Below are 110,905 nucleotides of genomic sequence, written 5' to 3'. Positions count from 1 at the left end.
CTGAACGCTGATCAGGGTCGGCCCGCTTCGCCAGATGATCGTAATAGGTGGACGGGGCAATCGGCAGCTGCTTGCAGATCGGCTCGACCCCGAGTTCTCCACGGTGATCGTCGATGAAAGCGATCATGACTTCGGTCGGCGGTCGAGCTCCGCCTGGGCAAAATAAGCAGAAGCCTTCCGGAGGATCTCGTTCGCCTGCTTCAGTTCCCGGTTCTCCCGCTCCAGCGCCTTCAGCCGCTCGGCCATCTCGGTCGTGACACCGGCCCGCTCACCGCGATCCACCTCAGATGGGGTGGATGCCGCCCTTCCTCGACGGCATCGCTGTGTGCCAACGTCGTGGTTGTCTACAGCCACGAAAGAGAAAGGGAGACACCCATGGAGGAGGTTACAATCGTCGGCGTCGATTTGGCAAAGAACGTTTTTCACGTGCATGGCGCCCGCGCCGACGGGCACCCCGTGTTCCGAAGGAAGCTCTCGCGCTTGCAATTCCACAGGTTCATGATGGACCTGCCGCGGTGCCTGGTTGTCATGGAGGCTTGCGGCGGAGCGCATCACTGGGCGCGCGAGATGATCCGGTTCGGCCATGAGGCCAAGCTGATCGCTCCGCGTTATGTCAAGCCGTTTGTAAAACGCCACAAGAACGACGCCAACGATGCGGAGGCCATCGTCGAGGCAGCCACGCGCCCGACCATGCGCTTCGTGGAGGTGAAGACCGAAGCGCAGCAGGAGCGCGCCATCGCCTTTCGCGCCCGCGAGCAGCTGGTGAACCAGCGGACCGAACTGGTGAACACGCTGCGCGCGCATCTTTATGAGTTCGGCTATATCGCCCCATACGGCATCCATCACATGGGCCGGATCGAAGAAATCATCGCGGATGAAAACACGGACATACCAACCGCTGTTCGGGAGATCTGCCGCGGCCTGATGGAGCAGATCGCCGATTTGACCGTTCGTACAGACAAACTGAAGAAGCACATCGACGCCATGTCCCGCGAAGCCGAGACCACGCGCCGCTTGCAGACCATGCCCGGGGTCGGTCCGATCCTGTCGCTGGCGATCGAGGCTTTCGCGCCACCGATGGAGAGCTTCCGGCGCGGTCGCGACTTTGCGGCCTGGCTGGGTCTCGTTCCGCTGCAGAAATCCACGGGTGGCAAACAAAGGCTTGGAAAGATGTCGAAGATGGGACAGCGCGACATCCGCAGGTTGCTGATTATCGGCGCGATGTCGGTTGTGTACGGGGCGACACGGAAACGCCCACCCGAAGGATCGTGATTGGCGCGAATGCTGGTCGCGGTGGCCCTCGCCAACAAAATGGCACGCAGCATCTGGGCCATGCTGACGAAGGGCGAGGATTACAGAGGTCATCCGGTCACACCGCCACAGATGGCGTGACCCCTACACTGCACCGGGAAAGGCCCCGGTCGCACGAGTTGTGAGGAAGGCAGGGAACCGTACGGGCAAACCGATCGAGAAGATCGGGATCGGAACAACCAGAAAGAAGGCGAGAGCTCCGCGCTCGCATCTCAGATTTGGATCCGATCCGCAGATCACCATACCGGCCAGCGGCGCTTGGCAAGCCGCACAGAGAAGGCCTGACACAAGCACGCACTCGATCACACGCGCGAAGGTTCATTATTTTCCTTGCAAACCGGGCGGCATCCACACAAGCCTTCTTGACCCACTCGTTCAGCGTCTGCGGCGCGCAACCGATCTTCGATGAAACCGACAGGATCGCCGCCCACCGGCTCTCATGCTGCCCGGGATTGTCCAAAACCATGCGAACCGCACGCTCGCGGACTTCCGGGGAATACTTGTTCGTGGTCTTGCTCATGATGCTCCATCCTACTCACGAGTTGGAGCCTCCGGCAAACCCGGGGCGGTTCATGTGCGGCGGAAACAACTTGCCATGTCTCGCCAGAATCGCCGTCGTGGACACGACGCCAAGTTGGAGATCCTGAGATGCCCAAGACCAATGACGCCGCTCTCGCCGCGTTCATCTCAGCCAAGACCGAGATCGACGAGATGCTCGACCGCCTCGCCGCGCTCAGCGCCGATCACTTCGAATGCGGCCCCTAGGATGTGAACTGGGGCGATGTCGCGACACTGGAGCACTCCCGCGCCCGCCTCTGCGGAATCACCAACATGGCTCGAGGAAGCCGCTGCTCAGGTCGGACGCTAAGCCGCCGCCGTCGCCACCCCTTCCAGCTGTATCGCGACGCTGGTGACGCCGTTCCCGGCGGCGTCGACCGCGACGCCGATGGGGAAGCGCCCCCCGACCGGGGTGGTCACTTCCTTGGCCTAGGTGTCCCAAGCGACCCGCGCGCCAGTCGTTCGAGTGCTGGACGCGCGCCCTTGCCTGCCCGCCCCGGTGAAGGGGAAGGGGGCCGGCCCTGCAAGGCCGGCGGGTAATCGCGCGCAGCCCGTGGTAGCATGCCAGGGCCGCGTCCCGTGCCGGGACATGGCAGTCGCGGGAGGGTGGCATCACCTATTTCCAGAGCCTTTCCGTCGCCGGCTTCGCCGCGACCGCGATCAGTTACGGCCCCGGGCGCATGGGCTTCGGGCTCTTCGTGCCCGAGTTCAGGTCGGCCTTCTCGATGTCGACATCCCAGATCGGATTCGTGTCGAGCCTGGGTTTCTTCGGCTTCTTCCTCGGGTTGCTCGTCGCGCAGGGCCTGCTCATGCGGCGGGGGCCGCAGGTGCCCGTTCTATCGGGGCTGATCGCCGCGACGCTCGGCATGTCGGTCGTCGCCGTGGCGCAGAACGTCTTCGTCCTGGCGGTGGGCGTCTTTTTTGCCGCGTCAAGCGCCGGGTTCGCCTGGACGCCCTTCAACGACGCGGTGCATCGCAAGGTCCGGGACGTCGACCGGCCGAGGGCCCTTTCGGAGATCAGCACCGGCACCAGCGTCGGGATCGCGGCGGCCGGTCTCGCGGCGCTGGCCATGGTGATGATGGGGCTGTCCTGGCGGTTGTGCTGGACGGGCTTCGCGGTCGCGAGCGCGCTTGCCCTGCTGGCCAATCATGCCGCCTTGCGCGATGTCGAGAGGGACCCCAACGGCATACCCGAAAAAGGGTGGCGCGAGCTTCTGCGCGGCGGGGCGCTTCCGCTCTTCGTGATCGCCTTCGTCTACGGGATTACCTCGGCGGTCTACATATCCTTCGCGGCCGACCACATGCTGGACCGCGGCGGCGTGCCGGGCCTGCCCGCCGCGGCGACGCCGGGTCTCGTCTTCGTCGTCTACGGCCTTTTCGGGCTGGCCGGACTTTTCACGGGCCGTGTGAAGACGGCCATAGGCCTGCCCTGGCTGTTGCGGTTCGTGATGCTGGCCGGGGCGCTGTCGCTGGCGCTGGCCGCGATCCTGCCGGACAGCTGGGCCGGGCTGGTTCCGTCGGCCGGGTTGCAGGGCGTGCACGTCATGATGACGAGCGCCGTGCTTGCCGTCTGGTCCGAGCGCCTGTTTCCCGCCCTGCCGTCGCTCAGTTTCACCGCGGCCCTTCTTGCCACGGCCGCGGGCAGCGTCCTGGGACCGGCGATCGCGGGTGTCGCGGCGGATGCCATCGGGACCGGCGCGACGTTCCTGGGTGTCGCGCTTTTGCCCGCGGCGACGGCGGTTCTGCTGCGCGACCGCCACGCCAGCGACCGTCCGTTGAGGGTTCCGGCCGCCATGCATGGCTGATGCGCGATCCTTGTCGCCGCGCCGCATCGCGGTCGCCTGGCGCGTTCCCGGAAACCGCCCGGCGACGCGACCGGCGAGGATGCAGGGTGGGGGGCGCGGGCGCGGTCAGGACGCGGCGTCGCCGTCGCGTTCGGCCTCGGCCTGGTCGGCGGCCCAGGCGCCGGCCGCTTCCACCGCCACGGGCGAGGCGGTGGGCAACACGCCGAGATAGCTCTCGGTCTCCTCCGCCGGAAGGTTGGCGCGCTGCGTCATCCGGTAGAGCGCATAGATCGCGGTGATGGCGAAGGTCGCGCCCAGCACCAGCCAGAACGCGAACGGGCCCAACTCCTGCATCGCCCAGCCGGTCGCCAGCGGCCCGAAGATCGCGCCCAGCCCGAAGGTGAAGACAAGCCCTCCGGAGGCCGCCGGCATGTCCTCGATGGACAGGAAGTCGTTGGTGTAGGCCAGAAACAGCGCGTAAAGCGGTGTCGTCACGCCGCCCGCGAAGAAGGCGGCGGCCATGAGGGGCCAGAGCCCGGCGTCCTTCAGCCATGGCGCGTCGCTGCCGGCGAGCCATCCCATCGCGCAGGCTGCCGCGCCGAGGAGGGCCGCCCCGAAGATCAGCTTGCGCCGGTCCATCTGGTCGGAAAGCCAGCCGATCGGGTATTGCAGCACCAGCGCCCCGGCGAAGAGCATGGCGACGAAAAGCGCGACCTGCGACGCGGACAGCCCGATCTGCGATCCGAAGACCGCGCCCATCCCCGATTGCGTCGCGTAGACGCTGCCCAGAAGGAAGATCCCGATGGTGCCCAGCGGCGAACTCGAAAACAGCTTGCGCAGGGACATCGGCCGCGCCACCTCGACCGCGGGGACGGGCGTGACGGACAAAAGCACCGGCGCGAAGGAGACCGACACCAGGATCGATGCCCCGATGAAAAGCGCAGAGGTTGCCGCATCGCCCAGCGTCAGCAGCCCCTGCGCGCCGATGATGCCCAACGTTTGCGCGATCATGTAGGTTGACAGGATCTTGCCGCGCGTCTCGTTGGTAGACGCGTTGTTCAGCCAGCTCTCGGCCGCAACGTAGATGCCGGACATGCAGAACCCCACGAGGATGCGCAACAGCGTCCAGGCCCAGGGCTCGGCCAGGAGGGTGAACGCGATCAGCCCCGCCGACATGAAGCTGCCGAGCGCCGCGAAGACACGCACATGCCCGACGCGCCGGATCAGCAACGGGGTGAACCGCGCGCCCGACAGGAAGCCCATGAAATAGCCCGAGGTGACCACGGCGAGCTCTGCGGCGGAAAATCCCTCGATCTCGCCACGCAGACCGATCAGCGTGAAATGCATGCCGTTGCCCAGCATGATGAGCACGATGCCGATCAGAAGGGCCCACACCCCGGACAACATCTGAAACATGAGCCGCCCTGTCCTGTCGCCGGGAACCGCAATGCCCGTCCAACGTTGCACCCAGTGATCGCCGCCGCCTTCGCTGCAGCGCCGCATGTCCAATCATTTGCGACAAAGCGTCAGCATTGCGACCGGACCGGTGCGCGTCTTTCTGACGCGGTCCAACCCGCCGACTCGATGACCGAAGGCCATCGCCGATGCCGCGGACGCGCTTGCGGTTGATGCGCGGGTGGATTCGGCGGACAAGACCGCATCCGGGACTCGGGAGTCCGGGCAGGGTGAACGACATGAGCCGTCTCTTCGAGGACTTGGACGACTGCCCGTCGTCCATCGGCGCGCCGGGCTTGCGGCGCCGGCAGGATCTGCGCCGCGCGCTGGAGGTCGACGAGATCATTCCGGGGCAGGCGTTCCTGATGACCGGCCTCGTCACCGCGCCGGAGCGTGCGGCGCGGCGGCTTGAAAGCGCGGCTTGCGGGACCGCGCGGCCCGACCGCCTGCCGGACCCGCGCTTTCTCGACCGGCTGGGCCGGGCATGGGGCGAGGCCCGGGCGGAGCCCGTGATCTTCGGCACCCCCCATACCGGCACGCCGTTCACGCAGACCGGCGCCCTTGCGCGGGCAGAGGGTCGATGACCGGGCGGGCCCACGTGCCGGTGCCGCATCGATGCGCCTGCGCCTGCCTGCTCTGCGGTGCGAAAGCGGCGCATTTCATCCATGCGGACGCGCGAGATTATTTTCGCTGTCCTTGTTGCGGTCTGCGGTTCCTGCACCCGGCGCAGCATCCGGCACGGGACGAGGAATGCGCCTTCTATCTCACCCACGAGAACGACCCTGACGACCCCGGCTATCGCCGTTTCCTGTCGCGGCTGGCCAAACCCCTCCTCGACCGGCTGCCGCCTCGGGCGTCGGGGCTCGACTACGGCTGCGGACCCGGTCCGGCGCTCGCCGCCATGCTGCGCGAGGCGGGCCATGAGGTGGCGCTCTACGATCCCTTTTTCGCCCCCGATCCCGCGCCGCTTTCCGAAAGCCACGATTTCGTCGTCTGCACCGAGACGGCCGAGCATTTCCATCGCCCTGGCGAGGCGTTCGCGCGCCTGCGCCGGATGGTGCGGCCCGGCGGATGGCTCGCCGTGATGACCTGCTTCCAGACCGATGACGCGCGTTTCGGGACCTGGCACTACCGCAAGGATCCGACCCACGTTGCCTTCTACCGCGAAGCGACGTTTCGCCATCTCGCCACGGAATGGGGCTGGACCTGCGAGGTGCCCGTGAAGGACGTGGCGTTGCTACGGCGTCCGGGCGGGCGCTCGGCATGACCAGCTGGCTGCACGAAGAACGCCTTGCGGCGGTTCTGGCGGCGGTGCGCGCGACCGGGGCCGCGCGAATACTGGACCTCGGCTGCGGCGACGGCGATCTTCTGCTGCGCCTGGCGCGGGAGCCGGGCATCGAGGAGATCGTGGGCCTCGACATCTGCACGGCCTCGCTCGACCGGCTGCGCCGCCGCCTGTGCGACCTCGGGTCCTGCGGGCCCCGGATAGAGCTGCGCGCCGCCTCCATGACGGACCCGGCGCCGGAGCTTGCCGGCATGGATTGCGCCGTTCTGGTGGAGACGATCGAGCATCTCGACCCGGACCGGCTGTCGCGGCTCGAACGGGCGCTCTTTCACACGTTGCGGCCCGGCGCGGTCGTGGTGACCACGCCCAACGCGGAGTTCAATCCGCTGCTGGGGGTGCCGCCGCACCGCTTCCGTCATCCCGACCACCGGTTCGAGTGGTCGCGGAGCAGGTTCCGGCAGTGGTGCAGCCGCGCGGCGCGGTCGGCGGGCTATGCCGTCACCTTCCAGGACATCGCGGGCCGTCATCCCGACCTGGGAGGCGCGAGCCAGATGGCGGTGTTCCGCTCCCCGTGCCCGGACCGGGCGGAAACCGTTCCGGCCACGCCCTGACAGGCCGCGAAAAGCCCGCCCGCGCCCCGCGGCCCGCGACGGTCCCGCCCGCATGATGCCGCTTGTGGCGCAGGGGGTATTCTGATGCATGATGTCGCGCATGGATGACCTCGAGATCTTTCAGCGACTTGGGCTCGCGCTGGCCATCGGGCTGCTTTTCGGGCTGGAACGCGGCTGGCACGAGCGCGAGGAGTCCGAGGGCGCGCGTGTCGCAGGCATTCGCACCTTCGCGCTGGCCGGATTGCTGGGCGGCGTGTGCGGCTGGCTGGTGCAGGCGACCTCGCCCGCGCTTCTGGCCTTCGCGTTCCTGGCGTTGGGCGCGCTTCTGGCCGTCAGCTACTGGGTGCGGCTGGAGGAGGGCGACGACCTGGGCCTGACGACCGAGGTCGCCCTTCTGCTCGTCTTCGCGCTCGGCGCGGCGGCGGTTCTCGGCCGGATGGCGCCCGCCGCGGCGGTCGCCGTGGTCGCGGCCCTGCTGCTGGCGATGAAGCCGCTTCTTCATGGCTGGGTCGCGAGGATCAGGCGCTTCGAGCTTGTGGCGCTCCTGCAACTCGCGGTGCTGTCCGTCGTGGTGCTGCCGGTTCTGCCCAACCGCGGGTACGGGCCGGGCGAGGTGCTCAACCCGTTCGAGATCTGGTGGGCGGTGGTCATCGTGGCGGGCCTGTCGTTCTTCGGGTACATCGCGATGCGCCTGGTCGGCACGCGTCTCGGCATCCTCGCGACGGGCGCCTTCGGCGGTCTCGCCTCGTCGACCTCGACGACGCTGGCGCTGGCCCGGCTGGTGCGCGACCGCCCGCCTCTCGCGCGCACGGCCGCGGCGGGCGTGGTGCTGGCCGGGTCGGTCACGTTCCTGCGTATCCTCGTGCTCGTCGCGGTGTTCGAGCCCACGCTCGTCGCGCCCCTCGCCATGCCGATGGGCGTCATGGCCGCAACGGGCCTCGCCGGCGGTACGGTGGTCCAGCTTCTGTCAACTCGGGATGACGGGGTGATGGAGGGCGTGGAGGGGCTCTCCAACCCGCTCGAACTGAAGGCCGCGTTCTCCTTCGGGGCGCTTCTGGCGGGGGTGATGCTGGGAATGCACTACCTTCGGTCGTGGCTGGGCGAGCGCGGGGTCTTCGCCGCCGCCGCCCTCTCCGGCGTCACCGACGTGGACGCGCTGACGATCTCCGTCTCGCGGCTGGTCGGCGGCGATCTCGCAGTGCAAAGCGGGGCGATCGCCATTTTCATCGCCGCGTCCGTCAACACCGCCGTGAAGGGCGGGATCGCCCTTGTCGCGGGCAACTGGCAACTGGGCGTGCGCGTGGCCGGGATCTACGCCGCGGTGATCGCGGCGGGGGGCGCGAGCCTCTGGTTCCTGAACTAGGCGCCCTGTCCTGCGCGGCCGGGCGTCACGCGATCGGCGCGTCGCTCGCACCGAGGTCGAGGCCGAGGACCAGGGGGTCATGGTCCGACGACCTGAAGGGATCGGTGGCGTAGAGATCCTCGATCTGGCCCGCGGTCTTGACGGTGGTGTCGTAGCCGAGTGCCGCGGCCTCGACCGAATTGATCTGCCATTGCGCCGCCCCGGTCACCTGTGACGCCATCGAGGCATTGGCGAGCAGGTAATCCAGCGCGCCGAAGGTCTGCGCCTGCGGCGCTGCGTCCAGATCCACCGGGAAGCCGAACGAGAACGGGAACGCGTCTGCGGCGAGGAAGCGCGCGACCTGGTCCTCGTAGCCCCGGCTCTTCAGGAAGGCGACCGGATCCTCCATCGCGTAGGCATTGAGGTCGCCGATGACCAGCACGTCGCCGTCGCCCGATCCGGTCGGGTCGCTGCCGAGCCAGGCATCGAGCGCCTGGGCCGCCTGCAGGCGCGCCTCGTCGTTGTTGCCGGTGCCGTCACCGATATCGGCGTTGTCGCCGAACGGGCTGACGGACCCTTTCGACTTGAAGTGATTGACGGCCACGGTGAAGGTTTCGCCGCTGGCGATCTCCTCGAACGTGGCGGCCAGGGGCGCGCGGCTGGTCCCGGCACCGTCGAAGACCGGGGTGCCGGGATCGGCGCCAAGGGCGGCCAGATCGGCATCGGTCAGGATCTCGACCGTCGTGTCCGAGGCGAGGCGCACGGCGTTGCTGTCGTAGATCATGCCGACCATGATCGCGTCGTCGCCGACGTAGGGCGTGCCGGGATCGACATAGTCGTAGGCGGCCCCGGGCAGCGCCGAATTCAACGCATCCACGATGTACCCAAGCGCGAACTGGCCGTCGCCGTTCTGGTCGCCCACTTCGTTTTCCAACTCGATCAGGCCGAAGACATCCGCACCGATCCCGGCCAGCGCGGCGATCAGCTTGTCGGTTTGCCGCTCGAACTCGGCGAGAGAGTCCGCGCCCCGCACTCCGGCGCCCAGGGGCCCCGCGGTCAGACCTTCATCGCCCAGAGAGGTGAAGAAATTCAGCACGTTGAACGCCGATACCGTGATCGTGCCGCCGACATCCGGTGCCGTGTCCGTCCGCGGCACGGCATCGGCGAAGGCGGGCGTCTGGGTCGGGTTGAGCCGATATGTTTCGTCCCCGATCCCCCCCGAGCCGCGTGAAAACCGCACGACGCCGGTGAGGCCCTCGACCGTGTCGCCGGCGCCCAGCGCGTCCGCGGCATCGAACTGGCCGGGTATGTTCCCGGGCGTGCCGGCGATCTCGAAGGGAACGGTCTCCGGGTTCTGGCCGGTCTGGCCGTCGTCGAGGACGAGCGTGTTCCTCACCTGCGCCTCGAGGAAGGCGCCGAAGCCCGTGACGCTGGGGGAATTGGCCTGCGTGTAGGCCTCGGTCAGGCCGCCCGCGTTCAGGCCGATTTCGCCGAAGCGGCCAAGCGTGAACAGGTCGCTTATCGTCATCTGCTGCGGCACGGTGACCAGCATGCCCTCGTAGGCTTCGAGGTCGGCAATCAGCGCGCCGTCGCTGTTTGCAAGCACGCCGGCCACCGGGAAGGCGATTTCGGCCGCGGTGGGCAGCGCGTTGCCCCTGTCGAGGATCTCGACTGCCGTGATCGAGCCGATCTGGGTTTCGCCGAAAAACTCGGCGACGGTGCCGGTGACTCGGACCCTGTCGCCCGGCTGAACGTCCACGGCCGGGCCGGTCCCGTCGAAGACGAAGAGTCCCTCCGACGTGCCCGGGTCGCCATCCGTGTCCGCGTCCTCCTCCTGCAGGAAGAAGCCGTTCAGATCGCCGTTCGTGCCCGCGCCGCCGTCCTGGAAGTCACCGACCACGATGGCCTCGACCGTGACGCTCTGGCCCGCCAGCGGGGAGTCCCTGCCAGAGCCCTGGATGGCCGAGATCGGGGTGATCGCGGCCGCCGGGTCGCCGACCGCGTTGTCCCGGGCCGGCGTGTTCAGCGCCTCTCCCGGCACCAGTGTCCCTGGGCCGAGCGCCGGAATGCCCGCGCCGTCGAAGTCGTTGCGCACCCAGTCGGTCGGGCTGTCGGTATCGGTGCCGTTCGGAATGCGGGAGGCGCCGCCGACATCGAAGGAAACGCCGTCGTAGCCGGGGGCCAGGCTGACCCCGCCATAGGTCAGATCGCCAGTGTCACCGTCGCTCACCGCGACGCTGTCGAGGATGCGCGCCCAAGGGGCGACGTCGAACACGCTGTCGTCGTTCGTGTCGAGATCGTCGCCGACCGCGCCGGTGAAGCCCTCGACGAGCAGAAGGCTGACGGTTCCGTTCTCCACGTCCTCGTCGGCCAGGAAATACCCGTTCGCGTCGGTCGCCCCGATCTCGATGGCCGCGTCGACGGTTCCCGCACCGCTGCCGTCGCCTTCGATTTCCAGCAGCCAGAAGCCAGCGTAGTCCGCGTCAGGCTGGCCGAGCACGTCGATAAAGGCAAAGCTGTCCTCGCCCCTGTGGTCGAACACGAACTCGTTGATGACGGGATCGACCGTCGGGGTGGCGCCGTCGGATGTCCCGCTGACAGAAATCGTGAGGGTCGCGCGATCCTGCCCGCCATTGCCGTCGTCGGTGACGTAAGTGAAGACGTCGGCGGCGACATCGCCATCCTCGAGCGCGTCGACGTCCACGTTCGAATCGTCCAGCGTGTAGATCCACTCGCCGTCCGCCTGGACGGTCAGACTCCCGTAGGCGCCGGTCACGGCGATGCCGGTGCCGCCGGCGAGCGTGCCGGGATCCGCCGTCAGATCTCCGGCGGCGACGCCCGAGACCGACAGCGTGTCCAGCAAGTCGACGTCGCTGTCGTTGGACAGGACGTTGCCCTCCGCCGTCGCGTCGCCGGGCCCGGTTGTGCCGGCCTCGATTACCGGGTCGTCCGAATTGTCGTCATCGGCGGCCTCGGGCGCATCGTTGCGACCGGTGAGCGTGACCTCGACCGTCCGGGTCGCGGTCCCGCCCTGGCCGTCGTCGATCTTGACGTCATAGCGCTGCACGCGCGTCTCGCCCTCGGCGAGCGTATCGAGATCCGCGTCGGCGACGGTGAAGTCCCACCCTTGCGTGCCGTTGACCGTATCGGGGGCGGTGGTCGGTGTCCCGACGAGCGCGAAGCTGCCGCGGTAACCCGTTGCCTGCGGGACGACGCCGGCGGTGTGCGTGTCGCTCAGGTCCGCGTCGGAAAAGGCCAGCGCGCCGGAGAGCGTGATGAGCGCGACGTTCTCGTCCACCGCGCCGTCCTCCCGCTCCGCGATGGCGAAGACCGTCTCGTTCTCGCCGAACACCGGCGCATCGTTGAGGCCCGTGATCTCGACGAGCACGGAAAGGTCGGTGCGTCGGCCGTCGGGGCAGGTGCCGGGGACATGGGCGCTGGTGGCGAAAAGATCGACCAGGACCCTGCGGACTTCGCCCGCGGCGAGGCTTTCGAAGTCCCCGCCCGGGTCCAGGACCAGCATGCCGCCATCGATCCGCGCCGTTCCGGCGTCGGGCGCCTGTACGATCTCGATATGGGCCAGCCCCGCGAGCGCGGGAACCGGAGCGAGATCGACTGTGACGGGGGTGTCCTCGTCGGTCGCGAGTGTCAGCCCCGGCGTCACCGCGACCACGTTGACGACCTCGTAATAGCCTGCATCGCCGGTCGAGATCGCGTTGAGCCCGATGCCGCCGATCGGGACCGCGTCCTGCCCGAGCGACGTGAAAGGCGTTGTGCCGCCCGAGACGTTGTGCAGCCGCAGCGAGCTGTCACCCACGGAGATGGTCGTGTGCCACCCGTCGTCCGTCACGGTCGCCGCGGCCTCGAGCGCCGCGAAGGCCGCGGCTCCGCTGGCGCCCGCCGCGCCGCCGACAGCCGTGACCCGAAAGCCGAGGACGTCGAGGTCCTCGTCGATATCGAGGTCGCGCAGGATGTCGTGGCCGAAATCGGCGACGACGGTCTGGCCGTCCCAGATCACGTCGAAGACGAACACGTCCTTGCCCTCGCCGCCGACCAGCATGTCGTTGCCGGCCCCGCCGACGAGGAAATCGTTGCCCCCGTCTCCGAAAAGGCGGTCGTTCGCGCCGCCACCGTGCAACACGTCGTCGCCGGCGCCGCCGCGCTGGAAATCCACGCCCTCCTGGCCATAGAGACGGTCGTTGCCGCCGCCGCCGCGCAGCCAGTCGCCGTGTCGGCCGCCGAGCAGGATGTCGTCGCCCGTGCCGCCCGACAGATCGTCGCGACCCTCCTCGCCGATCAGGGTGTCCACGCCCGAGCCGCCCTCCATGATGTCGCTGTCGAGCCCCCCGAGGAGCAGATCGTCGGCCGCGCCGCCGTCCATGATGTCGCGGCCCTCGCCGCCTTCGAGCACGTCGCAGCCTTCCTCGCCGTGAAGGCGGTCGGTGCCCATCCCGCCCGTCAGGCTGTCCTGTCCCTCTCCGCCCTTTAGGACATCGTCTCCGTCCTCGCCGAAGAGCCTGTCGTCGTCCTGGCGGCCGTAGACGAAGTCGTCGCCGCGCCCGCCGTAGAGCACGTCGTCGCCCCAGTTGCCGACCACCGAGTCGCGTCCGTCACCGCCCTCGATCGTGTCGTCGCCGCTGTCCCCGAAAAGCCGGTCATTGCCGCCCTCGCCGAATATCCTGTCATGCCCGCCGCCACCGCGAATGAGGTCGGCGCCCTCCTCGCCGCGGTCCTTCTCCACCTCGAGGGCCGGCACGGGCAGTTCGACCCAGCCGATCGGCAGTTGGTCGAAGATCTGCCCGCCATAGGTCTGGCCGTTCGCGTCGTCGGCCATCGCCCCGAAGCGGACATGCCAGCCGAACGGCGCATCGCGGCCGAAATCGCCGTAAAGCCAGTCGCCCTGCGCGCCGCCCTCGATCACGTCGTTGTCCGACCCGCCGCGGATCCGGTCGACGCCGGCATCGCCCTGAAGAACGTCACGGTCCGCGCCGCCGTCCATCATGTCGCTTCCGCGACCGCCGAACATCAGGTCCTGGCCGCTTTCGCCGGCCATCCAGTCGCGGCCCGCGCCGCCGTCCATGATGTCGTCGCCCGCGCCGCCGGCCATTACGTCATGGCCGCCCGACGCCTCCCCGAGCATGTCCAGCCAGTTGTCTGACCCGAAATCGAGATCATCGACCTGACCTTGGCGGAGGTCGCCGAACATCTCGTCGTCGCCCGCGCCTCCCAGCAACAAGTCGTCGCCCGCGCCGCCGGCCATCCGGTCGCGGCCGGTGCCGCCATGGATCCTGTCGTGCCCGGTGCCGCCATACGTCGTGTCGTCGCCGGCTCCGCCCCACATGACGTCGTCGCCGCCTTCGCCATGCATGACGTCGCCGCCGTCGCCGCTGGACATCCAGTCGGCCGCGTCACCGTCGGTGTCGTCGCCATCGCCGCCGAGGCCGAAATCCCCGTCATCACCGAACATCGCATCGGCGCCGGCCCCGCCGAAGAGAACGTCGATTCCCGCGCCGCCCGTCAGCAGGTCGTCGCCGTTCTCGCCATCGATCCAGTCCCGGCCGGTGCCGCCGTCGATGCAGTCGTCCCCGTCCTGCGTGAGATTGGTCCCGTCGCCGCCGAAGAGCCAGTCGTCGCCCGCGCCGCCGGCAAGGATGTCGCGACCAATCCTCCCCTCGATCCAGTCGCCGCCCTCGTCGCCCTGAAGCCTGTTGCCGTTCCCGTTTCCGTAAAGCGCGTCGTTTCCCTGGCGCCCGCGCGCGTTGTCCGCAGCCTGGTGATCGTTCAGGTCGATGACGTTGTCGCCGTTGCCGGATGCTTCCCAGATACCGTCGTTGTAGTCAGGCGCGTCGGGGTCGTCGCCCTGGTACACGATCGGACAGACCGGACTTGCGACCAGCCAGCCGTAGCGGTCTGAGAACAACTCGCTCACGAAATACTTCCTCTGGCGAGGCCTCGATCACTCGAGGCCCATCAACGGGTTGCGGTCTCGATCAATCCGCGACGGCGACAGGCCGTTGGTATCGAGGCACACGGAGCGCCCGCGATCCCCGCGCGGCGCGCGCATCATGATAAGCTCGGCACACAGGGCCACCGCCCCCAAATGGGGGCAAAACGGACCGATGCGGGCATGCGGGCGCGCGATGCGCGGCTCGGGCCAACCTGCTCTTCTTGTCGTGAAAAATGCAGGGCGACGGCGACGGCCGGGGCTCAATCGCCCGGGTGCGAGGAAAAGACCTCGGTCGTGCCGTCGCGCCGGATGAGATGGACGTCATAGGGTTCCGTCCGGCTGCCGAAATCCATCCCCGGTGAGCCGAGAGGCATGTCCGGCACCGCGAGGCCGACCGCATCGGGCCGCTCTTCGAGAAGCCGGCGCACGTCCGCGGCGGGCACGTGGCCCTCGATGACGTAGCCATCGACCGTGGCGGTATGGCATGACGCCATACCGGCGGGCACGCCCCTGTCCAGTTTCATCCGCACGAGCGCGCCACCGAACACGTCCTGCCCGGTCGCCCGGAAGCCGTGCTCTTCCATGTGATCCATCCATGCGACGCAACAGCCGCAGCCCGACGTCTTGGCCACGTGCACGGTCTGGGCCGTGGCGAGCGTCGGCAGAAGCGCGAGGAGCGCGGCGGCCATGGAAAACGGCGCGACTTGACGTTGCATGTACAGGATCCTCCTATCGTTTCGCTGAACAAGGAGGATGAAGCCTCCAGTCACGGGAAGATCAAGTGCGAAAGATGTCGGGCCGTGGCGGTCAGGTCAGGGTCCCGGAGCACCAAGCCGCAGTGTGTCGGCCACGGACGATCGCGGGTCGCGCCGCTCGCCTCCTGCCGGTGGCCGGCTCGATCGAGGTTCGCGCCCCCGAAGGACCCGGTGCCGCCGGCGAGGACGCACATGGCGTTGTCCGGCATGGTGCCGTCGGTTGCGGCGCAGGGGCGTGGGCCTTCTGCGTGGTTATCCGCGAAAGATGCCCGCCGCGCCGGGGCGCAGCGGGCAGGGCGCGCGCGGTTCAGGCCGCAGCGCGCGCCTCGAGCACCCGGGCCATCGTCTCGCCCATCGCGGAGGGGTTGGGCGCGACGGTGATGCCCGCCTCGGAAAGGATCTCCACCTTTTCCTGGGCGCTTTCGCCGAAGGCCGAGATGATCGCGCCGGCGTGGCCCATCTTGCGGCCCTTCGGCGCGGAGAGGCCGGCGATATAGGCCACGACGGGCTTCTTCATCCGCTCCTGGACGTAGGCCGCGGCCTCCGCCTCCTGCGGGCCGCCGATCTCGCCGATCAGCATCACCGCGTCGGTCTCGGCGTCCGCTTCGAAAAGCTCGAGGATGTCGCGGAAGGACGAGCCGTTGATCGGGTCGCCCCCGATGCCCACGGAGGTGGAAACGCCGATGCCGAGCATCTGCATCTGGCTCGCCGCCTCGTAGCCGAGCGTGCCGGAACGGCCGACGATGCCGACCCGCCCCGGCGTGTAGATGTGGGGCGGCATGATCCCCATGAAGCCCTTTCCGGGCGAGATGACGCCCGCGCAATTTGGCCCGATGAGGCGCATCTTGCGCTCGCGCGGGTAGCGGCGGAGGAAGCGCTTCACTTCCATCATGTCCTGCGCGGGGATCCCGTCGGTTACGCAGACCGCCGTACGGATCCCGGCGTCGGCGGCCTCCATGATCGCGTCGGCGGCGAAGGGGGGCGGCACGAAGACGAGGCTCGCCTCGGCGCCCGTGGCCGCCACCGCGGCGCGCACCGTGTCGAAGACCGGGCGGCCCAGCACCTCGTCGCCGCCCTTGCCGGGCGTGACGCCGGCCACGACATTGGTGCCGTGGGCGATCATCTCCTCTGCGTGGAAGCGGCCGATGCGGCCGGACATCCCCTGCACCAGGACTTTCGTGGTGTCGTCGATCAGAATGGCCATGGCGTCCTCCCTCAGGCGGCTAGCTTGGTGCGGGCGGCGACGGCCTTCTCGGCGGCGTCGGCCAGCGTGTCCGCGGTGACTAGTGGCAGGCCGGACTCGGCGAGGATGCGCCGGCCCTCCTCGACGTTGGTGCCCGAAAGCCGCACGACGACGGGCAGCGTGAGCCCCTCGGAGCGGTAGGCCTGCACCACGCCCTCGGCCACCCAGTCGCAGCGGTTGATGCCCGCGAAGATGTTGACGAGGATCACGCTCACGTTGCGGTCGGCGAGCACGGTGCGGAAGGCGCGGCACACGCGCTCGGGGCTCGCGCCGCCGCCGATGTCGAGGAAGTTGGCGGGCTCGCCCCCGGCGAGCTTGATCATGTCCATCGTCGCCATGGCGAGGCCGGCGCCGTTGATGATGCAGCCGATGTCGCCATCGAGACCGACATAGGCCAGCCCGTTGTCGGCGGCCATGCATTCCCGCGCGTCCTCCTGCGAGGGATCGCGCAGTTCGGCGATCTGGGGGCGGCGGAAAAGCGCGTTGGTGTCGAAGCTCATCTTGCCGTCGAGCGCGACGAGCTCGCCCGTGCCGGTGATGACGAGGGGGTTGATCTCGACCATCGTGGCGTCGAGCTCGCGGTAGGCGCGGTAACAGGCCTTGAGCGTGGTGACCATCTGCGCGACGAGCCCGCCCTCGAGCCCGAGCGCGAAGGCCAGCTCGCGTGCCTGGAACTCGCACAGCCCGGTGGCGGGGTCGATCGCCATGCGGCGGAGCGAGTCCGGATCCGTCTCGGCCAGATCCTCGATCTCCATCCCGCCATGTCCCGACGCCACGATCATGATCCGCTCAGACTTCCGGTCGAGCACGAAGCCGAGATAGAGTTCCTGCGCGATGTCCGAAGCGCTTTCGACCCAGACGCGGTAGACGCCCTTGCCCGACGCGCCGGTCTGCTTGGTGACGAGCTGCTTGCCGAAGAGCGTGGCGGCGAAGTCGCGCACCTCCTCCTCCGAGCGGCAGAGCTTCACGCCGCCCGCCTCTCCGCGCCCGCCGGAATGGATCTGCGCCTTCACCACCCATCCGTCGCCGCCAAGCTCGCGGGCGCGATACCCGGCCTGCTCGGGGCTGTAGGCCAGCCCGCCGCGGGGCACCGGCACGCCGAAGCGGTTCAGGATCTCCTTGGCCTGATATTCGTGAATGTCCATGGGTCTCCTCCGGGTGATGCTTGGACAGGCGGTGCAGGCCCGGCGGATACCGCCGGTTCGGGCCCGATCGTTTCGGATGACGGCGCCGACCTCGCGGCGCCGGGCTTACTCGGCGGCCACGCGCAGTTCCGCGCCGGCCTGGCCGGCGAACCACGCCTGCGCCGCGCCCACGCCGCGGCCGAACTCCACCTTCATCCCCGCCTCTGCGAGCGAGAGTTCGGTGACGCCGAGGGCGGTGAGGATCATGCCCTCGTTCAGGTCGCCCAGGTGGCCGATGCGGAACACCTTTCCGGCGAGCCGGGCGAGGCCCGAGCCGAGCGAGGTGTTGTATTTCGTGTAGGCCGCGGCGATCACGTCGCGCGCGTCGATCTCCTGCGGGACGCGGATCGCGCTGACGGTGTCGGAATAGAGCGAGGGATGCTCTGCCACGAGCTCGAGGCCCATCGCATGCACGCCGCGGCGGACGCCTTCGGCAAGACGGTGATGGCGCGCCACGACGTTGTCGAGGCCCTCGGCGAAGATCCGGTCGAGCGAGCGGCGCATGCCGTGGAAAAGCTGCGTCGGCGGCGTGTAGGGGAAATATCCGCCCTCGTTCATCTTCACCATGTCCGCGAATTCGAAATAGGCGCGGCGCATCGTGGAGGTTTTCGAGGCTTCCATCGCCTTTTCCGAGACGCCGAGGATGCCGAGCCCTGCGGGCAGCATCAGGCCCTTCTGCGAGCCGGTCACGGCGAGGTCCACGCCCCAGTCGTCCATGCGGAAATCGATCGAGCCGATGGACGAGACGCCGTCCACGAAGAGAAGCGCATCGTGGAAACACTCGTCGAGGGCGCGGCGCACCGCGGCCACGTCCGAGGTGACCCCGGTCGCGGTCTCGTTGTGGGTGACGAACACGGCCTTGATCCGGCCTTCGCGGTCGCGGCCGAGGCGGCGGGCGTATTCCTTGACCGGGCATCCGGCGCCCCAGGGCACGTCGATCACCTCGACGTCGAGGCCCAGGCGCTGGGCCATCTCCACCCAGAGGGTCGAGAACTGCCCGTAGCGCGACATCAGCACCTTGTCGCCCGCGTTGAGCGTGTTGGTGATCGCCGCCTCCCAGGCGCCGGTGCCCGAGCCCGGGAACATCATCACGCGCCCCGCCTCCGTTCGCAGGACCTTTTTCAGCCCGGTGAAGAGATCGAGCGTCAGCTCGCCGAAATCGGGCGCGCGCATGTCCTGCATGGGCACGTTCATCGCCTGCCGGACGTCCTCGGGAACGTTCGTCGGGCCGGGAATGAAGAGATGGGTCTGTCCAGTGCGCATCGGGTCGCCTCCAGCGGGAATCTGTCTTTCGAGCCGGACACTGCCACTGCCCATCAATTGTGCAAAAGCAAAACGGGTTCTGCTGTAAACGCGAGATTTTACATTAATCAAAATATGTGTAATTGTGAAATACACAAACGTCAAAGGTGTGCAAAGGCATGCAGAAGACTTTCATCGGCCCACATCTGCGGCGCCTCAGGCTCGAGCGGGGGGAGACGCAGGCGCAGATGGCCCGCGCGCTCGGCATCTCGACCTCCTACGTCAACCTGCTGGAAAACAACGAGCGTTCCGTCTCGGTGCCGGTGATGCTGCGCCTCTTCGAGGTCTACGGCGTGGACTGGCGCGCCATCGCCGAGGACGACGACAGCACCCAGCTCGCCGATCTGCGCGCCGTCCTGCAGGATCCGCTCTTCGAGGATGTGCGCCCCGATCTGCCCCAGCTTCGCGCCGCACTCGTTCACAGCCCCGAATTGGCGCGCGGCTTCCTGAAGCTCTACCGCTCCTACCAGGCGGCGACGGACCAGCTGATCAGCGTCGCGTCGGCCGGCCAGTCCCAGGCCGAGCCGCTTATCGCGGCGTCGCCCGAATCCGCGGTCCACGACTTCTTCCGGCGCAACCGCAACCATTTCCCCGAACTCGAGGCGGCGGCCGAGACGTTCTGGGCAGGGTCCCCGCCGCCCCTCGATGACGTCTATTCGCACCTGAAGGCGCGGCTTGCGAAGCGGCTCGGGCTCAGCACCCGTCTCGTGCCGGTCCAGGACCTGCCCGACGCGCTGCGCCTGTTCGACGAAGAGCGCCGCGAGGTGCTGCTGAGCCAGGCGATGGACCACCCCAACCGGGTGTTCCAGCTTTGCCACGTCGCCGCGCTCGTCGAGCAGGAGGCGCTGCTCGACGGGATTCTCGACCGTTCGGGGATCCAGGACACGAATGGCCGCGCGCGCTGCCGGGTGGAACTCGCCAACTATTTCGCGGCAGCGGTGCTCATGCCCTACGACGCCTTTCTGGCCGAGGCGCGCGCCTCGAAATACGACATGGACCATATCGCCACGCGCTTCGGCGTGAGCTTCGAACAGGCCTGTCACCGGGCCACGACGCTTCAGCGCGACGGGGCGCAGGGTGTGCCGCTGTTCTTCCTGCGGATCGACAAGGCGGGCAACGTCACCAAGCGCTTCAATTCCACGAGCTTCCACCTCGCCGAACGCGGCGGGGCCTGCCCGCGGCTCGACGTGCACACCTCCTTTCGCACGCCGGGGCGCATCGTGCCGCAATTCGTGGAGATGCCCGACCAGAGCCAGTTCTTCGTCTTCTCCCGCACGGTGGACCGGCCCACCTTCGCGCGCCACGCGCAGGACATCCGGCTTGCCGTCGCGATGGGCTGCTCGGTCGAGCACGCACCCGAAATCGGCTACGCCGAGGGCTTCGCGGTCAAGGCCACGCAGATGACGCCCATCGGGATCAACTGCCGCATCTGCCCGCGCGCCAACTGCGACCAGCGCGCCCATCACGCTGCCATCCTCGCGCGGCCAGTCGACACGCGGCGGCGGGGCGCCACGCGCTACCAGGTCTGACCGCGAGGGGCCGTCAGCCCGCCCGGATCACCGGGTTGCGCATGACGCCGATGCCGTCCACGCCGTATTCGATCACGTCGCCCGGCCACATCCATTCCTGCGGATCGCGCCCCGCGCCCACGCCCTCGGGCGTGCCCGTGGCGATCACGTCGCCCGGCTCCAGCGTGATGCCCGCCGACAGGTCGGCGATCAGATGCGGGATCTTGAAATACATGTCGCGGGTGTTGGAGCGCTGCTTCTCCTCGCCGTTCTTGGCAAGCCAGAGGTCGAGGTCGTGCGGATCCGGGATCTCGTCGGCGGTGACGATGCAGGGCCCCATCGGCGCGTAGCTGTCCATGCCCTTGGAGACGATCCACTGTCCGGCGCGGCGGTTGTCGCGGGCCGAGACGTCGCACATCACCGTGTAGCCGAAGACGCGGCTCATGGCGTCGGCCTCCGCGACCCGCTGCGCCCGCGTGCCGATGACGATCGCGAGTTCCACCTCCCAGTCGAGCTGCTGCGTGAGCGACGCGTCGTGCAGGATCGGATCGCCCGGGCCTACGATGGCAGTGGGCGGCTTCGAGAAGATGACCGGTTTCTCGGGCATGTCGGCTGCGGTGTCGAGGCCGCGCGCGCTTTCGGCGATGTGCTCGGCGTAGTTGAGACCGATGCCGAAGATGTTCTTCCGCGTGCGCGGGATCGGCGCCATCACCGTGACGTTGGCCAGGGGCTGCGCGGCGCCCAGCGGCATGTCGTCCCCGATGTCGTCCAGCAGCGCGGCGGTCTGCGCCACGGCCTGCGGCCCGAGATCGATGAAGTCGAGCATCGCGTCGGGCAGCGGTTCGCCCGTGGCGTCGCCCAGCAGCGCCAGGTCGACCACCTGATCGCTCAGCAGGGCGCCGAGCCGGCCGGCATCCGCGGGATGCCGGCGGAAGGTGATGAGTTTCATGGTATGTCCCCCGTTCAGGCCGTCGCGGTCACGTCCTGGTGGCCGCCGTTCTCGGGATAGGCCTGTTCGCGGTAGAACTTCAACGCCTCCATGACCGGGAAGTCGTTGAAGGAGAAGAGGCAGGCGTCCTCGCCCTCGTCGAGATTGCAGTGCTCGTGCCAGGTCCAGGGCGGGACGCAGAAGATGTCGCGCTCTTCCCAGTCGTAGCGCACGCCGCCGATCACCGAGTAGCCGCGCCCCTTGGCGACCTGGTAGATCACGTTGCCGGTGTGCCGGTGCGCCCTGGTGTGCTCGGCCGGGCGCAGCATCTGCATCGAGGCGCCCATCGTCGCCATCGGGTGCCCGCCCGTCTTCGGGTTCACGAAGCGCATGTAGATGCCGTCGAACGGGTCGCCGTCGGTCACCTTCGCGTAGGCCTGCAGCCCCTCGTAGGTCTTGTCCCAGCCGTATTTCATTAAAGGTGAGTAGAAGGCGCCCCAGTTCTCGGTCGCGGGCAGAAGACCCGGCGCGCCCCAGGTCGCGGGACTCGCGTCGAAGGGCAGGTTGGAGTTCTGCCAGTCCTCGGGGTGCACCGCGTAGAAATTGGCCTCGAGCGCGTTGGTCAGCGGAATGTCGAGCCCGTCCTGCCACATCGAGGTCTCGCCATCCTCCAGCACGCCGTGCTCGTGCCAGGTACCGTTGGGCGTGATGACGAAATCCCGCGCGTTCAGCGTGAGGCGGTGCCCGTCCACCACCGTGTAGGCGCCCGCGCCCTCCATGATGAAGCGCAGCGCCGAGGCCGCGTGGTTGTGCGCCGGCGCGGCCTCTCCGGGGCGCATCACCTGGATGCCGGAGAAGAGCCAGCCGCAGCAGGCGGAGACGTCCTTGCGCTTCGGGTTGCGCAGGAACACCACGCGGCGTCCCGCATCCTCGGGCTTCACGAGATCGAGGGCGGCCAGCACCTTCTCGCGCAGGTCGCGGCTCCGCCAGATCGTCGGCGCCGATTTGGGCGTGGGCTCCCAGGGCTCGATGTCGTTGGCCACGGTCCAGAGCGCGCCGGTCTCGCAGGCGGCGAGCTCGTCGTAATAGGCGCGGAGCGCCTCGTCGTCCTTCACACGCGCGCGGCCCAGAATGTCGTCGCGTTGATCCTTGGCGTTCATGGGGCGTCTCCTTCGGTGACGATCGGCCCGGCGGGCGCGGTTCCGGCGGCCTGCCCCTCGCCCGGCGTGGACGGGTCGCGCGGCGAGACGGCGGCATGGGGCGTGCGGTTCACCTCGAGCCGGAAGATGTCGAAGCGGTTGTAGTGCCCGGTGATGTCGTGCATCTGCCGCGGCTGGATGCAGCGGGCGAGATCGATCTCGGCGGTGACGATCCCCTCTTCGTCCACGAGCCCGGGCACCACCTCGCGCCCGTCGGGCCCGATGATGCCCGACCAGGCCGAGGACTTGCGCTCGAGGAGCGCGCGGGCATCGGGGCGCACCCCTTCCATCGCCGCGATGATCTCCTCGGAGATGGTGGAGGTGGCGACGACGGTGAAGACCTTCCCCTCGAAGCTGTGGGACTGGCCGCGCAGCCGGATCGCCTCGGCCATGTCGTAGTCGGGCGGCGCGACGGGCAGCGAGATGTAGGAGGCCGCGTGCACCAGCTCTCCCTGCGCGAGCAGCGTGAACCGGGCAAGCGTGTTGGTGTTCTCGCCGCAGGCCAGCCCGCCCAGGGGGCCGATTTCCGTGTCGTAGACCCGGAGCGACGCGCCGTCCCCGCCCGTCCAGGTGAGCTTCTCGGCCCAGGTGGGCACGAGCTTGCGGTGCCGGCCCAAGATCGTCCCGTCCGGCCCGAGGAAGACGAGCGTGTTGTAGAGCGCGCCGAGCGAGACCGGGCTCCGCTCGTTCACCCCGATCACCACGTAGACGCCGTGCTCGGCCGCCGCGGCGGCCACGGTCTCGATCTCGGGGCCGGGCAGGAAGACCGAGGCGCGCACGAGCTTCTCGAACCAGGCGCTGCCGGTCACCGGGTCGGTGATCCAGTTCCAGTAGGGATAGCCGGGCACGAAGACCTCGGGGAAGACCACGAGCCTCGCGCCTTTCGCCGCCGCCTCTCCGATCAGCCGCGCCGCCTTCTGGGCGGTGGCCGCGGCGTCGAGATAGACCGGCGCGGCCTGCACGGCGGCGGCGGTGAAGACCGGAAATTCCCTGAGCATGGCGCGCGCTCCTCCCCCGCGCAACGCTACCAGCCTGCCGCACCCTGTCAATCTGGCCGGGCGGTTGCCTTTCGCCCGCGCGCTGGCATCATCGGGCCAGCCGCGAAGGAGCCCGCCCATGTCCCGCACCGATCTCGCCTCTCTCGTCGCCCAGGGCGCGGGCCGCGCGCCCGCCGATCTCGTGCTGAAGGGCGGCCGGGTGCTCGACCTCGTGACCGGGGAGTTGCTGGACGGCGACGTGGCGATCGCGGGCGACACCGTCGTCGGCACCTGCGAAAGCTACGACGGCCGGGAGGAGGTGGACGTCTCGGGCCTCGTCCTCGTTCCGGGCTTCATCGACACGCACCTTCATGTCGAAAGCTCGATGGTCACGCCCTTCGAGTTCGAGCGCTGCGTGGCGCCGCGGGGGATCACCACGGCGATCTGCGACCCGCACGAGATCGCCAACGTCGCGGGGCTCGCGGGGCTGCGCTATTTCCTGGACGCGGCCGAGCGGATGGTCATGGACCTGCGCGTGAACCTCTCGTCCTGCGTGCCCTCGACCGCGATGGAGACGGCCGGCGCGCGGCTGGAGGCGGCGGACCTCGCGCCGCTCATGGGCCACCCGAAGGTGATCGGGCTGGCCGAGATGATGAACTATCCCGGCGTCGTGCATGGCGAGCCGGACGTGCTCGCCAAGCTGGAGCTCTTCCGGGGCCAGCACATCGACGGGCATGCGCCGCTTCTCTCCGGGCGCGAGCTCAACGCCTATCTGGCGGCCGGCATCCGCACCGAGCACGAGGCCACGAGCGCAGAGGAGGCGCGGGAGAAGCTGCAGAAGGGCATGCGCGTCCTGATCCGGGAGGGTTCCGTCTCGAAGGATCTCGCGGCGCTGATGCCGCTTCTGACCGAGCGCACCGCGCCCTATCTCGCCTTCTGCACCGATGACCGGAACCCGCTCGACATCGCCGAGGAGGGCCATCTCGACCACATGATCCGCACGGCGATCGCGGCGGGCCGCCCACCTCTCGCGGTCTATCGCGCCGCCTCGCTCTCGGCGGCGGAGGCGTTCGGGCTGAAGGACCGGGGCCAGATCGCGCCGGGCAAGCGGGCGGATATCGTGGCGCTGGAGTCGCTCGAGGACTGCCGCGCCGTCCGTGTCTGGTGCGGGGGGGTCGAGGCGACGGAAGCCGCCTTCGCCACGCGGGAGACGGTGCCGCCCGTGGCGACCCGCAGCGTGAACGCGCCGCGCGTCGGCCCCGAAAGCTTCCGCTGCGCGGGCAACCGGGCCGAGACGCCCGTGATCGGCATCCTGCCGGGCAAGATCATCACCGCGCATCTGACCTCTGAGATCGCGCCCGAGGACGGCGACAAGCGCCCCGATCCCGCGCGCGATCTCGCCCGCGTTGCGGTGGTGGAGCGGCATGGGCGGAACGGCAACATCGCCACCGGCTTCGTGCAGGGCTTCGGCATCCGGGAGGGCGCGATCGCCGCCACCGTGGCGCATGACCATCACAACATCGTCGCCGTCGGCGCGGATTATGCCGACTTGGCCGTGGCGGTGAACCGTCTGTCCGTGATCGGCGGCGGCTTCGTCGTGGCCCGGGCGGGCGCGGTGACGGCCGAGCTGCCGCTGGCGATGGCCGGGCTGATGAGCCTCGCGCCCTTCGAGGAGGTGCATGCGCGGCTCAGGGAGCTGCGCGCGGCCGCGAAGGCGCTGGGCGTGACGCTGGCCGAACCCTTCCTGCAACTCGCCTTCGTGGCGCTGCCGGTGATCCCGCATCTGAAGATCACCGATCACGGCATGGTGGACGTGGACCGCTTCGAGGTGATCAGCGCAGGGTGACCGGCACGTCGCGCGTGCCGATGACCTCTCCCGCGCGGCGGAACTCCACGACCCCGCGATAATCGCCGGGTGCCCAGCCGCCCGGGGGGCTGCGCCGGCCCGCGGCGCGGAAGAATTGCGCCTGCGGCTTGTCGAGGCGGCTCACGTCCTCGACGACGATGCCGTCCGGCCCCTCGATGCGGAGCGCGAGCTCATCGCCCGTCCGGCCGCCGAAGGCATAGCCGAACAGCACCATCGGAGCGTCGGGCAAAAGTGCCTCGCGCGCCGCGCCCGCCTTGACCGCCGCATAGTCCGGCACGCGGGTGGCGAAGCCCGCGTCGAGCAGCGCGCCCGGCACGTAGGCGGGCGGATCGGTCCAGAGCATCGCGTCGGACGCAGGCGGGGCGCCGCAGGAGAGTTCGCCATCCGGGTCGAACGGGTCCACGACCTGCCCCTCCGCATCGCGGACCGAGATATGCACATGCGGGAACTGGGTCCGGCCGCTGAGGCCGACCTGGCCCAGCACGTCGCCGCGCGCCACCTCGTCTCCGGTGCGCACGGTGATCGACCCGCGGCGCAGATGGCAGTATTGGGTTTCCCAGCCGTTCTCGTGGCGGATCGCGACGCCGTTGCCGCAATCCCGACCGTCGAGCGTGGCCTCCATCCGCGCCTCGAAGACGATGTCGGCCATCCCGTCGCGCGTGCCGCGCACCACACCCGGTGCGGCGGCGATCACGTCCACGCCCTCTGCCATCTGGGCATGCGTGGCCAGCGCGAAATCTGTTCCCTTGTGACCGTCATAGCTGAGACCCTGACAGGTGTAATCCTGCGCGCCGGGGCCCGGGTCGCGGTCCACGTATTGCTGGATGAAGCAGGTTCGGCCTTCCGGGCAAACGATGGGCGACCCGAGGTCGAGCGCCCCCGCCGCGGTTGCGGCGGGGGCGAGAAGCCATGCGAGCGCGAGCGCCCGTGTCACTCCGCGGTCAGGAGGGGCGGCTTGTTGCCGGAAAGCCGCGGCTTGCCCGACCCCTGGATCTGCAGGTCGATCTTGCCGTCCTTGATGGCGACGCGAACGACACCGCCTTTGGCGAGCTTGCCGAAGAGCAACTCCTCCGCGAGCGGCTTCTTGATGTGCTCCTGGATCACGCGGCCAAGCGGGCGCGCGCCCATCTTGTCGTCGTACCCCCTCTCGGCGAGCCATTCCGCGGCCGGTTTCGTCAGCTCTATGGCGACGTTGCGATCCATGAGCTGCGCCTCGAGTTGCAGCACGAACTTCTCGACCACTTGGAGGATGACCTCCTTCGGCAGCGGCTGGAAGCTGATGACCGCGTCGAGCCGGTTGCGGAACTCGGGCGTGAACGTGCGCTCGATGGCGGCGGTATCCTCGCCCTCGCGGCGTTCCCGGCCGAAACCGACGGCGGCCTTGGCCTGTTCCGTGGCGCCCGCGTTCGAGGTCATGATCAGGATCACGTTGCGGAAATCCACCGAGCGGCCGTTATGGTCGGTCAGCGTGCCGTGGTCCATCACCTGCAGCAGGATGTTGAACACGTCCGGGTGCGCCTTCTCGATCTCGTCGAGCAGGAGCACGCAGTGCGGATGCTGATCCACCCCGTCGGTGAGCAGCCCGCCCTGGTCGAAGCCGACATAGCCCGGAGGTGCGCCGATCAGGCGGCTGACGGCGTGCTTTTCCATGTATTCCGACATGTCGAAGCGCAGAAGCTCCACGCCGAGCGTGTCGGCGAGCTGCTTGGCGACCTCCGTCTTGCCGACGCCGGTCGGGCCGGCGAAGAGGTAGTTGCCGATGGGCTTGTCGGGCTCGCGCAGACCGGCACGGGCAAGCTTGATCGCCGACGACAGCGCCACGATCGCCTGGTCCTGGCCGAACACGACGCGCTGCAGCGTGCCCTCGAGATCCTTGAGCACCTCGGCGTCGTCCTTCGACACGCTCTTGGGCGGGATGCGGGCGATCTTGGCGACCACCGCCTCGATCTCCTTGGCGCCGATGGTCTTGCGACGCTTCGACTCCGCCACGAGGTGCTGCGCCGCGCCGGCCTCGTCGATCACGTCGATCGCCTTGTCGGGCAGCTTGCGGTCGGTGATGTAGCGCGCGCTGAGTTCGACCGCCGACTTGATCGCGTCGGCCGTGTACTTCACCGCGTGGTGATCCTCGAAATAGGGCTTGAGGCCCTTGAGGATCTTCACGGTGTCGTCGACCGTGGGCTCGGTCACGTCGATCTTCTGGAACCGGCGGCTGAGCGCGCGATCCTTCTCGAAGTGCTGGCGGAACTCCTTGTAGGTGGTGGAGCCCATGGTGCGCAGCCGCCCGCCCTGAAGCGCGGGCTTCAGGAGGTTGGAGGCGTCCATCGCCCCGCCGGAGGTCGCGCCGGCGCCGATCACGGTGTGGATCTCGTCGATGAAGAGTACCGCATCGGGGTGGTCCTCCAGCTCCTGCACGACGGCTTTCAGCCGCTCCTCGAAATCGCCGCGGTAGCGGGTACCGGCCAGAAGTGCGCCCATGTCCAGCGCATAGATCGTGGTGTTGCGCAGCACCTCGGGCGTCTCGCCGCGGATGATCTTGAGCGCGAGGCCCTCGGCGATGGCGGTCTTGCCGACGCCCGGATCGCCCACGAGAAGCGGGTTGTTCTTGCGGCGGCGGCACAGCACCTGGATGCAGCGCTCCACCTCGGTGTCGCGGCCGATCAGGGGATCGACGTCGCCGCGCCGCGATTTCTCGTTGAGGTCGACGCAATACTTTCCGAGCGCGGATTCCTTCTGGTCGGCCTGCTCGGACGCCTGCGCCTGCTCTTCCTCGGCCTCGGTCGCGCCGGTCACCGGGCGGCTTTCGCCGTAGGCCGGGTTCTTGGCCACGCCATGGGCGATGAAATTCACCGCGTCGTAGCGGGTCATGTCCTGCTCCTGCAGGAAGTAGGCGGCGTTCGACTCGCGCTCGGCGAAGATCGCGACGAGCACGTTGGCGCCCGTCACCTCGGTGCGGCCCGAGCTCTGGACGTGGATGGCCGCGCGCTGGATCACGCGCTGGAAGGCGGCGGTCGGCACCGCCTCCGAACCTTCCACGTCGGTGACGAGGTTCGAAAGGTCGTCGTCGATGAAGTCCACGAGCGTTCCGCGGAGGTCTTCGGTATCGACATTGCAGGCTTTCAGTACCTTGGCGGCGTCGGGCTCGTCGATGAGCGCGAGCAGCAGGTGCTCGAGCGTGGCGAACTCGTGCGAGCGCGAGTTGGCCAGCGCCAGCGCGGAGTGGATTGCCTGTTCCAGCGTGGTCGAGAATGACGGCACGGGCGTGCTCCTCTGGTCTTGGCCGACGGAGGTGTGTCTCCGACGATGGGCTCTGCTGGTTAAAGTTTGGTCGATCACCGACCGGCTTCAAGCATTTTCTTGGAAGCGCGCTTCACAATCGGCTTCACTGCGTCGTGTTGTCCCGCCGCGAGGCTCAGAATTCGTCCTTCCGGCGCCGCAGTTCCGCGAACACGTCCGCGTCGGAGGCATCGGGCATGCCGATGGTTTCGCGGATGTCCGGGCTTGCGGCACGCAGAAATGGATTCGTCGCGAGTTCCAGCCCCAGTCTGGAAGGGACGGTCGGTCGGCCGTCTGCGCGGGCCTTTTCCGTCTCTTCCATCCGGGAAATAAGGTCGGCGTTGCCCGGTTCAACGGACAGCGCGAATTTTCCGTTGGCGAGGGTGTATTCGTGGCCGGAGCAGATCATTGTTTCCGGCGGCAGCGCGGCGAGCTTGGACAGGCTGGCCCACATCTGGTCCATCGTGCCCTCGAACACGCGCCCGCAGCCGAGCGCCATGAGGCTGTCGGCGGTGAAGGCGACGCCGCTTTCGGGAAAGTGCACCGCGATGTGGCCGGTGGTGTGGCCCGGCACCTCGATGACCCTTCCGCGCTCGGCGCCGATCTCGATCTCGTCCCCCTCGGCGAGCTGCATGTCGAGCGCGGGAAGCCGGTGCACGTCGTCCGCTGGGCCGGCCACCTTTGCATGATGGGCGTCCATGATGTCGGCGAGGCCCTGCACGTGATCGCCGTGGTGGTGCGTCAGGATCACCAGGTCGGCGCGCCAGCCACGCTCTTCCAGTGCGGCGAGGATCGGCCCGGCCTCGGNTTGCATGATGGGCGTCCATGATGTCGGCGAGGCCCTGCACGTGATCGCCGTGGTGGTGCGTCAGGATCACCAGGTCGGCGCGCCAGCCACGCTCTTCCAGTGCGGCGAGGATCGGCCCGGCCTCGGGCGCATCCACGACGGCGGTCGTGCCGGTCTCGGGGTCGTGGGCGAGAAAGGCGTAGTTGTCGGTCAGGCAGGGAACGGTGACGATCTCGAGGGGCATGGTGTTTCGTCTCTCGGTTGCTATGCTCGTCCCAGCCTTGCCGATTTGCCCCATGGGTCGCAATGCATCTGGACGTGCAGGACCTGCGAAACTTCTATTACCGCAGCGCCCTCGGGCGCGCGGCGCAACGGGCGATCCGTGACCACCTGCGGACACTGTGGCCGGAGGCGAAGGGGCGCACCGTGGCGGGCTTTGGCTTCGCGGTTCCCCTGCTCCGCCCCTACCTGAGCGAGGCGCGGCGCGTGGTCGCTCTCATGCCGGCGCCGCAGGGGGTCATGGCCTGGCCGTCAGGGCTGCCGAACGTCGCCCTCCTGAGCGAAGAGACGCTCTGGCCGATCGAGACGGGGCACGTGGACCGGCTCGTGGTGCTGCACGGGCTGGAGACGTCGGAGCGGCCCTCGGAGCTTCTCCGCGAATGTCACCGCGTGCTCGGACCGGGCGGGCGCGCCATGTTCATCGTGCCGAACCGCGCCGGTCTGTGGTCGCGCAGCGACGACACGCCGTTCGGATACGGCCGACCCTACACGATGTCCCAGCTGGAGACGCAGTTGCGGGCGCACGACTTCGTGACCGAACGGCATGCCGCGGCGCTCTTCCAGCCGCCGAGCAGCCGCCGCTTCTGGATGAAGACCGGCGCCATGTGGGAACGGATGGGCCGGAGCCTGTCGTCCGGCCTCGCCGGCGGGGTCCTGATGGTCGAGGTGTCCAAGCGCGTCTCGGCGCCGGCGGGGCCGGGCGCGAAGGAGCAGGCGCGAAAGCCGCTCGGGGTGCTCGCCCCGTCGCCGGAGGCAAAGCCCGCCTGACGGGCGCGTGCGAGGACGTTGCGCGAGACCGGCCGCGATTGCCGCGGTGCGGGAATCATCGCTTCGCAGGCGCAGCGAGCCCGGGCCGTGGCGGCCCCGGGGCGCGGCCGGCCGGGCCCGATCGGGCCCGCTTGCACAGGGACTTCGCGGCGCCATGCAAAAGGCGGCTTAGGTTGTTGCCCAGTCACAAAGCCTCTGCTACACCCACGCCGATTTTGCTGCCAGCGCCCGCCGGGCGCCTCAACGTCCCCGGGCGCGGTTTCGTGCGACCACGGGCCGGGGCTTGACATCGGAAGGGTGGACGTGTCCGAAACAGCATCGATTTCCTCTGGCATCGCCGCGCGCTACGCCACCGCCATCTTCGAGATCGCCCTCGAGGCCGACTCTCTCGACGCGCTCGAGGCGGGGGCGGATGCGCTGGGCGAGGCGCTGGCGGACAGCCCCGAGCTTCGGGATCTCATTTCCTCGCCGATCTATGGCCGGGAAGCGCAGGAGCGTGCGATTGCCGCGGTCGCGGCGAAGATGGAGCTGATGCCCGCGCTCGCCAACGCGCTCGGCCTCATGGCGCAGAAGCGTCGCCTCTTCGTGCTGCCGCAGCTCGTCACGCAACTGCGCGAGCGCATCGCCCGCCACAAGGGCGAGGTGACGGCCGACGTGATCAGCGCGAAGGCGCTGACGAAGGCGCAGTCGCAGAAACTCGGCGAGACGCTCAAGGCGCGCTTCGGCAAGGACGTTAAGATCAATGCGACCGTCGATGAGGATCTCATCGGCGGTCTTGTCGTCAAGGTTGGCTCGAAGATGATCGACACCTCGATCCGCTCGCGCCTCAACTCTCTCCAGAATACAATGAAAGAGGTCGGATAGATGGGTATCCAAGCAGCCGAGATTTCTGCGATCCTGAAGGAGCAGATCAAGAACTTCGGCGAAGAGGCCGAGGTTGCCGAGGTCGGCCGCGTCCTTTCCGTCGGTGACGGGATCGCCCGGGTCCACGGCCTCGACAACATCCAGGCCGGCGAGATGGTGGAGTTCGACGGCGGCATCCGCGGCATGGCGCTCAACCTCGAGGTCGACAATGTCGGCATCGTGATCTTCGGCTCGGACCGCGAGATCGGCGAGGGCGACACGGTCAAGCGCACGAAGTCCATCGTGGACGTGCCGGTCGGCGACGCGCTCCTGGGCCGGGTCGTGGACGGCCTCGGCAATCCGCTCGACGGCAAGGGCCCGATCGAGGCGACCGAGCGCCGCGTCGCGGACGTGAAGGCGCCCGGCATCATCCCGCGCAAATCGGTGCACGAGCCGATGGCGACCGGCCTCAAGGCGATCGACGCGATGATCCCGATCGGTCGCGGCCAGCGCGAGCTGATCATCGGCGACCGGCAGACCGGCAAGACCGCCGTGGCGCTCGACACCATGCTCAACCAGAAAAGCTACAACGATGCGGCGGGCGACGACGAGTCGAAGAAGCTCTACTGCGTCTATGTCGCGATCGGCCAGAAGCGCTCGACCGTCGCGCAGCTCGTGAAGAAACTGGAGGAGAGCGGCGCGATGGAGTACTCCATCGTGGTGGCCGCCACCGCCTCCGACCCGGCGCCGATGCAGTATCTCGCGCCCTATTCGGCCACCGCCATGGCCGAATACTACCGCGACAACGGCCGCCACTCGCTCTGCGTCTACGACGACCTTTCCAAGCAGGCCGTGGCCTACCGCCAGATGTCGCTTCTGCTGCGCCGCCCGCCGGGCCGCGAGGCCTATCCGGGCGACGTGTTCTACCTGCACTCCCGTCTGCTGGAGCGGTCGGCAAAGATGAACGAGGACAACGGTGCCGGCTCTCTCACCGCGCTGCCCATCATCGAGACGCAGGCTGGCGACGTGTCGGCCTTCATTCCGACCAACGTGATCTCGATCACCGACGGCCAGATCTTCCTCGAGACGGAGCTTTTCTACCAGGGCGTCCGCCCGGCCGTGAACACCGGCCTTTCGGTCAGCCGCGTGGGCTCTGCGGCGCAGACCGCGGCGATGAAGTCGGTCGCGGGCTCGCTGAAGCTGGAACTCGCGCAGTATCGCGAGATGGCGGCCTTCGCGCAGTTCGGCTCGGACCTCGACGCCTCGACGCAGCGGCTGCTCAACCGCGGCGCGCGCCTGACCGAGCTTCTCAAGCAGCCGGAATTCTCGCCGCTGACCAACGCCGAGATCGTCTGCGTCGTTTTCGCCGGCACCAAGGGCTATCTCGACGACCTCAAGGTGGCGGACGTTCGCCGCTTCGAGGAGGGGCTGCTCAAGCACCTGCGCGGCAAGCACAAGGACACGCTCGACTGGATCACGAACGAGGACCCGAAGATCAAGGGCGACGCGGAGGACCGGCTGAAGTCGGTGATCGACGAGTACGCCAAGGACTTCAGCTGACCTGATCCACGGGACGAAGGACAAGGCGCATGCCAAGCCTAAAGGACCTCAAGAACCGGATCGAGTCGGTCAAGTCGACCCGGAAAATCACCAACGCCATGCAGATGGTCGCGGCGGCGAAGCTTCGCCGCGCCCAGGATGCGGCCGAACAGTCGCGCCCTTACGCCGAGCGGTTCGCCGCCGTGATGGGGCAACTCGCCGCTTCGGTGGGCGACACCGCGAATGCCCCCAAGCTGCTGGCCGGGACCGGGTCGGGCCAGACGCACCTGCTGGTCGTGATGACGGCGGAGCGCGGCCTATGCGGCGCGTTCAACGCCAACATCGCCAAGCTGGCCCGGCGACACGCGGAAAAGCTTGCGGCGGACGGCAAGACTGTGAAGATCCTCACCGTGGGCAAGAAGGGCCGCGACGTGCTGAGGCGCGAATGGGCGGACCAGTTCATCGATCACGTCGATCTGTCGGAGGTGAAGCGCGTGGGCTACGGCGACGCGCAGGCGATCGCCCGGAACGTTCTCGAGCGTTTCGACGCCGGCGAATTCGACGTGGCCACGATCTACTACGCCCGCTTCATCAACGTGGTCAGCCAGGAACCCACCGCGGAGCAGGTCATCCCGGCCGATTTCGACGCCCCCGAGGAGGACGCCGCGGCGAGCACGCTTTACGATTACGAGCCGGGCGAGGAAGAACTCCTGGCGGATCTGCTGCCCAAGGGCGTGGCGACGCAGATTTTCGCCGCGCTGCTGGAGAACGGCGCCTCGGAGCAGGGCGCCCGGATGACGGCGATGGACAACGCGACGCGCAACGCGGGCGAGATGATCGACAAGCTGACCATCCAGTACAACCGCACCCGACAGGCCGTCATCACCAACGAGCTGATCGAGATCATTTCGGGCGCCGAGGCGCTCTAACGGAACCGGAGACACCGACATGGCAAATGAAAAAGGTAAAGTGACGCAGGTCATCGGCGCCGTGGTGGACGTTCAGTTCGATGAACACCTGCCCGAGATCCTGAACGCGCTCGAGACAGACAACAACGGCAAGCGCCTCGTTCTCGAGGTCGCGCAGCACCTTGGCGAGAACACGGTGCGCACCATCGCGATGGACGCGACCGAGGGGCTCGTGCGCGGACAGGAGGTTGCCGACAGCGGCGGGCCGATCACCATGCCCGTCGGCGACGGGACGCTCGGGCGCATCATGAACGTCGTGGGCGAGCCGATCGACGAGAAGGGCGATGTCAAGACGGAGGAGCGGCGCCCGATCCACGCCAGCGCGCCGGAATTCGTCGAGCAGTCGACGGAGTCCGAGATCCTCGTCACCGGCATCAAGGTCATCGACCTGCTCGCGCCCTATTCGAAGGGCGGCAAGATCGGCCTCTTCGGCGGTGCCGGGGTGGGCAAGACGGTGCTCATCCAGGAACTCATCAACAACATCGCCAAGGTGCACTCGGGCTATTCGGTGTTCGCCGGGGTCGGCGAGCGCACCCGCGAGGGCAACGACCTCTACTACGAGTTCATCGAGTCGGGCGTGATCAACGCCGAAGACCTGACCAAGTCCAAGGTGGCGCTGGTCTACGGCCAGATGAACGAGCCGCCGGGCGCGCGGATGCGCGTGGCGCTGTCGGGCCTCACGCTTGCCGAGCAGTTCCGCGACCAGTCGGGCACCGACGTGCTGTTCTTCGTGGACAACATCTTCCGCTTCACCCAGGCGGGCTCCGAGGTGTCGGCCCTTCTCGGCCGGATCCCCTCGGCCGTGGGCTACCAGCCGACGCTCGCGACCGACATGGGCGCACTGCAGGAGCGGATCACCTCCACGCGCGCGGGCTCCATCACCTCGGTGCAGGCGATCTACGTGCCGGCGGACGACCTGACGGACCCGGCGCCCGCGACCTCCTTCGCCCACCTCGACGCGACCACCGTTCTGTCGCGCGCGATCTCCGAGCTGGGCATCTACCCCGCCGTGGACCCGCTCGACTCGACCAGCCGGATTCTCGATCCCTCGGTGGTCGGCGAAGAGCACTACCAGGTGGCGCGCGACGTGCAGGGCATCCTTCAGCGCTACAAGTCGCTGCAGGACATCATCGCGATCCTCGGCATGGACGAGCTCAGCGAAGAGGACAAGCTGACCGTGGCGCGGGCGCGTAAGATCCAGCGCTTCCTCAGCCAGCCCTTCGACGTGGCGGAGGTGTTCACCGGCTCGCCCGGCGTGCAGGTGCCGATCGAGGAGACCATCGCCTCCTTCAAGGCCGTGGTCGCCGGCGAATACGACCACCTGCCCGAGGGCGCCTTCTACATGGTGGGCGGCATCGAGGACGTGAAGGCGAAGGCCGAGAAGATGGCGGCGGACGCCGCCTGAGCCGGGCCCGACGCAACCGAGAAAGGAAGGCCCAATGGCCGACACGATGCAGTTCGATCTCGTCTCGCCCGAGCGGCGCCTCGCCTCGCTCGAGGCACAACAGGTGCAGCTGCCCGGGGCGGATGGCCAGATGACCGCGATGCCGAACCACGCGCCGGTCATCACCAGCCTGCGGCCGGGCATCGTCACCGTGACGGGTGCGGACGGTCAGACCGCGCGCTACGCGGTGACCGGCGGGTTCGCCGAACTCTCGCCCGAGGGCGCCATCGTCCTCGCGGAACGCGCCTACAAGTCCGGCTCGGAGAACCGCGACGAGATCGAGGCCGCGCTCGAGGAGGCGCGCACCGCCGCGCAGAAGGCCCCGGCCGAACAGAAGGATGCCGCGGAACTCTTCGTCGCGGACCTCGCGCAGCTGATGGACGACATGGTCTGAACGGCCCGCGGGTCGTTTTCAGGGATCCGGGAACGGCCCCCTCGCGGGGCCGTTTTCCGTTTCCGGGTGGGCGCGCGCCGGTCAGGCGACCTTGAACTGGCCTTCGTAGATCGGCTCCAGCGTCTCGGTCTCGAACAGCGACGACACCGACGTTCCGTTCCAGATGTTCAGGATCGCCTGCGCGAAGATCGGCGCGGTGGGCAGGATGCGGATGTTGGGCGCCGCCATGGCCGCCTGCGTCGGCTGGATGGTGTCGGTGATGACGAGGCTCTTCATCACCGAGTTGGTGATCCGCTCGACCGCGGGGCCCGACAGCACGCCGTGAGTGATATAGGCGTGCACTTCCTTGGCGCCACGTTCCTGGAGGACCTGCGCCGCCTTGCAAAGCGTTCCCGCCGTGTCGCAAAGGTCGTCCACGATGATGCAGCGCTTGTCGCTCACATCGCCGATGATCGTCATCTCGGCCACCTCGCCCGGCTTCTCGCGGCGCTTGTCCACGATCGCGAGAGGGCAGCCGATACGCTGGGCGAGTTCGCGCGCGCGCGCCACGCCGCCCACGTCGGGCGAGACGACCATCACCTCGTCGACATGCCCCTGGAACTGCGCCTGGATGTCGAGGGCGAAGACCGGCGCGGCGTAAAGGTTGTCCACCGGGATGTCGAAGAAGCCCTGGATCTGGGCGGCGTGAAGATCCATCGTCAGCACCCGCTCGATTCCGGACCCCACCAGCATGTTCGCCACCAGCTTGGCGGAGATCGGCGTGCGCGCCTTGGTGCGCCGGTCCTGGCGCGCGTAGCCGAAATAGGGGATCACCGCCGTGATCCGCGCCGCCGAGGAGCGGCGCAGCGCATCGGCCATGATCAGCAGCTCCATCAGGTTGTCGTTGGCCGGGTTCGAGGTCGGCTGGACGATGAACATGTCCTCGCCCCGGACGTTCTCGAACACCTCGACGAAGACTTCCTGGTCGTTGAAACGCTCCACCCGGGCGTCCACCAGCCCGACATTCATGCCGCGATGCATGGACATGCGGCGCGCGATCGCGCGCGCAAGCGGCATGTTCGCGTTTCCGGAGATCAGTTTCGGCTCGATGATGTTTGGCATGCTGGGGCTCCGGCGATGGCGCACATGACGGATTCGTGACGTTGACACCGCTTAGCACGCGCTTAGGGTCGCGCAAACCTTGCCCGAGCGGAGCGCGCCATGCCGAGGATCGACTATTTCTTCTCCACGATCTCGCCCTTCGCCTATCTCGCCGGCGACCGTCTCGAACGCATCGCCGGGGCGCATGGCGCCGACATCGTCTACAAGCCTGTCGATATCGTGGCGCTTTTCGCCCGCACCGGGGGCGTGGCGCCGGCCGAGCGCCATCCAGCGCGGCAGGCCTACCGGATGCAGGAACTGCGCCGCCAGGCCGCGAAGCGCGGGATGCCCATCAACCTCCGGCCCGCGCATTTCCCGACCAATCCCGCCCCGTCCTCCTACGCCGTGATCGCCGCGCAGGCCGATCGTGGGGGCGACGTGGGCGCGCTTGTGCGGAACCTGCTGACCGCCTGCTGGGCCGAGGAGCGCGACATCGCCGAGGACGAGGTGATCCGCGACTGCCTCTCCCGGGCGGGTTTCGACCCGGCGCTCGCCGACAAGGGCCTCCTGGCGGGGGCCGAGACCTATGGCGCCAACCTCGAGGAAGCGGTCGCGGCGGAGGTGTTCGGCGCCCCCTTCTACATCGTCGGCGACGAAAGGTTCTGGGGCCAGGACCGGCTGGAGGATCTCGACCTGCATCTTGCCGGAAAGCTTTGACGCAGCATGAAGCGGCCGGGGGCGCCGCCGTCTTCCTCCGCCGCTGGGGCGAGGGGGCGCGCCGCGCCGTCCTGATCCATTGCGCGCTCGGGAACGGGGGTATGTTCGAGGCGCTGGCCGGGCATCTCGGGGACCGGCTGCGCATGGCGGCCTTCGACCTGCCCGGCCACGGGCGAAGCCCGGCCTGGGACGGTGGAGACGTGCAGGCGCAGGCCGTGGCGATCGCCGCCGATCTGGCGGGCGCGGGGCCGGTGGACCTGATCGGCCATTCCTTCGGCGGCACGGTCGCGCTGCGCCTGGCCTGCAAACGGCCCGGCCTCGTCCGCTCCCTCACCATGATCGAGCCCGTGTTCTTCGCCGTGCTCGCCGCGGACCGGCCGGACCTGATGGCCCGGCACGACGCCATGATGGCGCCCTACGACGCCGCCGTGGCGCGGGGCGACTGGGCGGAGGCCGGGCGGCTTTTCACGGCGGTGTGGGGGGCGGGACGCCCCTGGGCCGCGCTCTCCGGCACGGCTCGGGCGCAGATCGCCGCGCGGATGCCGGTCGTCGAGGGTGGAAGCCGCGCGGTGATGGAGGATCCCGCCGGCCTCGTCGCCTCGGGCGCGCTGGAACGACTTGCGGTTCCGGCCCTGCTCGTCGAGGGGGCGGAGACCAACGCCTACATCCGCGCGATCTGCGCCGGCCTCGCCGCGCGTCTGCCGGATGCGGGGCGCGCGGTCATCCCCGGCGCGGGGCACATGGCGCCGCTGACCCATCCCGCCGCGACCGCCCGCGCGATCCGCGGGTTGCTGGACCGGACGGGCTAGCCCTTCCGCCCGATGCGCGGCTCCATGCCTGCCCGCATCCGGGCGATGTTGGTGCGGTGGCGCCAGGCGACGACAAGCGCGAGGGCGACCGCCAGCGCAGCCATCTCGCCACGGCCGAGCACGATCGCCCAGGGCGCGGCGCTCGCCGCCGCGACGAGCGCCGCGAGCGACGAGATTCGTGCGAGCGCGGCGGTGGCGAGCCAGGTCAGGCAGCAGGCCACGCCCACGGGCCAGGCGAGCGCGAGCACCAGACCGAGGAAGGTGGCCACGCCCTTGCCGCCCCGGAAGCCGAGCCAGACCGGATAGCAATGTCCCAGAAACGCCGCGAGCCCGGCGATCTGCGCCGCGTCCTCGCCGGCCACCGCGCGGGCCAGAAGCACCGCCGCGGCCCCCTTTCCGCCGTCGAGTAGAAGCGTGCCCGCGGCGGCGGCCTTGTTGCCGGTGCGCAGCACGTTCGTGGCGCCGATATTGCCGGATCCGATCTTCCGCGGGTCGGCAAGACCCAGCGCGCGCGTCAGCAGCACGCCGAACGGGACCGAGCCAAGCAGGTAACCCAGCCCGGCCCAGAGCGCGAGAAGCGCGGCGCCGCTTTCCGCCGCGGGCATCACGCGTCCGTCCCGTGCACGCGGCGCCCGCCGACCCAGGTTCCGATCACGCGGCCCTGCAGGCGCGCGCCGTCGAAGGGCGTGTTCTTTGATTTCGAGCGCAGTTTCCACCGGTCCAGCACGAAAGGCGCGTCTGGGTCGAAAAGCACGAGGTCCGCAGGCGCGCCGGGGGCGAGGCGGCCCGCCTCGAGCCCGAGCCGCCGCGCCGGGTTGAGCGCCATGGCGCGAAAAAGCTCGGGCAGGGTGAGCGCGCCCGCGTGGTGAAGCCGCAGCGCCGCGGGCAGGAGCGTCTCGAGCCCGACCGCGCCCGCCGCGGCCTCCTCGAAGGGAAGCCGCTTGCTCTCTTCGTCCTGCGGCGTGTGCCAGGAGCAGAGCACGTCGATGAGCCCGGTGCGCAGCGCCTCCACGGCGGCCACGCGGTCATCCTCCGAGCGCAGCGGGGGCGTCAGCTTGAAGAAGGTGCGGTAGTCGGCCACGTCGAGTTCGTTCAGCGTCAGGTGGTGGACGCTCACCCCCGCGGTGATGTCGAGACCGTTGTTCCTGGCCCGCTCCAGCGCGGGCAGCGCCCGCGCCGTGGTGATCTGGTCCGCGTGGTAGCGCGCGCCGGTCATCTCCAGAAGCGCGATGTCCCGGTCGAGCCCCATGCGTTCGGCCATGGGCGAGACCGCCGGAAGCCCCTTGAGCGAGGCGAACTTGCCCGAGGTCGCCGCCGCCCCGCGCGAGAGCCCGGGCTCCTGCGGGTGCCCGATGACGAGCGCGCCGAGCCCGCGGGCGTAGGTGAAAGCGCGCGAGAGCACCTTGGTATCCGCGACGACCCGGTCCGCGTCGGTGAAGGCGATCGCGCCGGCATCCATCAGGAAGCCGATCTCGGTCATCTCCCGTCCCTCGCGCCCCTTGGTGAGCGCGGCCATGGGGCGGACATGCACCGGTGCGGCCTCGGCCGCGCGCCGGACGACGAATTCCAGGCTTTCGGGATTGTCGAGGGGCGGCTGCGTGTCGGGTCGCGTCACGATGGTGGTCACGCCCCCCGCCGCGGCGGCAAGACCGGCGGAACGGAAGCTTTCCTTGTGACGCTCGCCCGGCTCGCCGATCTTCACCCCCAGATCGACGATGCCGGGGGCGAGGCACTTGCCGCGGCAGTCGATGCGCGCCTCCGCCGCGACGGGAACCGGCCCCTTCGCCGCGCCAGTGCCGGTCACCGCGCCGTTCTCGACGAGAAGCCAGCCGGCGGTGTCGGTGCCGGCCTCCGGATCGATCAGCCGGGCGTTCTCGAAAAGGATCGTGCTCACAGATATCCTCCCGCGGCGTTCCGGATCGCGTCGCGCACCGCCTCCCGGTCGGCCTGGTATTTCAGCAGGTGCTTGTCGCCGCCCTTCGTCACGATCTGCACCGCGCTGCCGAGGGTGCGAAGCGCCGCGATCTCCGACAGCGCCACCCGGCGCTCCTGCGGTCCGCTCAGCATCCCGTCTTCCAGGCGCCATTCGACGGCAAGCTCTTCCGAGGCGAGGAACCAGGCGCGGAAGGCCACGGCGGCAAGGCCCGCGACGGCGCCGGTCCAGACATGGGGGCTGTCGATGATCCACAGCACGACCATGGCGCCCGCCATGGCCGCGGCGGCAAGCCAGGCGTGGTCGCGGATGTAGGTCGCCCGGTCGGCGCGGAACACGGTCGCGCTCATTGCGCGGGTCCGGGGCGAGGGATGACCGGCCCCGGGGTCTGCCACGGCCGACACGTCATCGCGGCGCGCCCGCCAGCGCCGCCACGGCGAGCAGCACGAGCACCGCAAGCGCGATCAGCGTCAGCACAACGCCCCGACGTCCGCCCGCAGCGGCATCGTCGGGCGGGCCGGGCGTGCCGTCCGCCGGGGCCTGACCGCGGGCGGACTCCGCGGACACGCCCGACAGGGGCGTCTCTGCCCCGGCCTCCTGGAACGTCGCGACAAGCCGCAGCGGCGCGCGCACCGTCACCTCTTGCGCCGCGTCGGCGAAAGCGCTCGACATCACGACCGCGACATGGCCCGAAAGCCCGCGAAGCCGTTCGGCGAAGGGGTCGAGTTCTTCCCGTGGCACGTCGTAACCTTCCGCGAGATAGTCGGGCAGCCCCATCTCCGCGATGTCGGAAAGCCGCACGATCTCGGCGAAGCGCGGATCGAAAGGCTCCGCTCCCAGCGCTTCGGCCAGCGGATGCGGCCCGTCCCCATCGGCCTCCGACCAGCGGGCCGCCTCCTCGGGCGACAGGTCCAGCGCGAAGACGCGGATCACCGCGTGTTCGTGGGCGGGGATGTCGAGAACCGTGGTCATGCCTCAACCTCCTGCGCGGCGGCCGCCTCGCGCCAGTTGCGCGCCAGCAGATGCATCGCCGCCATGCGCACCGCCACGCCCATCTCCACCTGCGCCTGGATCAGCGAGCGGTTGATGTCGTCGGCCAGCGTGCCGTCGATCTCCACCCCCCGGTTCATGGGCCCGGGATGCATCACGATGGCGTCGGGCCGCGCATGCGCGAGCTTTTCGGCGTCGAGCCCGTAGCGATGGTAGTATTCGCGCTCGGACGGGATGAAGCCGCCATCCATCCGCTCTTTCTGAAGGCGCAGCATCATCACGACGTCCACGTCGCGCAGCCCCGCCTCCATGTCCTCGAAGACTTCCACGCCGAACTCCCCTATCCGCGAGGGCAGGAGCGTGGGCGGCGCGATGAGCCGCACGCGGTTTTCCATCTTGCCCAGAAGCAGGATGTTGGAGCGTGCCACCCGCGAATGGGCGATGTCGCCGCAGATCGCGATCGACAGCCGGTGAAGCCGTCCCTTCGCGCGGCGGATCGTCAGCGCGTCCAGCAGGGCCTGCGTCGGGTGTTCGTGGCGCCCGTCGCCCGCATTCAGCACGGCGCAGGCGACCTTTTCGGCCAGCAGGTTCACCGCGCCCGAGTGGGGATGGCGCACCACCAGCAGATCGGGATGCATCGCGTTCAGCGTCATCGCGGTGTCGATGAGCGTCTCGCCCTTCTTTATGGAGGAGGCCTGCATCGCCATGTTCATCACGTCCGCGCCTAGCCGCTTGCCGGCCAGCTCGAAGCTCGCCTGGGTACGCGTGGAGCTTTCGAAGAACATGTTGATCTGCGTGCTTCCGGCCAGCACCTCGGTGTGGCGCGCGGGCTGCCGGTTGAAGTCCACGTAGCCGTCGGAAAGGTCGAGTATCTCCGTGATCGCCGCGGGCGAGAGCGGCTCGATGCCGAGGAGGTGACGGTCTCTGAAACCCATGCGCGCGATCCTTGCCTCGCCGACCGCTTATATGGGCCGGGCCGGCGCGCGGCAAGCCGTGCTCAGGCCCGGCCGCCCGTGCCCGAGAGCATCAGCGCGTCGATGCCGAGCGTCCTGAGCGCGGCCTGCCATTTCCCGCTGTCATCGGGCGAGAAGACGAGCTCGGGCGTCGCATCGCAGGCCAGCCAGCCGTTTGCCGCCAGCTCGGCCTCGAGCTGCCCGGGGCCCCAGCCCGCGTAGCCCAGCGCCATGATCGCGTTCTCGGGACCGCCGCCTTCGCCGAGTTCCTCCAGGATGTCGAGCGTGGCGGTCATGGCGAAGCGCGCGTCGACCACCAGCGTGGAGATGGAGGAGGCGTAGTCGGGCCCGTGCAGCACGAAGCCGCGCCCCGTCTCGACGGGACCGCCGAAATGCACCTTGATGTCCCTGAGGCCCGCCGTGACGGGAATCGACAGCTGCTCCAGAAGGTCCTTCAGCGTCACGTCGTCGGTGGGCTTGTTGACGATGAGGCCCATCGCGCCCTCTTCGGAATGGGCGCAGACGAAAACGACGCTGTGGGAAAAGCGCGGGTCGCCCATGTCGGGCATGGCGATGAGAAGCTTGCCGATGAGTGGGGTGGCGTCCGCCATCTTGCCTCGTGTCGAAGGAAGGTTTTCACGAACATGGTCAAGGGGCGGGCGGGGTGCAAGCCTCTGCCGCGGGCACCGCGTGCCGCGTCTCGCCGGAACGTGACTTGGATTCTCGCGCGAATTGGCGCATCCGATGTCTCATGTTGTCTCGCACCCTTGCCCTTTTCGCCGCGCTGGCCGCCCTCGCCACCCCTCCTGCCGTTCCGGCCGCGCAGGCCGGAACGGGTCTCGATGTCGTGTCCGCGCGCCTTCTGCCCGGATGGCGCCAGCCGGACGGCACGCATCTGGCCGGGCTGGAGCTCGTCCTCGCCCAGGGCTGGAAGACGTACTGGCGCGCGCCGGGCGACGCCGGCATCCCGCCGCGCTTCGACTGGTCCGGGTCCGACAACCTGTCGGGCGTCGCGATTTCCTGGCCGGTGCCGCGGGTCTTCGACCAGAACGGCATGCGATCCATCGTCTACGCCGACCGCGTCGTCCTGCCGTTGCATGTCCGCCCCGCGCGCAGCGGCGCGGATGTGCGGATTTCCGCGCGGATCGACCTCGGCGTCTGCGAGGACATCTGCATCCCCGCCCAGGTGTCCGTGGCGGGCGTGCTGCCCGCCGACGCGCGTCGCCCCGATCCCGCCATCGCCGTCGCGCTGGCCGCCCGCCCCCTCAGCGCCGAGGAGGCGGACGTCTCCGCCGTGACATGCGTCCTCGCGCCCGCGCAGGATGGCCTCGGCCTGCGGGTGGAGGTCGAGATGCCCGGCGCCCGCGGCGTGAAGGCCGCGGTGATTGAGACCGCCGACCCGCATGTCTGGGTTTCCGAACCGGCGCTTTCGGCGGCGGCCGGCCGCCTGGCCGCGGAAAGCCGTCTGGTCCACGTCGATGGAAACGCCTTCGCGCTGGACCGTGACGGGGTGCGCGTCACGCTGCTGGACGGCGCCTCGGCCGTGGATATCCGCGGCTGCGGGTCCCGCTGACCGTCAGGCCGCGCGGCGCCGCAGCAGCAGAATGGCAAGGGCGGTGACGGCATAGGTCGTCACGGCGAGGGCCGCGGCCCCCGCGATGAAAAGCACCAGCGCCGCGGTCATCGGCGCGAGCGCGGCGAGCGCGGGCAGGGCGCCCGTGATCGCCGGGGGCAGGGCGCCCGTGACCGCCGTCCAGCCGAGCGTCGCGCCGAGCCAGGCGAGCGTGCCGGCCAGCGCCAGCGACAGCACGCGCCCCAGCCCGCCTCTCCGGCTGCGCAGACCGCGGCGCAGCGCGGTGAACTGGCGCCCGATGTCGGATTGCATGGCCATGAAGGCCGGCACGATCAGAAGCACCATCGCCACGCCGAAGCCCAGGCCGTAGACCAGCGTGATCACCGTGGGCTTGAGGAATTCCGCCTGGCTCGAGCCCTCGTAGAGAAGCGGCGTGAGCCCCAGGACCGTGGTGGCGGTCGTCAGCAGCACCGGGCGGAGCCGGTCCGCCGCGCCGTCCACGATGGCGGGAACGAGCCCCCGTGTCCTGGCCTTCTCGTCGATGGTGGTCACCAGCACGATGGAGTCGTTGATGATGATCCCGCTCATGCCCAGAAGTCCCACCACCGTGAACATCGACAGCGGCACCTCCCAGATGTAGTGGCCCCAGATCGTGCCCACGAGGCCGAAGGGGATCACCGACATCACCACCAGCGGCCGCGTCCAGCTTGCGAAGATCCACGCGAGCACGATGTAGATGCCGGTCAGGCACAGGATCAGCCCCGTAAGGGCGTCGGACAGGAACTCGTTCTCCTGCTCGGAAAGGCCGGAAATCCGGTAGTCCACCTGCTTCTCGGCGGCGATGGCGGGCAGGATCTCCTCTTCCAGCGCGGTCATGATCTCGGCGGCGCGCGCGGCGTCGTCCTGCTCGAGGTCGCCCGTGACCGAGACGAGCCGGATGCCGTTCTCGCGCCGGACGGTCGAGAAGCCGGTGCGCTGCTCCACCGTCACGATGTCCGCGAGCGGGACATTGGCGCCCGAGGGCGCGCGCAGCAGCGTGCCCTCGAGGAAGTCCGCGGTCAATTCGGTCTCGGGAAGTTCCACCCGGATCTCGGCGCTGCGGGGGCCGAGCGGGTAGGTCGCCGCCTCGATGCCCCCCAGCCGGGCGCGCAGCACGCGGCCGAGCCCGTCGATGTCGAAGCCCAGCGCCCGGCCCTGCGGCGTGAGTTCCAGGATCAGCTCTTCCTTGTCGTAGGCGAGGCTGTCCTCGAGCGCCGACACCTCGGGGAAGCGCGCCAGCGCGGTCTTGAGCGCCTCGGCGGCGCCCTTCAGCGTCTGCGCGTCGGCGCCGTAGAACTGCACGTCGAGCGCCTCGCCGCCGGGACCGGACCGCCAGCCGCGAAAGCTGATCGTCTCGGTGAGGGGGTGGCGTTCCACGCGCTCCTGCAACTCCGCCACCAGCGCGAAGCTGGAATAGGGCCTGAGATCGGCCTCGATCAGTTCGATCGAGATGCCGCCCAGCAGGTCGTCGTCCTTGCTGTCGCTGCCCGGCAGCGGGCGGCCGGCGTTCCCGCCCACCTCGGCGATGACGTAGAGGATGGGGTCGCGCCCGTATTCGGCCTCGTAGTCGCGGCCGAGCGCGGCGACCGCCTCCTGCATGGCCCGCATCTGCGCCAGCGTATCCTCGCGCGTCGCCCCCGGCGTCATCGCGAAATTGCCGGTGACCGAGGATTGCTCCGGCGCGTTGAAGAAGCGCCACTGCACCTCACCCGAGACGAGAAGCGCGAGTTGAGACGCCAGAAGGACGACCGCCCCGGCGACGACCGCGTAGCGTGCGCGGACCACCAGCGCCATGGCCGGCCGGAACAGGCGGTCGCGGACCTGGACGAAGCCGCGGTTCACCTGCCGCGAGGGCCAGTCGTACCAGTGATTGCGCCGGGAGGATCCGAGCGCGTGGGACATGTGGTTGGGCAGGATCAGGAAGCACTCCACCAGGCTCGCCACCAGCACGGCGATCACCGTGAAGGGGATATCCGCGATCAGGCTGCCGAACTGCCCGCCCACCGCGACGAGGCCGAAGAAGGCGATGACCGTGGTCAGCGTGGCCGCGAAGACGGGCAGCGCCATGCGCCGTGCCGCGGTCTCGGCGGCGACGACGGGGCTTTCGCCATGATGCCTGTGGCGGAAATCGGCGTGCTCGCCCACCACGATGGCGTCGTCCACCACGATGCCCAGCGTGATGATCAGCGCGAAGAGCGAGATCATGTTGATGGTCAGCCCGGCGGCATACATGATCGCGATCGCGGCCAGAAGCGCGGTCGGGATGCCCGCCGCCACCCAGAAGGCGGTGCGCGCGTTCAGGAACAGAAAGAGCAGCGCGACGACGAGCAGAAGACCCGTCACCGCGTTGTCGAGCAGGATGTCGAGGCGGCCCGAGATGTAATCCGCGCGCGTCCGGATGAGGTCGATGCTCACGCCCTCGGGCAGCGTCGCCTCGAGCTCGGCCGCCACCTCCTCGACCTGGCGCTGGATGGCGATGGCGTCGCCCTGCAGCGAACGGTCCACCCGGATCGAGATCGCCGGATTCTCGCCCACGAAATAGCTCCGCTCGCGGTCCACGCCCTCGACCCGGACCCGGGCGACATCGCCGATGGTGAGGCGCGTGCCACCCACCTCCGAGCGCAGGACGATCGCCTCGATCTGTTCGGCGGTGCGCTTTTCCGTCCCGGTGCGGACCCGGGCGGCCGCGCCGGTCACGTCGCCCGCCGGGTCGGTGTCCACCTCCGCGGCGATCGCGTCGGCGATCTCCTGCATGGAGAGGTCGTGGGCGATGAGCCTGGCCGACGGCACCTCCACCACCGTGCGCGGCGCGGCGAGGCCGCGGATGGTGGTCTGAGTCACGCCTTCGGTGAAAAGCCGCAGGTTGAGCTCGTCAGCGAACCGGGCGAGCTGATCCGGCCCGACCGGCCCGGTGATCACCACGTCGGTCACCCGGTCGCCCCAGCGGTCGCTGCGCACCTCCGGATCCTCGGCGTCCTCGGGCAGGGTGGTCACCGTGTCCACCGCGGTCTGCACGTCGTCGCGGGCGCGGGTCATGTTCCAGCCCGGCTCGAATTCCAGGCGGATGCTGGCGAAGCCCTCGCTCGACCGCGCCGAGCTCGATTCCACCCCGTCCACGGCCAGCAGCGCGGGTTCGAGCACCTGCACGATGGCACCGTCCACGTCCTCCGCCCCGGCGCCCTGCCAGGCGACGGAGACTGTGATGTCGTCCACGACCACGTCGGGGAAGAACTGCGCGCGCATGTTCGGCACGGAGACCAGCCCCGCGACGAGCAGCAGCACGAGCAGAAGGTTCGCCACCGTGGGATGGCGCGTGAAATAGGACAGGATGCCGCCCGCGCCCTCGGGGATGCTGCGCATCGTGCCCTAGCCCCCCATCCGCGCTTCGATGCGCTCGACCGTGCGGGCGGGTACTCGCGGCTCCGCGAGCTGCGCGAGCAGCCGCGCCCTTGCCGCCTCGGGCATCGCGGCGCTGCCTTCCACGAAGGCCACAAGCTTCGCGCGCCGCTCGGTCGAGAGTTCCAGCATCGCTTCGGGTTCCTGCTCTGCGGCGGCCTGCGGGGCGAGGGGGCGCACCTTGATGCCTTCGCCCAGGAGCGGCGTGCGCTCGGCCACCACCTGTCGCCCGGCAAGCGCCTCCGCGCGCACCAGCACGTCGTCGCCCTGCCGGCGCAGCAGCGTCACGGGCATGGTTTCCAGCCGGTCCTCGGGGCCGAGGACAAGAACCTCCGACGCGGCGTCCAGCGCCGTCGCCGGCAGGCGGATCGCGTTTTCGAGCGGCGGCTCGGTGATCTCGACCGTCACGAAATCGCCCGGCTTGAAGCCGCGCACACCGTCCAGCCGCGCGAAGACCCGCCGCCCGGTCTGCCCCTCGCCGACGGTGCCGCTGTCGCGGCTGAGCGTGCCCTGCGCCGCAAGACCCGGTCCGGAGTTGTCGAGCCGCACCGTGACCGGGGCCGGGCGCAGGCCGCCATCCTCGTCCAGCAGCCGCGTGAACTGAGAGGTGGAGACGCGAAAGGCGACTTCGAGCGCCGCGGGATCGATCACCTGCGCGAGCCGCTCGTTGGCGGAAACCAGCCCGCCCTGGACGATCGAGACATCGCTCAGCGTCCCGGCGAACCCGGCCCGCAGCACCGTGTCGTCGAGGCGTCTTCGCGCCTCGTCTCGGGCGATCTCGCTGCGCAGGATGCGGGTTCTGGCCTGGTCCACGCGGGCTTCGGCCTGCGCGAGCGCCTGGCGGCGCACGAGAACCGCCTGTTCGGCCGCCGAGGCGGCGAGTTCCGCCTCCTCGACCGTGGCCGCGGTGCCGACGCCGCGGGCCTCGAGGTCGCGCTGGCGGGCGAGGGCACGCTGGCGCAGATCGGCCTGCGCGCGCGCGGCTTCCAGCTCGTCGCGCGCCAGCGCGAGGGCGCGTTCGGCCTCCCGCGCCTCGGCGCGGGCATCGAGCAGGTCGCTTTCCGCGCGGGCGAGCGCGGCCTCGGCGTCGGCGGGATCGATCCGGGCAAGCACCTCGCCTGCCCTCACCTCGCCGCCCTCGACGAAGGTCTCGGCAAGCTCCACCACGCGCCCCGACGTCGCCGCGCGCAATTCGAGCGTGCGGCGGCTCCGAACTTCTCCGAAGGCCGTGAGGACGGGCGTGACGGTCTCCGGCCGGGCATCGACCACGTTCACCGCGAAGACGCGCTCGCGCGCCTCGGGAACGCGCGGCTCCTGCGCGAGCCGCTCGGTCACCGCCCCCTGGATCAGGCTGCCCGCGTAGACTAGCAGCCCGAGCGTCAGCGCCAGCAGGAACAGGCCGACCACGCTCTGCCTGAGAAAGACCATTCGTTCGCGTCCTTTCGACGTCTGCCCCCGCGGGAGCACCCCACTAGATTAGGAACGCGCGGTGAAATGCCAAGGTGCCGCGCCCTTCCCGCCGCCCCGCGCGGCGCTCACGGCGCGCGGTCCCGCTGGTTTTGCAGCAGCGCCCGGATCTGCGGCAGAAGCGGCCAGGCGTCCACCTGCGCGGGCGTCAGGAAGCCGAAGCCGGCGCCTTCGCCCAGGCGCACCGCGCCGGGCGCGAGCGCCCGGGTGCAGTCGAAGACGTAGAGCACGCCGCCCGGTTTCGCCGTGGCCCCGGCGCGGGCGAGCGGGACCAGATCGCCCGGGGCCAGCGCGATCCCGGTCTCTTCCGCGAATTCACGCCGCGCGGCACCCTCGAGCGTTTCGCCGGCCTCCACGCCGCCGCCGAAGAGGCTCCAGCAGCCGGCGCCCGCCACGTGCGGCAGGTCGTCGCGGAGCTGCAGAAGCTCGCGGCCGAGCGTGTCGCGCGCCCGCACGAGCGCGCCCCGCCAGAGCTCGGCCTCGGGCAGCGGGCCCACGGGGCGGAAGGCGAGCGTCACTTGCGCCTTCGGTGCTCGTCGAGGCGCGGCAGGATCTCGACGAAGTTGCAGGGCCTGTGGCGGTAGTCGAGCTGCGGCCCGAGGATCTCGTCCCACGCGTCCCGGCAGGCCGAGGGGCTGCCCGGCAGCGCGAAGAGATAGGTGCCGCCCGCCACGCCCGCGGTCGCGCGGCTTTGCACCGCCGAGGTGCCGATCTTTTGTAGCGAGACGAGGGTGAAGACGGTGCCGAAGGCGTCGATCTCCTTCTCATAGACGTCGCGGTGCGCCTCGACCGAGACGTCGCGCCCGGTCAGCCCCGTGCCCCCGGTGGAGATCGCCACATCCACGCCGGAATCCGACACCCACTCGCGCAGCTTCGCGGAGATGAGCGCGCGATCGTCAGGCAGGATGGCGCGGGCGGCCAGGGTGTGGCCCGCCGCCTCGAGCCGTTCCACCAGCGTGTCGCCCGAGCGGTCGTCCTCGGGCCCGCGCGTGTCCGACACGGTCAGCACCCCGATGCGGACGGGCATGAACTCCCGGGTGTCGTCGATCCTGCTCATCCGCGCGCGGCCTCCCATCCCATGCGCAGGGCCAGTGCGCCGAAAAGCGCGGCGGTCACGCCGCGCAGCCCGTTTTCCAGCCGCGGGCTGGAGGCGAGGCGCCGCCCGAGCCGCCCCGCGAAGATCCCCACGATCCCGTTCACGACGAAACCGCCCGCCGCCAGCACCGCGCCGAAGGCCAGGAACTGCCGCAGCACCGCGTCGGACGGATCCACGAATTGCGGCACGAAGGCCAGGATGAAGAGAATCATCTTGGGGTTCGAGAGATTGACCACCAGCCCGTCGCGGAAGGCGCGTGCAGGGCGCGCCGGCGGCGCGTGCCCGTGGCCGAGCGGCTCTGTCAGCGACCGCCACGCGAGCCACAGCAGATAGGCCGCGCCGAGCCACCGGATCGCGCCGAAGAGCCAGGGAAAGGCCGCGACGAGCGCGCCCAGCCCGAGCCCCGCTAGCGCGACATGCACCATCGTGCCGGTCGAGATGCCCGCCGAGGCGGCCAGCGCCGGGCGCGGTCCGGCCTTCATGCCCTGGGCGAGGCAGAACAGCATGTCGACCCCCGGCGTGAGATTGAGCGCCAGCGCCGCCGGAAGAAACACGAGCAGGACGAGCGGATCGGGCATCAGCCGGCACCCCGCAGCCTGGCCTGAAGCTCCAGCAGGTCGGCCCAGGCCTCCCGTTTCGCCTGCGGATTGCGCAGCAGGTAGGCGGGATGGAACATCGGCAGCGCGGGCAGGCCGAGAGCCTCGTCCCAGTGGCCGCGCAGCCGGGTGATGCCGGACCGCCCGAGCAGGGCCTGGCAACTCGCGTTCCCCATCAGGACGAGGATGCGCGGCCGCGCGAGGGTCACGTGCCGGCGCAGGAATGGCAGAAGCATCGCGATTTCCTGGGCCGTCGGCGTACGGTTCTGCGGCGGACGCCATGGCAGCACATTGGTGATGTAGACCGCGTGTCCCGCGCTTTCGGCATCCCGCTTGCGCCCGATCGCGTCCAGCATCCGGTCGAGGAACTGGCCCGCGCGCCCCACGAAGGGGCGGCCTTCCCGGTCCTCGTCCCGGCCCGGCGCCTCGCCCACGATCATCACCGGCGCGCCGGGCACCCCGTCGGCGAAGACGAGGTTGCGCGCGCCGCGGCGCAGATCGCAATGGGGATAGGCGGCCATGGCCGCCTTCAGGGCCCCGAGATCCTGCGCCCCGGCGGCGGCGGCCTCCGCCTCGGCGATCGGATCGTCTTCGGGCGTATGGGCGGCGGGCGCCGCCGCCGGGGCCTGCGCGCGGGCGGGCGCCGGGGGCGCCGCCTCGAAACGGTTCACGGGCGTATCCTGGATCGCGTCGGTGGCGCCGAGCTCCACCTGCCATTCCAGCGCCGCGCGCGCCGCGTGCCAATCCATCCCCGAGTCCATGATGCGATAGTAGGCGTCGCGGCCGGGGGGCGCCAGCCCCGCCCGCCCGCCCGCTCAGGGGCGCGGCGCGGCGGCGCGCCGCAGCCGGTCGTTGATGGCGCGCCCGAGCCCCGTTTCCGGGACCGGCGCCACCGCGATCGGCTGCCCGCGGGCGTCGAGGGCGTGCAGATGCCCGAAGAGATTGGCCGCCGCCTCGGCCAGATCGCCCGAGGCCGAGAGCGTGAGATCGCCCGCGATCGCCCCGAACCCCAGAAGGACCTCGCCCGGCCGGCGCTCGGTCGCGTCGAGCCTGACGGCCGCGCGGGGCGCGTAGTGGGACGCAAGCTGGCCCGGTGCGCCGGGGCGATCGGGCGCCGCGGCCTCCGGCGGGGCCAGGGGGCGCCCGAGCGCGGCTTCCACGGCCTCGGCGGGCACGCCTCCGGGGCGCAGGAGCGCCGGATCCCCGGCGAGGCTCACGATGGTGCTTTCCACGCCGACGGGGCAGGGGCCGCCGTCGATCACCGCCTCGATCCGCCCGCCGAGCCCGGCGAGCACGTGCGCCGCCGTGGTCGGGCTGATCCGGCCCGAGGGGTTTGCGCTGGGCGCGGCGAGCGGCCCGCCGAAGGCGTGCAGCGCCGCGCGCGCCACGTCATGCGCAGGCACCCGGAGCGCGACCGTCGGCAGATCCGCGGTGACGAGCGGCGAAAGGCCGTGCCCCGGCCGCAGCGGCAGCACGAGCGTGAGCGGGCCGGGCCAGAACGCATCGGCGAGCCGGGCGGCGTCCCGGGGCCATTCGGCGAGCTGCCGCGCCGCGGCCGCGTCGGGCAGGTGCACGATCAGCGGGTTGAAGCGGGGCCGCTCCTTCGCCGCGAAGATCCGGGCCACGGCGCGGCCCTGGCGGGCGTCGGCGGCAAGCCCGTAGACCGTCTCGGTGGGAAGCGCCACGAGCCCGCCGGCGCGCCAGATCGCGGCGGCGCGCGCCAGGCCGCCCTCGTCCGGGGCAAGCAGCTCGGTGTCGAACTCGGGCATCCGTGACGCGGCGTTCCGGGTTGAGGCGCGCGCCGATTTCCGTAACGTCGCACGCGATGCGGGGATGCGCCGGCGCATACACCCGCGTCGGCCCGCTGCCAAGCCTCATCCATGGAGCGCATCATGCCCTACACCGCCCCGACCCGCGACATCGCCTTCATCCTGGAGCATGTGTCGGGCTTCGGCCGGGTGGCCGCGACGCCGCGCTTCGCCGAGGCGACGCCTGACGTGGTCAGCGCCATGCTGGGCGAGGCGGGGCGGATCTGCGAGGAGGTGGTTCACCCGCTTCAGCGCGCAGGCGACGCGACGCCCGCGCGGCTTGAAAACGGGGTCGTCCGGATGCCCCCGGGCTTCGCCGAGGGGTATCGTGCCATCGCCGAGGGCGGGTTCCTGGCGATCTCCGGGCCGCCGGAACACGGCTGCCTCGGGCTGCCCTTCGTCCTGACCAGCGCGGTGAACGAGATGATGTCGGGCGCGGCGCTCGCCACGCAGCTGACGCCGCTCATGGCGCAGGGCCAGATCGAGGCGCTCGAGCATCATGCCGAGGACTGGATCAAGGCGCTCTTCATCCCGAAACTCGCGAGCGGGGAGTGGACGGCCACGATGAACCTCTCCGAGCCGCAGGCGGGCTCGGACGTGGGCGCGCTGACCACGCGCGCCGAGCCGAGGGGCGACGGCACCTACGCCATCACCGGGCAGAAGATCTACATCACCGGCGGCGACAACGACTTCGCCGCGAACGTGAGTCACCTCGTGCTGGCACGCCTGCCCGACGGCGCGCCCGGCACGAAGGGGATCAGCCTCTTCCTCGTGCCGAAGTTCCTGCCGGATGCCGAGGGGCGCCCGGGCGTCGCGAACGATCTGCGCGTCGTCAGCCTCGAGAAGAAGCTCGGGCTGCATGGCAGCCCCACCTGCGTGATGTCCTACGAGGGCGCCACCGGCTGGCTCGTGGGAGCGCCGCACCAGGGGATGCGCTGCATGTTCACCATGATGAACAACGCCCGCGTGGGCGTCGGGATGCAGGGACTCGGTTCGGGCGAGGGCGCCTTCCAGCACGCGCTCGCCTACGCGATGGACCGCCGCCAGGGCCGGAGCCCGCTGGCCGACGGCACCGGCGCGATCGTCGATCATGCCGACGTGCGGCGCATGCTCGCCACCACGCGCGCCGATCTTTTCGCGGCGCGGGCGATCGGGCTTTCGTGCGCGGTGGCGATCGACATGGCCTCGGCCACCGGCGACGCCGCCTGGGACGCGCGGGCGGCGTTCCTGACCCCCGTCGCCAAGGCGTTCTGCACCGATGTCGGCATCGCCGCCGCCGACACCGGCATCCAGGTCCATGGCGGCATGGGCGTGATCGAGGAAGCGGGCGCGGCGCAGTACTGGCGCGACGTCCGCGTGAGCTCGATCTACGAGGGCACCAACGGCATCCAGGCCATGGACCTCGTCGGCCGCAAGCTCGCCGACGGGGGCGATGCGGCGCAGGCGCTGCTCGACGAGATCGAGGCGGAGGCCGAGCGCGCTCGGGGCCGCGCGCCCGAGATGGCCGAGGCGGTCTGGCAGGCCGCCGAGACGCTGCGCGAGACCACCGAGGCGCTGGTGTCGAACGGCGACCTGAACGACCGGTTCGGCGGCGCGTCGGCCTACCTGCGCGGGGTGGCACGCGTGCTGGGCGGCCATTTCCACCTTAAGGCGGCGCTGGCCGAGGGGCTCTCGGGGCCGCGCACGGCGCTCGCGCGGGTCTACATGGGCCGGTCGTTGCCCGAACATGCGGCCTGCCTCGGCGAGGCGCGCGAGGGCGCGGCCGACCTCTACGCGCTCGCGCCCGGGGACCTTGCCGCGTGATAGATGGCGGCGCGGGCATTCGCACACCCTGGGACACCCCGCCCGCCCCCGGTGAGGCGGTGGAGGTGGCCGAGGGCGTGCTGTGGCTGCGCCTGCCGCTGCCGATGGCGCTCGACCACGTCAATGTCTACGCGCTCGACGACGGCGACGGCTGGACACTCGTCGACACCGGCATGAGCTCGCGAACGTCGCGCGCCATCTGGGACAGCCTGTTGTCGGAGCCGCTTCGCGGCAAGCCTGTCCGGCGCGTGGTGGTGACCCATCACCATCCCGACCACATGGGGCTTGGCGGCTGGTTCCAGTCCGTGCATGGCGCCGAGCTTCTGACCACGCGCACGGCGTGGCTTTTCGCGCGGATGCTCACCCTCGACGAGCAGGACCGCCCGCCTCCCGAAACGCTCGAATTCTGGCGCCGCGCGGGAATGGACCCCAAGATCCTGGCCGAGCGGGCCGACGAGCGCCCCTTCAACTTCGCCGACATGGTCTGGCCCATGCCGCTGGGATTCACCCGGCTGCAACAGGGCGACACGCTGGAGATGGGCGGCCGGCGCTGGGACGTGCATATCGGCCACGGCCACGCCCCGGAACACGCCACTTTCTGGAGCCGCGACGACGCGCTGGTTCTGGCGGGCGACCAGATCCTGCCCTCGATCAGTTCCAACCTCGGGGTCTACGCCACCGAGCCCGAGGCCGATCCGGTGGCGGACTGGCTGGAGTCCTGCACGCGGCTAGCCGGTCTCGCGCGTGACGACCAGCTCGCGCTGGGCGGCCACAAGCTGCCGTTCACGGGGCTGCCGCTTCGCCTCGCGCAGCTGATCGAGAACCATCGCGGCGCGCTTGCCCGGCTGGAGCGTCACATCGCCACGCCGAAAACCGCCGGAGCGTGCTTCGCGCCGCTTTTCAAGCGCAGCATCGGGCGGGCCGAATACGGTCTCGCGCTGGTCGAGGCGGTGGCCCATCTCAACCACCTCCACCGGGCGGGGCGCGCGACCCGGCACCTGAACCGCGACGGCGCCCTCGAGTTCACCGCGTGCCGCATGGCGGCGGGCCGGGAGGCGGGCGGCGACGGGGCCGCGTCGTGACGCGTGACGGGATGACACGACGCGACGAATTGGCTATGCGGAAGTCGAATCCGCGATGCAGGGAGAGAAGTGTGACATGGCTGAGCAGCACAAGCATGGCGACATGGACGTCAGCGATCACGAGAAGACCTTTGCCGGGTTCATCCGGGCGGCCGTGTGGGTTGGCGGCGTCTCCATCGGTATCCTGATCTTCCTGGCGATTTTCGCCGTCTGATCGTGGCGGCGCGGGCGGGGGCGACATCCATGCGCCGGCGCCGCTTTCTGGCCTGCCTTGTCGCGCCGGCGATCGTCGCGGGCTGCGCGCCGGCCGAACGGGTCTGGGCCCCAGACGAGGCCGTGGCGCGGGCGCGCTACGTTCATGACGGGCCCCCGGCGATCACCCTCTACACGATGATCAACAACCGCAACGGCCAGGGGGCGCATACCAGCCTCATGGTCAATGGATCGCAGCGGGTGATCTTCGATCCGGCGGGCTCGGTCACGCACGAGCTCATTCCCGAACGCAACGACGTGCTTTACGGCATCACGCCCGCCTTCGAGGATGTCTACCGCCGCGCGCACGCGCGCGAGACCTTTCATGTCGTCGTGCAGGAGGTGGAGGTGCCCGCCGCCACCGCCGAAATGGCGCTTCGCCTCGTGCAGGAACGCGGACCCGTCGCGCCGACCCGGTGCACCCGTGTCACCGCCGAGATCATTTCCTCCCTGCCCGGGTTCGAAACGGTGGAGCGCAGCTGGTTCCCGAAACGGCTGATGGAAAGCTTCGGCCGCGTGCCGGGCGTGCGCGAGGAAAAGCTCATCGAGTACGACGACCCGGACAAGGCGAAGGCCATCGCGCGTTACGGCCAGTTGCCGGACCCGAACCGCCCGGCGCATTTCCCGATGCCCACCTCGACGCCGCCCGTCGGTCAGGTCAGGTAGAGCCCCAGATAGAGCGTCGCCGCGCCGCCCAGGATCGCGACGAGCACGTTGCGCGTGACGAGGCCGAGCCCGAGCGTCGCCAACGCGGCGACAAGGCGGGCGGGATCGAGCGCGCCGCCCGTGGCCGCGGGCCAGACGACCATCGGCGCCACCAGGCCGGGCAGCACCGCCACGGCCGTGTAGCGCAGGTGCCGCAGAAGCCAGGCCGGCAACGGGCGGTCGCCCACGAGGCCCAGGAACACGAAGCGCAGCCCGAAGCTGCCTGCCCCGAGGGCGAGAATCACGAGCCAGAGCGTGGCGGGATCGATCCCCCGATCGGTCATGGCGCGTCCTCCTGTCCCGGCTGCCGGCGGGCGAGCCAAAGCTCTACCTGCGCCCCCGTCACCATGCCGCCAAGCCCTGCCACCATGAGGCCGAGGCTGTAGGGCAGGAAGGCGAAGGCGAGGGCGAGCGCGACCGAGACACCCGCCGCGGCGACATGCGCGAAGGTGCGCAGCATCGGCGCGATCATGGCCAGAAAGGTGATCGGCACCGCGAAATCGAGCGCGAGGCCCTCGGGCAGCCCGCCGCCGGCCACCGCGCCCACCAGCGTCATGGCGTACCACATCGGGCAGATCGGCGTGACGACCCCGAAGAAATAGGCAAGCTTCGCGGTCATGCCCAGATCGGGCTCGCGCTCGAACCGGGCCACGCTCATGGCGTAGGTCTGGTCCACCAGGAAATAGGCGACGAGGGCGCGCTGCCACAGCGATGCCCGGCCCAGATGCGGGGTGAGCGAGGCGGAATACATCGCCATGCGCAGGTTCACCGCGAGCGCCGAGGCCAGCACGATGATCGTCGGCGCCTCCTCCACGAGCAGCTGGAGCGCGGTGAACTGCGCCGCGCCGGCGATCACGACGATGGAGAACGCCATCGTTTCCGTGACGGCGAGCCCGGCCTCGGTGGCGACGATGCCGAAGAGCGCGGCGAAGGGCGACACCACGAGCAGGAAGGGCAAGCCGTCGCGCACCCCTTGCAGATAGGCCCGCTTGGTGGATGATACCCGCATGACGCCGCCTTTCCCTTCTTCGGTGCGTGGCCTTACGCCCGCTCCCGGCAAGATGCAAACCGCGCCCGGGGGGACGGCATGACGCCGCCCGCCGGCGCGATTCTCGCCGGGGGCCAGGGCCGGCGCATGGGCGGGGTGGACAAGCCGCTTCTGCCGCTGGGGGGCAGCACGCTTCTCGGCCACGTCGCCGCGCGGCTCGGTCCCCAGGTCGGGGCGCTGGCCATCTGCGCGGGCGGCGACCCCGCGCGCTTCGCCGCGAGCGGGCTGCCGGTCCTGCCCGATGCGCTGCCGGGCTTCGCCGGACCGCTCGCGGGGCTGCTCGCGGCGCTCGATTGGGCCGCCGGGCTGGAGGCCAGGACGGTCGTGACCGCGGCCGCCGACACCCCCTTTCTGCCGCGGGACATGGTCGCGCGGCTGATGGCGGCCGCCGCGGCGCAGGGCACGGGCGTCGCGCTCGCGGCGAGCGACCTGCCCGGCGGACGGCGGTTGCATCCCACCTGCGCGCTCTGGCCTGTGGCGCTGCGCGAGGGGTTGCGGGAGGCCCTCGCGGCGGGCGAGCGCAAGCTCGGCCGCTGGGCCGAGGCGCAGGGCGCGGCGGAGGCGCTTTTCCCCGCCGCGCCGCGCGATCCCTTCTTCAACGTGAACACGCCCGAGGACCTGAACGCCGCCCGCGCGCTTCTCGGTGCGGGCCGGTGAGGTGGGACACGGTGCTCATGGTGGACTGGTCGGGCGGCGCCGACCGGGGCCCGCGCCCCAAGAAGGACGCGATCTGGGGGTGCGTGGTCAGCCCCGCGGGGGCCGAGCCGCCGGTCTACCTGCGCAGCCGGCCCGTCGCCGAGGCCTGGCTCACCACGCGCATCGCCGCCGAGCGTGCGGCGGGGTGGCGCGTGCTCGCCGGCTTCGACTTTCCCTTCGGATACCCGGCCGGCTTCGCGGCCGCGCTCACCGGCCGCGCCGACGCGCTCGCCGTCTGGGACTGGCTGGAGGCGCGCATCGAGGAAGGCCCCCGCACCAGCAACCGGTTCGACGTGGCCGCAGGGATCAACGCGCGGTTCCCGGGCGTCGGGCCGTTCTGGGGCAACGGGCTGCGCCGGGACATTGCGCACCTGCCTCGCAAGGGGCGCGCGCGGGCCGGTCACGGCATGGAAGAATGGCGCGCGGCGGAACGACGGGCGCGCGGCGCCTTTTCCTGCTGGCAGCTTTCCGGGGCGGGCTCGGTCGGCAGCCAGGCGCTCACCGGGCTGCCGGTGCTTGCGCGGCTGCGCCGCCGCTTCGGGGCCGCGGCCTGGCCGTTCGAGCCGGTGGCGGACGCCGACGTGGCGCTGGTGGAAATCTGGCCCTCGCTCCTGCGCGAGGCCATCGCGGCGCGCCGGGGCGCGGACGAGATCCTCGATGCCGCGCAGGTGCGGCTCATGGCGGCGGCCCTGGCGCGGCTGAAGGGCGAGCGGCTTGCCGCGATGCTCGGGGTCAGCGCGCCGGAAGAAGGCTGGATCCTCGGCCTGGGCTTCGAGCAGGAACTCGCGGCGGCGGTGCGGGCTTGCTGAGCGATGCGCCCGCGCCTAGTTTCCCGTAGCTGGAGAGAGGGTGACGGATGAATATCTCGACCGCGGCACAGGCGGCGGGTCTGCCGGTCAAGACCGTGCGCTATTACGCCGATATCGGGCTCGTGGCTCCGGCCGGGCGCAGCGCGGCGGGCTACCGGGATTACGACGATGCGGCCGTTCGCAAGCTCGCCTTCGTCCGGCGCGCGCGGGAGTTCGGGTTCTCGATCCCGGAATGCCGCGAGTTGCTCGGGCTTTACGAGGATCGCACCCGGTCCAGCGCCGACGTCAAGCGCATCGCGGAGCGGCGCCTGGCCGAGATCGAGGCCAAGCAGCGCGCCTTGCAGGAGTTGCGGAAAGAGCTTTCGTCTCTCGTGCACGCCTGCCACGGGGACGACCGGCCGGATTGCCCCATCCTCGATCATCTCGCCTGATCCGGCGCACCCGTGCCCCGGAGCGGATTTCCGGGCGCGAAGAGTTCCGTGCGTTCAGTCGAAGGTGCCGGCGACGCGGCCCAGAAGCATGAAGGCGCGCGCCGTGCGCGTGTCCGCGAAGGACTGGATCTCGGCGTCGCTGGCGCGTGCCTCGAAGGCGGCGAAACCGTGATCGAAGCGGCGCAGGAAATGATGCGCGGCGTCGCGGAAGATGGGATCCTGCTTCATCCGCGCCGCGCTGATCGCGAGCGACGAGCGGTCGTGGATCCCGCCGAGCGAGCCGATGGTGCGGCCGCGTTCGCCCTTGGCGAAGCGCCGCCAGACCTCGGGTCGGGCCATGTCGGGGGGCAAATCGTCCATGTAGATGCCGTCCTGGCTGAGCAGCGTCAGCACGTCCTGCGCCGCGGTCACGAGCTGCGATGCCTGCCGGTCGGCCAGCGCGCGGCGGAGCGCGGCGAACCCCTCCATGTCCTCGGCCGTTTCCGGGAAGTTGAGCGCGCGGATGAAGTCCTCGGTCGCGAGGGGCGGCGCAAGCGCCTCGGCCGGGGTGCCGAGCGCGAGCGTCGCCTGATCGTCCGCGGCCGGCTCTCCGGCGGGGTCGGCGGCGGCCGCCGCCGCGCCGGCGGAGCGCGAGGAGGTGAAGACGGCGAGGGCCGCGTCGGTGCGCCGCTGCAGGGCCGCGATCTCGTCGAGCTTTTTCGAAACGGACGGCTCCGCCACCGAGTGCCGGCCCTGTTCCTGCGCGAGATAGGCGCGCCGAAGCGCCTCGACGGCCGCCTGCAGTCGCTGGCTTTCCTCGCGCATGACCCGGCTCGCCCGCGCCGCGGTGGCGGCCACCCAGATCATGCCCACGGGCAGGAAGAGCGCGAGCGCGGTCATCGCGAAGCGCAGGCCGGCGGCGTCGCTGTCCCCGCCCGACGTCAGCACGAGGAAGCCGCCGGCGATCGCAAGCCACGCGATGCTTGCCGCCGCCGCCGCGATCTCGAAGCCCGAGGCGCGCGGGATCTGCGGGCGTTGGTAGAGGCCGAGGGAGGTCTGGCTCTCGTCGCGCGTCTCGGCCATGGGCGGGCCCCTCACTCCTCGGGGATCACTCGTATCGGATCTCGAGCACTTCGTAGGACTTCTCGCCCCCCGGCGTGCGCACCTCGACGCTGTCGCCTTCCTCCTTGCCGATGAGGGCGCGCGCGATCGGCGACTTGATGTTGAGAAGCCCCATCTCGACGTTGGCCTCGTGCTCGCCCACGATCCGCCAGGTCTTTTCCTCTTCGGTGTCCTCGTCCACGAGGCGCACGGTCGCGCCGAACTTGATCGGCCCCGAAAGCGTCGAGGGATCGATCACCTCGGCCCGGCCGAGCACGCCTTCGAGTTCCTTGATCCGCCCTTCGATAAAGCTCTGCTTTTCGCGGGCGGAGTGATACTCGGCGTTTTCCGACAGGTCGCCATGCTCGCGGGCCTCGGCGATCGCCTTGATGATCGCCGGGCGCTCGACCGACTTCAGGTGCTTCAGTTCGGCTTCCAGCGCGGTGTGCCCCGCGCGGGTCATCGGTACTTTTTCCATGGGCCTCTACCGGCGTTTCGTGAGCGGGCGCACCGGGAACCGGCGGCATCCGCGCGCGGATCGGGCGCGCCGCGGACGCGGTGCACAGTGGCCCGAGGGGCGGGCGATTTGCAAGGCCGGACGCGGCATGGATCGGGCTCCGCGGCGCCGCACCGCGCATTTTCCGGGGCGCGGCGGTGTTTCGCAGGCGGCGACGTCCGGTTGCGATTGACGCGCCGCGGGAGGGCGGGCTACCTGCGTGCCGGATAGTCTTTCCGACCATAGCACTCAAGCCGGGAGGGTCCGATGGCCGAGGTGACGCGCGAGACGATGGAATACGACGTGGTGATCGTCGGGGCGGGGCCCGCGGGGCTTTCGGCCGCGATCCGTCTCAAGCAGCTCGATCCCGATCTCGAGGTGGTGGTGCTCGAGAAGGGGTCCGAGGTGGGCGCGCACATCCTGTCCGGGGCGGTGCTCGACCCCTCCGGCCTCGACGCGCTGATGCCGGACTGGAAGGAGAAGGGCGCGCCGCTCAACGTGCCGGTGCGCGAGGACAACTTCTACATGCTGGGCGAGGGCGGACAGATCCGCATCCCGAACTGGCCGATGCCCGGGCTGATGAACAATTACGGCAACTACATCGTCTCCATGGGCAACGTGTGCCGCTGGATGGCGGAGCAGGCCGAGGGCCTCGGCGTCGAGATCTTTCCCGGCATGTCCTGCTCGGAACTCGTGTGGGGCGAGAACGGCGAGGTGAAGGGCGTCGTGGCCGGCGAGTTCGGGCTTCAGCCCGACGGAACGCCGGGCCCGTCCTACGAGCCCGGCATGGAGCTGCACGGCAAGTACCTCTTCCTCGCAGAGGGCGTGCGCGGATCGCTGTCGAAGCAGGTGATCGGCAAGTTCGATCTTTCGGCGGGCAAGGAGCCGCAGAAATACGGGCTCGGCATGAAGGAGATCTGGGAGGTCGATCCCGAGAAGCACAACGAGGGCGAGGTCACCCATACCATGGGGTGGCCGCTCGGCCGGAACGCCGGCGGCGGAAGCTTCATCTACCACCTGGAGAACAACCAAGTCTACGTGGGCTTCGTCGTTCACCTGAATTACGCCAACCCGCATCTCTTCCCCTACATGGAGTTCCAGCGCTTCAAGCATCATCCGAAGGTGGCCGAGCTTCTGAAGGGCGGAAAGCGCGTGGCCTACGGCGCGCGGGCGATCAGCGAGGGCGGCTATCAGTCCATGCCGAAGATGGTGGCGCCGGGTGTCGCGCTGCTCGGCTGCTCGGTCGGGATGGTCAACGTGCCGCGCATCAAGGGCAACCACAACGCGATGCTGTCGGGCAAGGCGGCCGCCGAGGCGGCCCATGCCGCGCTTCAGGCGGGACGCGCGGGCGACACGCTCGACGCCTACGAGGCCGAGGTGCGGGGCGGTCCGATCGGCGAGGACCTGCGCAAGGTCCGCAACGTCAAACCGCTCTGGTCGAAATACGGGCTGATCGGCGGGCTCGGTCTTGGCGGTCTCGACATGTGGACTAACACGCTCGGCTTCTCGCTCTTCGGCACGGTGCCGCACGGCAAGACCGACGCCGAGGCGACGGAGCCCGCGTCGAAGCACGCGCCGATCGATTATCCGAAGCCCGACGGCAGGATCAGCTTCGACCGGCTGACCAACGTGAGTTTCTCGATGACCAACCACGAGGAAAACCAGCCGTCGCACCTGCGCCTCGGCGATCCGGACGTCCCGGTGCAGGTGAACCTCGCCACCTATGGTGGGCCCTCGGCGCGCTACTGCCCGGCGGGCGTCTACGAGTTCGTCAAGGACGATCAGGGCAATGACAAGTTCGTGATCAACTTCCAGAACTGCGTGCACTGCAAGACCTGCGACATCAAGGATCCCAGCCAGAATATAACCTGGGTAACCCCACAGGGCGGCGACGGGCCGAATTATCCCAACATGTAGGCGGCTGGCGCGCATCCGCCGTCCCGGAGGGGTGGGCGGCGGCCGCATTGCTTCGCTGCGGTGCGCACCCTAATCTTCCGTCACGAGCATCCCGCCACTCAGGAGGACGACCCGCCCGTGCCACAGTTCAGAACGACCCTGCTCGCCGCCGCGTTAGCCGTTTCGGCGCCCCTCGCGGAGGCGGCATCCGTGCCGTCCGGCGCCTATCTCGCGGCGCGGCAGGCGTCCTATGAGGCCGACTACCGCGCCGCGGCACGCTATTACGCGCAGGCGCTGGCGCATGATCCGGGAAACACCGACCTCCTGCGCTCTGCGACGCACGCCAATCTCGGGCTGGGCGACGTGGAGCGTGCGCTGCCGATCGCGCGCCGCCTGGCCGCGTCGGACGCGACGAACGAGATCGCCAACATGGTGCTCTTCGCGGATCGTGGCGCCAACGATCGCTACGGCGAGATCCTGACCATGCTGGAGGAAGGCCAGGGGGTCGGCATGCTGGTGGACTCGCTGGTGCGGGCCTGGGCCGAGCTGGGGCAGGGCAACATGTCAGGCGCGCTCGTGGCCTTCGACGCCATGGCAGAGGAAGAGGGGCTGCGCGGTTTCGCGCTTTATCACAAGGCGCTGGCGTTGGCGTCGGTCGGCGATTTCGAGGGCGCGGACAAGGTCTATTCGGGCGAGGCGGGCGGATCCGCGCCGCTGACGCGGCGCGGGGTCATGGCGCATATCGAGGTATTGAGCCAGCTCGACCGCAACGAGGAGGCGCTGGAACTTCTGGACGAGAGCTTCGGCCCGGAGCTCGACCCGGCGCCGCGGGCGATGCGCGAGGCCCTCGCGTCGGGCGAGCGGCTGCCGTTCACGCAGGTCGGAAGCGCCCGCGACGGGCTGGCGGAGGTGTTCTTCACCATCGCCAGCGCGCTGCGCGGAGAGGCCAACGACGATTTCACGCTTCTTTACGCGCGGGTGGCGGAGCATCTGCGGCCCGACCACGTCGACGCCATCCTGATGTCGGCGGATCTGCTGGAGCGGCTGGAGCGCTACGAACTCGCCGTCGAGACGCTGAAGCGCGTGCCGCGCGATCACCCGTCCTACCACGCGGCCGAACTCGGCCGCGCGGAGGCGCTGCGCCTCGACGACAAGCCCGATGCGGCGATCGAGGTACTGGAGCAGCTGGCCGCGACGCATGGCGACCTGCCGGTGGTGCACTTCACGCTCGGCGATCTTTTCCGGGTGCTCGAACGTCACGCGGAAGCGGTCGCGGCCTACGACCGCGCGATCGCGCTTTACGACAATCCCGAAGAGGCGGACTGGTTTCTCTACTACGCGCGCGCCATCTCGCAGGAACGGCAGGATCTCTGGGAGGAGGCGGAGGCCGGGTTCCGCAAGGCGCTCGAGCTCAATCCGGGCCAGCCGCAGGTGCTGAACTATCTCGGGTATTCGCTCGTCGAGAAGCAGACCAACCTCGAGGAAGCGCTGGAGATGATCGAGCAGGCGGTCGAGGCGCGGCCCGACTCGGGCTACATCGTGGACAGCCTGGGCTGGGCGCTCTACCGGCTCGGCCGCTACGAGGAGGCGGTCGGTCACATGGAGCGCGCGGCGGAACTCATGCCGGTGGACCCGATCGTCAACGACCATCTGGGCGACGTCTACTGGGCCGTCGGCCGCAGGATGGAGGCGCGGTTCCAGTGGCATCGCGCGCTTTCGCTGATAAAGCCCGGCGAGACGGAGGACGTCGATCCCGACCGCATCCGCCGCAAGCTCGAGGTCGGGCTCGACCAGGTGCTGAGCGAAGAGGGCGCGCCGCCCCTCGAAGTCGCCAATGACGGCGGTTGAGGCGCACGCCCCGGCCAAGATCAATCTCGCGCTCCACGTCACCGGCCGCCGGGCCGACGGCTATCACCTGCTCGATTCGCTCGTCGTCTTCGCCGACCTGGGCGACACGCTGCGCGCGGCGCCGGCTGCCACAACCTCGCTTCGCGTGACGGGCCCGATGGCCCGGGGCGTGCCCGACGGGCCGGAGAATCTCGTGTTGCGGGCCGCGGCGCTGATCCGCGTCGACGCGGAACTCGAACTCGAGAAACACCTGCCGGCGGCCGCGGGGATCGGCGGCGGATCCTCCGACGCGGCCGCCACGTTGCGGGCGCTGTCGCGACTGTCGGGGCGCGCGGTGCCCGGCCACGCGGCGACGCTTGGCGCCGATGTCCCGGTCTGTCTTGCCGCGCGCCCGGCCCGGATGCGCGGGATCGGCGAGACGGTGGAGCCGGTCGCGGGTCTGCCGGCGCTTGCCGCGGTGCTGGTCAATCCGGGGGTGTCGCTCTCCACGCCCGAGGTTTTCGCGCGCCTCGCGCAGCGAGAGAACCCGCCCTTGCCCACGCCGTTGCCGCGCTGGGCGGACGCGGCGGCGCTGGTGCGATGGCTTTCGGCGCAGCGCAACGACCTGGAGGCGCCCGCGCGCGCCCTCGCGCCGGTCGTCGGAGAGGTGCTCGCCGCGCTTTCGGCGTCCCCGGGCTGCGCGCTCGCGCGGATGTCGGGCTCCGGGGCGACCTGTTTCGGGCTCTTTCCCGACCGTGAGGGCGCAGAGACCGCCGCCGCCGCGCTGGCGCGGCCGGGATGGTGGGTGCGCGCCGTGACGCTCGGCGGATCTCAGTAGCGGCGGCGCACCCGCGTCCGGAGCGCCACGGGCCGGTTCCTCTGCCGCTCGCGCAGGAACACGAAAAGCCCGGCCCCCACGATGAGCGCGATGCCCGTCCAGACCGGCCCCGAGGGCCACTCGGCGAACACGAACCAGCCCCAGAGCACCGCAAGCGGCAGCGCCACGTATTCAAAGGGCGCCACGGTCGCCACGTCCGCAGCCCGGTAGGCCGCCGAGAGCGAATAGCCGATCACAGTCGCGTTCGCGCCGAGCGCGAGGAACAGCCAGAGATCGCGCCCCTGCGGCCAGACCCATTCCCGCAGGAGGAAGACGAGGCTCTCGTTCTCGACCCCTTCGGCGAACCGCCCGTCGCCCGCGACGATGTAGAATCCCGCGGCCACCACGAGAAAGGTGCCCTGGATATAGACCGCCATCGCAGACGCCTTCGCCGTCGCGCCGAGCTTTCGCGTCAGAAGCTGCATCAGCGCGTAGGTCAGCGCGGCGACGACCGGCAGCAGCAGCACCGCCCGCGGCACGTCGAGCGTGCCTTGCCAGGGCCGGAGCATCACCAGCACGCCCGCGAAGCCGGCCACCACCGCGCCGATCCGCCAGGGCCCCACCTTCTCTCCCAGAAGCGGGATGGACAGCAGCGTGATGAAAAGCGGCGCGGCGAAGAAGAGCGCCGTCGCCTCGGCGAGGGGTAGAACGGCCAGCGCGGCGAAATAGGTCATGTTCGCCGTGACCACCAGCAGCCCGCGCGCGAGGTGCAGCCCCGGGCGGTCGGGCCGCAGGATGCGCCAGCCGCCCTCGATCTGCACGAGCGCGAGGCTGAAGGGTATCGCGATGGCCGAGCGCACGAACACCATCTGGTGCAGGGGGTAGCCGCCCGAGAGCAGCTTGATCAGCATGTCGTTGGCCGAGATCGCCAGCATGCCCGCGAGGATGAAGCCGATCCCCCTGGCGGCGTCGTTCATCGGCAAGGGCGCGCTGGGCAAGGTCACGGGCGTGGCTCCTTCCCCTCCAGCGCCTAGCAGCGCGCGCCGCGCGCCGCTAGCCCGTCCGCGACGTCGAGCGTACGCGCGCAGGCCCTTGTGCCCGGGACGCTGCGGGCTACTGTGCCGCTGACGAGGGAGGCGGAATGCCGACAATTCTGGAAATCGAGGATCTGCGAAAGACCTACGGGGGCGGGCTCGAGGCGCTGAAAGGCGTGTCGCTCAGCGTCGAGGAGGGCGAGATCCTCGCGCTGCTGGGGCCCAACGGCGCGGGCAAGACCACGCTCATCTCGGCGCTCTGCGGCATCACCATGCCCACCGGCGGGCGGGCACGCGTCGCCGGGCACGACATCCTAGAGGATTTCCGCGCGGCGCGGGCGCTGATCGGGCTCGTGCCGCAGGAGGTCGCGCTCGAACCCTTCATGAAGGTGCGCCATACCGTGGAGTTCTCCCGCGGGCTCTTCGGCCTGCCGCGGGACGACGCGCTGGTCGAGCGGGTGCTGCGGAACCTGTCGCTCTGGGACAAGCGCGACGCGCAGACCCGGGAGCTGTCGGGCGGCATGAAGCGGCGCGTGCTGATCGCGAAGGCGCTGGCCCACGAGCCGCGGCTTCTTTTCCTCGACGAGCCGACCGCCGGGGTCGACGTGGAACTGCGCCGGGGCATGTGGGAAACCGTCGACCAGCTCAAGGCGGATGGCGTGACGATGATCCTGACCACCCACTACATCGAGGAGGCGGAAGCCATCGCCGACCGCGTGGGCGTCATAAACGGGGGCGAGTTGCTGCTGGTCGAGGAGACGGGGCGCCTGATGGAGCGGCTGGGGCGCAAGGAACTCCTGATCGAACTGCACGAGCCGGTGGACGCGGTGCCCGAGGCGCTGTCGCGCTACGGCCTCGAACGCGTCGATGACGGGGCGCGGCTGGTCTACAGCTACGACCGCTCGGCCGAGCGCACGGGCATCACCCAGCTTCTGAACGACGTGCAGAAGGCGGGGCTCGTTCTTCGCGATCTGTCCACGCGGCAGTCGAGCCTCGAGGAGATCTTCGTCGATCTCGTCCATGGCAAGGACGGGTCGGAGGCCCGGCCATGAACTGGGGCGCCGTGGCGGCGATCTACCGGTACGAGATGGCGCGGTTCTTCCGCACGCTCCTGCAGAGCTTCATCTCGCCCGTGATCTCCACGTCGCTCTATTTCGTCGTGTTCGGCGCGGCGATCGGCTCGCGCATCCAGGAGGTGGAGGGCGTGAGCTACGGCGCCTTCATCGTGCCGGGCCTCGTCATGCTGACGGTGATGACCCAGGCGATCTCGAACGCGAGCTTCGCGATCTATTTCCCGAAATTCATCGGCACGGTCTACGAGCTGCTCTCGGCGCCGATCAGCTTCCTCGAGATCGTGATCGGCTATGTCGGTGCGGCGGCGACGAAATCGCTCTTCATCGGGGTGATCATCCTCGTCACGGCGAGCTTCTTCGTCGAGGTCCGCGTGAGCCATCCGCTGGCGATGGCCGCGTTCCTTGTGCTGACCTGCGTGAGCTTCTCGCTCATGGGGTTCATCATCGGCATCTGGGCGAAGAATTTCGAGCAGCTCCAGCTCGTGCCGCTGCTGATCGTCACGCCGCTCGTGTTCCTGGGCGGGTCGTTCTATTCGATCTCCATGCTGCCGGCGGCGTGGCAGACGGTGGCGCTCTTCAACCCGGTCGTCTACCTCATCTCGGGGTTCCGCTGGTCGTTCTACGGGCTTGCCGACGTGCCGGTGGGCATCAGCCTTCTTGCCATCGCGGGCTTTCTCGCGCTGTGCCTCGGGGCGATCTGGTGGATCTTCCGGACAGGGTGGCGCATCCGCTCCTGACCCGCGCCGGAGAGGCGCTGCCGCCCGCGCGCAGGGCGCCGCGTTCTTTTCCGCCCCGCCTTGTTTGTCGTGCCCGGCCAATCTACATCCGGCAGCATGGAATTACACCTGCCCTTTCTCTCGCGCCGCCCGACGGTGGCGGTCGTCCGGCTGACCGGCATGATCGGGACGGGCGGGCGTTCCAGCCTCAACGACAATGCGGTGGCGCCGGCGATCGAGCGCGCCTTCTCTCGGGGCAAGCCGGCCGCCGTGGCGCTCGAGATCAACTCGCCGGGGGGGTCTCCCACGCAATCCTCGCTCATCGGGGCGCGCATCCGCCGTCTGGCCGATGAAAAGAAGATACCCGTCTACGCCTTCGTCGAGGACGTGGCGGCCTCGGGGGGTTACTGGATCGCCTGCGCGGGCGACGAAATCTGGGCCGACACCGGCTCTGTCGTGGGCTCCATCGGCGTCATCTCGGCCAGTTTCGGCGCCCACGTCTTCCTTGCGCGGCAGGGGCTCGAGCGGCGGATGTACACCGCGGGCAAGTCCAAGACCCTGCTCGATCCGTTCGAACCGGAAAAGCCCGAGGATGTCGAGCGGCTGCGCCGCATCCTCGACCAGATGCACGGCGCCTTCATCGAACATGTGAAAAGCCGCCGGGGCGACAGGCTTGCCGACGATCCGGACATCTACACCGGGGAGATCTGGCTGGGCGCGGCGGCGCAGGAAAAGGGTCTGGTGGACGGCATCGGCCATCTCGAACCGAAGATGCAGGAAATCTTCGGCGACAAGGTCCGCTTCCGCCGCTACGGCCTGCGCCGCGGCATCCTTCAGCGGCTTGGCGCACAGGTCCTTTCCGACGGCATCGCGGTGCTGGAAGAGCGCGCGGCCTATGCGCGCCTGGGCCTCTGGCCGTGATCCTCAAGGTTGTCCTTCTCTTTTTGGTGGGTATGGGGGTGCTGGCCATGTTCGGCCGCCTGCGCTTTCCCGGCCAGCGCGCGCTCCGCTCGGCGCGCTGCCCAGACTGCGGGCGCTACCGGATCGGAAAGGGGCCCTGCCCCTGCGGCAGGGAAAGGGGCTGAGGGATGACGGTCTGGCTGCTCGCGGGCCTCGGGCTCGTCATCCTGCTGCTGGCCGGCGATGCTCTGGTGAAAGGCGCGGTCAACCTGTCCCTGCGCCTCGGCGTGCCGGCGCTGATCGTGGGGCTGACCATCGTGGCCTTCGGAACCTCCGCGCCGGAGTTGCTGATCTCGGTCAGCGCGGTGCTGGAGAATGTGCCCGGCCTTGCGCTCGGCAACGTCGTGGGCTCCAACACGGCGAACATTCTGCTGGTGCTCGGGGTGCCGGCCCTGCTTTCGACCATGAGCACGGGCGCGTGCGAGATGCGCAAGAGCTACCTGTTCATGCTGGCGGCCACGGGCCTCTTCATGGTGCTGGCCTTCACCGGGATCTTCACCTGGTGGTCAGGCCTGATCCTGCTCGCCGCGCTCGCGCTGGTTCTCGCGGACGCGTTCCGGGACGCCCGCGCGCACAGGTCCGCCACGCTCGACGTGGCGCAGACACTGGAAGATGTCGAGGGCGCGGACCCGGACATGCCGTGGTGGAAGATCGGCGTCTTTCTCGCGCTGGGCCTCGTTGGATTGCCGCTCGGCGCGGATATTCTCGTCGACAACGCCTCAGCGCTCGCGCGCATCTACGGCGTGCCCGACACGGTGATCGGGCTGACGCTCGTGGCGCTCGGCACCTCGCTGCCGGAGCTTGCGACCACCGTGATGGCGGCGCTGCGCCAGCAGGCCGACGTGGCGCTCGGCAACGTCATCGGCTCCAACATGTTCAACCTGCTCGCGATCATCGGGATCGCTGCGCTCGTGGGGGACATTCCCGTCGACGCCGAGATCCTGCGCTTCGACATCTGGGTCATGCTGGGCGCGTCCCTGCTGCTGCTTCCGGTCGTGTTCCTCGGCCGGGATCTGACGCGGATCTGGGGTGTCGGCTTGACCGCGGGCTATGTCGCCTATGTGGTCCTGCTGCTGAGCTAGGGAGGCACGCGGCATGTCACGGGCACTGGTCACGGGCGCGGGAAAGCGGCTTGGACGCGCGATGGCGCTTTATCTGGCCGGCCGCGGCTACGACGTCGCGGTGCATTACGCCAGTTCGCGCGAGGACGCGCTGTCCGCCGTCGCCGAGATCGAGGCCCTGGGGCGTCGGGGCGTGGCGCTCCGGGCCGATCTCCTGAACGAGGTGGAGGTCACGCCGCTGGTCGATGCCGCGGCCGAAGCGCTGGGCGGGCCGCTCACCTGCCTCGTAAACAACGCCTCCATCTTCGAGCATGACCGGATCGAGACCGCGACGCGCGAAAGCTGGGACCGGCATTTCGAAAGCAACCTGCGCGCGCCCTTCGTGCTGACCCAGGCGCTCGCGCGGCAGGTGCCCGAGCCGCTGATCGACGCGCGGGGAGAGCCGGTGGCGCAGGGCCTCGTCATCAATATGATCGACCAGCGCGTGCGCAAACTCACGCCCGAGTTCATGACCTACACGCTGGCCAAGGCCGGGCTGTGGGCGTTCACCCAGACCGCGGCGCAGGGCCTCGCGCCCCGTCTTCGCGTCAACGCGATCGGGCCGGGGCCGACGCTTTGCGGGGCGCGGCAGACCGAAAGCCATTTCGCGCGCCAGCGCGCCGCCACGGTGCTCGGCCGCGGGGCGGATACCGCGGGCATCACCGCGGCGCTGGGGTATTTCCTCGATGCCGAAGCGGTGACCGGCCAGCTGATCTGCGTGGATGGCGGCCAGCACCTCGCCTGGCAGACGCCGGACGTGCTGGGCGTCGAGTGACCGCCGTGCGGCCGGAAGGCGCGCGAGTTGTGCACCGGTCACAGGATCTTCAAGAAAGATTTACAAATTTGTGTGCGATTTCATCGTCTTGGCGAGGTGGTGAAAAATGTGCAATGAAGTCAAGGTTTTGCAGGAGCGCCTAAAAATTGGGCAAAGCGGCGAAGCTACCCGAACCAAACGAAAATCCTTGTCTGCCCAAAACTTGCCCGCAGCTTTATCCACAGAAACCGTGGATTTGTTTGCCCTTGCCATGACGGTCGCGAGATTGCAGCCGGACCGGGGGAATCGTATCTCTGCGCCATGAGCGACCGCGCCGAAACCGACGCTTCCGGAAACGTGACCGGGCACGCCTGCATCCAGGGCTATCTGAAGACACTCGACAGTTCGCCGGGCGTCTATCGCATGCTCGATGCGGAAAGCCGGGTGCTTTATGTCGGCAAGGCGCGCAACCTCAAGGCGCGGGTGTCGAACTACGCCCGCCCGTCGGGGCACAGCCCGCGCATCGCGCGGATGATCCGCGAAACCGCCTCGATGATGTTCCTGACGACGCGGACCGAGACCGAGGCGCTGCTGCTCGAGCAGAACCTCATCAAGCAGCTCAAGCCGCGCTACAACGTGCTTCTGCGCGACGACAAGAGCTTTCCCAACATCCTCGTGGCCAAGGACCACCCGTTCCCGCAAATCAGGAAGCACAGGGGCGCCAAGACGGAGAAGGGCGCCTATTACGGCCCCTTCGCGAGCGCCGGCGCGGTCAATCGCACGCTGAACCAGCTTCAGAAGGTGTTCCAGCTGCGCAACTGCTCGGATTCGGTGTTCGAAAGCCGGACCCGGCCCTGCCTGCTCTACCAGATCAAGCGCTGCTCGGGACCGTGCGTCGGGCTGATCTCGCAGGAGGATTACGCCGCGAGCGTGCGCGACGCCGAGCGCTTCCTGTCGGGACGATCCACCACGATACAGGAGACGCTCGCGGCCGAGATGGCCGAGGCGGCCGACAAGATGGAATTCGAGCGCGCCGCCGCCCTGCGTGACCGCATCCGCGCGCTGACGCAGGTCCAGGGCGTGCAGGGCATCAACCCGCGCGGCGTGGCGGAGGCGGACGTGATCGCGCTGCACATGGAGGGCGGTCAGGCCTGTGTGCAGGTGTTCTTCATCCGCGCCAACCAGAACTGGGGCAACCGCGATTTCTACCCGCGGGTCGGCGCGGACGTCTCCGAGGCCGAGGTGATGGAGGCGTTCCTCGGCCAGTTCTACGACAACAAGGAGCCGCCGCGGCTGCTGCTGCTGTCGCACCCCATCGAGAACGCGGATCTCATGCAGGAGGCGCTTTCGGGCAAGCGCGGCCGAAAGTCGGAAATCCTCGTGCCGCAGCGCGGAGAGAAGGCCGAACTCGTGGCCGGGGCGGCGCGCAACGCCCGGGAAAGCCTCGGGCGCCGCATGGCCGAGACCGCGACGCAGGCGAAGCTTCTGAAGGGCCTCGCCGAGGCGCTGGAGCTCGAGCAGCCGCCGCGTCGGATCGAGGTCTACGACAACTCGCACATCATGGGCACGAACGCCGTGGGCGCGATGGTCGTGGCCGGCGCAGAAGGGTTCGAGAAGGGCCAGTACCGCAAGTTCAACATCAGGGGCGAGGACGTGGCGCCGGGCGACGATTTCGCCATGATGAAGGAAGTGCTCACCCGCCGCTTCAAGCGCCTTCTGAAGGAGGATCCCGACCGGCGATCGGGCGCCTGGCCCGACCTTCTGCTGATCGACGGCGGCGCGGGCCAGGTGAGCGCCGTGCAGGGCATTCTCGAAGAGCTGGGCGTGCCCGACATCCCGGTCGTGGGGGTAGCCAAGGGCGTGGACCGCGACGCCGGCAAGGAAGAGTTCCACCGCCCCGGCGCACGTCCCTTCGCGCTGCGCCACAACGATCCGGTGCTCTATTTCGTGCAGCGGCTCAGGGACGAGGCGCACCGCTTCGCCATCGGCAGCCACCGCGCGAAGCGGGCGAAGACGGTGGCGGCCAACCCGCTCGACGAGGTGCCGGGCGTGGGCGCGGCGCGCAAACGTGCCCTGCTGGAGCATTTCGGATCGGCCAAGGCGGTGACGCGGGCGGATCTCGCCGACCTGAAGGCGGTGGAGGGGATTTCGGGCGCGCTCGCCGAGCGGATCTACGCCCATTTCCACGAGGGCAGCTGAGCGCGAATTTTCGATCGAAAATTCGCGCGGCCGGGCCGGCGTTCCTAGGAATTTTCGGTCGAAAATTCCTCTTCAGGCCCAGACGCCCTCGGCCGCCGCGCGAATGGCGCGGATGTGTTCTCCGTAAGGTGCGGGGTCTTGCGCCGAGCCGCCCTTGAAAACCGCCGAGCCCGCCACGAGCACGTCGGCGCCGGCCTCCGCGACACGCGGCGCGGTCGCCGCGTCCACGCCGCCGTCCACCTCCAGGTGGATGGGGCGGTCGCCGATCATCCGCCGGAGCGCCGCGATCTTGGGAAGCTGGCTTTCGATGAAGCTCTGCCCGCCGAAGCCCGGGTTCACCGTCATCACGCAAACGAGCTCCACCAGGTCGAGCACTTCCGCCACGGCCTCGGCCGGCGTGCCGGGATTGAGCGCGACGCCCGGCTTCACGCCCGCCGCCCGGATCGCCTGCAACGTGCGGTGCAGGTGCGGTCCCGCCTCGACGTGGGCGGTCAGGATGTCCGCGCCCGCCTCGGCGAAGGCGCCGATCAGCGGATCGACCGGCGCGATCATCAGGTGCACGTCCATCACGGTGGAGATGTGCGGGCGCAGCGCCTTGCACATGGCCGGGCCGAAGGTGATGTTCGGCACGAAATGGCCGTCCATCACGTCCACATGGACCCAGTCTGCGCCCTGCGCCTCGACGGCGCGGCACTCCGCGCCGAAATCGGCGAAATCGGCGGCGAGGATGGAGGGGGCGATCTTCACGGCGGGCATGGGACACTCCTTTGCGGCTGGCGCCGATATAGGGCCGGGCGTGCCCGCTGTCAGCCCGTCTTGAAGGGCGCCATGCCCTCGCGGGCGAGCTGGTCGGCGCGCTCGTTCTCGGGGTGGCCGGCATGGCCCTTCACCCATTCCCACGTCACGTCATGGCGCGCCTGCGCGGCGTCGAGCCTTTGCCAGAGCTCGGCGTTCTTCACCGGCTTCTTCGACGCGGTCTTCCAGCCGTTGCGTTTCCAGCCGTGGATCCAGCCGGTCACCCCGTTCTTCACATAGGCGCTGTCGGTAACGATCGTGATCTCGGAGGCGCGGCCCAGCGCCTCCAGCGCCGCGATGGCGGCCATCAGTTCCATCCGGTTGTTGGTGGTGGCGGGTTCGCCGCCCTTGAGCTCGCGTTCCTGCAGGACCGTCTCGCCCTCGACGGCCTGCAGGAGCGCGCCCCAACCGCCGGGGCCGGGATTGCCCGAACAGGCGCCGTCGGTGAAGGCGTAGAGCTTGGCCATGCGGGGCGGCTTAGCCGCGCCGGGCGGGGGCCACAAGGGCCGCGAAGGTCACCCAGTCGGCCATCGCGCCGTCCAGCCCCTTGTCGCGGCCGCGCCGGCGGGCGACGATCTCGAAGCCGGCCTCGGCCAGTAGGGTCTCGAGTTCGGGTTCGGTGTAGTAGGTGTAAAGCCGCCCCAGCCGGTCGCGGGTGGCGCCGGTGCCCGTCTTGCCCCCGATATGGAAGCGGCCGCGTGGCTTCAGCGCGCGGCGGATCGCGGCGAGATGGCGGGGCATGGCCTCCCGCGGGGCATGCAGCAGGCTGAAATTGGCCCAGATCCCGTCATACGTCGCTGCGCCGCCGATCTCCTCGAAGCTTGCCTGCCAGGCGGTGACGCCGGGCTGCGCGGCGGCAAGGCGCACCATCTCGGCGGAGGCGTCGGTCGCATCCACGGCAAGGCCGGCCTCGGCCATCGCCGCCGCCGCGATCCCCGGCCCGCAGCCGAGATCGAGCACGCGGCCGCCCCTGGGCAGATCCGCGATGAAGGCCAGCAGATCCGGATCGTCGCGCAGCCCGGCCGTCACCTTCGCGTAACGGCCGGCTTCGGCGTCATAGACGGACACGGTCTCCCGGTCGGAGGTCACGCAAAGACCCCCACGGCCAGGCAGATCACGACGATCGCCGTCAGGAGCAGGCGCAGCGGCATCCACCAGCCCGGGGCGAGCCCCTGCCGGGCGAAAAGCCAGTCGAGGCCGAGAAGGCCGACGAACCCCGCGATCAGGCTGATGCCCGCATGGGTCGGACCGCCCCCCGTCATGAAGAAGGCCCAGAGCGCCGGGACGACCGAGAGCGCGTAGCCGGCCGCCGCCACCGCGCCGTCGGCCTTCGTGGCGAAGCCCCAGAGCACCCCGGACATGAAGGACAGGATGATCGCGCCGTAGAACAGCATCACGTAGGGCCCGACGAAGCGGGGGCCCAGGGCTTCAACGCCCCAGGCCTGAAGCGCGGGGTCGAGCATGGTGAGCGCGCCCCAGACGAAGGGGATCAGCCCCGCGAAGCCGAGGGCAAGGGCGGCTGTGGGAATCCGGGTCATCGCGCCGTGTCCGCCACCTTGTCCTGCATCCGCCCGGCGGCGGGGGCGGATGCGCCAAGGGCGCTCCGGCCAAGGGCATCGCGCCGGAATCGCGCCACCGGAGCGCGCCCGCGGATCGGGGTGTCGGCGAAAGATGCGTGCCCCGCCAAACGTCGGCCGTCGCGCCGGCGGCGATCTTCTGCGGCGATGTCGAAGAGGGGACGGCCCCGGCGCAGCAGTGCCCACTGCGCCCCGGCGCCGAAATGCTCCTGCATCAGGCCGGTTCCCTCAGCACGCGCGGCACCTTGAAATTGACGTTCTCCTGCGCCGTCTCGACCTGTTCCACCGTCACGTCGTACCGGTCGCGGAAAGCGTCGATGACTTCTTCCACCAGCTCCTCGGGAGCCGAGGCGCCGGCGGTGACGCCGATGCTGGAGATACCGTCGAGCGCGCGCCAGTCGATGTCGCGCGCACGCTGCACGAGCTGGGCGTAGGGGCAGCCCGCGTTGCGTCCGACCTCGACCAGGCGCTGCGAGTTCGACGAGTTGGGCGCGCCCACCACGAGCATCGCGTCGGCGCGCGGGGCCATCGCCTTCACCGCCTCCTGCCGGTTGGTGGTGGCGTAGCAGATGTCCTCCTTGTGGGGGCCCAAGATGGCGGGGAAGCGGGCCTTCAGCGCGGCCACGATGCCCGCCGTGTCGTCCACCGAAAGGGTCGTCTGGGTGACGAAGGCAAGCCTCTCGGGGTCGCGGACCTCGACCCGCGCCACGTCCTCCACCGTCTCGACGAGGAGGACCTCGCCTTCGGGAAGCTGGCCCATGGTGCCCACCGTCTCGGGGTGGCCGGCGTGGCCGATCATGATCATCTGAAGGCCGTTCTCGTGATGCCGCTCGGCCTCGATGTGCACCTTCGAGACCAGCGGGCAGGTCGCGTCCACGAAAAGCATCTCGCGCCGCGCGGCCTCCGCCGGCACGGCTTTCGGAACCCCGTGGGCGGAAAAGATCACCGGCCGGTCGTCGGGACATTCGTCGAGCTCTTCCACGAAGACCGCGCCCTTGGCGCGCAACCCGTCGACGACGAACCGGTTGTGGACGATCTCGTGGCGGACGTAGATGGGCGCGCCCCATCTCTCGAGCGCCAGTTCCACGATCTGGATCGCACGGTCCACGCCCGCGCAGAAGCCGCGCGGCGCGGCGAGGTAGAGGGTGAGGGCGGGTTTGGTCATCGCGGCCTCCGGGATCATGCTCAAGACCTAGACTCCAGCGGGCAGCGCGTCCAGAGACCGGCACCCCGCGCGTTCGTGAATTGACAGCCTTGCAAAGCGACGGCATCCGGAACTGGTATGTGCGTTTCCGGACGGAGACCCCGAATGATGCCCATCGCCCTCATGGCCGCGCTGCTTCTTGCGGGACCGGCCCTCGCGGAAGGGATGCTTCCCTACGAGGATCCGTCGCGGGTCGCGAACGGAGAGGCGATCTACGGAACCCATTGCGCGGCCTGCCACGGCACGGCGCTGGAGGGCGCGCCCGACTGGCGCGCGCCGGGCCCCGACGGCCTGATGCCCGCGCCCCCGCATGACGCCTCGGGCCACACCTGGCATCATGCCGACGCGCTTCTGGTGGATATCGTCACGCGCGGGACGGAGGCGGTCGTCGGCGGCGACTATCGCTCCGGCATGATCGGCTTCGGCGAGGTGCTGACGAAGGACGAGATCCTGGACGTCCTTGCCTTCATAAAGAGCACGTGGCCCGAAGAGATCGTCGAGATCCACAACGACGTGAACCGCCGCGCCGCCATCTTCAGGGACTGACCGCGCCCGTGGCCCAGGCCAGCGCGGCGTAGCGGCCGGTCTTGGCAGCGGTGACGAGGACGAGGAACAGCCAGGGCGGCGTGCGCATGATCCCCGCCACGACTGTGAAGGCGTCGCCGAAGGGCGCCCAGCTCAGAAGCAGGGTCCACACGCCCCAGCGGGCGTACCAGCGCTGGGCGCGGTCCAGGTCGGCCTCGCGGACCGGGAACCAGCGACGGTGCCGGAAATGCTCGATCCAGATGCCCATCACGTAATTGACGACGGCGCCGAGCGTGTTGCCCAGCGAGGCGACCACCACGAGCAGCCAGGGCGGCGAGACGCCGCCCGCCTGCAGGCCCACGAACAGGATCTCGGACTGGAACGGAAGGATGGTCGCCGCCCCGAAGGCGACGACGAAAAGGCTGGAGAGCGCTGAGATCTCGGCCCACATGGCGCGATCGGGCGGGGTGCGTTCAGTCCCCGGTCGCCACGCGGATGTCGCGGTCTGCCGGCTGCTCGCGCGGCGGGCGGCCGATCACGTCCTTGAGATCCTCGAGCTCGATGAAGTTGTCGGCCTGCCGCCGCAGCTCGTCCGCGACCATGGGGGGCTGGCTGCGCAGGGTGGAGACGACCGACACCCGGACGCCTTGCCGCTGAAGGCTTTCGACGAGCGGGCGGAAATCGCCGTCGCCGGAGAAGATCACGATGTGATCGATCCGGGGGGCGAGTTCCATCGCGTCGACGGCCAGCTCGATGTCCATGTTCCCCTTCACCTTGCGGCGGCCCTGCGCGTCCGTGAACTCCTTCGCCGGCTTCGTGACCATGGTGAAGCCGTTGTATTGCAGCCAGTCGACCAGCGGGCGGACCGGCGAATACTCCTCGGTGTCCAGGATCGCGGTGTAGTAGAACGCGCGCAGAAGCTTGCCCCGGCGCATGAACTCGTGCCGCAGAAGCTTGAAATCGATGTCGAAGCCGAGCGCCCGCGTGGCCGCGTAGAGGTTCGAGCCGTCGATGAACAGCGCAAGCCGTTCGTCCTTGTAAAACATCCGGGATCCTTCCAATTGTCGTGGCCGGTGGCGCGCGTGCGACGGCGCTGCCGGGGAAAACGTCGTTCCAGCAATAATTCACGAGGATAGCTTATCGGCCCCGAACCTCAAGAGACCCGGAGCAGCGCGCGTGGCGGCATCGGGACCGCGCTGATCGCGCTCGGCGCGAACGTGCCGCGCCCGGGGCGCACGCTGCGCGAGACGCTGGAAGCGGCGCTGTCCGACCTTGCCGCGGGCGAGGCCCCGGTGCGCGCGGTCAGCCGCTTCTACCGGACGCCGTGCTTTCCCGCGGGCGCGGGGCCCGATTACGTCAACGCCGCCGCGGTTCTGGAATGGGACGGCCCACCGCGCGGGCTGCTGGATCTGCTGCACGCGGTGGAGCGCGCGCACGGGCGCGAGCGCGTCCGGCGGTGGGGGCGGCGGACGCTGGACCTCGATCTTCTCGCGCTGGGCGATGCGGTCCTGCCGGACCGCGCCACGTTCGAGGCCTGGCGCGCCCTGCCGCCCGTGGCACAGTCCGAGGAGGCGCCGGGGGAACTGATTCTTCCACATCCCAGGATGCATGAGCGCGCCTTCGTGCTGGTGCCGCTCGCCGAGGTGGCGCCGGGCTGGGTGCATCCGGTGCTCGGCGCGGACGTGGCGCAGCTTTGCCGCGCCTTGCCGGACGACCTGCGCAGCGAGGTCGTGCCGCTCTGATTCGCCGCTTGCGTTTTTCCTGCGTGGGCGCTAGACATTCGGCTTTGCTCTCGCACCTGATGAATTGGAGTGCCCATGGCCCGCGTGACCGTCGAAGACTGCGTCGACAAGGTTCCCAATCGGTTCGAACTTGTCATGCTCGCCGCGCATCGCGCCCGCGAGATCTCGGCCGGCGCGCCGCTCAGCGTCGAACGCGACAACGACAAGAACCCGGTGGTGGCGTTGCGCGAGATCGCCGACGAAACCCAATCCGCAGACGCGCTGCGCGAGCGGCTGATCGAGTCGAACCAGACCCAGATCGAGGTGGACGAGCCCGAAGAGGATTCCATGTCGCTTCTGATGGGCGGCGGCTCGGAAGCCGACAAGCCGGCAGAGGATGAAATGCCCGACGAGACGCTTCTGCGCCAGCTTCTCGAGGCACAGAGACAGGGCTGACACTGGAACTCGAGACGGAAATGCGTATCGGCGGGGCGGAAGACCTCGCCGCGCGCATCAAGAGCTACAACCCCCGCAGCAACGCTGGCCTGATCGGCCAGGCGTTCGAGTATGGCCGTGCCATGCACGAAGGCCAGTTCCGCCATTCCGGAGAGCCTTACTGGAGCCATCCCGTGGCGGTGGCCCATATCCTCGCCGAGCAGCGGCTTGACGACGCCACCATCGTCACCGCGCTTCTCCACGACACGATCGAGGACACGAAATCCACCTACTCCGAGGTCGCGACGCGGTTCGGCGACGAGGTGGCGATGCTCGTGGACGGGGTGACGAAGCTTACCAACCTGCAACTCAGCTCCTCCGAGACGCGGCAGGCGGAAAATTTCCGCAAGCTCTTCATGGCGATGTCCAAGGATCTCCGGGTGATCCTCGTGAAGCTGGCCGATCGTCTGCACAACATGCGCACCATCAAGGCCATGCGCCCCGACAAGCAGGCGCAGAAGGCGCGCGAGACGATGGACATCTACGCGCCCCTCGCCGGGCGCATGGGCATGCAGTGGATGCGCGAGGAGCTCGAGGATCTCGCTTTCCGGGTGCTCAACCCCGAGGGGCGCGCCTCGATCATGCGCCGTTTCATCACGCTTCAGAAGGAAGCGGGCGACGTGATCGAGCGGATCACGGGCGACATGCGCCACGAGCTGAAGGCCGCCGGCATCGAGGCCGAGGTGTTCGGCCGTGCCAAGAAGCCCTACGCGATCTGGCGCAAGATGCAGGAGAAGGAGCTCGCCTTCTCCCGGCTTTCCGACATCTACGGTTTCCGGGTCATCACGCGATCCGAGATGGACTGCTACCGCGCGCTGGGCGCGATCCACCAGCGCTGGCGCGCCGTGCCGGGCCGGTTCAAGGACTATATCAGCCAGCCCAAGTCGAACGGCTACCGCTCCATCCACACGACGGTGTCCGGGCGCGACGGCAAGCGCGTCGAGGTGCAGATCCGCACGCAGACAATGCACGATGTCGCCGAGACGGGCGTGGCCGCGCACTGGTCCTACAAGGACGGGGTGCGCGCCGAGAACCCGTTCGCGGTCGATCCGGCCAAGTGGATCTCGCAACTGACCGAGCAGTTCGACGCCGAGGAAGACCATCACGAGTTCCTCGAGGCGGTGAAGCTCGAGATGTACTCGGACCAGGTGTTCTGCTTCACGCCCAAGGGCGACGTGGTGAAGCTGCCGCGGGGCGCGACGCCCATCGACTTCGCCTTCGCGATCCATACGCGGATCGGCAGTTCCTGCGTCGGCGCCAAGATCGACGGGCTGCGCGTGCCGCTCTGGACGCGCATCAAGAACGGTCAGTCGGTGGAGGTCATCACCGCCGAGGGCCAGACGCCGCAGCCGTCCTGGCTGGAGATCGCGATTACCGGCAAGGCCAAGTCGGCGATCCGGCGCGCCCTGCGCGAGCAGGACCGCGAACGCTTCGTGCGCCTCGGCCGCGAACTGGTGCGCGCAGCCTTCGAGAACGTGGGCAAGAAGGCCACGGACAAGGCGCTCGACACCGCCGCCAAGCGGCTGCGCCTGCCCGACCGGCACGAGATTCTGGCACGCATGGGCTCGGCCGAGCTGACCGCGCAGGAGGTGGTGCGGGCGGTCTACCCCGATCTCGCGCCGAAGGACGTCGCCCAGATCGACACTTCGCGCGCCGTGATCGGCCTCGATCCCGGCCAGAATTTCGAGCGTGCGCCGTGCTGCCAGCCGTTGCCGGGCGAGCGGATCGTGGGCATCACCTGGCGCGGGCGGGGGGTGGTGGTCCACGCGATCGATTGCGGGGTCCTCGCCCAGTTCGAGGACCAGCCCGCGCGCTGGATGGACCTGCACTGGCAGGCCGGAAGCCACCCGCCCGTCTACACGGTGACGCTCGACGTCACCATCGGCAACGACGCCGGTGTTCTGGGACGTATTTGCACATTGATCGGAGAGCAGAAGGCCAATATCTCAGATCTCGAATTCGTCGACAGGAAACCCGATTTCTATCGCCTGCTGATCGACGTGGACCTGCGCGACGCCGAGCATCTGCATTCGATCGCCTCGGCGCTGGAAGCCGAGAGCGACGTGGCCGCGGTCGAGCGGTTTCGCGACCTCTCCCGCGCCTCGCAGGAGCCGCGCGCGAGCTGAAGGAACGCCCCCGTGGTCTTCAAGCGCCGCGACAGACGCAACTGGTGGACGGTCATGGCCACCGCGCTTTGGCCCAAGGGGGGCTGGGGGCGTGCTTTCCGTTACGTAAAGTATCGGATGCGACGCCTGCCGGGCACGCCGGAAAGTATCGGGCGGGGCATCTGGGCGGGCGTCTTCGTGACCTTCACGCCGTTTTACGGGCTTCATTTCTTCATCGCCATGGCGATGGCCTGGATGATGCGCGGCAACGTCATCGCCTCGCTGTTCGGAACGTTCTTCGGCAATCCGCTCACCTATGTCCCGATCGGGGTCATCTCCCTGAAGACCGGTCACCTCCTCATGGGGACCACCTTCGACGAGAAGGACGGCCGGTCGCTGCTCGACAAGTTCATGGGGGCGGGGGGCGATCTGCGCGACAATCTCTGGGCCTGGCTCACCGGTGCGCCGCAGGACTGGCGCGGGTTGGCGGTCTTCTACGACGACGTGTTCCTGCCCTACACGATCGGCGGGATCATTCCCGGGATCATCGCCGCCACGGCCATGTATTTCCTGTCCGTGCCCGTGATCCGCGCCTATCAGAAACGCCGTGCCGCCAAGGTCATGGAGCGGCTGGAAAAGAAGCTGCATCGCGCTTCTTCTGCCGGGGCTGACGAACGCTCCGGCACGAAGTAGGCGGACGCGCGACCAAAAGGAGGACCGCATGGCCCAACCCGATCTCAGGCTCGGCGTGAACATCGACCATGTGGCGACGGTGCGGAACGCCCGCGGCGGCGCCTTTCCCGACCCGCTGCGCGCGGCGAGGCTGGCCGAGGAGGCCGGCGCCGACGGCATCACCGCGCATCTGCGCGAAGATCGCCGCCATATCACCGATGCCGATATCGAGGGGCTGATGGACGCGCTGAGCGTGCCGCTCAACTTCGAAATGGCCGCCACCGACGAGATGCAGGCGATCGCGCTGCGCCACGGGCCGCACGCCGTCTGCATCGTGCCCGAGAAGCGCGAGGAAAGGACGACCGAGGGCGGGCTCGAGGTCGCGCGGGAGGAAAACCGGCTGGCCCATTTCATCGCCCCCCTGCGCGAGGCGGGCTGTCGGGTGTCGATCTTCATCGCCGCCGAGCGCGCGCAGGTCGAGGCCGCGCACCGGATCGGGGCGCAGGTGATCGAGCTGCACACCGGCGCCTATTGCGACGCCCATGCCGAGGGGCGCTTCGCCGACCGCGACGCCGAGCTTGCCCGGCTGGCCGAGATGGCCGCCTTCGCGCATGGCCTGGGGCTCGAGGTGCATGCCGGCCACGGGCTCACCTACGACACGGTGGGTCCCGTCGCCGCGCTTCTCGAGGTCCGGGAGCTCAACATCGGGCATTTTCTCATCGGCGAGGCGATCTTCCGCGGACTCCGGGGCGCGATCGAGGAGATGCGCCGGATCATGGATCACGCCCGCACCGACGCGTCATGACGCCCGCGCCCATCCTTCTGCGCCGCTGGGCGGCGGCGCTCGTCGCGGGGCTGGTGGGCCTCGTGGCGCTGTGGCAACTCGAGGCCGCCCGCTTCGGCATCGGGATCGACCGCTTCCATGTGGGCGAGACGCCCGTGACGCGCTATGCTGCTGCGGGCGCGGAGGGTCCCCTCGTCGTCATCGCCCATGGTTTCGCGGGCTCGCGGCAGATGATGCAGGCCTACGCGCTGCCCCTGGCGCGGGCGGGCTATCGCGTCTGGGCCTTCGACTTCGAGGGGCACGGGCGCAACCCGGTGCCGATGTCGGGCGACGTGGACAGCATCGACGGCACCACGCAGCGGCTGATCGATCAGACGCTGCGCGTCGTGGGCGAAGGCCGCGCGCGCGAAGGCTGGGACGGGAACGTGGCGCTTCTGGGCCATTCCATGGCGACCGACATCATCATCCGCGCCGCGCTTCGCGAACCCCGCCTCGGGCCGGTCGTCGCCATATCGGCGTTCAGCCAGGCGGTGACCGCAGAGGCGCCCGAGCGGCTCCTGATGATTTCCGGCCAGTGGGAGCCCGGCCTGCGCGACTTCGCGCGCGACGCGCTGCGCATGGTCGATCCCGCGGCCCGCGAGGGCGAGACGGCGCGCGCCGGCGACGTCGTCCGCCGCGCGGCCGTGGCGCCGCTCGCCGAACATGTCGCCGTGCTCTACAGCAAGGCGGGACGGGAGGAGGCGCTGGCGTGGCTCGATGCCGCCTACGGGCGCGAGAGCGCCGTCGCCGTGCCCCGCACAGGGCCGTGGCTGCTGGCGCTTCTGGCATCGGTGGTGACGCTGGCCTGGCCGCTTTCCCATCTGCTGCCCGACAGGCGCGTTCCGCGCGCCCCTCTTCCGGCGCGCCGCTTCGCGATCGCGGTGACGGCCCCGGCGCTGCTCGCGCCGCTCATCTCCGTGCCGATAGACGTGAACGCGCTGCCGGTGCTGGTGGCCGACTACCTCGCCGTGCATCTCCTGGTCTTCGGGGGCGTGCAGCTCGCGCTTCTGCGCTGGTTCGGCGTGCCGCTTGGCCGGGTCTCGCCGGTCGCCACGCTGGCGCTGCTTGTCTGGGGGCTCGGCGTGTTCGGCTTCGTGCTCGACCGCTACGGCGCGAATTTCTGGCCGACGGCAGAGCGCGGGTGGATCATCCTCGCCCTCGCGGCGGGCGCGGTGCCCTTCATGCTGGCCGACGGCCTCGTGACGATGGGCGGGCGCGCGCCGCTCTGGCAGCGGATCGCGGCGCGGCTGGCCTTCTTCGTTTCGCTGGGCCTGGCCGTGGCGCTCGATTTCGAGCGGCTTTTCTTCCTCGCGCTCATCGCCCCGGTGATCCTGCTTTTCTACGTCGTATACGGCCTGATGGGACGCTGGGCGGCGCGCACCGGCGGCGCCGCGGCGGCCGGGCTCGCCCTGGGCCTCATCCTCGCCTGGGCGCTCGGCGTGAGCTTTCCGCTCTTCGCGGAAGGGGGGGCTGGCGGATGATCCTCGGCGTCGGCACCGATCTTGCCAACATCGAGCGCATCGCGCGCACGCTCGAGCGGTTCGGCGACCGGTTCCGCAACCGCGTCTTCACCGAGGAGGAGCAGCGCAAGTCCGAGAGACGGCGCGACACGGTTGGTACCTACGCGAAGCGCTGGGCGGCGAAGGAGGCGTGCTCCAAGGCGCTGGGCACCGGACTGCGCATGGGCATCGCCTGGAAGGACATGCATGTGAGCAACCTCCGCACCGGCCAGCCGATCATGCACGTCACCGGCTGGGCGGCGGAGCGCCTCGCGGAGATGACGCCGCAGGGCCATGTCGCGGTCATCCATGTCACGCTGACCGACGATCATCCCTGGGCGCAGGCCTTCGTGGTGATCGAGGCGCTTCCGGAGCCCTGAAGCTGGACACCGGGTGCGGATCTCTGGCCTGTTGATGGCGTCGCCCCCAGGAAAGGAGCTTCTCCCATGTCCGACACCGTCCGCCGGGTGCGGCGCACGTTCCGCGACCTCGGACTCGCGCTGCTCAATGCGACGCTGATCCTGATCGCGGTCTGCCTGTTTTTCGGGATGCGCCTCGCGACGACGCTCGAGGATGTTCAGAATGGCTTCGCCGCCGCGCTGTCAGAGGCCGCGTCCGAGCTTTCTCCGCTCGGCCGGGGCGCGGAGGCGCTGGCCGCGGAGGTTGCCGCGCTCCGGTCCGATATCGCGAGCCTGAGGGCGGAGGCGGCCGGCCTGACGGGCGACGACGCGCGGCGACTCGAGGCGCGCCTGGAGAAGGCCGAGGCCAGCCTGGCCGAAATGCAGGCGGCCGCGCTCGGCCTCGGCGCCGTGGCGGCGGATCTCGCCGCGGATCCGGGCGCGGCGCTCGACCGCGCCGTCGACCGCGCGGTCGCCGCCGCGGCGGCAGAGGCGACGGCCGCCCTCTCCGCGCTGCGCGGCCGCGCGCCGCAGGACGGCTGAGCGCAGGGCGCCTGCCTTGACACCCCCTGCGCCCGCGCCCATGAAGCGCCGGCAACACACAGCCGGAGGCATCCCATGGCGGAGGCGAAAAAAGGCAGCGCGGTCGTCGAGACCGTCAAGACGATCGTCTACGCCCTCCTGATCGCCGGCGTGTTCCGCACGGTCTTCTTTCAGCCCTTCTGGATACCCTCGCCCTCGATGAAGGAAACGCTCCTCGTGGGCGACTTCCTTTTCGTCAACAAGATGTCCTACGGCTATTCCTATGCCTCCTGCCCGTCGATCCGGATCGGGGCCATCGGGCTCGACATCGACGCCGAGGATTTCTGCGGATGGCTTCAGGGCGGCGAGGGCCGCTTCCTCGGAAGCGAGCCGGTGCGCGGCGACGTGGCGGTGTTCCGCCACCCCGGCAACGGGCGCGATTTCATCAAGCGCGTGGTCGGCCTGCCCGGAGACCGCATCCGGATGGTGGACGGGGTGCTGCACATCAACGGCGACCCGGTAGAGCTCGAGCCCGCGGGCACCTTCACCGAGATCATGGAGCCCCAGGGCCCGCAGGGCATCCGCCCGCGCTGCGCCAACGCGCCGGTGGGCGACGGCGCGGTGTGCGAGAAGGAGCGCTTCGTCGAGACGCTGCCCAACGGCGAGACGCACACGGTGCTCAACATCGGCCGGCAGGCCGCGGACAACACGCCCGTCTACACGGTCCCGGAAGGGCACTACTTCATGATGGGCGACAATCGCGACAACTCCTCCGACAGCCGCGTGCCGGGGCAGGTGGGCGGCGTGGGCTTCGTGCCGCACGCCAACCTGATCGGCCGTGCCGACCGGATCATGTTCTCGTCGGCGGGGCGGTCGATGCTGTTCTTCTGGACGTGGCGCGGCGACCGGTTCTTCAAGGGGATCGATTGAAGCTTTCGGCGGACATCCGGGCCTTCGAGGCGCGCATCGGACACGCCTTCGCGCGGCCCGCGCTTCTGGCCGAGGCGCTGACCCATGCCTCGCGGTCGGGTCCGACGCGCCCCGACAACCAGCGGCTGGAATTCCTCGGCGACCGGGTGCTGGGCCTCGTGATGGCCGAGGCGTTGCTCGAAGCCGATCACGAGGCTGCCGAAGGGCAGCTCGCCCCGCGCTACAACGCGCTCGTCCGCAAGGAAACCTGCGCCGACGTGGCGCGCGAGGTGGGCCTTGGCGACGTCCTGAGGCTGGGCCGGTCCGAGATGATCTCGGGCGGGCGGCGCAAGCAGGCGCTCTTGGGCGACGCGATGGAGGCGGTGATCGCCGCGGTCTATCTCGACGCCGGCTACGCCGCTGCGCGCGCGCTCGTGCTGCGCCTCTGGGGCCCGCGCGTGGGCGGGGTCGAGGCGGATGCCCGCGACGCCAAGACCGCGCTTCAGGAATGGGCGCAGGCGCGGGCGCTGCCTCCGCCGAGCTATGTCGAGACAGGGCGCACCGGACCGGACCACGCGCCGGTATTCACCATAGAGGCGCGGCTGGCCGATGGCCGCGCGCAGGCGGCGCAAGCCGGCAGCAAGCGACAGGCCGAGCAGGAGGCCGCGCGCCGTCTGCTGGCGGAGGTGACAGGCGAATGACCGAAAACCCCACTCGCGCGGGCTTCGTCGCCCTGATCGGAGAGCCCAATGCGGGCAAGTCCACGCTCACCAACCGGATGGTGGGCGCGAAGGTCTCGATCGTGACCCACAAGGTGCAGACGACGCGGGCACGCGTCCGCGGCGTGGCGATCGAGGGGCCCGCGCAGATCGTTTTCGTGGACACGCCCGGCCTCTTCCAGCCGCGGCGCCGGCTCGACCGGGCAATGGTCGCGGCCGCGTGGGGCGGGGCGGCGGACGCCGACATCGTCGTGCTGCTCGTCGAGGCGCATCGCGGCGTCACCCCGGGGGTCGAGGAGATCCTCGAGCGCCTGCGCGAGATCGCCGGCGGGCGGCCCGTGGCGCTCGCCATCAACAAGATCGACCGGGTGGCGTCGGAGCGGCTTCTCGCGCTCGCCCGCGATCTCAACGACCGGTTCGACTTCGCGCGCACCTTCATGATCTCGGCCGAGAAGGGCCATGGCGTGGAGGATCTGCGCCGCTGGCTCGCCGAGGAACTGCCCGAGGGGCCGTGGCTCTACCCGGAAGACCAGATCGCGGACCTGCCGTTGCGCATCATCGCGGCCGAGACGACGCGCGAGAAGGCGACGCTGCGGCTGCATCAGGAACTGCCCTACCAGCTGACCGTCGAGACGGAGAGCTGGGACGAGCGCAAGGACGGCTCCGCGCGGATCGAGCAGGTGATCTACGTCGCGCGCGACGGGCACAAGGGCATCGTGCTCGGCCACAAGGGCGAAACGATCAAGGCGATCTCGAAGGCCGCGCGGGAAGAGCTCGAGGAATTCCTCGGCCGCAAAGTGCATCTCTTCGTGCAGGTGCGCGTCCGCGAGAACTGGCAGGAAGAGGCCGAGCGCTACGACCAGATGGGTCTCGATTTCCGCGACGGCGGCTAGGAGCGGCCGATCCAGCGCCAGACGAGCCAGCCGGCGGCGCCCAGCATGGCCAGATTGGCTGCGAGCTGGAGCACGGGCCATGGCCCGCCGAGACCCAGAACGACGGCGGCGAGGTTGACGGCAGCACCAGCGATCAGGATCGCCTTGACGACGAAGGGCACGGAACTGGACATGACGAAGCTTCCCTTTCGTTCCGCAAGCTATACGCGCCGCGCGCGGCGGCAAGGGTGCGCCGGGGTTGCGGGGCGATGCGCATGGAACGGCTGACCGCGCGCTTCTGGGTGGAGGCCTACCTGCGGCGTCTGACGCTCGCCGGGGTGCCGGCCTATGTAACGGCGCGCGGTGACCCCCAGGCGGGCGCGGTTCTGGTGAAGCTCGCCACGCTCGACGGGCGTGCGCGGGTCTTCTCGCGCTTCTCCGACCCGATGGCGGGAACGCGGCGCTGGGAGGTTCTGGCCGAGGGGCCGGAGCCGGAGGTGGACGCCGCCGTCGCGCGCCAGCGTGCCGTCGATCCCGATCTCTGGGTGATAGAGGTCGAGGATCGCGCGGGCCGGCACCTGCTGGACGAGCCGGGGCTCGACGGCTGACGTGCTGCGGGATGGACAGCGCCGCCCCCGCGGGGCAGGGTTGCGGCATGGAATGGCGTGACGAAGGGCTTCTGCTGGCGGTGCGTCCGCACGGCGAAAGCGCGGCGATCATCGAGGTCTTCACCGAGGCGCATGGCCGCCACGCCGGCGTCGTGCGCGGCGGCACCTCGCGCCGCGTCGCGCCGATCCTGCAGCCCGGCGCGCAGCTCGACCTCGCGTGGCGCGCCCGGCTGGAAGAGCATATCGGCAGCTTCACGGTGGAGCCCGTGCGCTCCCGCGCGGCGACCGCGCTTGGCGACAGGCGGGCGCTCGCCGGTCTTTCCGCGGTCACGGCGCTGCTGGCCTTCTGCCTGCCCGAGCGCGCCCCGCACCCCGCTCTCTATCGCCGCAGCGTCGCGTTGATGGACCTTCTGCCCGAGGCGGAGCTCTGGCCGCTCGCCTACCTGCGCTGGGAGCTTGCGCTGCTCGAGGAGATGGGATTCGGCCTCGACCTGTCGGCCTGCGCCGTGACGGGCGCGACCGAGGGGCTCGCCTACGTCTCCCCGCGCACGGGTCGCGCGGTGACGCGCGCGGCGGCCGGAGACTGGGCGGATCGCCTTCTGCCGCTGCCGCCCTGCCTCGTCGGCGCGGGCGAGGCCGAGGAGGACGAGATCGCGCAGGCGCTCGGCACCACGGGGCATTTCCTGCATCACCATCTCGCGCCGCAGCTCGGAGACCGGCCGCTGCCGCAGGCGCGTCAGCGCTACGTCGACCTGCTGGCCCGCGAAAGCGCGCGGGCATGAGCGGCGCGCGCCCCGGCGAGGTGGCGCTCGGCTTCGAGCCCGGCGCGGAACCCGAGGCAGGGCTCTGCTTCATCGGGCGCATCCGGTCCGACTGGCGCGCGGGCGACTGTCCGCGCAACATGCGTCAGGCGCGGGAGAGAGGCGGCGGCAACGCAAGGATCGAACTTGACGCACCTTACCGCGCGGGGCTGTGCGGGCTCGCGCCGGATCAATGGATCTGGCTTCTGGCATGGTTCGGGGCGAAGCGGCGCGACCTCATCGTGCAGGCGCCGGCCCATGCCGACGGTCCGCGCGGCACCTTCGCGCTTCGCTCGCCGGTGCGGCCGAATCCGGTGACGATGCAGCTGGTGCGGATCGTGTCGCTGGACATGGACACGGGCGTGCTGAAGATCGACGCGACCGACGCCTTCGACGGGACACCCGTGCTCGACATCAAGCCGTGGCTGCCCGGTATCGACCGGCCCGAGGGCGCCGGCCCGCAATGACCCTGCGCGCCGGCGCCGGTTCGCCGTGGCGCCGCGCGCGGCGGCGTGGTTCACTGCAGCCGATGCGTTCCGCCATACCCCTGGCGGGCGCGCGGCTGGAGGGAGGCCGGAGATGGATCGAAACACCTATATCACGCGGGCCGAGGATCAGCTCGACTGGCTAGATGGCCGGATCGACGAGCTGAAGGAGAAGGCCGAGAAGGACCAGGCGGAGGCCCGCGAAGACTACGAGCGCCGGGTCGCCGCCTTGCAGGAACGCGCCGACGAGGCGCGCGCCACGCTCGACCGGATGCGGGCGGCCGGGGATGGCGCGTGGGACGAGCTGAAGGCTGGGTTCGAGAGCGCGTGGAAGGATATCTCTTCGGCCGTGGAGCGCGCCGACGGCAGGTCGGGGTCGTGAAACATGCAAGGGCCGCCGGCCCGGACGGGGCGGCGGCACTTGCGATGACCCTTGCAAAGGCGGTGCGGGGGCTCAGCCGAGCAGCCGCCGCGCGATGACCTGCGCCTGGATCTCCGCGGCGCCCTCGAAGATGTTGAGGATGCGCGCGTCGCACAGGATGCGGCTGATCCCGTATTCCAGCGCGAAGCCGTTCCCGCCGTGGATCTGGAGCCCGTTGTCGGCCGCGGCCCATGCAACGCGCGCGCCCAGAAGCTTGGCCATGCCGGCCTCGAGGTCGCAGCGCCGCTCCTCGTCCTTCTCGAAGGCCGAGAAATAGGTGAGCTGGCGCGCCACCATGATCTCCACCGCCATCATGGCGAGCTTGCCGGAGACGCGCGGGAATGCGATGAGCGGCTTGCCGAACTGCTTGCGATCCTGCGCGTAACGCATGGCCACGTCGAGCGCGGACTGCGCCACGCCAACGGCGCGCGCTGCGGTCTGGATGCGCGCGCTCTCGAAGGTCTGCATGAGCTGCTTGAAGCCCTTGCCCTCCTCGCCGCCGAGCAGGTTCTCTCCCTTCACGCGGAAGCCGTCGAAGCCGAGTTCATACTCCTTCATGCCGCGGTAGCCCAGAACCTCGATCTCGCCGCCGGTCATGCCGTCGGTCGGAAACGGATCCTCGTCGGTGCCGGGCGTCTTCTCGGCCAGGAACATGGACAGGCCGCGGTGGTCTGTGCTCTCGGGATCGGTGCGCGCGAGCAGCGTCATGACATGGGTGCGCGTGGCGTGGGTGATCCACGTCTTGTTGCCCGTGACCAGGTAGTCGCCGTTTTCATCCTTGACCGCCCGGGTGCGCAGCGCGCCGAGGTCTGAGCCCGTGTTGGGTTCGGTGAAGACGGCCGTCGGTAAAACCTCGCCCGAGGCGAGCCCCGGAAGCCATCTTTCCTTCTGCTCGGCGGTGCCGCCGCAGATGATGAGTTCGGCCGCGATTTCCGACCGGGTGCCGAGGGAGCCCACCCCGATATAGCCGCGCGAGAGCTCTTCGGAGACGACGCACATGGAGGCCTTCGACATGCCCAGCCCGCCATATTCCTCGGGAATGGTGAGGCCGAACACGCCCATCTCGGCAAGCTCGCGGATCGTCTCCATCGGGATGAGCTCATCCTTGAGGTGCCAGTCATGCGCGTGGGGCTCGATCTTGTCCACGGCGTAGCGGCGGAACTGCTCGCGGATCATCTCGAGCTCTTCGTCGAGACCCGTGGCGCCCACGGTCGCCTCTGCGGCGCGTTCCTGCATGAGCTCCACGAGGCGCGTGCGCGCGGCCTGGGTGTTGCCCTCCCGGGTGAGCGTCAGGACCTCGGGCGCCATCAGCGCGCGCATGTCCTCCTGCGAGAGGCCGATGTCCTGAAGCCGCAGGATCTCGCCCTGGCTCATGGGGATGCCGCCCTGGATCTGCCAGAGGTATTCGCCGAAGGCGATCTGCAGGATCAGCTGCTCGGTCTCGCCGAAGCGGCCTTCGGCGTCCAGCTTCTCGGCCCAGGCCTGCATCTGGCGCAGCGATTCGACGTAAGTCGCCAGCCATGCGAGGCCGTGCGCGGCAGTCTGGTGCAGCTCCACCAGCGTGCCCGACACGCGGCCGTCTTCCGTCACCTCGGCGCGCAGCCGCTCGGTGGCCGTTTTCAGGATCGTCTCGGCCGGGGCCACGGCCGCGGCCGTCAGTCCGAGGAGACCGGGGAGGATAACTTGCGGTGCGGCGGTCAGGTCCTGTCCGTCATGGGCCATGATTCACATCCTTGTCCTGCGTTGCGGTGTCCTAGTGGTTTTGCAGGCGCAGCGCAATAAAAATGCCCGTACCTGCGGCCTTTCGACCGATTGTTGCGCCCCCGTTTCGCTGCGGCGCAGTGTCACGGGGCCGTCCCGGCGGCACGCGCCAGACCCCGCGCCGTGCGTTGATGGGGTTCGAGCTAATCCATCTGCCCACGAAGGCCATACGGCCGGTGCCAGCGGCACAGGACGGGCACGGAAAGCGCCGGACCGATGCCGCGCCCCGAAGGCATGGCGCCCTGCCCGCGTGGCGGGGGGACGGCAGCACAAGACGAAGGCGCCTTGCCCGGGGGCAGGGCGTCGCGCGGTTCAGCCGAGGGCCGCCGCCTTCACGTCCTCGTCGATGTAGGGAACATACTTCTCGAAATTGTCCGCGAACATCTGCACGAGCTTGCGGGCCTGGACATCGTAGGCGTCCGGATCGTCCCAGGTGCGCCGCGGGTCGAGCAGCACTTCGGCCACGCCGGGAACATCGACCGGCACGTCGAAGCCGAAATTCGGATCCTTGCGGAACTCCGCCTCCGACAGCGACCCGTCGAGCGCCGCCGAAAGCAGCGCGCGGGTCGCCTTGATCGGCATGCGTGATCCGGTGCCATAGGCGCCGCCCGTCCAGCCGGTGTTGACGAGCCAGCAGGTCGCGCCGTGCTTGGCGATCTTCTCGCGCAGGAGGTTGCCGTAGACCTCGGGGCGGCGCGGCATGAAGGGCGCGCCGAAACAGGTGGAGAAGGTGGGTTCCGGCTCGGTCACGCCGCGCTCGGTGCCCGCGACCTTGGAGGTGAAGCCCGACAGGAAGTGATACATCGCCTGCGCGGGCGAGAGCCGCGCGATGGGCGGGAGCACGCCGAAGGCGTCGCAGGTGAGCATGATGACGTTCTTGGGATGCCCGCCAAGCGCCGTGTCCGAGGCGTTGGAAATGTAGTCCAGCGGGTAGGCGCAGCGCATGTTCGCGGTCAGGCTGTCGTCGTCGAAATCGAGTTCGAGCGTTTCGGGATCGAACACCATGTTCTCGATCACGGTGCCGAACTTGCGCGTGGTGGCGTAGATCTCGGGCTCGGCCTCGGGCGACAGGTTGATGGTCTTGGCGTAGCACCCGCCCTCGAAGTTGAAGGTGCCGCGGTCGGACCAGCCATGCTCGTCGTCGCCGATGAGCACACGATCGGGGTCGGCCGAGAGCGTGGTCTTGCCCGTGCCCGAAAGGCCGAAGAAGACCGCCGTGTCCACCGGATTGCCCGGCGCGTGATTGGCCGAGCAGTGCATCGGCATGATGCCCTTCTCGGGCAGGATGTAGTTGAGCAGCGTGAAGACGGATTTCTTGTTCTCGCCGGCATATTCCGTGCCGCCGATCAGGATGATCTTCTTCTCGAAATTCATCGCGATCACCGTGTCCGAGCGGCAGCCGTGACGCTCGGGATCGGCGCGGAAGGATGGAGCGTTGATCACCGTGTAGTCCGCGGTGAACCGGTCGAGCGCCGCGCGCTCGGGCCGGCGCAGCAGGTGGCGGATGAAAAGCCCGTGCCATGCGAGTTCGGTGATCACGCGCACGTCTATGGAGTAGGCCGGGTCGGCGCCGCCGACGAGGTCCTGCACGAAGAGGTCGCGCCCTTCGAGATGCGCCAGCATGTCGGCGTGAAGCGCGTCGAAGCCCTCGGGCGACATCTCGGCGTTGTTGTCCCACCAGATGTGGTCGGCCACGTCCGGCGTGCGGACCACGTGCTTGTCACGGGGCGAACGGCCGGTGAACTTGCCCGTGGTCACCAAAAGCGCGCCGCCCCGGCCGAGCGTACCCTCGCCGCGCTTGAGCGCCTCTTCGACCAGCGCCGGCTCGGTGAGGTTGTAATGGACAGTGCCGGCCTTCGCGATGCCCTGGTCCTCGAGGCGGAAGCTCGGGTTCACCCGTCCGATGGTCATCTTGGCTCGCTCCTTTTCGCCGCAATACCGGCGCCGCAATCTCCGTGACCGGGCCCGCGCGCCCGGCCGGGGAGGGCTGCCCGGCACCGCTGGTGTCGCGTCCTTAGCACGCGCCCGCAAGAGGTGAACAGGGAACCCGGTTCAGTTAGCGCAACCACGCGGGTGGTTAGCGCAATCATCGCCGGCGAATGTCGCGGCGTTGTCCACGGAATGCCGCAATTCAGCCGCCGCTAACCAAATTGTGGCGCAATCGCCTCGTAGTCTCGAGCCGAATCGTTGTGTGGGATTGATCGAAACGCGGAGGAAGCTCATGGTCATGGAAAAACTCGAAGAGCACAAGAGCAGCACAAGGACAGCTGGCATGTCGAAGATCGCACTGGTCGATGACGACCGGAACATTCTCACGTCGGTCGCCATGACGCTGGAGGCGGAGGGTTTCGAGGTCGAGACCTACAACGACGGCCAGTCGGCGCTGGAGGCGTTCAACCGCCGGATGCCCGATATGGCGGTCCTCGACATCAAGATGCCGCGCATGGACGGGATGGATCTGCTTCAGCGGCTTCGCCAGAAGTCGTCGATGCCGGTCATCTTCCTGACCTCGAAGGACGACGAGATCGACGAGGTGCTCGGCCTGCGCATGGGCGCGGACGATTACGTAAAGAAACCCTTCTCGCAGCGGCTGCTGGTCGAGCGGATCCGCGCGCTTCTGCGCCGGCAGGACGCGGTGGCCGGCGACGTGCTGGGCACCACCGAAGAGACCAAGGTCATGGTGCGCGGCAACCTCACGATGGACCCGCTGCGCCACGCCGTGACGTGGAAGGGCAACGACGTGTCGCTCACCGTGACCGAGTTCCTGCTGCTGCAGGCGCTCGCCCAGCGGCCCGGCTTCGTCAAGAGCCGCGACCAGCTCATGGACGTGGCCTACGACGATCAGGTCTATGTGGACGACCGCACGATCGACAGCCACATCAAGCGGCTTCGCAAGAAGATGCGCGGGGTGGATACCGAGTTCTCGGCGATCGAGACGCTCTACGGGATCGGCTACCGCTACAACGAAGAATAACGGATGGCTCTGGCGGAGGGCACGGGCTTGGGGCAGGCCCCGAAAAGGCGCGACGCCGATCTGGTCCTGGGCGAGGACTGGGTCGCGCCCGACGGAACGCTCCGCGATACCCCGCGCGAGCGGCGCGGGCTCCTGTCGTTGCGCCGATCTCCGCTGACCAGGAAGATCATCGTCTTCAACCTGATCGCCCTGAACATCCTCGTCGCGGGCATCCTGTATCTCAATTCCTCCCGTGACAGTCTCGCGCTGCAGAGGGCCGCGGGGCTCGTCGGCGAGGTGGAGCTCGTGGCCGACGTGTTCGAGGCGCAGCTCGGCGCGGATGGGCCGACCTCGCTCGGCGGCGAGGAAGGGCTCGCCCCCCCTCGGACGCTGGACGGGCTCGACCTGCGCCGCGGGGTGGAGGTTTTCGTCTTCGATGAGGCCGGGACCCCGATCGCGCACCGCGAGGGGCAAACCGGGTCGGAACCCCTGCGGCTGCTCCGCGAGGAAGCGGCGCGCACCGTTCTCTCGGACACGCTGTCCCGGCTCTGGGACATGCTGGAGGGGGCCGCGAACCTCGTCGGCGACGCGCCGGCAGTCTCGGTCGAGGCCCAGCTTGGCCCGGCGGTGACTGCGGCGCTTTCGGGACGGACGGTCGTGGAGACGGCGACGGGCACGACCGGCGGCAGCGTCATCACCGTTGCGACCCCCGTGATGCTGGACGGGCGCGCCGTGGGCGTCGTCGCCATGGCGAGCGCGGCCGGCGAGATCGACCAGATGGTGCGCGCGGAGCGCGAGCGCGTGCTGCAGATGTTCGTCGTGGCGATCCTCGTCTCCATCGGCCTGAGCCTCGTGCTGGCGTCGACCATCGCCAACCCGCTCCACGAGCTTGCCGCCGCCGCCGAGATCGGCGACCGGCGGGAACATGGGCGCATGGGCGGGCCGGGCCGCGTGCGCATCCCCGACCTCACCGCACGCCCCGACGAGATCGGCCGCCTGTCCGGCGCGCTTCGGGGCATGGTCAACGCGCTTTACGAACGGATCGACGCCAACGAGCAATTCGCCGCGGACGTGGCGCACGAGATCAAGAACCCGCTCGCGAGCCTGCGTTCGGCGGTTGGAACGCTGCGCGTGGCCAGCCGCGAGGATCACCGCCAGAAGCTCCTGGACGTGATCGACCATGACGTGCGGCGGCTCGACCGGCTGGTGAGCGACATCTCCAACGCGTCGCGGTTGGACAGTGAGCTTGTGAAGGAAGAGGAAGAGGCCTTCGATCTCTGCAAGATGCTAGACAACCTGGGCCAGTACCTCGGCCAGGAGGCGCGCGCCAAGAACATCGACTTCATCCTCGACCTGCCCGACGAGAAGATCATCGTGCACGGGCTCGAGGCGCGGCTCGCGCAGGTCTTCGTGAACCTCATCACCAACGCCATCAGCTTCTGCCAAGAGGGTGACGCGATCCGGATGTGGGCGCGCCGCCGCGACAACCGCGTGCTCGTGGTGGTGGAGGATACCGGCCCCGGCATCCCGGCCGGCGCCGAGAAAATGATCTTCAAGCGCTTCTACTCGGAGCGGCCCGGGGACGATTTCGGCAACAACTCCGGCCTGGGCCTCGCCATCTCCGAGCAGATCGTGGTTGCCCATGGCGGCGTGATCTGGGCCGAGAACATCCGTCCCACGGAGGCCGACCCGACTTCGGAGCCGCTGGGCGCGCGCTTCGTGGTCGGCCTGCCGATCTGAGCCGTGCCCGACGCCGCCCGCCCTTCCCAAATCGCGGGCGAGGCGTCGCCCGACCCCCATCCGGAGGAAGCGGTGCTGCACGCGGCCTGCATCGCCCTTCAGGGCCGCGCTGCCTTGGTCCTCGGGCGTTCGGGGGCGGGGAAGTCGCGGCTCGCGCTGGAATGCCTCGCGCGGGGTGCGTTGCTTGTGGCGGACGATCGCGTCGTGGTGCGCCGCGCCGGTCCGCATATCGTGGCGGACGCGCCCCCCGCGCTGCGCGGCCTGGTGGAGGCGCGGGGCGTCGGCCTTCTGCACGCGCGGGCGGCCGGGCCCACGCTGCTCGGCCTGCTGGTGGATCTCGACCGCACCGAGACCGCGCGGCTGCCGCCCCTGCGCCGGCGGGATCTTCTTGGCGTGTCCCTGCCGGTGGTTCACAATTCCGCGGCGGGCCATTTTCCGGCCGCGATACTGCAATACCTGACCTGCGGTCGCTTCGCGTGAGGCATATGCCCGTAACAGAGGACATGGAAACCCCGTCGATCCCGCGGCAGCGCGTGGTGCTGGTGACCGGGCCCGCTGGCGCGGGCCGCACCACCGCGATCAACGCGCTCGAGGATCTGGGCTACGAGGCGATCGACAACCTACCGCTCGGATTGCTGCCGCGTCTCTTGTCGGGGCCGCCGCCGCGCCGGCCACTCGCCCTTGGCATCGATGCGCGCAACCGCGATTTCTCGGTCGCGGCCATGCTCGAACTGGCGGACTGGCTTGCCGGGCTGGACGGTGTCGCGGGCGACCTGCTTTATCTCGATTGCCGGCCGGAGGTGCTGCTGCGCCGCTACTCGGAGACCCGGCGCCGCCATCCGCTCGCCCCCGCGGAGACGCCGCAGGACGGCATCGCGCGCGAGATCGACCTTCTCGCGCCGGTGCGCGCGCGCGCCGACATCCTCATCGACAGTTCCGAACTTACCCCGCACGAACTTCGCGCGGAGATCCGGCACTGGTGCGCCCCGGAGAACGGCGGGACGCTCGCGGTTTCGGTGCAGTCCTTCTCCTACAAGCGGGGGCTCCCGCCCGGGGCGGATCTTCTTTTCGACTGCCGCTTCCTGGTCAATCCGCACTGGCAGCCGGAGTTGCGCCACCGTGACGGAACCGATCCGGAGGTGGCCGCGCATGTGCGCGCCGATGCGCGATACGCCGCCTTCTTCGGCCGCCTCTGGGACCTGCTCGGCCTTCTTCTCCCGGCCTACGGGGAGGAGGGCAAGGCGCATGTCACCGTCGCCTTCGGCTGCACCGGCGGGCGGCACCGATCCGTCGCGGCGGCCGAGGACATGGCCGCTGCCCTTGCAGAGGCCGGCTGGCCGGTGTCAATAAGGCATCGCGAACTGGAGCGGCAGGACGATCCCGCCGCCGGGCCCGCACCGGAGGGAGCGCCAGCGGCGTGAAACACCCCGTGATCGGCATCGTGATCGTCGCCCATGGCGGGCTTGCGCGGGAATACCTCGCCGCCGTCGAGCACGTGGTGGGTGCGCAGAAAGGCATCCGTGCCATTTCCATCGAGGCCGACCATGACCGCGACGCCAAGCAGCGCGAGATCTGCGCCGCGGCCGACGCGGTGGACGAGGGCGGGGGCGTCGTGATCGTGACCGACATGTTCGGCGGCTCGCCCTCCAATCTGTCGCTGCGCGCCAGCGCGCCGGCCGACCGGCGCATTCTCTACGGCGCCAACCTGCCGATGCTGATCAAGCTGTCCAAGTCGCGCCATCTCGGCCTCGCGGAGGCGGTGCGGGACGCGCTCGAGGCGGGGCGGAAGTATATTGACAGCCAGAACATTTCCCTTGACTAGGCCCAGCCATGCCGAGCGATTGCACCACCCGTGTCCTGAAGATCGTCAACGAGAAGGGGCTGCACGCGCGCGCCTCCGCCAAGCTCGTCGAGGTGGTCGAGGGCTTCGACGCGACGGCGGAGATCAGCCGCGACGGGCACATGGCATCGGGGGACTCGATCATGGGGCTTTTGATGTTGGCAGCCTCCAGGGGAACCTCTATTCAGGTTCAGACGTCCGGACCCGATGCCGTCGCGCTGGCGGACGCGCTGGAGGCTCTGGTGGCCGACCGTTTCGGCGAGGACATGTGAACCGGCAGGGCGAGGGAGGTCCGGCAGTTTGGTTGACAGCTCGCAGCACCGTCCCGTGCTGATGCACAACCGTCCCGATGTCGTGCGGGGGCAGGGCGACGGGTCCAACCTGTCCGACCGCCCCTATGACCGGCGGCGGCTGAGCTATGCCAACACCTTCACCAATCCCCTCCAGGTCCGGACCATCCAGGCGATGGAGTTGCTGACGGGCAAGATGAAGCTTCTGCGCCTCATCCGGACATTCGAGGCGATGGGCGTGCCCTGCGGCCAGGCCTTCTGGAAACAGGCGCTCGACACGATGGGGATCGAGCTTGAGACGCCGCCGGAGGAGATCGCGCGCATTCCCCGGGAGGGGCCGCTCGTCATCACTGCGAACCACCCTCACGGGCTGGTGGACGGCATGGTCCTCGCCGAACTGGTGGGGCGCCGCCGCACCGACTACAAGATTCTCACGCGCTCGCTGCTGACCGGCGTGGGCGAGATCGAGCATTTCATGATCCCGGTGCCCTTCGCCCATGAGGAGGGCGCGCTTCAGCAGAACCTGGAGATGCGCAAACGCGCGATGGCGCATCTGAAGGACGGCGGCGCGATCGTGCTCTTCCCGTCGGGTGTCGTTGCGGCGTCCCGAACCCTGTTCGGCCCGGCCGTCGAGGCGGAGTGGAACCCTTTCACCGCGAAGATGATCCAGCGCTCGGGCGCTCGGGTGCTGCCGGTGTATTTTCCCGGACAGAACTCGCGGTGGTACCAGATGGCCAACCGCATCTCGGCGACGCTGCGGCAGGGGCTGCTTCTGCACGAGGTCGTGCACGCGCTGAACCGTCCGCAATCGCCGAGGGTGGGCGAGGTGATCGAGCGGGACGAAATCCAGCGCTGGGCCGAGAATCCGCGCGGCTTCGTGGCATGGCTGCGCGAGCGCACGCTGTCGGTCGGGCACACCGGAAGCGCGCGGCCGCCCGGGGTCGGGTCCGCCCCGCTGACGCGCCCGGGCACGGCGAACAGCCGCTGAGAAGCGATCAGCGCGTGGGCACCGGCGTCTCGCCGCGGTAGTCGTAGAAGCCGCGCTGCGTCTTGCGGCCCAGCCACCCGGCCTCGACGTATTTCGTGAGCAGCGGGCAGGGCCGATATTTCGTGTCGGCCAGGCCCTCGTGCAGCACGTTCATGATTGCAAGGCAGGTATCGAGCCCAATGAAGTCGGCCAGCTCGAGCGGCCCCATCGGGTGGTTCGCGCCGAGCTTCATGGACTGGTCGATCGATTCGACGCTGCCGACGCCCTCGTAAAGCGTGTAGACGGCCTCGTTGATCATCGGCATGAGAATGCGGTTGACGATGAAGGCGGGGAAATCCTCCGCCGAGGCCGCGGTTTTGCCAAGCCGGTCGACAACCGTCTTGCAGGCCTTGAACGTCTCCTCGTCGGTGGCGATCCCGCGAATGAGCTCGACAAGCTGCATCACCGGAACCGGGTTCATGAAGTGGAAGCCCATGAACTTCTCCGGCCGGTCGGTGCGGCTGGCGAGCCGGGTGATCGAGATCGAGGAGGTGTTCGAGGTCAGGATCGTTTCCGGCTTGAGATGCGCGTGCAGCGTGTCGAAGATCTTCTGCTTGACCTCCTCGCGCTCTGTCGCGGCCTCGATCACGAGGTCCGTCTGGCCGAGTTCGGTGAGTTCGAGGGTGGGCCGGATCCGGGCGAGCGCGGCGGTCTTCTCCTCGTCGGTGATCTTCCCGCGGGAGACCTGACGCGACAGGTTCCTGTCGATCAGCGCGAGCGCGTCGTCCAGCGCCTCCTGGCTGACATCGTTCAGAAGCACGTCGTACCCGGCGAGCGCCATGACATGCGCGATCCCGTTGCCCATCTGCCCGGCGCCCACGATGCCGACGCTCGCGATTTCCATGCTCACCGCTCCTCTTGTCCGGTTCGTGCCGCGCGCCGTCCCGCCGCAGGGCTTTCTCTTGCGCGTGACCATAGGGGCAGCGGGGCCGCTTTGCCAAGTCCGCGCGGGATTCGAAAAGTTTCGGAGAATTGGGCGTTTAGCCGATTGTCAACGGTGCGCCGCGACTCTGCCCGCCGGGTGAGAAGAAAAGTGGTGGGTGTGATGACCTACGCAATGCCGGGCCGCGCAGGGCTCGATTACGCTCCGTATCGTTACGGAAGCTCCAAACTCCTGTTTCGCGGGCCCCGCCGGCCGCCGCCGGACGACTACGTCGCCTGCCTCGGCGGCACGGAGACCTTCGGCAAGTTCGTGCTCCGGCCCTTCCCGGACCTTCTGGAAGAGCCGCTCGGCAAGACCTGTCTCAATTTCGGCGCCGTCAACGCGGGCGTCGACGCCTTCGCGAACGACGCCGCGGTGCTGGAGGCGGCGGCGGGCGCGCGGCTCGCCGTGGTGCAGGTGATGGGCGCGCAAAGCCTCAGCAACCGCTTCTACAGCGTGCATCCGCGCCGGAACGACCGTTTCGTGCGCGCATCGGACCTGATGCGGTCGATCTTCCCGGAGGTGGACTTCACGGAGTTCCATTTCACCGGGCACATGCTGTCGACCGTTGCCGCGCGCTGCCCGAAACGGTTTGCCACCCTCCGCGAAGAGATGCGGACGGCATGGCTTGCAAGGATGCGCACGCTAATCGAGCGGATCGGGGCGCCTGTCGTGCTTCTGTGGTTCGCGGAGCATTCGCCTGACACCTTTCCGATCCGGACGGTGGAGGTCCGCGCGCCGGAACCGCTCTTCGTGACGCGCGCGATGGTCGAAGCCCTGCGGCCCGCCGTCGCCACCGTGGTGGAGGTCGCGGCGAGCGAAGCCGCCCGCGCCGACGGCACGGAGGGCATGGTGTTCCGCGACGTGGAGGCCCCGGCGGCGCGGGGGCTGCCCGGGCCGCGCGCCCACGCCGAGGCCGCCGAGGCGCTGGCGCCGGTCCTGCGCGGGCTGCTGGATCGCTGAAACGAAAAGGCCCGCCACTGCGGGCGGGCCTTCGCGTTCCGTCCGGCTCCGCCGGTCAGCCGAGCTTTTCGGTGAGTTCCGGCAGCGCCTCGAACAGGTCCGCGACGAGGCCGTAGTCGGCGACCTGGAAGATCGGCGCTTCCTCGTCCTTGTTGATGGCGACGATGACCTTCGAGTCCTTCATGCCCGCGAGGTGCTGGATCGCCCCCGAGATGCCCACGGCGATGTAGAGCTCGGGCGCGACCACCTTGCCGGTCTGCCCGACCTGCCAGTCGTTCGGGGCAAAGCCCGAGTCCACCGCGGCGCGGCTTGCGCCCACCGCCGCGTTGAGCCTGTCGGCAAGCTTCTCGATGAGGGCGAAATCCTCCTGGCTGCCAACGCCGCGACCGCCGGAGACGACCACGCCGGCCGAGGTCAGTTCGGGGCGGTCGCTTTCCGCCACCTTGTCCTCGACCCATTCCGACAGCGCCGGATCGGCCGCGGCGCCGATGGTCTCGACGGGCGCGGAGTTGCCGGCGCCGGCGGCGTCGAAGGTCGAGGTCCGGACGGACAGGACCTTCTTCGCATCGGAGGATTTCACCGTCTGGATCGCGTTTCCGGCGTAGATCGGGCGCTCGAACGTGTCGCCGTCCACCACCTTCGTGATGTCGGTGATGACCATGACGTCGAGCAGCGCCGCGATGCGGGGCAGGATGTTCTTGGCGTCGGTGGTCGCGGGGGCCACGACGTGGTCGTAGTCCTTCGCCAGCTCCGCCACGAGCGCGGCGACCGGCTCGGCCAGGCGGTGGCCGTAAAGCGCGTCCTCGGCGCAGAGCACCTTGGCGACGCCGTCGATCTTCGCCGCCTCGGCCGCGGCGTCCGCCGCGCTCGCGCCGCAGGCCAGGATCGTCACCTCGCCCAGCTCCTTCGCGGCGGTCGCCGCCTTCGCGGTGGCGTCGAACGCGAGCGCCCCGTCGTTGATCTCGGCAATCAGCAGAACCGCCATCACACCACCCCCGCTTCCTTGAGTTTCGACACGAGTTCGTCGACCGAGCCCACCATCTCGCCGGCCTTGCGCGTCTCGGGCTCGCTGGTCTTGACGACCTCGAGCCGTGGCGCGACGTCCACGCCGTAATCGGCGGCCGTCTTCTCCTCGAGCGGCTTCTTCTTCGCCTTCATGATGTTGGGAAGCGAGGCGTAGCGCGGCTCGTTGAGGCGCAGGTCGGTGGAGATGATGGTCGGCAGCTTGACCTTCAGGGTCTGAAGGCCGCCGTCCACCTCCCGGGTGACGACCGCGTGGTCGCCCTCGATTCCGACCTCGTTGGCGTACATCGCCTGGCTCCAGCCGAGCAGCGCGGCCAGCATCTGCCCGGTGGCGTTCATGTCGTTGTCGATCGCCTGCTTGCCGCAGAGCACGAGGCCCGGCTGCTCCTCCTCCACGACCCTGGCCAGAAGCTTGGCCACGGCGAGCGGCTCGATATCCTGGTGCACGTCGTCGGCGGCGACGATCAGGATGGCGCGGTCGGCGCCCATGGCGAGCGCGGTGCGCAGCGTCTCCTGCGCCTGCTTCACGCCGATCGACACGGCGATCACCTCTTCGGCCTTGCCGGCCTCCTTGAGGCGGATCGCCTCTTCCACCGCGATCTCGTCGAACGGGTTCATGGACATCTTGACGTTGGCGAGATCGACGCCGCTGCCGTCCGCCTTGACGCGGACCTTGACGTTGTAGTCGATCACGCGCTTCACCGGCACGAGTACCTTCATCCGCGTGGTTCTCCCTATCGTTTCGGCGCCGAAGACGACGGCGCGGTGCACGTTACCTGAGGGTGATATATTTTCGTTCTGGCGGGAAACAGGGCAAAATCGTCACGCCGGCGTCGAAGAACGTCGCGTTTTTCATTTCGCGGGACCTCACGCGGTCCGGCGACCGGGTGCGGCGCTGCCGCTCCGCCCCATGGCCGCCGGATGCCGGGGGCCGCGCCGCGGGCGGCGCCGTCACGGCGGCACTGCCGGAACATCCGCTTTTCCGGGCTCACCGGGCCTGCCGGATCGAGGCGCTCTTCGGACGGCCCTTTCCGGGCCCGGAAACCTGCCTCCCGGCGGCGCGCGATCCGGACCGCAGGTGCGGCACTCTGTCACGCTGGCCGAGCGGCCCGGGACCGCGTGCGGCCCGAAGCCCGCAAAGCGGGGTCATCTTGGCCGCGGTCAGGTCGCGATGGCGCCTCCGGGCCCGGGGAGGGCGGGCGCCCGTCGGCGCTCGCCGTCAGCGGTTCGCCCCGGGAACCCACAGGACGTCGGCGCGCCCGTCGTCGTTGGCGATCCGGGCCGCGACGAAGAACCAGTCCGACAGGCGGTTGAGGTATGTCACCGCCGCGGGGTTCACCTGCTCCATCGTGGCGAGTTCCACCGAAAGCCGCTCCGCTCGACGCGCGACCGTGCGGCACAGGTGCAGATGCGCCGCGAGCGCGGAGCCCCCCGGCAGCACGAAGCTGCGCAGCGGCTCCAGTTTCTCGTTCATCGCGTCGATCTCGGCCTCGAGGCGCTGCGTCTGGGCATCGACCATGCGCAGGCGCGGGTATTCGGCCTCGTGATCGCGGTCCATGTCGGGGCAGCAGAGATCCGCGCCAAGATCGAAAAGGTCGTTCTGGATGCGCGACAGCGCCGCGTCCACCTCGCCCTCGGCGTGAAGCCGGGCTAGCCCGACCACGGCGTTCAACTCGTCCGCGGTGCCATAGGTGTCCACACGCGGCGCGTGCTTGGCCACCCGCGCGCCGTCGCCCAGCGCGGTTTCCCCGGCGTCGCCCGTCTTCGTGTAGATCTTGTTGAGAACGACCATGCGCTCAGCCTCCCGTTCCGCGTAGCCAGATGAAGAGAAGAATCGCCAGAACCGCGACGAACTGCACCCCGACGCGCCAGCGCATCAGCCGGTTCGAGTGCTTGCGGTTGAACTCGCCGCCTTTCGCGAAGCCGCCGACCCCGGTGGCGAGGATCACGACCACCGCGAGAAGCAGCAGCAGGATCACGATGAAAAGCGGATCACTTGCCATGGCGGCGGTCCTTTCACTGGCGTTGCGGGCCACATAGCGGAGTGCCGCGCAAAAGCGAACCTCGAATCAGGGCTTTCCTAGCCCTTCGCAAGCAGCCGATCCAGCGCACGGGTCGGCAGCGCGCGCCGGAGCGCGGCCGCGATGTGGGTGGGGGTCGTCACATGGTAGCGGGGCGCGGGCTTCGGGCTCTCCAGCGCATGGATCAGCTTCCTCGTCACTGCCGAGGGCGGCAGTTCGAAGCGGTCGGGCCCCCGCGTCTGGTAGAGGCGCTTGAGCAGGGTCGCGCGATACTGCGCCGCCCTCGGCGAGGCTTCCCAGTCCACCCAGCGCTCGAAATGGGGAATCGCGTTCTGGCGGATGCGGGAGGTCACGGGTCCCGGCTCGATCAGCACGACATGGATACCCGTGCCGCGCATCTCGATGCGCAACGTGTCCGTCAGCCCTTCCAGCGCGAACTTGGTGGCGTTGTAGGCGCCGCGCCAGGGCGCGACGACGAGCCCGAGCACCGAGGAGCACTGCACGATCCGGCCGTGCCCCTGCGCCCGCATGGCGGGGATCACCCGCCGCGTCAGCTCGTGCCAGCCGAAGAAGTTCGCCTCGAAGACGGCGCGCAGCGCGTCGGTGGGGAGATCCTCCACCGCGCCGGGCATGGCGTGCGCCCCGTTGTTGAAAAGCGCGTCGAGCCGGCCGCCCGTGGCACCGAGCACCGCATCCAGCGCGGCGGCGATCGACCCGGTGTCCGTGTAGTCGAGCTGCACGGTCTCGAGCCCTTCCTCGGCGAGGCGCGTGCAATCGCGCTGCTGCCGGCAGGCCGCGAAGACGCGCCAGCCGCGCGCCGCGAGGGCGTGCGCCGCATCGTATCCGATGCCCGACGAGCAGCCGGTGATCAGGATGGTTCGCGCGCTCATGGCCCCGAGGCGTAGGCTGCGCGCGGGGCGCGCGCAAGCGGATCAGGCGTCGGTCTTCTCGAGAAGCGCGGCCGCCATCCAGCCGACCCGCCCCGTCGTCTCCACGCGCAGCTTCACCCAGCCCTCGCCGGGATCGCTCAGAACCTCGACCCGTTCGCCGCGCGACAGCCGCGCGAGCACGCTGTAGGACGTGCCGGGGCCGTTGCGCATGTTGACCGCTGCGCCCGCGACCCTGCGCATGTCTGCTGGCGGTGCGGCCAGCGGCGCCGGCGCGGCAGGCCCCGCCGATGTGACCGGAAGCACCGGGTCGGAAAAGAGCGAGGCGCCCGCGACGGCCCCGGGCGTTTCCGCCCGCGGCGGCGCCGAGGCCTCCTCGGGCGCCGGATCGCGGGCCGCTGCCAGGGTGACCCCGAAGGCGTCGTTCCCAAGCGCGGCGGTTTCCACCGCCCCGTCCCCATCCTGCGCGATCTCGACGGACGCCGCTGGTGGCGAAACGGCACGCGCGACATCCTGGCCGGGCTCTCGCGCCGCGGCCTGAAGCGTGCCTTCGCGCGGCGCGTAGTCGCTCCCGCCGCTCAACTCGTAGAAAGCCCACCCCAGCATGACGAAGGTGAGCAGCATGAACCGCCACATGGCGACACCCCCCGGACCCCTTGTTACCCCTTACGTCGCGCTTGGCAGCAAATTGACGCAGCAAAAACGTTAACAGATTCCCTAACGTCAACGGAGTCCAAAAAACGGGCTTTCGGCATCGCCGGCGCGGCTACGCTTTGACCGGGCCTCCCGGCGCCGCTATCACCGCCGCATGAACGATCATCCCGAAGATCCCGGCGCGCCCGCGCCCCTGTCGGCGGAGCCCCTGCGGCGCGCGCTGGGCGAGCGTTACCTGACCTACGCGCTCTCGACGATCATGCACCGCGCCCTGCCGGACGCGCGCGACGGGTTGAAGCCCGTGCACCGGCGGATCCTCTACGCCATGCGCGAGCTGCGGCTGGCGCCCGGCGGGGGCTTCCGCAAGTCGGCGAAGATTTCCGGCGACGTGATGGGCAACTACCACCCCCACGGCGACGCGGCGATCTATGACGCCATGGCGCGCCTCGCCCAGCCCTTCGCCATGCGCTATCCGCTCGTGGACGGGCAGGGCAATTTCGGCTCGATCGACGGCGACAACCCCGCCGCCCCGCGCTACACAGAGGCGCGCATGACCGTCTTCGCCGAGGCGCTGCTCGACGGTCTGGGCGAGGATGCGGTGGATTTCCGCGACAACTACGACGGCACGTTGCAGGAACCGGTGGTGCTGCCCGCCGCTTTCCCCAATCTGCTGGCCAACGGCGCCTCCGGCATCGCGGTGGGCATGGCCACCAACATCCCGCCCCACAACCTCTCGGAGCTGATCGACGCCTGCCTTCACCTGATCAAGGCGCCCGACGCGCGGGACGACACCCTGCTGAACCACATTCCCGGCCCCGACTTTCCGACCGGCGGCGTGATCGTGGAGCCTGCGGAGAGCATCGCGCAGGCCTACCGCACCGGCCGCGGCGGGTTCCGTCTGCGCGCCCGGTGGGAAAAGGAGGATCTCGGCCGCGGGCAGTGGCAGATCGTCGTCACCGAGATCCCCTACCAGGTTCCGAAATCGAAACTGATCGAGAAGATCGCGGAGCTTATCCAGACCCGGAAGGTCCCGCCGCTCGCCGATATCCGGGACGAGAGCGCCGAGGACGTGCGCGTGGTGCTCGAGCCGCGCTCGCGCAACGTGGACCCCGAGGTGCTGATGGGCCTGCTGTTCCGCAGCTCGGACCTCGAGACCCGCGTGCCTCTCAACATGAACGTGCTCGTGGACGGCCTGACCCCGAAGGTCTGCTCGCTCAAGGAGGTGCTGCGCGCCTTCCTCGATCACCGTCGCGGCGTGCTGGTCCGGCGCTCGCGCCACCGGCTGGCCAGGATCGACCACCGCCTCGAGGTGCTGGAAGGGTTCCTTCTGGCCTTCCTGAACCTCGACCGCGTGATCGAGATCATCCGCTACGACGACGCGCCCAAGGCGGCGATGATGTACGAGGACTGGTCGCGCGCGCATCAGGCGACGCTGACGCGGGCGGCGTCGGAGGCGGAGTATCGCTCTCCGCTGGCCGGGGTGGACCGCGCCACGCTCGAGGCGGTGCCCGACCCGGACGCGCCGCCCGGTGAAGAGACGCCGAAGCGCTTCCCCGACCGGGAGCTGTCGGACGTGCAGGCCGAGGCGATCCTCAACATGCGGCTGCGCAGCCTCCGCCGGCTCGAGGAGATGGAGCTGACGGCAGAGCGCGACCGGCTGATGGAGGAGCGCGCGGCGCTCGAGGACCTGCTCGAGGACGAGGGCGTGCAATGGGCGCGCATCGCCGAGGAGTTGCGCGAGACGAAGAAGCGTTTCGGCCGGGAATGGCCGGGCGGGGCGCGGCGCACCGGCTTCGCCGAGGCGACCGAGGCCGGGGACGTGCCGATCGAGGCGATGATCGAGCGTGAACCGATCACGGTCGTCTGCTCGCAAATGGGCTGGATCCGCGCGCTTTCGGGTCACGTGGACCTCAACCGCGAGCTCAAGTTCAAGGACGGGGACGGCCCGCGCTTCATCTTCCACGCCGAGACGACGGACCGCCTTCTGCTCTTCGGCTCGAACGGGCGGTTCTACACGCTGTCGGCGGCGGGCCTGCCGGGCGGGCGCGGCATGGGAGAGCCCGTGCGCCTGATGGTCGATCTGCCCAACGAGGCCGAAATCGTGTCGCTGATGATCCATCGCCCGGGTGCGCGGCTGCTGGTCGCCTCTTCGGCCGGGGACGGGTTCCTCGTGCCGGAGGACGAGGTGCTCGCCCAGACGCGCGCCGGCAAGCAGGTGCTCAACGTGCGCGCCCCGGCGACGGCGCGGGTCTGCGCGCGGGTCGCGGGAGACGCGGTCGCGGTGGTGGGCGACAATCGCAAGATGCTCGTCTTCGACATCGAGGAGCTGCCCGAGATGACGCGCGGCAAGGGCGTGCGCCTTCAGAAATATAAGGACGGCGGCCTGTCGGACGCGACGACCTTCGCGCGCGAGGCGGGGCTTTCGTGGCATGACCCGGCGGGCCGCACCCGGACCGAGACGGATCTCGCCGAGTGGACCGCGAAGCGTGCCTCGGCCGGTCGCATGGCGCCCCGGGGTTTTCCGCGCGACAATCGCTTCAACTGACCGGTCGCCTCGACGGGCCGGCCGCGCGTCCGCCTTGCGTCGCGCCCACCGGGCCGGAGGGAGCCCGGACGCGTCGCCGCGCCGCGGGGCCTTTTCGCCCGGCCAACGATGTCAGGCGAGCGGCTCCGCCTCGAGCCAGACGCCGCCTTCCGGCCGTAGGGTCAGGATCATGACCGGGCGCGGATCGCGGCCCGCGACCGGCGTGAAGCGGAACCGCGCGAGCAGCGTGGCGAGGATGATCACCGCCTCCTGAATGGCGAAGCTCGCCCCGATGCAGATGCGCGGGCCGTCGCCGAAGGGCAGGTAGCTGAAACGCCGGATCGCCTTGCGATCGGCGAAACGCTCGGGCCGGAAGGCGTCCGGCGCCTCCCAGAGAAGGCGGTGACGGTGGAGCGCGTAGGCCGGGATCATCACCGTGTCGCCCGGGCGGATCTCGCGGCCGCAAAGCCGATCCTCGACCTGCGCGGTGCGCGAGAACACCGCCGCGGGCGGGTAGAGGCGCAGCGCCTCCTCGCAGATCTGGCGGATGTAGGGCAGCCGCTCCACATCCGCGGCGCCGGCGGCGCGCGCACCCAGAACCGCGGCCGCCTCTTCCTGAGCGCGCGCCTGCACGCGCCTGTCGAAGGCGCAGAGATAGAGCGACCATGCAAGGGTCAGCGCCGTCGTCTCGTGGCCCGCCACGATGAAGGTCAGCAGGTTGTCGCGCAGCTCGGCGTCGGACATGCGCCGCCCGGTCTCGGCATCCTCTCCGGCGCGGAGCAGGTCGAGAAGATCGGGCGTCGATGACGGCCCGCGAGCCTCCCGCGCGGCGACGACCCGGTCGGCCATCGCCTTCATGTCGCGCGTCGCCGGGTCGAAGGCCACGCGCCCGGGCCGGGGCACCCAGTCCGGGGCGCCGATCACGTCGAGAAAGGAGATCTTCCCGGATTCGGTGACGTAGGCGTCGATGGCCGCGTGCACCGCCGCGCGGTCGAAGCCCTCGCCATCGGCGAAGGTCACCGTCGAGATCACGTCGAAGGTGGCCGCCACCATCTCGTCGTAGACGTTGACGGCGCGCCGCCCGGCCGCGGCGCCGATCCGGTGGGCGGCGCGCTCCGCCGCCTCGGTCATCACGGGGGCGAGGCTCGTCACGTTGCGGTGCGAGAAGGCCGGCGCCGCCGCGCGGCGCTGCCAGCGCCAGTGCGCGCCTTCCGCGATGAAGAGGCTCTCTCCGATGGCGGGGCGCAGCAGGCTCTTGGTCACGTCCGATTTCGGGTAGTCGTCCAGCCGCTCGACCAGGACGCGGCGCAGCGCGCCCGGGTCCATGACCATGTGCCAGCGCGTGCCGGTCTTGCCCGACACGACGGGCTGCCGCGTGGCGACCTCGGGGATGATCTCCACGATGTTGCGCCGCGCGGCCGCGAGGCTTTCGAAAAGGCCGAGCGGCCGTGTGCCGAGGGCGACGCGGACGGGTAGTTCGCTCGATGTGGAGGTCGGACCGGTCACGCGCATCTCCCCTCGACTGCTCCTGCGATATAGGCGCCGCGCCGCGGCGGGCAAAACGGCCGGACAATTGCATGCCCGGGCGCGCTGGGCTATCGGGGGCCGTCCCCGTGCCGGAGTGCCCGCATGCCCAGACGTTCCGCCATTCTCGCCCTGCTCGGCCTTGTCGCCGCCTGCGGCACCACGGCCGATCTCGCCGAGCCGCCGGTTCCGCTGGGCGATTTCCGTCTCGGCCACAGCGTGGTCCTGGCGCGCGAGCCGGTGATCGGTCCGGCCTCGCGCGAGGCCACGCGGCAAGAGTGGGAAGCCGCGCTCGACGCCGCCATCGAGGAGCGGTTCGGCCGCTACGAGGGCGACAGCTTCTACCATTTCGGGGTGAGCGTGGACGGCTACGTCCTGGCGCTTCCCGGCGTGCCCATCCTCTTCTCGCCCAATTCGGCGCTGATCGTCAGCGTGACCGTCTGGGACGACGCGACCGGAACGAAGCTGAACGAGGAGCCCTTCCGGGTCACGGTCACCGAGTCGCCGACGGGCGAGTCGCTTCTGCTCGGCTCGGGGCTCAGCAACAGCAAGCAAGAGCAGCTGCGCAACCTGTCGGTGTCCGCGGCCAAGCAGCTCGAGCGGGAGCTTGTGCGCCGGCATCGCGAGGAGGGCTGGTTCGGCGGCCCGGAGCCTTCGGATGCCGCGCCCGGGACCACGTCCGGCGCCGCGGCGCAGGTCGCCGACGGCTAGACGCGCCGGGCCAATCAGGCGCTTGATTTTCCCGGGCGCACCCAATAGACGAGCGCGCGATGCTAACCCGGGTCGGCTCAGACCCCCCAACCGCGAGGCGCCTCAGGAAGATGGCAAAAGAGAAGTTTG

Annotated in this window: 106 protein-coding genes, 4 pseudogenes and 1 other annotated feature (1 of these 111 cut by a window edge); of the genes and pseudogenes, 59 read left to right on the top strand and 51 right to left on the bottom strand. The window is 69.5% G+C overall.

Translation table 11 applies throughout. The features are described from left to right. Positions 1-288: pseudogene (locus AB6A66_RS12950) on the bottom strand (IS3 family transposase) (its annotated part extends 883 nt beyond the left edge of the window); the annotation flags it as partial. Beyond that, positions 53-169: a sequence feature (AL1L pseudoknot), on the bottom strand. (Overlaps the previous pseudogene by 117 nt.) 87 nt (positions 289-375) lie before the next feature. On the opposite strand from AB6A66_RS12950, the pseudogene AB6A66_RS12945 reads away from it, so the two are divergent. Further along, a pseudogene (locus tag AB6A66_RS12945) lies at positions 376-1,392 on the top strand (IS110 family transposase). A 262-nt stretch (positions 1,393-1,654) separates the two neighbouring features. Here the strand turns inward: AB6A66_RS12945 and AB6A66_RS12940 are convergent. Next, positions 1,655-1,831 (bottom strand): annotated as a pseudogene (locus AB6A66_RS12940) (transposase); the annotation flags it as partial. Positions 1,832-2,480: 649 nt separating this feature from the next. On the opposite strand from AB6A66_RS12940, the gene AB6A66_RS12935 reads away from it, so the two are divergent. Next, positions 2,481-3,674 carry an MFS transporter gene (locus tag AB6A66_RS12935; protein ID WP_371056216.1) on the top strand — a complete coding sequence of 398 codons (1,194 nt, stop codon included), beginning with the start codon at positions 2,481-2,483 and terminating at the stop codon, positions 3,672-3,674. A 105-nt stretch (positions 3,675-3,779) separates the two neighbouring features. On the opposite strand, the gene AB6A66_RS12930 is transcribed toward AB6A66_RS12935, so the two are convergent. Then, on the bottom strand, positions 3,780-5,069 hold the full coding sequence (locus tag AB6A66_RS12930) for an MFS transporter (protein ID WP_371056212.1): 1,290 nt from the start codon (positions 5,067-5,069) through the stop codon (positions 3,780-3,782). Positions 5,070-5,347: 278 nt separating this feature from the next. On the opposite strand from AB6A66_RS12930, the gene AB6A66_RS12925 reads away from it, so the two are divergent. From AB6A66_RS12925 to AB6A66_RS12910, 4 genes are all read left to right on the top strand, one after another. Beyond that, positions 5,348-5,692, top strand: a complete 345-nt coding sequence (locus tag AB6A66_RS12925; RefSeq protein ID WP_371056211.1) for a hypothetical protein — start codon at positions 5,348-5,350, stop codon at positions 5,690-5,692. Continuing rightward, the gene (locus AB6A66_RS12920) at positions 5,689-6,375 is read left to right on the top strand and encodes a class I SAM-dependent methyltransferase (protein ID WP_371056210.1); all 687 of its coding nucleotides are present in this window, start codon (positions 5,689-5,691) and stop codon (positions 6,373-6,375) included. Before AB6A66_RS12925 ends, AB6A66_RS12920 begins: the two co-directional genes overlap by 4 nt. After that, the gene (locus AB6A66_RS12915; protein WP_371039122.1) at positions 6,372-7,004 is read left to right on the top strand and encodes a methyltransferase domain-containing protein; all 633 of its coding nucleotides are present in this window, start codon (positions 6,372-6,374) and stop codon (positions 7,002-7,004) included. The genes AB6A66_RS12920 and AB6A66_RS12915 overlap by 4 nt, the downstream gene beginning before the upstream one ends. 100 nt (positions 7,005-7,104) lie before the next feature. After that, positions 7,105-8,367, top strand: coding sequence for an MgtC/SapB family protein (locus AB6A66_RS12910; RefSeq protein ID WP_371056209.1), 1,263 nt, complete (start codon positions 7,105-7,107; stop codon positions 8,365-8,367). Between the two features lie 25 nt (positions 8,368-8,392). Here AB6A66_RS12910 and AB6A66_RS12905 read toward each other — a convergent pair whose 3' ends face one another. From AB6A66_RS12905 to AB6A66_RS12885, 5 genes are all read right to left on the bottom strand, one after another. Then, positions 8,393-14,275 carry an ExeM/NucH family extracellular endonuclease gene (locus AB6A66_RS12905; RefSeq protein WP_371056208.1) on the bottom strand — a complete coding sequence of 1,961 codons (5,883 nt, stop codon included), beginning with the start codon at positions 14,273-14,275 and terminating at the stop codon, positions 8,393-8,395. Between the two features lie 278 nt (positions 14,276-14,553). After that, entirely contained in the window at positions 14,554-15,009 is a 456-nt protein-coding gene (locus AB6A66_RS12900) for a DUF411 domain-containing protein (protein WP_371039119.1), read from the bottom strand. Between the two features lie 346 nt (positions 15,010-15,355). Then, a complete protein-coding gene (gene sucD, locus AB6A66_RS12895) occupies positions 15,356-16,252 on the bottom strand; it encodes a succinate--CoA ligase subunit alpha (protein ID WP_371039118.1) in 897 nt (298 codons plus the stop codon). An 11-nt stretch (positions 16,253-16,263) separates the two neighbouring features. Further along, entirely contained in the window at positions 16,264-17,436 is a 1,173-nt protein-coding gene (locus tag AB6A66_RS12890; protein ID WP_371056207.1) for a malate--CoA ligase subunit beta, read from the bottom strand. Between the two features lie 105 nt (positions 17,437-17,541). After that, complete coding sequence (locus AB6A66_RS12885) at positions 17,542-18,738, bottom strand: aminotransferase class V-fold PLP-dependent enzyme (protein WP_371056206.1); 1,197 nt, start codon at positions 18,736-18,738, stop codon at positions 17,542-17,544. Positions 18,739-18,896: 158 nt separating this feature from the next. On the opposite strand from AB6A66_RS12885, the gene AB6A66_RS12880 reads away from it, so the two are divergent. Next, complete coding sequence (locus AB6A66_RS12880; RefSeq protein ID WP_371056205.1) at positions 18,897-20,306, top strand: short-chain fatty acyl-CoA regulator family protein; 1,410 nt, start codon at positions 18,897-18,899, stop codon at positions 20,304-20,306. A gap of 13 nt (positions 20,307-20,319) precedes the next feature. On the opposite strand, the gene AB6A66_RS12875 is transcribed toward AB6A66_RS12880, so the two are convergent. Genes AB6A66_RS12875 through AB6A66_RS12865 form a run of 3 tightly spaced genes read right to left on the bottom strand, consistent with a single transcriptional unit; the run spans position 20,320 to position 23,410 of the window. Further along, positions 20,320-21,234: a fumarylacetoacetate hydrolase family protein gene (locus AB6A66_RS12875; RefSeq protein ID WP_371056204.1), complete on the bottom strand. Its 915-nt coding sequence runs from the start codon at positions 21,232-21,234 to the stop codon at positions 20,320-20,322. A gap of 14 nt (positions 21,235-21,248) precedes the next feature. Continuing rightward, positions 21,249-22,373, bottom strand: coding sequence for a cupin domain-containing protein (locus AB6A66_RS12870; RefSeq protein ID WP_371056203.1), 1,125 nt, complete (start codon positions 22,371-22,373; stop codon positions 21,249-21,251). Further along, on the bottom strand, positions 22,370-23,410 hold the full coding sequence (locus AB6A66_RS12865; RefSeq protein WP_371056201.1) for a carbon-nitrogen hydrolase family protein: 1,041 nt from the start codon (positions 23,408-23,410) through the stop codon (positions 22,370-22,372). Before AB6A66_RS12865 ends, AB6A66_RS12870 begins: the two co-directional genes overlap by 4 nt. A gap of 118 nt (positions 23,411-23,528) precedes the next feature. Between AB6A66_RS12865 and ade the strand changes: the two genes are divergently transcribed. Continuing rightward, positions 23,529-25,235, top strand: a complete 1,707-nt coding sequence (gene ade / locus AB6A66_RS12860) for an adenine deaminase (protein WP_371056200.1) — start codon at positions 23,529-23,531, stop codon at positions 25,233-25,235. On the opposite strand, the gene AB6A66_RS12855 is transcribed toward ade, so the two are convergent. The 3 genes and pseudogenes from AB6A66_RS12855 to gloB form a co-directional block, all read right to left on the bottom strand. Further along, positions 25,222-26,190, bottom strand: a complete 969-nt coding sequence (locus AB6A66_RS12855; RefSeq protein WP_371056199.1) for a M23 family metallopeptidase — start codon at positions 26,188-26,190, stop codon at positions 25,222-25,224. The genes ade and AB6A66_RS12855 overlap by 14 nt on opposite strands. Next, positions 26,187-28,511: an ATP-dependent Clp protease ATP-binding subunit ClpA gene (gene clpA / locus AB6A66_RS12850; protein WP_371056198.1), complete on the bottom strand. Its 2,325-nt coding sequence runs from the start codon at positions 28,509-28,511 to the stop codon at positions 26,187-26,189. The genes AB6A66_RS12855 and clpA overlap by 4 nt, the downstream gene beginning before the upstream one ends. A gap of 154 nt (positions 28,512-28,665) precedes the next feature. Next, a pseudogene (gene gloB, locus AB6A66_RS12845) lies at positions 28,666-29,560 on the bottom strand (hydroxyacylglutathione hydrolase). 62 nt (positions 29,561-29,622) lie between these two features. Between gloB and AB6A66_RS12840 the strand changes: the two are divergent. The 6 genes from AB6A66_RS12840 (at position 29,623) to atpC (ending at position 35,551) form a co-directional block, all read left to right on the top strand. Then, positions 29,623-30,363 (top strand): class I SAM-dependent methyltransferase, encoded by a 741-nt coding sequence (locus tag AB6A66_RS12840; protein WP_371056197.1) that lies wholly within the window; start codon positions 29,623-29,625, stop codon positions 30,361-30,363. A gap of 297 nt (positions 30,364-30,660) precedes the next feature. Further along, complete coding sequence (locus tag AB6A66_RS12835; RefSeq protein ID WP_371039106.1) at positions 30,661-31,227, top strand: F0F1 ATP synthase subunit delta; 567 nt, start codon at positions 30,661-30,663, stop codon at positions 31,225-31,227. Next, entirely contained in the window at positions 31,228-32,766 is a 1,539-nt protein-coding gene (atpA, locus tag AB6A66_RS12830; RefSeq protein ID WP_371056196.1) for a F0F1 ATP synthase subunit alpha, read from the top strand. Between the two features lie 29 nt (positions 32,767-32,795). Next, a complete protein-coding gene (locus AB6A66_RS12825; protein ID WP_371056195.1) occupies positions 32,796-33,674 on the top strand; it encodes a F0F1 ATP synthase subunit gamma in 879 nt (292 codons plus the stop codon). Between the two features lie 19 nt (positions 33,675-33,693). Next, positions 33,694-35,118 (top strand): F0F1 ATP synthase subunit beta, encoded by a 1,425-nt coding sequence (atpD, locus tag AB6A66_RS12820; protein ID WP_371056194.1) that lies wholly within the window; start codon positions 33,694-33,696, stop codon positions 35,116-35,118. Between the two features lie 34 nt (positions 35,119-35,152). Next, positions 35,153-35,551, top strand: a complete 399-nt coding sequence (gene atpC, locus AB6A66_RS12815) for an ATP synthase F1 subunit epsilon (RefSeq protein ID WP_371056193.1) — start codon at positions 35,153-35,155, stop codon at positions 35,549-35,551. Positions 35,552-35,632: 81 nt separating this feature from the next. Here the strand turns inward: atpC and AB6A66_RS12810 are convergent, their stop codons facing one another. After that, positions 35,633-36,652, bottom strand: a complete 1,020-nt coding sequence (locus AB6A66_RS12810) for a ribose-phosphate pyrophosphokinase (protein ID WP_371039101.1) — start codon at positions 36,650-36,652, stop codon at positions 35,633-35,635. 99 nt (positions 36,653-36,751) lie between these two features. On the opposite strand from AB6A66_RS12810, the gene AB6A66_RS12805 reads away from it, so the two are divergent. After that, positions 36,752-37,348 (top strand): 2-hydroxychromene-2-carboxylate isomerase, encoded by a 597-nt coding sequence (locus AB6A66_RS12805; protein ID WP_371039100.1) that lies wholly within the window; start codon positions 36,752-36,754, stop codon positions 37,346-37,348. Then, positions 37,345-38,157: an alpha/beta fold hydrolase gene (locus AB6A66_RS12800; protein ID WP_371056192.1), complete on the top strand. Its 813-nt coding sequence runs from the start codon at positions 37,345-37,347 to the stop codon at positions 38,155-38,157. Before AB6A66_RS12805 ends, AB6A66_RS12800 begins: the two co-directional genes overlap by 4 nt. Here AB6A66_RS12800 and plsY read toward each other — a convergent pair. The 6 genes from plsY to AB6A66_RS12770 form a co-directional block, all read right to left on the bottom strand. Further along, positions 38,154-38,762 (bottom strand): glycerol-3-phosphate 1-O-acyltransferase PlsY, encoded by a 609-nt coding sequence (gene plsY, locus AB6A66_RS12795; protein WP_371039098.1) that lies wholly within the window; start codon positions 38,760-38,762, stop codon positions 38,154-38,156. The two genes, AB6A66_RS12800 and plsY, sit on opposite strands and share 4 nt — an antisense overlap. Then, positions 38,762-40,051 (bottom strand): dihydroorotase, encoded by a 1,290-nt coding sequence (pyrC, locus tag AB6A66_RS12790; RefSeq protein WP_371056191.1) that lies wholly within the window; start codon positions 40,049-40,051, stop codon positions 38,762-38,764. The genes plsY and pyrC overlap by 1 nt, the downstream gene beginning before the upstream one ends. Further along, positions 40,048-40,440: a hypothetical protein gene (locus tag AB6A66_RS12785; RefSeq protein ID WP_371039096.1), complete on the bottom strand. Its 393-nt coding sequence runs from the start codon at positions 40,438-40,440 to the stop codon at positions 40,048-40,050. Before AB6A66_RS12785 ends, pyrC begins: the two co-directional genes overlap by 4 nt. Positions 40,441-40,495: 55 nt before the next feature. Next, the gene (locus AB6A66_RS12780; protein ID WP_371039095.1) at positions 40,496-41,062 is read right to left on the bottom strand and encodes a hypothetical protein; all 567 of its coding nucleotides are present in this window, start codon (positions 41,060-41,062) and stop codon (positions 40,496-40,498) included. Continuing rightward, positions 41,059-42,015 carry an aspartate carbamoyltransferase catalytic subunit gene (locus AB6A66_RS12775; RefSeq protein ID WP_371056190.1) on the bottom strand — a complete coding sequence of 319 codons (957 nt, stop codon included), beginning with the start codon at positions 42,013-42,015 and terminating at the stop codon, positions 41,059-41,061. The genes AB6A66_RS12780 and AB6A66_RS12775 overlap by 4 nt, the downstream gene beginning before the upstream one ends. 62 nt (positions 42,016-42,077) lie before the next feature. After that, positions 42,078-42,644, bottom strand: coding sequence for a YqgE/AlgH family protein (locus AB6A66_RS12770; RefSeq protein ID WP_371056189.1), 567 nt, complete (start codon positions 42,642-42,644; stop codon positions 42,078-42,080). 140 nt (positions 42,645-42,784) lie between these two features. Between AB6A66_RS12770 and AB6A66_RS12765 the strand changes: the two genes are divergently transcribed. Further along, positions 42,785-43,606 (top strand): protein-disulfide reductase DsbD domain-containing protein, encoded by an 822-nt coding sequence (locus AB6A66_RS12765; RefSeq protein WP_371056188.1) that lies wholly within the window; start codon positions 42,785-42,787, stop codon positions 43,604-43,606. Positions 43,607-43,609: 3 nt separating this feature from the next. On the opposite strand, the gene AB6A66_RS12760 is transcribed toward AB6A66_RS12765, so the two are convergent. The 7 genes from AB6A66_RS12760 to AB6A66_RS12730 all read right to left on the bottom strand — a co-directional run bounded on the left by AB6A66_RS12760 (position 43,610) and on the right by AB6A66_RS12730 (position 51,969). Further along, on the bottom strand, positions 43,610-47,005 hold the full coding sequence (locus tag AB6A66_RS12760) for an efflux RND transporter permease subunit (RefSeq protein WP_371056187.1): 3,396 nt from the start codon (positions 47,003-47,005) through the stop codon (positions 43,610-43,612). Between the two features lie 6 nt (positions 47,006-47,011). Then, positions 47,012-48,469, bottom strand: coding sequence for an efflux RND transporter periplasmic adaptor subunit (locus tag AB6A66_RS12755; protein WP_371039090.1), 1,458 nt, complete (start codon positions 48,467-48,469; stop codon positions 47,012-47,014). Between the two features lie 107 nt (positions 48,470-48,576). Beyond that, positions 48,577-49,026, bottom strand: a complete 450-nt coding sequence (locus AB6A66_RS12750) for an NUDIX domain-containing protein (protein ID WP_371039089.1) — start codon at positions 49,024-49,026, stop codon at positions 48,577-48,579. After that, positions 49,023-49,565 (bottom strand): molybdenum cofactor biosynthesis protein B, encoded by a 543-nt coding sequence (gene moaB, locus AB6A66_RS12745; RefSeq protein ID WP_371056186.1) that lies wholly within the window; start codon positions 49,563-49,565, stop codon positions 49,023-49,025. The genes AB6A66_RS12750 and moaB overlap by 4 nt, the downstream gene beginning before the upstream one ends. Further along, positions 49,562-50,182, bottom strand: coding sequence for a LysE family translocator (locus tag AB6A66_RS12740; protein ID WP_371056185.1), 621 nt, complete (start codon positions 50,180-50,182; stop codon positions 49,562-49,564). Before AB6A66_RS12740 ends, moaB begins: the two co-directional genes overlap by 4 nt. Beyond that, positions 50,182-50,961 (bottom strand): uracil-DNA glycosylase family protein, encoded by a 780-nt coding sequence (locus tag AB6A66_RS12735; protein WP_371056184.1) that lies wholly within the window; start codon positions 50,959-50,961, stop codon positions 50,182-50,184. Before AB6A66_RS12735 ends, AB6A66_RS12740 begins: the two co-directional genes overlap by 1 nt. Before the next feature lie 54 nt (positions 50,962-51,015). Continuing rightward, complete coding sequence (locus tag AB6A66_RS12730) at positions 51,016-51,969, bottom strand: L-threonylcarbamoyladenylate synthase (protein ID WP_371056183.1); 954 nt, start codon at positions 51,967-51,969, stop codon at positions 51,016-51,018. A 123-nt stretch (positions 51,970-52,092) separates the two neighbouring features. Here AB6A66_RS12730 and AB6A66_RS12725 point away from each other — a divergent pair, with 123 nt between their 5' ends. The 4 genes from AB6A66_RS12725 (at position 52,093) to AB6A66_RS12710 (ending at position 55,811) form a co-directional block, all read left to right on the top strand. Further along, on the top strand, positions 52,093-53,811 hold the full coding sequence (locus AB6A66_RS12725) for an acyl-CoA dehydrogenase (RefSeq protein WP_371056182.1): 1,719 nt from the start codon (positions 52,093-52,095) through the stop codon (positions 53,809-53,811). Then, positions 53,808-54,893, top strand: coding sequence for an MBL fold metallo-hydrolase (locus AB6A66_RS12720; RefSeq protein ID WP_371056181.1), 1,086 nt, complete (start codon positions 53,808-53,810; stop codon positions 54,891-54,893). The genes AB6A66_RS12725 and AB6A66_RS12720 overlap by 4 nt, the downstream gene beginning before the upstream one ends. A gap of 76 nt (positions 54,894-54,969) precedes the next feature. After that, positions 54,970-55,107 (top strand): aa3-type cytochrome c oxidase subunit IV, encoded by a 138-nt coding sequence (locus AB6A66_RS12715; protein ID WP_371039083.1) that lies wholly within the window; start codon positions 54,970-54,972, stop codon positions 55,105-55,107. 29 nt (positions 55,108-55,136) lie between these two features. Further along, complete coding sequence (locus AB6A66_RS12710; RefSeq protein ID WP_371056180.1) at positions 55,137-55,811, top strand: hypothetical protein; 675 nt, start codon at positions 55,137-55,139, stop codon at positions 55,809-55,811. Here the strand turns inward: AB6A66_RS12710 and AB6A66_RS12705 are convergent. Together AB6A66_RS12705 and AB6A66_RS12700 are read right to left on the bottom strand one after the other, a co-directional pair. Further along, positions 55,799-56,134 (bottom strand): AzlD domain-containing protein, encoded by a 336-nt coding sequence (locus AB6A66_RS12705; protein WP_371039081.1) that lies wholly within the window; start codon positions 56,132-56,134, stop codon positions 55,799-55,801. The genes AB6A66_RS12710 and AB6A66_RS12705 overlap by 13 nt on opposite strands. Then, positions 56,131-56,859, bottom strand: coding sequence for an AzlC family ABC transporter permease (locus tag AB6A66_RS12700; protein ID WP_371056179.1), 729 nt, complete (start codon positions 56,857-56,859; stop codon positions 56,131-56,133). Before AB6A66_RS12700 ends, AB6A66_RS12705 begins: the two co-directional genes overlap by 4 nt. Before the next feature lie 78 nt (positions 56,860-56,937). On the opposite strand from AB6A66_RS12700, the gene mobA reads away from it, so the two are divergent. From mobA to cueR, 3 genes are read left to right on the top strand one after another with little or no spacing between them, the layout of a single operon-like run. After that, entirely contained in the window at positions 56,938-57,555 is a 618-nt protein-coding gene (gene mobA, locus AB6A66_RS12695; RefSeq protein WP_371039079.1) for a molybdenum cofactor guanylyltransferase MobA, read from the top strand. After that, a complete protein-coding gene (locus AB6A66_RS12690) occupies positions 57,552-58,403 on the top strand; it encodes a molybdopterin guanine dinucleotide synthesis (RefSeq protein WP_371056178.1) in 852 nt (283 codons plus the stop codon). Before mobA ends, AB6A66_RS12690 begins: the two co-directional genes overlap by 4 nt. A 47-nt stretch (positions 58,404-58,450) precedes the next feature. After that, on the top strand, positions 58,451-58,834 hold the full coding sequence (gene cueR, locus AB6A66_RS12685; protein WP_371039077.1) for a Cu(I)-responsive transcriptional regulator: 384 nt from the start codon (positions 58,451-58,453) through the stop codon (positions 58,832-58,834). A gap of 54 nt (positions 58,835-58,888) precedes the next feature. On the opposite strand, the gene AB6A66_RS12680 is transcribed toward cueR, so the two are convergent. Then, positions 58,889-59,896 (bottom strand): hypothetical protein, encoded by a 1,008-nt coding sequence (locus AB6A66_RS12680; RefSeq protein ID WP_371056177.1) that lies wholly within the window; start codon positions 59,894-59,896, stop codon positions 58,889-58,891. 25 nt (positions 59,897-59,921) lie between these two features. Next, positions 59,922-60,392 carry a transcription elongation factor GreA gene (gene greA, locus AB6A66_RS12675; RefSeq protein ID WP_371039075.1) on the bottom strand — a complete coding sequence of 157 codons (471 nt, stop codon included), beginning with the start codon at positions 60,390-60,392 and terminating at the stop codon, positions 59,922-59,924. Positions 60,393-60,677: 285 nt separating this feature from the next. Between greA and AB6A66_RS12670 the strand changes: the two genes are divergently transcribed. The 3 genes from AB6A66_RS12670 to AB6A66_RS12660 all read left to right on the top strand — a co-directional run bounded on the left by AB6A66_RS12670 (position 60,678) and on the right by AB6A66_RS12660 (position 64,971). Next, a complete protein-coding gene (locus AB6A66_RS12670; protein WP_371056176.1) occupies positions 60,678-62,327 on the top strand; it encodes a 4Fe-4S dicluster domain-containing protein in 1,650 nt (549 codons plus the stop codon). A 117-nt stretch (positions 62,328-62,444) separates the two neighbouring features. Further along, on the top strand, positions 62,445-64,154 hold the full coding sequence (locus tag AB6A66_RS12665; protein ID WP_371056175.1) for a tetratricopeptide repeat protein: 1,710 nt from the start codon (positions 62,445-62,447) through the stop codon (positions 64,152-64,154). Continuing rightward, positions 64,141-64,971, top strand: coding sequence for a 4-(cytidine 5'-diphospho)-2-C-methyl-D-erythritol kinase (locus AB6A66_RS12660; RefSeq protein ID WP_371056174.1), 831 nt, complete (start codon positions 64,141-64,143; stop codon positions 64,969-64,971). Before AB6A66_RS12665 ends, AB6A66_RS12660 begins: the two co-directional genes overlap by 14 nt. Here the strand turns inward: AB6A66_RS12660 and AB6A66_RS12655 are convergent. Then, a complete protein-coding gene (locus AB6A66_RS12655; protein ID WP_371056215.1) occupies positions 64,965-65,927 on the bottom strand; it encodes a DMT family transporter in 963 nt (320 codons plus the stop codon). The two genes, AB6A66_RS12660 and AB6A66_RS12655, sit on opposite strands and share 7 nt — an antisense overlap. Positions 65,928-66,091: 164 nt before the next feature. Between AB6A66_RS12655 and AB6A66_RS12650 the strand changes: the two genes are divergently transcribed. The 6 genes from AB6A66_RS12650 (at position 66,092) to uvrC (ending at position 72,786) form a co-directional block, all read left to right on the top strand. Further along, positions 66,092-67,036 carry an ABC transporter ATP-binding protein gene (locus AB6A66_RS12650; protein WP_371056173.1) on the top strand — a complete coding sequence of 315 codons (945 nt, stop codon included), beginning with the start codon at positions 66,092-66,094 and terminating at the stop codon, positions 67,034-67,036. Further along, positions 67,033-67,794 carry an ABC transporter permease gene (locus AB6A66_RS12645; protein WP_371039070.1) on the top strand — a complete coding sequence of 254 codons (762 nt, stop codon included), beginning with the start codon at positions 67,033-67,035 and terminating at the stop codon, positions 67,792-67,794. The genes AB6A66_RS12650 and AB6A66_RS12645 overlap by 4 nt, the downstream gene beginning before the upstream one ends. A gap of 96 nt (positions 67,795-67,890) precedes the next feature. Continuing rightward, positions 67,891-68,694 carry a S49 family peptidase gene (locus AB6A66_RS12640; protein WP_371056172.1) on the top strand — a complete coding sequence of 268 codons (804 nt, stop codon included), beginning with the start codon at positions 67,891-67,893 and terminating at the stop codon, positions 68,692-68,694. A gap of 167 nt (positions 68,695-68,861) precedes the next feature. Further along, positions 68,862-69,815 (top strand): calcium/sodium antiporter, encoded by a 954-nt coding sequence (locus AB6A66_RS12635; RefSeq protein WP_371056171.1) that lies wholly within the window; start codon positions 68,862-68,864, stop codon positions 69,813-69,815. Positions 69,816-69,828: 13 nt separating this feature from the next. Continuing rightward, positions 69,829-70,608, top strand: a complete 780-nt coding sequence (locus AB6A66_RS12630) for an SDR family oxidoreductase (RefSeq protein WP_371056170.1) — start codon at positions 69,829-69,831, stop codon at positions 70,606-70,608. Positions 70,609-70,908: 300 nt separating this feature from the next. Next, positions 70,909-72,786, top strand: a complete 1,878-nt coding sequence (uvrC, locus tag AB6A66_RS12625) for an excinuclease ABC subunit UvrC (RefSeq protein WP_371056169.1) — start codon at positions 70,909-70,911, stop codon at positions 72,784-72,786. Between the two features lie 72 nt (positions 72,787-72,858). Here the strand turns inward: uvrC and rpe are convergent, their stop codons facing one another. The 5 genes from rpe to ispH all read right to left on the bottom strand — a co-directional run bounded on the left by rpe (position 72,859) and on the right by ispH (position 76,323). Next, on the bottom strand, positions 72,859-73,542 hold the full coding sequence (gene rpe, locus AB6A66_RS12620; RefSeq protein WP_371039065.1) for a ribulose-phosphate 3-epimerase: 684 nt from the start codon (positions 73,540-73,542) through the stop codon (positions 72,859-72,861). A 50-nt stretch (positions 73,543-73,592) separates the two neighbouring features. Continuing rightward, positions 73,593-74,048 (bottom strand): ribonuclease HI, encoded by a 456-nt coding sequence (gene rnhA, locus AB6A66_RS12615; protein ID WP_371056168.1) that lies wholly within the window; start codon positions 74,046-74,048, stop codon positions 73,593-73,595. A 10-nt stretch (positions 74,049-74,058) separates the two neighbouring features. Then, on the bottom strand, positions 74,059-74,670 hold the full coding sequence (locus AB6A66_RS12610) for a class I SAM-dependent methyltransferase (protein ID WP_371056167.1): 612 nt from the start codon (positions 74,668-74,670) through the stop codon (positions 74,059-74,061). Next, complete coding sequence (locus AB6A66_RS12605) at positions 74,667-75,119, bottom strand: DUF3429 domain-containing protein (protein ID WP_371056166.1); 453 nt, start codon at positions 75,117-75,119, stop codon at positions 74,667-74,669. Before AB6A66_RS12605 ends, AB6A66_RS12610 begins: the two co-directional genes overlap by 4 nt. 253 nt (positions 75,120-75,372) lie before the next feature. Further along, complete coding sequence (ispH, locus tag AB6A66_RS12600; protein ID WP_371056165.1) at positions 75,373-76,323, bottom strand: 4-hydroxy-3-methylbut-2-enyl diphosphate reductase; 951 nt, start codon at positions 76,321-76,323, stop codon at positions 75,373-75,375. A gap of 144 nt (positions 76,324-76,467) precedes the next feature. On the opposite strand from ispH, the gene AB6A66_RS12595 reads away from it, so the two are divergent. After that, positions 76,468-76,908: a cytochrome c gene (locus tag AB6A66_RS12595; RefSeq protein WP_371056164.1), complete on the top strand. Its 441-nt coding sequence runs from the start codon at positions 76,468-76,470 to the stop codon at positions 76,906-76,908. Here the strand turns inward: AB6A66_RS12595 and AB6A66_RS12590 are convergent. Both AB6A66_RS12590 and AB6A66_RS12585 read right to left on the bottom strand, forming a co-directional pair. Further along, the gene (locus AB6A66_RS12590; RefSeq protein ID WP_371039058.1) at positions 76,898-77,338 is read right to left on the bottom strand and encodes a YqaA family protein; all 441 of its coding nucleotides are present in this window, start codon (positions 77,336-77,338) and stop codon (positions 76,898-76,900) included. The two genes, AB6A66_RS12595 and AB6A66_RS12590, sit on opposite strands and share 11 nt — an antisense overlap. A gap of 22 nt (positions 77,339-77,360) precedes the next feature. Then, positions 77,361-77,933 (bottom strand): NYN domain-containing protein, encoded by a 573-nt coding sequence (locus AB6A66_RS12585; RefSeq protein WP_371039057.1) that lies wholly within the window; start codon positions 77,931-77,933, stop codon positions 77,361-77,363. A gap of 93 nt (positions 77,934-78,026) precedes the next feature. On the opposite strand from AB6A66_RS12585, the gene folK reads away from it, so the two are divergent. The 11 genes from folK (at position 78,027) to era (ending at position 87,643) form a co-directional block, all read left to right on the top strand. Then, on the top strand, positions 78,027-78,629 hold the full coding sequence (gene folK / locus AB6A66_RS12580; protein WP_371056214.1) for a 2-amino-4-hydroxy-6-hydroxymethyldihydropteridine diphosphokinase: 603 nt from the start codon (positions 78,027-78,029) through the stop codon (positions 78,627-78,629). 75 nt (positions 78,630-78,704) lie between these two features. After that, positions 78,705-79,064 (top strand): DNA-directed RNA polymerase subunit omega, encoded by a 360-nt coding sequence (gene rpoZ / locus AB6A66_RS12575; protein WP_371039056.1) that lies wholly within the window; start codon positions 78,705-78,707, stop codon positions 79,062-79,064. Positions 79,065-79,084: 20 nt separating this feature from the next. Further along, a complete protein-coding gene (locus AB6A66_RS12570) occupies positions 79,085-81,229 on the top strand; it encodes a bifunctional (p)ppGpp synthetase/guanosine-3',5'-bis(diphosphate) 3'-pyrophosphohydrolase (RefSeq protein WP_371056163.1) in 2,145 nt (714 codons plus the stop codon). 12 nt (positions 81,230-81,241) lie between these two features. Continuing rightward, positions 81,242-81,901, top strand: coding sequence for a DUF2062 domain-containing protein (locus tag AB6A66_RS12565; RefSeq protein ID WP_371056162.1), 660 nt, complete (start codon positions 81,242-81,244; stop codon positions 81,899-81,901). A gap of 28 nt (positions 81,902-81,929) precedes the next feature. Next, positions 81,930-82,685 carry a pyridoxine 5'-phosphate synthase gene (locus AB6A66_RS12560; RefSeq protein ID WP_371039054.1) on the top strand — a complete coding sequence of 252 codons (756 nt, stop codon included), beginning with the start codon at positions 81,930-81,932 and terminating at the stop codon, positions 82,683-82,685. Beyond that, positions 82,682-84,184, top strand: a complete 1,503-nt coding sequence (locus tag AB6A66_RS12555) for an alpha/beta hydrolase (protein WP_371056160.1) — start codon at positions 82,682-82,684, stop codon at positions 84,182-84,184. Before AB6A66_RS12560 ends, AB6A66_RS12555 begins: the two co-directional genes overlap by 4 nt. Then, positions 84,181-84,582, top strand: a complete 402-nt coding sequence (gene acpS / locus AB6A66_RS12550) for a holo-ACP synthase (protein ID WP_371039052.1) — start codon at positions 84,181-84,183, stop codon at positions 84,580-84,582. Before AB6A66_RS12555 ends, acpS begins: the two co-directional genes overlap by 4 nt. A gap of 66 nt (positions 84,583-84,648) precedes the next feature. Next, positions 84,649-85,143, top strand: a complete 495-nt coding sequence (locus AB6A66_RS12545) for a hypothetical protein (protein ID WP_371039051.1) — start codon at positions 84,649-84,651, stop codon at positions 85,141-85,143. 75 nt (positions 85,144-85,218) lie between these two features. Continuing rightward, positions 85,219-86,052 carry a signal peptidase I gene (gene lepB, locus AB6A66_RS12540; protein WP_371056159.1) on the top strand — a complete coding sequence of 278 codons (834 nt, stop codon included), beginning with the start codon at positions 85,219-85,221 and terminating at the stop codon, positions 86,050-86,052. Beyond that, positions 86,049-86,732: a ribonuclease III gene (gene rnc, locus AB6A66_RS12535; protein WP_371039049.1), complete on the top strand. Its 684-nt coding sequence runs from the start codon at positions 86,049-86,051 to the stop codon at positions 86,730-86,732. Before lepB ends, rnc begins: the two co-directional genes overlap by 4 nt. Further along, positions 86,729-87,643 carry a GTPase Era gene (era, locus tag AB6A66_RS12530; protein ID WP_371039048.1) on the top strand — a complete coding sequence of 305 codons (915 nt, stop codon included), beginning with the start codon at positions 86,729-86,731 and terminating at the stop codon, positions 87,641-87,643. The genes rnc and era overlap by 4 nt, the downstream gene beginning before the upstream one ends. Here era and AB6A66_RS12525 read toward each other — a convergent pair. Continuing rightward, positions 87,640-87,816 (bottom strand): hypothetical protein, encoded by a 177-nt coding sequence (locus AB6A66_RS12525; RefSeq protein WP_371056158.1) that lies wholly within the window; start codon positions 87,814-87,816, stop codon positions 87,640-87,642. The two genes, era and AB6A66_RS12525, sit on opposite strands and share 4 nt — an antisense overlap. A gap of 81 nt (positions 87,817-87,897) precedes the next feature. On the opposite strand from AB6A66_RS12525, the gene AB6A66_RS12520 reads away from it, so the two are divergent. From AB6A66_RS12520 to AB6A66_RS12505, 4 genes are all read left to right on the top strand, one after another. Continuing rightward, positions 87,898-88,230: a DUF1491 family protein gene (locus AB6A66_RS12520; RefSeq protein WP_371056157.1), complete on the top strand. Its 333-nt coding sequence runs from the start codon at positions 87,898-87,900 to the stop codon at positions 88,228-88,230. 47 nt (positions 88,231-88,277) lie between these two features. After that, complete coding sequence (recO, locus tag AB6A66_RS12515) at positions 88,278-89,012, top strand: DNA repair protein RecO (RefSeq protein WP_371056156.1); 735 nt, start codon at positions 88,278-88,280, stop codon at positions 89,010-89,012. Further along, entirely contained in the window at positions 89,009-89,497 is a 489-nt protein-coding gene (locus AB6A66_RS12510) for a TrmO family methyltransferase (protein ID WP_371056155.1), read from the top strand. Before recO ends, AB6A66_RS12510 begins: the two co-directional genes overlap by 4 nt. A gap of 112 nt (positions 89,498-89,609) precedes the next feature. Beyond that, positions 89,610-89,897 (top strand): hypothetical protein, encoded by a 288-nt coding sequence (locus AB6A66_RS12505; protein ID WP_371039044.1) that lies wholly within the window; start codon positions 89,610-89,612, stop codon positions 89,895-89,897. Positions 89,898-89,969: 72 nt separating this feature from the next. On the opposite strand, the gene AB6A66_RS12500 is transcribed toward AB6A66_RS12505, so the two are convergent. After that, positions 89,970-91,658, bottom strand: coding sequence for an acyl-CoA dehydrogenase family protein (locus tag AB6A66_RS12500; RefSeq protein ID WP_371056154.1), 1,689 nt, complete (start codon positions 91,656-91,658; stop codon positions 89,970-89,972). Positions 91,659-92,009: 351 nt separating this feature from the next. After that, entirely contained in the window at positions 92,010-93,608 is a 1,599-nt protein-coding gene (locus tag AB6A66_RS12495) for a phosphoenolpyruvate carboxykinase (RefSeq protein ID WP_371056153.1), read from the bottom strand. 361 nt (positions 93,609-93,969) lie between these two features. Between AB6A66_RS12495 and AB6A66_RS12490 the strand changes: the two genes are divergently transcribed. The 7 genes from AB6A66_RS12490 to AB6A66_RS12460 all read left to right on the top strand — a co-directional run bounded on the left by AB6A66_RS12490 (position 93,970) and on the right by AB6A66_RS12460 (position 99,508). Further along, entirely contained in the window at positions 93,970-94,671 is a 702-nt protein-coding gene (locus tag AB6A66_RS12490; RefSeq protein ID WP_371039041.1) for a response regulator transcription factor, read from the top strand. A 3-nt stretch (positions 94,672-94,674) separates the two neighbouring features. After that, positions 94,675-96,390, top strand: coding sequence for a sensor N-terminal transmembrane domain-containing protein (locus tag AB6A66_RS12485; protein ID WP_371056152.1), 1,716 nt, complete (start codon positions 94,675-94,677; stop codon positions 96,388-96,390). 3 nt (positions 96,391-96,393) lie between these two features. Next, positions 96,394-96,870 (top strand): HPr kinase/phosphorylase, encoded by a 477-nt coding sequence (locus AB6A66_RS12480; protein WP_371056151.1) that lies wholly within the window; start codon positions 96,394-96,396, stop codon positions 96,868-96,870. 23 nt (positions 96,871-96,893) lie between these two features. After that, on the top strand, positions 96,894-97,811 hold the full coding sequence (gene rapZ, locus AB6A66_RS12475; RefSeq protein ID WP_371056150.1) for an RNase adapter RapZ: 918 nt from the start codon (positions 96,894-96,896) through the stop codon (positions 97,809-97,811). An 8-nt stretch (positions 97,812-97,819) separates the two neighbouring features. After that, on the top strand, positions 97,820-98,212 hold the full coding sequence (locus AB6A66_RS12470; protein ID WP_371039127.1) for a PTS sugar transporter subunit IIA: 393 nt from the start codon (positions 97,820-97,822) through the stop codon (positions 98,210-98,212). A gap of 8 nt (positions 98,213-98,220) precedes the next feature. Next, entirely contained in the window at positions 98,221-98,502 is a 282-nt protein-coding gene (locus tag AB6A66_RS12465; protein ID WP_371039037.1) for an HPr family phosphocarrier protein, read from the top strand. Between the two features lie 61 nt (positions 98,503-98,563). After that, positions 98,564-99,508: a lysophospholipid acyltransferase family protein gene (locus AB6A66_RS12460; RefSeq protein WP_371039126.1), complete on the top strand. Its 945-nt coding sequence runs from the start codon at positions 98,564-98,566 to the stop codon at positions 99,506-99,508. A gap of 7 nt (positions 99,509-99,515) precedes the next feature. On the opposite strand, the gene AB6A66_RS12455 is transcribed toward AB6A66_RS12460, so the two are convergent. After that, complete coding sequence (locus AB6A66_RS12455; RefSeq protein WP_371039036.1) at positions 99,516-100,391, bottom strand: 3-hydroxybutyryl-CoA dehydrogenase; 876 nt, start codon at positions 100,389-100,391, stop codon at positions 99,516-99,518. Between the two features lie 201 nt (positions 100,392-100,592). Between AB6A66_RS12455 and AB6A66_RS12450 the strand changes: the two genes are divergently transcribed. Continuing rightward, positions 100,593-101,432 carry a DUF6473 family protein gene (locus AB6A66_RS12450; RefSeq protein ID WP_371039035.1) on the top strand — a complete coding sequence of 280 codons (840 nt, stop codon included), beginning with the start codon at positions 100,593-100,595 and terminating at the stop codon, positions 101,430-101,432. Positions 101,433-101,487: 55 nt separating this feature from the next. Here the strand turns inward: AB6A66_RS12450 and AB6A66_RS12445 are convergent, their stop codons facing one another. The 6 genes from AB6A66_RS12445 to AB6A66_RS12420 all read right to left on the bottom strand — a co-directional run bounded on the left by AB6A66_RS12445 (position 101,488) and on the right by AB6A66_RS12420 (position 105,987). Next, positions 101,488-102,417, bottom strand: a complete 930-nt coding sequence (locus AB6A66_RS12445) for an electron transfer flavoprotein subunit alpha/FixB family protein (protein ID WP_371056149.1) — start codon at positions 102,415-102,417, stop codon at positions 101,488-101,490. Then, positions 102,417-103,175: an electron transfer flavoprotein subunit beta/FixA family protein gene (locus AB6A66_RS12440; RefSeq protein WP_371056148.1), complete on the bottom strand. Its 759-nt coding sequence runs from the start codon at positions 103,173-103,175 to the stop codon at positions 102,417-102,419. The genes AB6A66_RS12445 and AB6A66_RS12440 overlap by 1 nt, the downstream gene beginning before the upstream one ends. 499 nt (positions 103,176-103,674) lie before the next feature. After that, positions 103,675-104,247, bottom strand: coding sequence for a cob(I)yrinic acid a,c-diamide adenosyltransferase (locus tag AB6A66_RS12435; protein ID WP_371039032.1), 573 nt, complete (start codon positions 104,245-104,247; stop codon positions 103,675-103,677). Positions 104,248-104,251: 4 nt separating this feature from the next. Beyond that, positions 104,252-104,458 carry a twin transmembrane helix small protein gene (locus AB6A66_RS12430; protein ID WP_371039031.1) on the bottom strand — a complete coding sequence of 69 codons (207 nt, stop codon included), beginning with the start codon at positions 104,456-104,458 and terminating at the stop codon, positions 104,252-104,254. A 77-nt stretch (positions 104,459-104,535) separates the two neighbouring features. Next, positions 104,536-105,366 carry an SDR family oxidoreductase gene (locus tag AB6A66_RS12425; RefSeq protein WP_371056147.1) on the bottom strand — a complete coding sequence of 277 codons (831 nt, stop codon included), beginning with the start codon at positions 105,364-105,366 and terminating at the stop codon, positions 104,536-104,538. A 42-nt stretch (positions 105,367-105,408) separates the two neighbouring features. Continuing rightward, positions 105,409-105,987 (bottom strand): SH3 domain-containing protein, encoded by a 579-nt coding sequence (locus tag AB6A66_RS12420; protein ID WP_371056146.1) that lies wholly within the window; start codon positions 105,985-105,987, stop codon positions 105,409-105,411. Positions 105,988-106,171: 184 nt separating this feature from the next. Between AB6A66_RS12420 and AB6A66_RS12415 the strand changes: the two genes are divergently transcribed. Next, positions 106,172-108,562, top strand: a complete 2,391-nt coding sequence (locus tag AB6A66_RS12415; RefSeq protein ID WP_371056145.1) for a DNA topoisomerase IV subunit A — start codon at positions 106,172-106,174, stop codon at positions 108,560-108,562. A 111-nt stretch (positions 108,563-108,673) separates the two neighbouring features. Here the strand turns inward: AB6A66_RS12415 and AB6A66_RS12410 are convergent, their stop codons facing one another. Beyond that, positions 108,674-110,047, bottom strand: a complete 1,374-nt coding sequence (locus AB6A66_RS12410; RefSeq protein WP_371056144.1) for a cytochrome P450 — start codon at positions 110,045-110,047, stop codon at positions 108,674-108,676. A gap of 123 nt (positions 110,048-110,170) precedes the next feature. Between AB6A66_RS12410 and AB6A66_RS12405 the strand changes: the two genes are divergently transcribed. Next, on the top strand, positions 110,171-110,776 hold the full coding sequence (locus tag AB6A66_RS12405; protein ID WP_371039026.1) for a hypothetical protein: 606 nt from the start codon (positions 110,171-110,173) through the stop codon (positions 110,774-110,776). The last annotated feature ends 129 nt before the right edge of the window (positions 110,777-110,905 follow it).

The sequence above is a fragment of the Rhodosalinus sp. K401 genome, assembly GCF_041365735.1.
Lineage (GTDB): Bacteria > Pseudomonadota > Alphaproteobacteria > Rhodobacterales > Rhodobacteraceae > Rhodosalinus.
This window is presented reverse-complemented; position numbering and strand designations above follow the sequence as displayed.

Bases quoted from the DNA above. Each gene is read 5' to 3' on its own strand.
- AB6A66_RS12910 (WP_371056209.1), top strand. From the start codon at position 7,105: ATGGATGACCTCGAGATCTTTCAGCGACTTGGGCTCGCGCTGGCCATC.
- AB6A66_RS12455 (WP_371039036.1), bottom strand. From the start codon at position 100,391: ATGGAAATCGCGAGCGTCGGCATCGTGGGCGCCGGGCAGATGGGCAAC.
- AB6A66_RS12755 (WP_371039090.1), bottom strand. From the start codon at position 48,469: ATGGTCTTTCTCAGGCAGAGCGTGGTCGGCCTGTTCCTGCTGGCGCTG.
- AB6A66_RS12735 (WP_371056184.1), bottom strand. From the start codon at position 50,961: ATGGACTCGGGGATGGATTGGCACGCGGCGCGCGCGGCGCTGGAATGG.
- AB6A66_RS12770 (WP_371056189.1), bottom strand. From the start codon at position 42,644: ATGGCGGACGCCACCCCACTCATCGGCAAGCTTCTCATCGCCATGCCC.
- AB6A66_RS12435 (WP_371039032.1), bottom strand. From the start codon at position 104,247: ATGGTCGTTCTCAACAAGATCTACACGAAGACGGGCGACGCCGGGGAA.
- AB6A66_RS12640 (WP_371056172.1), top strand. From the start codon at position 67,891: ATGGAATTACACCTGCCCTTTCTCTCGCGCCGCCCGACGGTGGCGGTC.
- AB6A66_RS12420 (WP_371056146.1), bottom strand. From the start codon at position 105,987: ATGCTGCTCACCTTCGTCATGCTGGGGTGGGCTTTCTACGAGTTGAGC.
- AB6A66_RS12780 (WP_371039095.1), bottom strand. From the start codon at position 41,062: ATGACCACGGTTCTCGACATCCCCGCCCACGAACACGCGGTGATCCGC.
- AB6A66_RS12710 (WP_371056180.1), top strand. From the start codon at position 55,137: ATGCGCCGGCGCCGCTTTCTGGCCTGCCTTGTCGCGCCGGCGATCGTC.
- AB6A66_RS12840 (WP_371056197.1), top strand. From the start codon at position 29,623: ATGCATCTGGACGTGCAGGACCTGCGAAACTTCTATTACCGCAGCGCC.
- AB6A66_RS12650 (WP_371056173.1), top strand. From the start codon at position 66,092: ATGCCGACAATTCTGGAAATCGAGGATCTGCGAAAGACCTACGGGGGC.
- AB6A66_RS12605 (WP_371056166.1), bottom strand. From the start codon at position 75,119: ATGACCCGGATTCCCACAGCCGCCCTTGCCCTCGGCTTCGCGGGGCTG.
- AB6A66_RS12630 (WP_371056170.1), top strand. From the start codon at position 69,829: ATGTCACGGGCACTGGTCACGGGCGCGGGAAAGCGGCTTGGACGCGCG.
- AB6A66_RS12900 (WP_371039119.1), bottom strand. From the start codon at position 15,009: ATGCAACGTCAAGTCGCGCCGTTTTCCATGGCCGCCGCGCTCCTCGCG.
- AB6A66_RS12760 (WP_371056187.1), bottom strand. From the start codon at position 47,005: ATGCGCAGCATCCCCGAGGGCGCGGGCGGCATCCTGTCCTATTTCACG.
- AB6A66_RS12505 (WP_371039044.1), top strand. From the start codon at position 89,610: ATGGATCGAAACACCTATATCACGCGGGCCGAGGATCAGCTCGACTGG.
- AB6A66_RS12880 (WP_371056205.1), top strand. From the start codon at position 18,897: ATGCAGAAGACTTTCATCGGCCCACATCTGCGGCGCCTCAGGCTCGAG.
- AB6A66_RS12890 (WP_371056207.1), bottom strand. From the start codon at position 17,436: ATGGACATTCACGAATATCAGGCCAAGGAGATCCTGAACCGCTTCGGC.
- moaB (WP_371056186.1), bottom strand. From the start codon at position 49,565: ATGAGCAGGATCGACGACACCCGGGAGTTCATGCCCGTCCGCATCGGG.
- AB6A66_RS12545 (WP_371039051.1), top strand. From the start codon at position 84,649: ATGTCCGACACCGTCCGCCGGGTGCGGCGCACGTTCCGCGACCTCGGA.
- AB6A66_RS12875 (WP_371056204.1), bottom strand. From the start codon at position 21,234: ATGAAACTCATCACCTTCCGCCGGCATCCCGCGGATGCCGGCCGGCTC.
- AB6A66_RS12715 (WP_371039083.1), top strand. From the start codon at position 54,970: ATGGCTGAGCAGCACAAGCATGGCGACATGGACGTCAGCGATCACGAG.
- AB6A66_RS12865 (WP_371056201.1), bottom strand. From the start codon at position 23,410: ATGCTCAGGGAATTTCCGGTCTTCACCGCCGCCGCCGTGCAGGCCGCG.
- AB6A66_RS12765 (WP_371056188.1), top strand. From the start codon at position 42,785: ATGTTGTCTCGCACCCTTGCCCTTTTCGCCGCGCTGGCCGCCCTCGCC.
- AB6A66_RS12415 (WP_371056145.1), top strand. From the start codon at position 106,172: ATGAACGATCATCCCGAAGATCCCGGCGCGCCCGCGCCCCTGTCGGCG.
- rapZ (WP_371056150.1), top strand. From the start codon at position 96,894: ATGGAAACCCCGTCGATCCCGCGGCAGCGCGTGGTGCTGGTGACCGGG.
- lepB (WP_371056159.1), top strand. From the start codon at position 85,219: ATGGCGGAGGCGAAAAAAGGCAGCGCGGTCGTCGAGACCGTCAAGACG.
- AB6A66_RS12870 (WP_371056203.1), bottom strand. From the start codon at position 22,373: ATGAACGCCAAGGATCAACGCGACGACATTCTGGGCCGCGCGCGTGTG.
- greA (WP_371039075.1), bottom strand. From the start codon at position 60,392: ATGGAAAAAGTACCGATGACCCGCGCGGGGCACACCGCGCTGGAAGCC.
- AB6A66_RS12460 (WP_371039126.1), top strand. From the start codon at position 98,564: ATGCACAACCGTCCCGATGTCGTGCGGGGGCAGGGCGACGGGTCCAAC.
- AB6A66_RS12785 (WP_371039096.1), bottom strand. From the start codon at position 40,440: ATGAGCGCGACCGTGTTCCGCGCCGACCGGGCGACCTACATCCGCGAC.
- AB6A66_RS12590 (WP_371039058.1), bottom strand. From the start codon at position 77,338: ATGTGGGCCGAGATCTCAGCGCTCTCCAGCCTTTTCGTCGTCGCCTTC.
- AB6A66_RS12495 (WP_371056153.1), bottom strand. From the start codon at position 93,608: ATGACCATCGGACGGGTGAACCCGAGCTTCCGCCTCGAGGACCAGGGC.
- AB6A66_RS12645 (WP_371039070.1), top strand. From the start codon at position 67,033: ATGAACTGGGGCGCCGTGGCGGCGATCTACCGGTACGAGATGGCGCGG.
- AB6A66_RS12670 (WP_371056176.1), top strand. From the start codon at position 60,678: ATGGCCGAGGTGACGCGCGAGACGATGGAATACGACGTGGTGATCGTC.
- AB6A66_RS12440 (WP_371056148.1), bottom strand. From the start codon at position 103,175: ATGAAGGTACTCGTGCCGGTGAAGCGCGTGATCGACTACAACGTCAAG.
- atpD (WP_371056194.1), top strand. From the start codon at position 33,694: ATGGCAAATGAAAAAGGTAAAGTGACGCAGGTCATCGGCGCCGTGGTG.
- AB6A66_RS12520 (WP_371056157.1), top strand. From the start codon at position 87,898: ATGGAACGGCTGACCGCGCGCTTCTGGGTGGAGGCCTACCTGCGGCGT.
- cueR (WP_371039077.1), top strand. From the start codon at position 58,451: ATGAATATCTCGACCGCGGCACAGGCGGCGGGTCTGCCGGTCAAGACC.
- AB6A66_RS12585 (WP_371039057.1), bottom strand. From the start codon at position 77,933: ATGTTTTACAAGGACGAACGGCTTGCGCTGTTCATCGACGGCTCGAAC.
- acpS (WP_371039052.1), top strand. From the start codon at position 84,181: ATGATCCTCGGCGTCGGCACCGATCTTGCCAACATCGAGCGCATCGCG.
- AB6A66_RS12660 (WP_371056174.1), top strand. From the start codon at position 64,141: ATGACGGCGGTTGAGGCGCACGCCCCGGCCAAGATCAATCTCGCGCTC.
- AB6A66_RS12805 (WP_371039100.1), top strand. From the start codon at position 36,752: ATGCCGAGGATCGACTATTTCTTCTCCACGATCTCGCCCTTCGCCTAT.
- AB6A66_RS12930 (WP_371056212.1), bottom strand. From the start codon at position 5,069: ATGTTTCAGATGTTGTCCGGGGTGTGGGCCCTTCTGATCGGCATCGTG.
- AB6A66_RS12445 (WP_371056149.1), bottom strand. From the start codon at position 102,417: ATGGCGGTTCTGCTGATTGCCGAGATCAACGACGGGGCGCTCGCGTTC.
- AB6A66_RS12500 (WP_371056154.1), bottom strand. From the start codon at position 91,658: ATGGCCCATGACGGACAGGACCTGACCGCCGCACCGCAAGTTATCCTC.
- AB6A66_RS12560 (WP_371039054.1), top strand. From the start codon at position 81,930: ATGGCCCAACCCGATCTCAGGCTCGGCGTGAACATCGACCATGTGGCG.
- AB6A66_RS12740 (WP_371056185.1), bottom strand. From the start codon at position 50,182: ATGCCCGATCCGCTCGTCCTGCTCGTGTTTCTTCCGGCGGCGCTGGCG.
- AB6A66_RS12635 (WP_371056171.1), top strand. From the start codon at position 68,862: ATGACGGTCTGGCTGCTCGCGGGCCTCGGGCTCGTCATCCTGCTGCTG.
- AB6A66_RS12555 (WP_371056160.1), top strand. From the start codon at position 82,682: ATGACGCCCGCGCCCATCCTTCTGCGCCGCTGGGCGGCGGCGCTCGTC.
- mobA (WP_371039079.1), top strand. From the start codon at position 56,938: ATGACGCCGCCCGCCGGCGCGATTCTCGCCGGGGGCCAGGGCCGGCGC.
- AB6A66_RS12705 (WP_371039081.1), bottom strand. From the start codon at position 56,134: ATGACCGATCGGGGGATCGATCCCGCCACGCTCTGGCTCGTGATTCTC.
- AB6A66_RS12775 (WP_371056190.1), bottom strand. From the start codon at position 42,015: ATGGGTTTCAGAGACCGTCACCTCCTCGGCATCGAGCCGCTCTCGCCC.
- AB6A66_RS12490 (WP_371039041.1), top strand. From the start codon at position 93,970: ATGTCGAAGATCGCACTGGTCGATGACGACCGGAACATTCTCACGTCG.
- AB6A66_RS12525 (WP_371056158.1), bottom strand. From the start codon at position 87,816: ATGTCCAGTTCCGTGCCCTTCGTCGTCAAGGCGATCCTGATCGCTGGT.
- rnhA (WP_371056168.1), bottom strand. From the start codon at position 74,048: ATGGCCAAGCTCTACGCCTTCACCGACGGCGCCTGTTCGGGCAATCCC.
- AB6A66_RS12700 (WP_371056179.1), bottom strand. From the start codon at position 56,859: ATGCGGGTATCATCCACCAAGCGGGCCTATCTGCAAGGGGTGCGCGAC.
- AB6A66_RS12680 (WP_371056177.1), bottom strand. From the start codon at position 59,896: ATGGCCGAGACGCGCGACGAGAGCCAGACCTCCCTCGGCCTCTACCAA.
- AB6A66_RS12725 (WP_371056182.1), top strand. From the start codon at position 52,093: ATGCCCTACACCGCCCCGACCCGCGACATCGCCTTCATCCTGGAGCAT.
- AB6A66_RS12655 (WP_371056215.1), bottom strand. From the start codon at position 65,927: ATGAACGACGCCGCCAGGGGGATCGGCTTCATCCTCGCGGGCATGCTG.
- AB6A66_RS12915 (WP_371039122.1), top strand. From the start codon at position 6,372: ATGACCAGCTGGCTGCACGAAGAACGCCTTGCGGCGGTTCTGGCGGCG.
- AB6A66_RS12885 (WP_371056206.1), bottom strand. From the start codon at position 18,738: ATGCGCACTGGACAGACCCATCTCTTCATTCCCGGCCCGACGAACGTT.
- era (WP_371039048.1), top strand. From the start codon at position 86,729: ATGACCGAAAACCCCACTCGCGCGGGCTTCGTCGCCCTGATCGGAGAG.
- plsY (WP_371039098.1), bottom strand. From the start codon at position 38,762: ATGCCCGCGGCGGAAAGCGGCGCCGCGCTTCTCGCGCTCTGGGCCGGG.
- AB6A66_RS12730 (WP_371056183.1), bottom strand. From the start codon at position 51,969: ATGCCCGAGTTCGACACCGAGCTGCTTGCCCCGGACGAGGGCGGCCTG.
- AB6A66_RS12810 (WP_371039101.1), bottom strand. From the start codon at position 36,652: ATGCCAAACATCATCGAGCCGAAACTGATCTCCGGAAACGCGAACATG.
- AB6A66_RS12920 (WP_371056210.1), top strand. From the start codon at position 5,689: ATGACCGGGCGGGCCCACGTGCCGGTGCCGCATCGATGCGCCTGCGCC.
- AB6A66_RS12570 (WP_371056163.1), top strand. From the start codon at position 79,085: ATGCGTATCGGCGGGGCGGAAGACCTCGCCGCGCGCATCAAGAGCTAC.
- AB6A66_RS12425 (WP_371056147.1), bottom strand. From the start codon at position 105,366: ATGAGCGCGCGAACCATCCTGATCACCGGCTGCTCGTCGGGCATCGGA.
- rpoZ (WP_371039056.1), top strand. From the start codon at position 78,705: ATGGCCCGCGTGACCGTCGAAGACTGCGTCGACAAGGTTCCCAATCGG.
- ispH (WP_371056165.1), bottom strand. From the start codon at position 76,323: ATGACCAAACCCGCCCTCACCCTCTACCTCGCCGCGCCGCGCGGCTTC.
- AB6A66_RS12485 (WP_371056152.1), top strand. From the start codon at position 94,675: ATGGCTCTGGCGGAGGGCACGGGCTTGGGGCAGGCCCCGAAAAGGCGC.
- atpC (WP_371056193.1), top strand. From the start codon at position 35,153: ATGGCCGACACGATGCAGTTCGATCTCGTCTCGCCCGAGCGGCGCCTC.
- atpA (WP_371056196.1), top strand. From the start codon at position 31,228: ATGGGTATCCAAGCAGCCGAGATTTCTGCGATCCTGAAGGAGCAGATC.
- AB6A66_RS12450 (WP_371039035.1), top strand. From the start codon at position 100,593: ATGACCTACGCAATGCCGGGCCGCGCAGGGCTCGATTACGCTCCGTAT.
- AB6A66_RS12430 (WP_371039031.1), bottom strand. From the start codon at position 104,458: ATGGCAAGTGATCCGCTTTTCATCGTGATCCTGCTGCTGCTTCTCGCG.
- recO (WP_371056156.1), top strand. From the start codon at position 88,278: ATGGAATGGCGTGACGAAGGGCTTCTGCTGGCGGTGCGTCCGCACGGC.
- sucD (WP_371039118.1), bottom strand. From the start codon at position 16,252: ATGGCCATTCTGATCGACGACACCACGAAAGTCCTGGTGCAGGGGATG.
- AB6A66_RS12405 (WP_371039026.1), top strand. From the start codon at position 110,171: ATGCCCAGACGTTCCGCCATTCTCGCCCTGCTCGGCCTTGTCGCCGCC.
- ade (WP_371056200.1), top strand. From the start codon at position 23,529: ATGTCCCGCACCGATCTCGCCTCTCTCGTCGCCCAGGGCGCGGGCCGC.
- AB6A66_RS12925 (WP_371056211.1), top strand. From the start codon at position 5,348: ATGAGCCGTCTCTTCGAGGACTTGGACGACTGCCCGTCGTCCATCGGC.
- rpe (WP_371039065.1), bottom strand. From the start codon at position 73,542: ATGCCCGCCGTGAAGATCGCCCCCTCCATCCTCGCCGCCGATTTCGCC.
- AB6A66_RS12465 (WP_371039037.1), top strand. From the start codon at position 98,221: ATGCCGAGCGATTGCACCACCCGTGTCCTGAAGATCGTCAACGAGAAG.
- AB6A66_RS12825 (WP_371056195.1), top strand. From the start codon at position 32,796: ATGCCAAGCCTAAAGGACCTCAAGAACCGGATCGAGTCGGTCAAGTCG.
- AB6A66_RS12595 (WP_371056164.1), top strand. From the start codon at position 76,468: ATGATGCCCATCGCCCTCATGGCCGCGCTGCTTCTTGCGGGACCGGCC.
- uvrC (WP_371056169.1), top strand. From the start codon at position 70,909: ATGAGCGACCGCGCCGAAACCGACGCTTCCGGAAACGTGACCGGGCAC.
- AB6A66_RS12510 (WP_371056155.1), top strand. From the start codon at position 89,009: ATGAGCGGCGCGCGCCCCGGCGAGGTGGCGCTCGGCTTCGAGCCCGGC.